Annotated in this window: 116 protein-coding genes and 1 tRNA gene (2 of these 117 only partly in view); 39 read left to right on the forward strand and 78 right to left on the reverse strand. The window is 49.8% G+C overall.

From position 1 onward, the window contains the following. On the reverse strand, positions 1-378 hold the 5' portion of the coding sequence (gene tmk, locus QUE60_RS04535) for a dTMP kinase (RefSeq protein WP_286227416.1). Its footprint begins 258 nt before the window's first position; only the first 378 of its 636 coding nucleotides appear in the window; the start codon lies at positions 376-378; the stop codon falls past the left edge of the window. 4 nt (positions 379-382) lie between these two features. Then, on the reverse strand, positions 383-1,492 hold the full coding sequence (mltG, locus tag QUE60_RS04540; protein WP_286227417.1) for an endolytic transglycosylase MltG: 1,110 nt from the start codon (positions 1,490-1,492) through the stop codon (positions 383-385). Between the two features lie 58 nt (positions 1,493-1,550). On the opposite strand from mltG, the gene ygfZ reads away from it, so the two are divergent. From ygfZ to QUE60_RS04590, 10 genes are read left to right on the forward strand one after another with little or no spacing between them, the layout of a single operon-like run. Next, positions 1,551-2,483 (forward strand): CAF17-like 4Fe-4S cluster assembly/insertion protein YgfZ, encoded by a 933-nt coding sequence (gene ygfZ / locus QUE60_RS04545; RefSeq protein WP_286222953.1) that lies wholly within the window; start codon positions 1,551-1,553, stop codon positions 2,481-2,483. Between the two features lie 17 nt (positions 2,484-2,500). Then, positions 2,501-3,358 (forward strand): NRDE family protein, encoded by an 858-nt coding sequence (locus QUE60_RS04550; RefSeq protein WP_286222954.1) that lies wholly within the window; start codon positions 2,501-2,503, stop codon positions 3,356-3,358. After that, positions 3,337-4,827 (forward strand): protein adenylyltransferase SelO, encoded by a 1,491-nt coding sequence (locus QUE60_RS04555; protein ID WP_286227418.1) that lies wholly within the window; start codon positions 3,337-3,339, stop codon positions 4,825-4,827. Before QUE60_RS04550 ends, QUE60_RS04555 begins: the two co-directional genes overlap by 22 nt. 21 nt (positions 4,828-4,848) lie before the next feature. After that, positions 4,849-5,259 (forward strand): peptide-methionine (R)-S-oxide reductase MsrB, encoded by a 411-nt coding sequence (gene msrB, locus QUE60_RS04560; RefSeq protein WP_286224793.1) that lies wholly within the window; start codon positions 4,849-4,851, stop codon positions 5,257-5,259. After that, complete coding sequence (locus QUE60_RS04565) at positions 5,256-5,807, forward strand: septation protein A (protein ID WP_286227419.1); 552 nt, start codon at positions 5,256-5,258, stop codon at positions 5,805-5,807. Before msrB ends, QUE60_RS04565 begins: the two co-directional genes overlap by 4 nt. Beyond that, a complete protein-coding gene (locus tag QUE60_RS04570) occupies positions 5,804-6,082 on the forward strand; it encodes a BolA family protein (protein WP_286227420.1) in 279 nt (92 codons plus the stop codon). The genes QUE60_RS04565 and QUE60_RS04570 overlap by 4 nt, the downstream gene beginning before the upstream one ends. 28 nt (positions 6,083-6,110) lie before the next feature. Beyond that, on the forward strand, positions 6,111-6,902 hold the full coding sequence (locus QUE60_RS04575; protein WP_286227421.1) for a peptidylprolyl isomerase: 792 nt from the start codon (positions 6,111-6,113) through the stop codon (positions 6,900-6,902). Between the two features lies 1 nt (position 6,903). Next, a complete protein-coding gene (gene gloA, locus QUE60_RS04580; RefSeq protein ID WP_108508422.1) occupies positions 6,904-7,287 on the forward strand; it encodes a lactoylglutathione lyase in 384 nt (127 codons plus the stop codon). Between the two features lie 23 nt (positions 7,288-7,310). Next, on the forward strand, positions 7,311-8,504 hold the full coding sequence (locus QUE60_RS04585; RefSeq protein ID WP_286227422.1) for a GNAT family N-acetyltransferase: 1,194 nt from the start codon (positions 7,311-7,313) through the stop codon (positions 8,502-8,504). 3 nt (positions 8,505-8,507) lie between these two features. After that, entirely contained in the window at positions 8,508-8,741 is a 234-nt protein-coding gene (locus QUE60_RS04590; RefSeq protein ID WP_286222961.1) for a DUF1289 domain-containing protein, read from the forward strand. Here QUE60_RS04590 and QUE60_RS04595 read toward each other — a convergent pair. The 5 genes from QUE60_RS04595 to QUE60_RS04615 form a co-directional block, all read right to left on the reverse strand. Then, positions 8,738-10,345 (reverse strand): ABC-F family ATPase, encoded by a 1,608-nt coding sequence (locus QUE60_RS04595; RefSeq protein ID WP_286227423.1) that lies wholly within the window; start codon positions 10,343-10,345, stop codon positions 8,738-8,740. The two genes, QUE60_RS04590 and QUE60_RS04595, sit on opposite strands and share 4 nt — an antisense overlap. A 71-nt stretch (positions 10,346-10,416) precedes the next feature. Next, positions 10,417-12,057 (reverse strand): gamma-glutamyltransferase family protein, encoded by a 1,641-nt coding sequence (locus tag QUE60_RS04600; RefSeq protein WP_286227425.1) that lies wholly within the window; start codon positions 12,055-12,057, stop codon positions 10,417-10,419. After that, positions 12,054-12,662 (reverse strand): protein-methionine-sulfoxide reductase heme-binding subunit MsrQ, encoded by a 609-nt coding sequence (locus QUE60_RS04605; protein ID WP_286227426.1) that lies wholly within the window; start codon positions 12,660-12,662, stop codon positions 12,054-12,056. Before QUE60_RS04605 ends, QUE60_RS04600 begins: the two co-directional genes overlap by 4 nt. A gap of 3 nt (positions 12,663-12,665) precedes the next feature. Beyond that, positions 12,666-13,634 carry a protein-methionine-sulfoxide reductase catalytic subunit MsrP gene (gene msrP / locus QUE60_RS04610; RefSeq protein ID WP_286227427.1) on the reverse strand — a complete coding sequence of 323 codons (969 nt, stop codon included), beginning with the start codon at positions 13,632-13,634 and terminating at the stop codon, positions 12,666-12,668. Continuing rightward, on the reverse strand, positions 13,631-14,338 hold the full coding sequence (locus QUE60_RS04615; RefSeq protein ID WP_286222966.1) for a queuosine precursor transporter: 708 nt from the start codon (positions 14,336-14,338) through the stop codon (positions 13,631-13,633). Before QUE60_RS04615 ends, msrP begins: the two co-directional genes overlap by 4 nt. Positions 14,339-14,434: 96 nt before the next feature. Between QUE60_RS04615 and QUE60_RS04620 the strand changes: the two genes are divergently transcribed. Next, the gene (locus QUE60_RS04620; protein ID WP_286227428.1) at positions 14,435-15,613 is read left to right on the forward strand and encodes an acyl-CoA dehydrogenase; all 1,179 of its coding nucleotides are present in this window, start codon (positions 14,435-14,437) and stop codon (positions 15,611-15,613) included. Here the strand turns inward: QUE60_RS04620 and mnmH are convergent. The 19 genes from mnmH to QUE60_RS04715 all read right to left on the reverse strand — a co-directional run bounded on the left by mnmH (position 15,606) and on the right by QUE60_RS04715 (position 28,678). Continuing rightward, entirely contained in the window at positions 15,606-16,661 is a 1,056-nt protein-coding gene (mnmH, locus tag QUE60_RS04625) for a tRNA 2-selenouridine(34) synthase MnmH (RefSeq protein WP_286227429.1), read from the reverse strand. The genes QUE60_RS04620 and mnmH overlap by 8 nt on opposite strands. Further along, positions 16,658-17,083: an acyl-CoA thioesterase gene (locus QUE60_RS04630; RefSeq protein WP_286222969.1), complete on the reverse strand. Its 426-nt coding sequence runs from the start codon at positions 17,081-17,083 to the stop codon at positions 16,658-16,660. Before QUE60_RS04630 ends, mnmH begins: the two co-directional genes overlap by 4 nt. 49 nt (positions 17,084-17,132) lie before the next feature. Then, positions 17,133-17,570, reverse strand: coding sequence for a DUF2244 domain-containing protein (locus QUE60_RS04635; protein WP_286227431.1), 438 nt, complete (start codon positions 17,568-17,570; stop codon positions 17,133-17,135). A 5-nt stretch (positions 17,571-17,575) separates the two neighbouring features. After that, the gene (locus tag QUE60_RS04640; protein ID WP_286224805.1) at positions 17,576-17,881 is read right to left on the reverse strand and encodes a 4a-hydroxytetrahydrobiopterin dehydratase; all 306 of its coding nucleotides are present in this window, start codon (positions 17,879-17,881) and stop codon (positions 17,576-17,578) included. Positions 17,882-17,889: 8 nt separating this feature from the next. Beyond that, positions 17,890-18,234: a protein tyrosine phosphatase family protein gene (locus tag QUE60_RS04645; protein WP_286222972.1), complete on the reverse strand. Its 345-nt coding sequence runs from the start codon at positions 18,232-18,234 to the stop codon at positions 17,890-17,892. 29 nt (positions 18,235-18,263) lie between these two features. Next, positions 18,264-18,701, reverse strand: a complete 438-nt coding sequence (locus QUE60_RS04650; protein ID WP_286227432.1) for a YeeE/YedE family protein — start codon at positions 18,699-18,701, stop codon at positions 18,264-18,266. Between the two features lie 4 nt (positions 18,702-18,705). Next, positions 18,706-19,137 carry a YeeE/YedE family protein gene (locus tag QUE60_RS04655; RefSeq protein ID WP_286227433.1) on the reverse strand — a complete coding sequence of 144 codons (432 nt, stop codon included), beginning with the start codon at positions 19,135-19,137 and terminating at the stop codon, positions 18,706-18,708. A gap of 16 nt (positions 19,138-19,153) precedes the next feature. After that, positions 19,154-20,281, reverse strand: coding sequence for a YeeE/YedE family protein (locus tag QUE60_RS04660; protein WP_286227434.1), 1,128 nt, complete (start codon positions 20,279-20,281; stop codon positions 19,154-19,156). Positions 20,282-20,289: 8 nt separating this feature from the next. Beyond that, positions 20,290-20,607, reverse strand: coding sequence for a hypothetical protein (locus tag QUE60_RS04665; protein ID WP_286227435.1), 318 nt, complete (start codon positions 20,605-20,607; stop codon positions 20,290-20,292). A 141-nt stretch (positions 20,608-20,748) separates the two neighbouring features. Continuing rightward, on the reverse strand, positions 20,749-21,183 hold the full coding sequence (locus QUE60_RS04670) for a DsrE family protein (protein WP_286227436.1): 435 nt from the start codon (positions 21,181-21,183) through the stop codon (positions 20,749-20,751). Between the two features lie 27 nt (positions 21,184-21,210). Next, complete coding sequence (gene soxB, locus QUE60_RS04675) at positions 21,211-22,941, reverse strand: thiosulfohydrolase SoxB (RefSeq protein WP_286227437.1); 1,731 nt, start codon at positions 22,939-22,941, stop codon at positions 21,211-21,213. Positions 22,942-22,961: 20 nt separating this feature from the next. Continuing rightward, the gene (soxX, locus tag QUE60_RS04680) at positions 22,962-23,570 is read right to left on the reverse strand and encodes a sulfur oxidation c-type cytochrome SoxX (RefSeq protein WP_458574799.1); all 609 of its coding nucleotides are present in this window, start codon (positions 23,568-23,570) and stop codon (positions 22,962-22,964) included. A 15-nt stretch (positions 23,571-23,585) separates the two neighbouring features. After that, positions 23,586-24,455, reverse strand: coding sequence for a sulfur oxidation c-type cytochrome SoxA (gene soxA, locus QUE60_RS04685; RefSeq protein WP_458574800.1), 870 nt, complete (start codon positions 24,453-24,455; stop codon positions 23,586-23,588). Between the two features lie 45 nt (positions 24,456-24,500). Further along, entirely contained in the window at positions 24,501-24,809 is a 309-nt protein-coding gene (soxZ, locus tag QUE60_RS04690) for a thiosulfate oxidation carrier complex protein SoxZ (protein WP_286222979.1), read from the reverse strand. 52 nt (positions 24,810-24,861) lie between these two features. Continuing rightward, positions 24,862-25,314 carry a thiosulfate oxidation carrier protein SoxY gene (gene soxY, locus QUE60_RS04695; RefSeq protein WP_108508443.1) on the reverse strand — a complete coding sequence of 151 codons (453 nt, stop codon included), beginning with the start codon at positions 25,312-25,314 and terminating at the stop codon, positions 24,862-24,864. Positions 25,315-25,424: 110 nt separating this feature from the next. After that, positions 25,425-25,751, reverse strand: a complete 327-nt coding sequence (locus QUE60_RS04700) for a c-type cytochrome (protein ID WP_286222980.1) — start codon at positions 25,749-25,751, stop codon at positions 25,425-25,427. 31 nt (positions 25,752-25,782) lie between these two features. Beyond that, complete coding sequence (locus tag QUE60_RS04705; protein WP_286227438.1) at positions 25,783-26,877, reverse strand: c-type cytochrome; 1,095 nt, start codon at positions 26,875-26,877, stop codon at positions 25,783-25,785. Between the two features lie 7 nt (positions 26,878-26,884). Beyond that, entirely contained in the window at positions 26,885-28,258 is a 1,374-nt protein-coding gene (soxC, locus tag QUE60_RS04710; RefSeq protein ID WP_286227439.1) for a sulfite dehydrogenase, read from the reverse strand. 45 nt (positions 28,259-28,303) lie between these two features. After that, a complete protein-coding gene (locus QUE60_RS04715; protein ID WP_286227440.1) occupies positions 28,304-28,678 on the reverse strand; it encodes an ArsR/SmtB family transcription factor in 375 nt (124 codons plus the stop codon). A gap of 154 nt (positions 28,679-28,832) precedes the next feature. Here QUE60_RS04715 and modB point away from each other — a divergent pair, with 154 nt between their 5' ends. Together modB and QUE60_RS04725 are read left to right on the forward strand one after the other, a co-directional pair. After that, positions 28,833-29,483 (forward strand): molybdate ABC transporter permease subunit, encoded by a 651-nt coding sequence (modB, locus tag QUE60_RS04720; protein WP_286222984.1) that lies wholly within the window; start codon positions 28,833-28,835, stop codon positions 29,481-29,483. Further along, a complete protein-coding gene (locus tag QUE60_RS04725) occupies positions 29,449-30,588 on the forward strand; it encodes an ABC transporter ATP-binding protein (protein WP_286227441.1) in 1,140 nt (379 codons plus the stop codon). Before modB ends, QUE60_RS04725 begins: the two co-directional genes overlap by 35 nt. Here QUE60_RS04725 and QUE60_RS04730 read toward each other — a convergent pair whose 3' ends face one another. From QUE60_RS04730 to QUE60_RS04840, 23 genes are all read right to left on the reverse strand, one after another. After that, the gene (locus QUE60_RS04730) at positions 30,589-31,794 is read right to left on the reverse strand and encodes an O-succinylhomoserine sulfhydrylase (protein ID WP_286222986.1); all 1,206 of its coding nucleotides are present in this window, start codon (positions 31,792-31,794) and stop codon (positions 30,589-30,591) included. It lies immediately after the preceding gene. A 70-nt stretch (positions 31,795-31,864) separates the two neighbouring features. Beyond that, a complete protein-coding gene (gene purF / locus QUE60_RS04735) occupies positions 31,865-33,403 on the reverse strand; it encodes an amidophosphoribosyltransferase (RefSeq protein ID WP_286224816.1) in 1,539 nt (512 codons plus the stop codon). A gap of 2 nt (positions 33,404-33,405) precedes the next feature. Then, entirely contained in the window at positions 33,406-33,957 is a 552-nt protein-coding gene (locus QUE60_RS04740; RefSeq protein ID WP_286227442.1) for a CvpA family protein, read from the reverse strand. A 2-nt stretch (positions 33,958-33,959) separates the two neighbouring features. After that, complete coding sequence (locus QUE60_RS04745; RefSeq protein ID WP_286227443.1) at positions 33,960-34,724, reverse strand: SPOR domain-containing protein; 765 nt, start codon at positions 34,722-34,724, stop codon at positions 33,960-33,962. 3 nt (positions 34,725-34,727) lie between these two features. Next, on the reverse strand, positions 34,728-36,005 hold the full coding sequence (gene folC / locus QUE60_RS04750) for a bifunctional tetrahydrofolate synthase/dihydrofolate synthase (RefSeq protein ID WP_458574803.1): 1,278 nt from the start codon (positions 36,003-36,005) through the stop codon (positions 34,728-34,730). 30 nt (positions 36,006-36,035) lie between these two features. Then, entirely contained in the window at positions 36,036-36,938 is a 903-nt protein-coding gene (accD, locus tag QUE60_RS04755) for an acetyl-CoA carboxylase, carboxyltransferase subunit beta (RefSeq protein WP_286222991.1), read from the reverse strand. A 19-nt stretch (positions 36,939-36,957) separates the two neighbouring features. Beyond that, on the reverse strand, positions 36,958-37,758 hold the full coding sequence (gene trpA, locus QUE60_RS04760) for a tryptophan synthase subunit alpha (RefSeq protein ID WP_286227445.1): 801 nt from the start codon (positions 37,756-37,758) through the stop codon (positions 36,958-36,960). Positions 37,759-37,761: 3 nt separating this feature from the next. After that, a complete protein-coding gene (trpB, locus tag QUE60_RS04765) occupies positions 37,762-38,955 on the reverse strand; it encodes a tryptophan synthase subunit beta (RefSeq protein ID WP_108508454.1) in 1,194 nt (397 codons plus the stop codon). A 31-nt stretch (positions 38,956-38,986) separates the two neighbouring features. Further along, positions 38,987-39,670, reverse strand: coding sequence for a phosphoribosylanthranilate isomerase (locus tag QUE60_RS04770; protein WP_286227446.1), 684 nt, complete (start codon positions 39,668-39,670; stop codon positions 38,987-38,989). A 2-nt stretch (positions 39,671-39,672) separates the two neighbouring features. Next, positions 39,673-40,497 carry a tRNA pseudouridine(38-40) synthase TruA gene (gene truA / locus QUE60_RS04775; RefSeq protein WP_286227447.1) on the reverse strand — a complete coding sequence of 275 codons (825 nt, stop codon included), beginning with the start codon at positions 40,495-40,497 and terminating at the stop codon, positions 39,673-39,675. Next, positions 40,498-41,868, reverse strand: coding sequence for a FimV/HubP family polar landmark protein (locus QUE60_RS04780; protein WP_286227448.1), 1,371 nt, complete (start codon positions 41,866-41,868; stop codon positions 40,498-40,500). It abuts the gene before it with no gap. A gap of 12 nt (positions 41,869-41,880) precedes the next feature. Continuing rightward, positions 41,881-43,044, reverse strand: a complete 1,164-nt coding sequence (asd, locus tag QUE60_RS04785) for an aspartate-semialdehyde dehydrogenase (RefSeq protein WP_286227449.1) — start codon at positions 43,042-43,044, stop codon at positions 41,881-41,883. A gap of 24 nt (positions 43,045-43,068) precedes the next feature. Next, positions 43,069-44,139 carry a 3-isopropylmalate dehydrogenase gene (gene leuB / locus QUE60_RS04790; RefSeq protein WP_286227485.1) on the reverse strand — a complete coding sequence of 357 codons (1,071 nt, stop codon included), beginning with the start codon at positions 44,137-44,139 and terminating at the stop codon, positions 43,069-43,071. A gap of 53 nt (positions 44,140-44,192) precedes the next feature. Next, positions 44,193-44,840, reverse strand: coding sequence for a 3-isopropylmalate dehydratase small subunit (gene leuD, locus QUE60_RS04795; RefSeq protein WP_286227450.1), 648 nt, complete (start codon positions 44,838-44,840; stop codon positions 44,193-44,195). A gap of 2 nt (positions 44,841-44,842) precedes the next feature. Continuing rightward, positions 44,843-45,055 carry a hypothetical protein gene (locus tag QUE60_RS04800; RefSeq protein WP_286227451.1) on the reverse strand — a complete coding sequence of 71 codons (213 nt, stop codon included), beginning with the start codon at positions 45,053-45,055 and terminating at the stop codon, positions 44,843-44,845. Positions 45,056-45,076: 21 nt separating this feature from the next. Beyond that, a complete protein-coding gene (gene leuC, locus QUE60_RS04805) occupies positions 45,077-46,486 on the reverse strand; it encodes a 3-isopropylmalate dehydratase large subunit (RefSeq protein ID WP_286227486.1) in 1,410 nt (469 codons plus the stop codon). Between the two features lie 31 nt (positions 46,487-46,517). Next, a complete protein-coding gene (gene gltA / locus QUE60_RS04810; RefSeq protein ID WP_286227452.1) occupies positions 46,518-47,831 on the reverse strand; it encodes a citrate synthase in 1,314 nt (437 codons plus the stop codon). 31 nt (positions 47,832-47,862) lie between these two features. Further along, on the reverse strand, positions 47,863-48,120 hold the full coding sequence (locus tag QUE60_RS04815) for a succinate dehydrogenase assembly factor 2 (RefSeq protein ID WP_286227453.1): 258 nt from the start codon (positions 48,118-48,120) through the stop codon (positions 47,863-47,865). Then, complete coding sequence (locus QUE60_RS04820) at positions 48,117-48,821, reverse strand: succinate dehydrogenase iron-sulfur subunit (RefSeq protein WP_286227454.1); 705 nt, start codon at positions 48,819-48,821, stop codon at positions 48,117-48,119. Before QUE60_RS04820 ends, QUE60_RS04815 begins: the two co-directional genes overlap by 4 nt. 16 nt (positions 48,822-48,837) lie before the next feature. Next, positions 48,838-50,613, reverse strand: a complete 1,776-nt coding sequence (gene sdhA, locus QUE60_RS04825) for a succinate dehydrogenase flavoprotein subunit (RefSeq protein ID WP_286227455.1) — start codon at positions 50,611-50,613, stop codon at positions 48,838-48,840. 3 nt (positions 50,614-50,616) lie between these two features. Further along, positions 50,617-50,982, reverse strand: coding sequence for a succinate dehydrogenase, hydrophobic membrane anchor protein (gene sdhD, locus QUE60_RS04830; RefSeq protein WP_286226242.1), 366 nt, complete (start codon positions 50,980-50,982; stop codon positions 50,617-50,619). 10 nt (positions 50,983-50,992) lie between these two features. Continuing rightward, the gene (gene sdhC, locus QUE60_RS04835) at positions 50,993-51,418 is read right to left on the reverse strand and encodes a succinate dehydrogenase, cytochrome b556 subunit (RefSeq protein WP_286226243.1); all 426 of its coding nucleotides are present in this window, start codon (positions 51,416-51,418) and stop codon (positions 50,993-50,995) included. A gap of 169 nt (positions 51,419-51,587) precedes the next feature. After that, positions 51,588-52,322, reverse strand: a complete 735-nt coding sequence (locus QUE60_RS04840) for a GntR family transcriptional regulator (protein WP_286226244.1) — start codon at positions 52,320-52,322, stop codon at positions 51,588-51,590. Between the two features lie 108 nt (positions 52,323-52,430). On the opposite strand from QUE60_RS04840, the gene QUE60_RS04845 reads away from it, so the two are divergent. Then, positions 52,431-53,420, forward strand: a complete 990-nt coding sequence (locus QUE60_RS04845; RefSeq protein WP_286226245.1) for a malate dehydrogenase — start codon at positions 52,431-52,433, stop codon at positions 53,418-53,420. 37 nt (positions 53,421-53,457) lie between these two features. Next, positions 53,458-53,838 carry a hypothetical protein gene (locus QUE60_RS04850; protein ID WP_286226246.1) on the forward strand — a complete coding sequence of 127 codons (381 nt, stop codon included), beginning with the start codon at positions 53,458-53,460 and terminating at the stop codon, positions 53,836-53,838. 10 nt (positions 53,839-53,848) lie between these two features. Here the strand turns inward: QUE60_RS04850 and QUE60_RS04855 are convergent, their stop codons facing one another. Genes QUE60_RS04855 through QUE60_RS04865 form a run of 3 tightly spaced genes read right to left on the reverse strand, consistent with a single transcriptional unit; the run spans position 53,849 to position 57,191 of the window. Next, entirely contained in the window at positions 53,849-55,060 is a 1,212-nt protein-coding gene (locus QUE60_RS04855) for a DUF2863 family protein (RefSeq protein ID WP_286226247.1), read from the reverse strand. Positions 55,061-55,098: 38 nt separating this feature from the next. Then, entirely contained in the window at positions 55,099-55,878 is a 780-nt protein-coding gene (gene yaaA, locus QUE60_RS04860; protein ID WP_286223011.1) for a peroxide stress protein YaaA, read from the reverse strand. Between the two features lie 50 nt (positions 55,879-55,928). Next, positions 55,929-57,191: a SulP family inorganic anion transporter gene (locus QUE60_RS04865; protein ID WP_286224832.1), complete on the reverse strand. Its 1,263-nt coding sequence runs from the start codon at positions 57,189-57,191 to the stop codon at positions 55,929-55,931. Between the two features lie 60 nt (positions 57,192-57,251). Here QUE60_RS04865 and QUE60_RS04870 point away from each other — a divergent pair, with 60 nt between their 5' ends. From QUE60_RS04870 to QUE60_RS04885, 4 genes are read left to right on the forward strand one after another with little or no spacing between them, the layout of a single operon-like run. Next, positions 57,252-58,490 (forward strand): methionine aminotransferase, encoded by a 1,239-nt coding sequence (locus QUE60_RS04870; RefSeq protein ID WP_286226248.1) that lies wholly within the window; start codon positions 57,252-57,254, stop codon positions 58,488-58,490. Positions 58,491-58,525: 35 nt separating this feature from the next. Then, entirely contained in the window at positions 58,526-59,242 is a 717-nt protein-coding gene (locus tag QUE60_RS04875; protein ID WP_286224738.1) for a glutathione binding-like protein, read from the forward strand. Continuing rightward, positions 59,239-60,096, forward strand: a complete 858-nt coding sequence (locus QUE60_RS04880) for a 3-hydroxybutyryl-CoA dehydrogenase (RefSeq protein ID WP_286226249.1) — start codon at positions 59,239-59,241, stop codon at positions 60,094-60,096. The genes QUE60_RS04875 and QUE60_RS04880 overlap by 4 nt, the downstream gene beginning before the upstream one ends. After that, complete coding sequence (locus QUE60_RS04885; protein ID WP_286224835.1) at positions 60,077-60,565, forward strand: DUF3429 domain-containing protein; 489 nt, start codon at positions 60,077-60,079, stop codon at positions 60,563-60,565. Before QUE60_RS04880 ends, QUE60_RS04885 begins: the two co-directional genes overlap by 20 nt. A 16-nt stretch (positions 60,566-60,581) precedes the next feature. On the opposite strand, the gene QUE60_RS04890 is transcribed toward QUE60_RS04885, so the two are convergent. Beyond that, positions 60,582-61,124, reverse strand: coding sequence for a TIGR00645 family protein (locus QUE60_RS04890; protein ID WP_286223015.1), 543 nt, complete (start codon positions 61,122-61,124; stop codon positions 60,582-60,584). 76 nt (positions 61,125-61,200) lie between these two features. Between QUE60_RS04890 and QUE60_RS04895 the strand changes: the two genes are divergently transcribed. From QUE60_RS04895 to QUE60_RS04940, 10 genes are all read left to right on the forward strand, one after another. Continuing rightward, positions 61,201-62,508, forward strand: coding sequence for a replication-associated recombination protein A (locus QUE60_RS04895; protein ID WP_286224836.1), 1,308 nt, complete (start codon positions 61,201-61,203; stop codon positions 62,506-62,508). 57 nt (positions 62,509-62,565) lie between these two features. Next, complete coding sequence (locus QUE60_RS04900) at positions 62,566-63,012, forward strand: LexA family protein (RefSeq protein ID WP_286223017.1); 447 nt, start codon at positions 62,566-62,568, stop codon at positions 63,010-63,012. 6 nt (positions 63,013-63,018) lie between these two features. Further along, the gene (locus tag QUE60_RS04905; protein ID WP_286224837.1) at positions 63,019-64,314 is read left to right on the forward strand and encodes a Y-family DNA polymerase; all 1,296 of its coding nucleotides are present in this window, start codon (positions 63,019-63,021) and stop codon (positions 64,312-64,314) included. A gap of 39 nt (positions 64,315-64,353) precedes the next feature. Further along, positions 64,354-64,932, forward strand: a complete 579-nt coding sequence (locus tag QUE60_RS04910) for a peptidylprolyl isomerase (protein ID WP_286224838.1) — start codon at positions 64,354-64,356, stop codon at positions 64,930-64,932. A 4-nt stretch (positions 64,933-64,936) separates the two neighbouring features. Beyond that, entirely contained in the window at positions 64,937-66,751 is a 1,815-nt protein-coding gene (locus QUE60_RS04915) for a bifunctional chorismate-binding protein/class IV aminotransferase (RefSeq protein WP_286226250.1), read from the forward strand. Beyond that, entirely contained in the window at positions 66,748-67,302 is a 555-nt protein-coding gene (locus QUE60_RS04920; RefSeq protein WP_286226251.1) for an NUDIX hydrolase, read from the forward strand. Before QUE60_RS04915 ends, QUE60_RS04920 begins: the two co-directional genes overlap by 4 nt. A 15-nt stretch (positions 67,303-67,317) precedes the next feature. Beyond that, complete coding sequence (gene aat / locus QUE60_RS04925) at positions 67,318-68,055, forward strand: leucyl/phenylalanyl-tRNA--protein transferase (protein ID WP_286224841.1); 738 nt, start codon at positions 67,318-67,320, stop codon at positions 68,053-68,055. After that, positions 68,052-68,813, forward strand: a complete 762-nt coding sequence (locus QUE60_RS04930; RefSeq protein ID WP_286224842.1) for an arginyltransferase — start codon at positions 68,052-68,054, stop codon at positions 68,811-68,813. Before aat ends, QUE60_RS04930 begins: the two co-directional genes overlap by 4 nt. Continuing rightward, positions 68,806-69,834, forward strand: coding sequence for a quinone-dependent dihydroorotate dehydrogenase (locus QUE60_RS04935; protein WP_286226252.1), 1,029 nt, complete (start codon positions 68,806-68,808; stop codon positions 69,832-69,834). Before QUE60_RS04930 ends, QUE60_RS04935 begins: the two co-directional genes overlap by 8 nt. Before the next feature lie 97 nt (positions 69,835-69,931). Beyond that, entirely contained in the window at positions 69,932-70,738 is an 807-nt protein-coding gene (locus QUE60_RS04940; RefSeq protein ID WP_286223025.1) for an IclR family transcriptional regulator, read from the forward strand. 3 nt (positions 70,739-70,741) lie between these two features. Here the strand turns inward: QUE60_RS04940 and QUE60_RS04945 are convergent, their stop codons facing one another. Genes QUE60_RS04945 through QUE60_RS04955 form a run of 3 tightly spaced genes read right to left on the reverse strand, consistent with a single transcriptional unit; the run spans position 70,742 to position 73,687 of the window. Continuing rightward, on the reverse strand, positions 70,742-71,839 hold the full coding sequence (locus QUE60_RS04945; protein WP_286226253.1) for a serine hydrolase: 1,098 nt from the start codon (positions 71,837-71,839) through the stop codon (positions 70,742-70,744). Between the two features lie 43 nt (positions 71,840-71,882). Continuing rightward, positions 71,883-72,767, reverse strand: a complete 885-nt coding sequence (locus QUE60_RS04950; protein WP_286226254.1) for a DMT family transporter — start codon at positions 72,765-72,767, stop codon at positions 71,883-71,885. Continuing rightward, positions 72,764-73,687, reverse strand: coding sequence for a histone deacetylase family protein (locus QUE60_RS04955; RefSeq protein ID WP_286226255.1), 924 nt, complete (start codon positions 73,685-73,687; stop codon positions 72,764-72,766). Before QUE60_RS04955 ends, QUE60_RS04950 begins: the two co-directional genes overlap by 4 nt. Positions 73,688-73,845: 158 nt before the next feature. Between QUE60_RS04955 and QUE60_RS04960 the strand changes: the two genes are divergently transcribed. After that, complete coding sequence (locus QUE60_RS04960; RefSeq protein ID WP_286224847.1) at positions 73,846-74,406, forward strand: phasin family protein; 561 nt, start codon at positions 73,846-73,848, stop codon at positions 74,404-74,406. A gap of 81 nt (positions 74,407-74,487) precedes the next feature. On the opposite strand, the gene lpdA is transcribed toward QUE60_RS04960, so the two are convergent. The 3 genes from lpdA to aceE are packed head-to-tail and all read right to left on the reverse strand — an operon-like array spanning position 74,488 to position 80,284. Next, entirely contained in the window at positions 74,488-76,269 is a 1,782-nt protein-coding gene (gene lpdA, locus QUE60_RS04965) for a dihydrolipoyl dehydrogenase (RefSeq protein ID WP_286226256.1), read from the reverse strand. A 9-nt stretch (positions 76,270-76,278) separates the two neighbouring features. After that, a complete protein-coding gene (aceF, locus tag QUE60_RS04970) occupies positions 76,279-77,580 on the reverse strand; it encodes a dihydrolipoyllysine-residue acetyltransferase (protein ID WP_286226257.1) in 1,302 nt (433 codons plus the stop codon). Positions 77,581-77,587: 7 nt separating this feature from the next. Continuing rightward, positions 77,588-80,284 (reverse strand): pyruvate dehydrogenase (acetyl-transferring), homodimeric type, encoded by a 2,697-nt coding sequence (gene aceE / locus QUE60_RS04975; protein ID WP_286226258.1) that lies wholly within the window; start codon positions 80,282-80,284, stop codon positions 77,588-77,590. A 184-nt stretch (positions 80,285-80,468) separates the two neighbouring features. Between aceE and QUE60_RS04980 the strand changes: the two genes are divergently transcribed. Genes QUE60_RS04980 through QUE60_RS04995 form a run of 4 tightly spaced genes read left to right on the forward strand, consistent with a single transcriptional unit; the run spans position 80,469 to position 86,704 of the window. Then, on the forward strand, positions 80,469-83,045 hold the full coding sequence (locus QUE60_RS04980; RefSeq protein WP_286226259.1) for a PAS domain-containing sensor histidine kinase: 2,577 nt from the start codon (positions 80,469-80,471) through the stop codon (positions 83,043-83,045). Continuing rightward, positions 83,008-83,640, forward strand: coding sequence for a response regulator transcription factor (locus tag QUE60_RS04985; protein WP_215368546.1), 633 nt, complete (start codon positions 83,008-83,010; stop codon positions 83,638-83,640). The genes QUE60_RS04980 and QUE60_RS04985 overlap by 38 nt, the downstream gene beginning before the upstream one ends. Positions 83,641-83,657: 17 nt before the next feature. Continuing rightward, the gene (gene folD / locus QUE60_RS04990; RefSeq protein ID WP_286224852.1) at positions 83,658-84,527 is read left to right on the forward strand and encodes a bifunctional methylenetetrahydrofolate dehydrogenase/methenyltetrahydrofolate cyclohydrolase FolD; all 870 of its coding nucleotides are present in this window, start codon (positions 83,658-83,660) and stop codon (positions 84,525-84,527) included. Between the two features lie 50 nt (positions 84,528-84,577). After that, complete coding sequence (locus tag QUE60_RS04995) at positions 84,578-86,704, forward strand: M3 family metallopeptidase (RefSeq protein ID WP_286226260.1); 2,127 nt, start codon at positions 84,578-84,580, stop codon at positions 86,702-86,704. Between the two features lies 1 nt (position 86,705). On the opposite strand, the gene xth is transcribed toward QUE60_RS04995, so the two are convergent. From xth to hrpA, 10 genes are all read right to left on the reverse strand, one after another. After that, on the reverse strand, positions 86,706-87,557 hold the full coding sequence (gene xth / locus QUE60_RS05000; RefSeq protein WP_286226261.1) for an exodeoxyribonuclease III: 852 nt from the start codon (positions 87,555-87,557) through the stop codon (positions 86,706-86,708). 30 nt (positions 87,558-87,587) lie between these two features. After that, positions 87,588-89,051, reverse strand: a complete 1,464-nt coding sequence (gene ntrC / locus QUE60_RS05005) for a nitrogen regulation protein NR(I) (protein ID WP_286226262.1) — start codon at positions 89,049-89,051, stop codon at positions 87,588-87,590. Next, a complete protein-coding gene (glnL, locus tag QUE60_RS05010; protein WP_286224858.1) occupies positions 89,048-90,184 on the reverse strand; it encodes a nitrogen regulation protein NR(II) in 1,137 nt (378 codons plus the stop codon). Before glnL ends, ntrC begins: the two co-directional genes overlap by 4 nt. 23 nt (positions 90,185-90,207) lie before the next feature. Continuing rightward, entirely contained in the window at positions 90,208-91,623 is a 1,416-nt protein-coding gene (gene glnA / locus QUE60_RS05015; RefSeq protein WP_286226263.1) for a type I glutamate--ammonia ligase, read from the reverse strand. Between the two features lie 187 nt (positions 91,624-91,810). After that, positions 91,811-92,626 carry a competence/damage-inducible protein A gene (locus tag QUE60_RS05020; protein ID WP_286226264.1) on the reverse strand — a complete coding sequence of 272 codons (816 nt, stop codon included), beginning with the start codon at positions 92,624-92,626 and terminating at the stop codon, positions 91,811-91,813. Beyond that, on the reverse strand, positions 92,619-93,488 hold the full coding sequence (locus tag QUE60_RS05025; protein ID WP_286226265.1) for an EI24 domain-containing protein: 870 nt from the start codon (positions 93,486-93,488) through the stop codon (positions 92,619-92,621). The genes QUE60_RS05020 and QUE60_RS05025 overlap by 8 nt, the downstream gene beginning before the upstream one ends. Before the next feature lie 18 nt (positions 93,489-93,506). Next, the gene (locus tag QUE60_RS05030; RefSeq protein ID WP_458574804.1) at positions 93,507-94,499 is read right to left on the reverse strand and encodes a sterol desaturase family protein; all 993 of its coding nucleotides are present in this window, start codon (positions 94,497-94,499) and stop codon (positions 93,507-93,509) included. A 19-nt stretch (positions 94,500-94,518) separates the two neighbouring features. Further along, positions 94,519-95,268 (reverse strand): polysaccharide deacetylase family protein, encoded by a 750-nt coding sequence (locus tag QUE60_RS05035; protein WP_286226267.1) that lies wholly within the window; start codon positions 95,266-95,268, stop codon positions 94,519-94,521. A 10-nt stretch (positions 95,269-95,278) separates the two neighbouring features. Further along, positions 95,279-96,259 (reverse strand): YVTN family beta-propeller repeat protein, encoded by a 981-nt coding sequence (locus QUE60_RS05040; protein WP_286227487.1) that lies wholly within the window; start codon positions 96,257-96,259, stop codon positions 95,279-95,281. Between the two features lie 71 nt (positions 96,260-96,330). Further along, positions 96,331-100,281 (reverse strand): ATP-dependent RNA helicase HrpA, encoded by a 3,951-nt coding sequence (gene hrpA / locus QUE60_RS05045; RefSeq protein ID WP_286226268.1) that lies wholly within the window; start codon positions 100,279-100,281, stop codon positions 96,331-96,333. Positions 100,282-100,366: 85 nt separating this feature from the next. Between hrpA and argA the strand changes: the two genes are divergently transcribed. Then, on the forward strand, positions 100,367-101,716 hold the full coding sequence (argA, locus tag QUE60_RS05050; RefSeq protein WP_286224865.1) for an amino-acid N-acetyltransferase: 1,350 nt from the start codon (positions 100,367-100,369) through the stop codon (positions 101,714-101,716). Positions 101,717-101,794: 78 nt separating this feature from the next. Further along, entirely contained in the window at positions 101,795-102,073 is a 279-nt protein-coding gene (locus tag QUE60_RS05055) for an oxidative damage protection protein (RefSeq protein ID WP_286223046.1), read from the forward strand. Here QUE60_RS05055 and hemN read toward each other — a convergent pair. After that, a complete protein-coding gene (hemN, locus tag QUE60_RS05060) occupies positions 102,070-103,500 on the reverse strand; it encodes an oxygen-independent coproporphyrinogen III oxidase (protein WP_286226269.1) in 1,431 nt (476 codons plus the stop codon). The genes QUE60_RS05055 and hemN overlap by 4 nt on opposite strands. Positions 103,501-103,656: 156 nt before the next feature. Here hemN and acsF point away from each other — a divergent pair, with 156 nt between their 5' ends. Further along, positions 103,657-104,733 (forward strand): magnesium-protoporphyrin IX monomethyl ester (oxidative) cyclase, encoded by a 1,077-nt coding sequence (gene acsF / locus QUE60_RS05065; RefSeq protein ID WP_286226270.1) that lies wholly within the window; start codon positions 103,657-103,659, stop codon positions 104,731-104,733. A gap of 3 nt (positions 104,734-104,736) precedes the next feature. On the opposite strand, the gene rpiA is transcribed toward acsF, so the two are convergent. Beyond that, complete coding sequence (rpiA, locus tag QUE60_RS05070) at positions 104,737-105,462, reverse strand: ribose-5-phosphate isomerase RpiA (RefSeq protein ID WP_286226271.1); 726 nt, start codon at positions 105,460-105,462, stop codon at positions 104,737-104,739. 47 nt (positions 105,463-105,509) lie between these two features. Between rpiA and tal the strand changes: the two genes are divergently transcribed. After that, positions 105,510-106,454, forward strand: coding sequence for a transaldolase (gene tal, locus QUE60_RS05075; RefSeq protein ID WP_286226272.1), 945 nt, complete (start codon positions 105,510-105,512; stop codon positions 106,452-106,454). Here the strand turns inward: tal and rlmB are convergent, their stop codons facing one another. Then, on the reverse strand, positions 106,455-107,216 hold the full coding sequence (gene rlmB / locus QUE60_RS05080) for a 23S rRNA (guanosine(2251)-2'-O)-methyltransferase RlmB (RefSeq protein ID WP_286226273.1): 762 nt from the start codon (positions 107,214-107,216) through the stop codon (positions 106,455-106,457). Next, the gene (rnr, locus tag QUE60_RS05085; RefSeq protein WP_286226274.1) at positions 107,213-109,540 is read right to left on the reverse strand and encodes a ribonuclease R; all 2,328 of its coding nucleotides are present in this window, start codon (positions 109,538-109,540) and stop codon (positions 107,213-107,215) included. Before rnr ends, rlmB begins: the two co-directional genes overlap by 4 nt. A 74-nt stretch (positions 109,541-109,614) precedes the next feature. Between rnr and QUE60_RS05090 the strand changes: the two genes are divergently transcribed. Continuing rightward, a tRNA-Leu gene (locus tag QUE60_RS05090) sits at positions 109,615-109,701 on the forward strand. A 31-nt stretch (positions 109,702-109,732) separates the two neighbouring features. On the opposite strand, the gene QUE60_RS05095 is transcribed toward QUE60_RS05090, so the two are convergent. The 5 genes in view from QUE60_RS05095 to hflX are tightly spaced (at most 53 nt apart) and all read right to left on the reverse strand, a layout consistent with a single transcriptional unit that may run on beyond the window. Further along, positions 109,733-111,064 carry an adenylosuccinate synthase gene (locus tag QUE60_RS05095; protein ID WP_286226275.1) on the reverse strand — a complete coding sequence of 444 codons (1,332 nt, stop codon included), beginning with the start codon at positions 111,062-111,064 and terminating at the stop codon, positions 109,733-109,735. 53 nt (positions 111,065-111,117) lie between these two features. Then, positions 111,118-112,293, reverse strand: a complete 1,176-nt coding sequence (locus QUE60_RS05100) for an ATP phosphoribosyltransferase regulatory subunit (protein ID WP_286226276.1) — start codon at positions 112,291-112,293, stop codon at positions 111,118-111,120. 11 nt (positions 112,294-112,304) lie between these two features. Next, positions 112,305-113,174, reverse strand: coding sequence for a protease modulator HflC (gene hflC / locus QUE60_RS05105; protein ID WP_286226277.1), 870 nt, complete (start codon positions 113,172-113,174; stop codon positions 112,305-112,307). Between the two features lie 20 nt (positions 113,175-113,194). Then, positions 113,195-114,601, reverse strand: coding sequence for an FtsH protease activity modulator HflK (hflK, locus tag QUE60_RS05110; RefSeq protein WP_458574781.1), 1,407 nt, complete (start codon positions 114,599-114,601; stop codon positions 113,195-113,197). Continuing rightward, on the reverse strand, positions 114,558-115,343 hold the 3' portion of the coding sequence (hflX, locus tag QUE60_RS05115) for a GTPase HflX (RefSeq protein ID WP_286224872.1). The gene runs 471 nt beyond the window's last position; only the last 786 of its 1,257 coding nucleotides appear in the window; its start codon lies beyond the right edge, outside the window; the stop codon is at positions 114,558-114,560. The genes hflK and hflX overlap by 44 nt, the downstream gene beginning before the upstream one ends.

A 115,343-nucleotide genomic window follows, 5' to 3' on the forward strand; every position in this document is an offset into this window, starting at 1 on the left:
CACCAGAGTCTCAAGTGTATTTAAGGTATCGAGACTTAAACCCCTTCCACCCCCCTGATACGCAAAGCTGGCATCGGTAAACCGGTCCGAGATCACAATCTTGCCAGCCTGTAAGGCGGGCTCAATAACCTGAGCTAGGTGCTCACGTCTAGCGGCAAACATGAGCAAGGCTTCAGTCTCAATATGCATCGGCTCTTGCAATAAAAGTTGCCTGAGTTTTTCACCCAAAGGGGTGCCGCCTGGCTCACGAGTAAGCACAACCTCATGATTGGGATAGCGCTGCCCCAAATGCTTGGCAAAGGCTTCAAGGTGAGTACTCTTCCCAGCACCATCGATACCCTCGAAGCTAATAAAAAAACCAGGGCGATTGATATTCATAAAGTTACTTTACCGACTTGGTCGACGATTGGGCAGGCATGCGCTGATAGCGATCAACCGCAGCCTCATGCTCTTTTAAGGATGCGGAAAAATGACTGCTGCCATTGCCCCTAGCAACAAAATACAGTGCATTGGTGGGAGCGGGTTGCGCAGCGGCAATTAGCGATTCTTTGGAGGGTATTGCAATCGGGGTTGGAGGTAAGCCATAGCGCATATAGGTATTGTAGGGAGTATCGCGGCGTAAATCGGTTTTTCGGATATTGCCATCAAATCGTGGGCCGATTCCATAGATGACCGTTGGATCAGTTTGCAACATCATGCCCTTTCTGAGCCGATTATGAAATACCCCAGAAATTAATCCACGCTCAGACGCTTGGCCAGTTTCCTTCTCAATAATCGAGGCGAGGATCAGTAATTGATACGGACTCTTTAAGACCCGATCATTCGGCTGGCCCTGCAGATAAAGATCCCATGCATTCGCTAATTGCTTTTGCATACCCACATACGCACGTTGATAAATACTCGAATCCAAATCATCGGGATCAAATACATAGGTGTCTGGAAATAACCACCCTTCTGCACTCGGCTGCGTTAGCCCTAAGAGCTTAGCGAGCTGAGCATCACTGAGCGAATTCGTTTGATGAGTTAGTGCTGGGTGCGCATCAATTGCTGCCCGAACCTGCCATATGGTCATGCCAGGAATAAGCTTCACAACCTCCCGAACTCGATCGCCCCGAGCCATTTGCAGCAGTATGCTGCCCAAGCTTGCATTGGCCGGAAACTCATAAGTGCCGGGCTTTAATGATGAAGCGACTCCAAGGGATCGAGCGCCGATTTGGAAAACCAAGGCAGGAACCCTAATTCCCTGGTCTTGCAGCTGGCTTGCGATCTTTGAGACCCCGGATTTCGGTAACACCTTAAACCGCACGGCAGCATCTTCTACCTTGGCCTGGCTGGACAAAGCAGATTTGGGTGGCACCACGCCCCATGTGAATAAAGCAAGGTAATACAGGCAAATAATGCCCATGAGCGATACAAGACCAATGCCCAGTAACCGTTTACTTAGAGCCATGGCAAGAAATAAGGAATTCGATGATTTAGAAAGTTTTTGCACATAGCACTATGATAAAAGGCTAAGGAACTGACATGACCATCATCGATCAAGCAACACTATGAACTCACTTGCTATTTGCCGCTTACCAGACTGGGGCTTGATTCTGGTTGAGGGATCTGATGCAAGTTCATTTTTACAAGGTCAGTTAACGAATTCAGTGCTCGGGTTAACCACCACCCCCACCGGAGCAATTGCTCATGGAAGTTCAGCCGCCCGATTGACTGGATATTGCACGGCAAAGGGTCGCTTACTCGCCTCTGCATGGATTAGTTTGCATTCATCCCAAGCAGTAACGCAATATGCTTTATTTGTCTCACGCGATCTTGCTGCGGCATTTGCAAAACGACTGAGCATGTTCGTTTTGCGTTCCAAGGTCGTGATTCGTGACGTCAGTGATGATTGGCTCGTATATGGCTCTCTTGAGACTATTGAGGGGCTTCTCCCTCGCCTTCCGGCCGATGCAATTGCCTTAGCGATGCAATCCCCCAGTGACACAAATCCTACAAAGCGGATTGTGTTTGCCTCCCAAATGACAGTCGACGCCCAACTCAATTCACGCGAATGGAATACAACTGAAGTAGCCAGTGGCATTCCCCGAATTGTGGCGGCTACGCAGGACCAATTCGTTCCTCAAATGGTGAACCTGGAATCCGTGGGTGGGGTCGATTTCAAGAAAGGGTGCTACCCAGGCCAAGAAGTCGTTGCTCGCAGCCAATATCGAGGGGCGATTAAGCGTCGCCTCTATTTGGCTAAAGCACAAATTCCTTCTGAGTCCTGCCCGCCAGCGACCGAGATTTTTCATGAAGAGGATCCAGGCCAGCCGGCCGGAATGATCGTGCTCTCAGCACCTAATTCGAATAACCCTGATTGGGTGGATCTTCAAATTGAATGCAAATCAGAACTTGCGCAAAGCGGCAAACTTCATCTTGGTGACGCTAGCGGCCCCAGTCTGGAGCTTGGAAAACTACCCTATTCTCTAATCGAGATTTAATCAGGCATAGTATTGATATGTGCCTCATTTTATTTGCCTGGAAATCGCACCCAAAATACCCATTGGTGGTAGCTGCCAATCGGGATGAGTTCTACGAGCGCAATACCACTGGCATTGCTTGGTGGCCTGAGCATCCAGATGTATTGGCCGGTCGAGATCATGCTGATGTGATTGGTAGTCCAGGCACCTGGTTAGGGCTCAATCGGCAGGGGCGTTTTTCTGCACTTACGAACGTGCGCTCACCCAGTGAGAAAAAACCTGATGCGAGAACCCGAGGTGAGCTACCCTTTTTATATCTTACGAACCCAGATAAACCCAGCCACTTTATTGAGAAGCACAGCAAGCGCTTTGATCAGTACAACGGTTTTAATCTATTGATGGCTGACCTGAGTGATCCGAGCGATGCTCAAATGCACTGGGTGAGCAATCGCGTGGTGATGGGTAAATCCGTGCGCCCCCGCAAAACATTTCCAAGTCAGCCACTAACTCCAGGCGTCTATGGGCTATCGAATGCCATGCTCGATACTCCATGGCCCAAAGTGAATCACCGGATTGCTGCGTTTGCTCAAACTCTAGCCATGGATGCTGGCGGCTTAAAAAATGCCGATGCCTATCTCCATGTATTAGCCGATGACCATCAGGCACCTGAACGTGAACTTCCAAGCACCGGTGTTAGTTTGGAATGGGAGAAAGCGCTTTCCTCGGCTTTTATTCGGACCGAACATTACGGCACGCGTTCAAGCACAGTATTGCGAGTTCGTAACGACGGTAACTATGAGATGGTGGAGCGGCGCTTTGATGCCAAGGGCGTGATTGCACACGATGTGATTACCGGAAATTTAATTGGCTCCGCTTGGGCCAATTACTCGGTGTAGCAATGGCTTTTCCCTTACAGGGTGACAATACCTGTCAATCAATTGCACCCACACCCATACCAGAGCCCTATTGGGTCGGATTCTCATCTTTGCTCGGACAAGAGCTCGGTATTGCCCTTAATGAATCTGGTCTTCCTGCCGACCCACTTTGGTTGGATGTCTTAAGTGGTAATACATTAGCTACCAAAGAACATGCTTTTTCTAACCCAATCGCCACAGCGTACAGCGGTCACCAATTTGGTGTCTGGGCTGGGCAACTGGGCGATGGTCGCGCTATCCTTTTGGGCGATATTGGTCCTTATGAGATTCAATTAAAAGGTTCGGGCATCACCCGCTATTCGCGCATGGGGGACGGCCGAGCCGTATTGCGTTCATCCATCCGTGAGTTTTTGGCTAGTGAGGCCATGCATGCTCTTGGCGTACCAACTAGTCGAGCTTTAGCGGTGACGGGATCCAAAAAACCAGTCATGCGAGAGACCCTTGAAACTGCAGCGGTCTGTACGCGCTTAGCCCCCAGCTTTCTGCGCGTAGGTCATTTTGAGCACTATGCGGCTGCGCGCCAAACCGAGCATCTCCAGCAATTGGCCGAGTATCTTCTCGATAGCCATTACCAAGAGTGCAGAGATGGTGATGATCCTTATCTTTCATTATTCTCAGCGATTAGTCGTCGTACTGCTGAGCTTGTGGCACATTGGCAATCCTTGGGCTTTTGCCATGGGGTTCTCAATAGTGACAACATCAGCGTTTTGGGACTTACGATCGATTACGGCCCCTTTGGAATGATGGATCGCTTTCAAATGGATCACATCTGCAACCACAGTGATTCGCAAGGAAGGTATGCCTATCATCGCCAACCACAAATCATGCATTGGAATATGGCGTGTTTGGCAGGCGGCATATTGCCTTTATTGGAGAAGAGGTATTCAACCGAAGAGGCCCAGCAGAAATTACAAACTGCGCTCGAGCAATTTCCAAACCAATATCGTGAGGCTTGGTTACGGCGCTTTCGAGCAAAGTTGGGTTTGCTTGAAGAACACGCCAATGATTTCGCATTAATTGAGAACTTGCTGGAATTGATGCATCAGAATCGCGTGGATTTCACAAACACATTCCGTCTTTTTGCTCAGGTTCAATCGCAAGCCGATGATCAAACCAATCCATTGCGCGATCACTTCATTGACCGCCAAGAGTTCGATCAATGGATGCAATCTTACTTGGATCGACTAAAACTTGAACGGCTGTCTGATCTTGATCGACAGAGTGCCATTCTCAATATCAATCCGAAATTTATTTTGCGTAATTACATGGCACAGCGCGCCATCGAACTCGCCCAGCAGGATGATTTTTCGGAAGTCCAAAAACTCCTCCAGATCCTCGAAAATCCGTTTGCAGAACAGCCAGAGCATGAAGCTTACGCTACCCCTCCCCCCAAAGAGCTCGAGGATGTTGTCCTTAGCTGCTCCTCTTAATCCTTCTTTACAATCCAATCTATGACTAAAAGTGATGAGCAATACCGTCAAGAGCTATCGGAGATTGAGTATCGGGTAACGCGCCAAGCGGCAACCGAACCACCCTTCTCGGGTCGGTACTGGGATCATTGGGAAAATGGTCTCTACCGTTGTGTCTGCTGTGGCACGCCATTATTTGTATCAAGCACCAAATTTGATGCCGGATGCGGTTGGCCAAGTTATCACAGCCCCGCCAATCCTCAGGTTATTAGCGAACATCGTGATTTGACGCATGGCATGATCCGAACCGAGGTCCGTTGCTCAAACTGCGATGCCCATCTTGGACACGTCTTTGAAGACGGTCCAGAGCCTACTGGACTGCGCTATTGCATTAATTCTGCGTCATTGCGCTTTGAGCCAAGTCAAAACGCCACCCTCAAGCAATCCTCATGAAAAAATTTCTCTTTGACCTATTCCCGGTCATTCTCTTTTTTGCTGCATTCAAGCTCGCCGATATCTATGTAGCAACTATCGTGGCAATCATTGCAACCATTGCCCAAATTGTGTGGCTTTATTTGCGTTGGCAAAAAATTGAGGGCATGCAGTGGGCGAGCTTAGTGCTCATTGTTGTCTTTGGTGGTCTCACCATACTGTTAAAAGATAAAACCTTTATCCAGTGGAAGCCCACCGTCTTATATTGGTTATTTGCAGCAGTGCTCTTCTTTAGCGCCCAGTTCTTTAAGAAAAATTGGATTGAGAGCCTCATGGGAAAGCAAGTGACTTTGAAACCCGGTAGTCCACGCTCAGTCTGGATTAAGCTCAATCATGCCTGGGCGGCATTTTTCTTCTTCATGGGTGTTCTGAACCTTTATGTGGCCTATACCTTTTCTGAGGATGTGTGGGTGAACTTCAAACTCTTTGGTGGCATTGGTTTGCTTATTCTCTTCATCATTGCCCAAGGACTGTGGTTAAGTCGTCATATGGAGACGGACGAAGCATGATGACCAATCAAGAGCGTATTGCCGCATTTCAGTCTAGCTTGCAAAAGCAACTCCAGCCATCTCATCTAGTCATTGAAGACGAGAGTCATTTGCATGCTGGTCATGCGGGTGCTGCTGGGGGCGCAGGTCACTTTCGGATCAGGATTACTGCGCAGGCATTTACGGGTCTTAACAGCGTGGCACGTCACCGCTTAGTATATGGTGCATTGAAAGGGTTCATGCCGCACGAGATCCACGCACTGGCCATCCATGCACTTGCACCAAATGAGTCATAATTCCTCTTTTAGCTTCTTTATTCTCTATATGCGTCTGACCAAAAAAATCATCTTCGTCTGCTCTATCGGCTTCATGAGTACCGCTGTAATGGCTCAAAATGCAGCGATTGTGAACGGCAAGCCCATTCCCAAGGCGCAGCTTGATCGCCTCATTAAAAATTCAGGGCAATCTGCAAGCGATCCAAAAATTCGTGAGCAAGGCCGTGAACTTCTCATTACCCGTGAACTGATTATTCAAGAATCGGATAAGCGCGGCGTGAGTCAAAAGGACGATGTCAAAGATCAAATTGAGCAGGCTCGTTTGGGAGTATTAGTAGCAGCCCTGTTTGATGATTACATTGATAAAGGCGGCATTACCGAAGAAGATTACAAAACGGCATATGATTCCATTAAGAATCAATTTGGCGGCAAAGAATACAAAGTACGGCATATTTTGGTAGAGAAAGAAGCCGATGCCAAAGCTCTTATTGCCAAGATCAAGGCCGGTGCAAAGTTTGGCGATCTGGCCAAGGCTAACTCCAAAGATCCCGGCTCTGCTCCTGAGGGTGGAGAGCTTGGTTGGGTAAGCGATAAGGCACTCGTTCCTGAGTTTTCTAAGGCAATGACCTCTTTACAAAAAGGTCAGATGACCGATAAGCCAGTGAAGTCCCAATTTGGCTGGCATATTATTCAGCTCGAAGACGTACGTGATGTGAAGATACCCCCAATGGCTGAAATCAAGGAACAGTTAAAGACAATGTTGATGCAAGATCAGGCCTGGCAAAAGGCTAAGTTCTCTGAAATGATGAAGAAGATTCGCGAGAGAGCCCGGATTGAGTAAGATGATTTTGCACACCATGCTGCGCGTGGGCGACATTGCCCGCTCGGTTGATTTCTACACCCGGGTATTAGGTATGAACTTATTGCGCACGACCAATCGCGAGGAGCAAAAGTACTCCCTAGCCTTTGTGGGATTTGGGCGTGGTAATGAGGATGGGCAGGCGGAGATTGAGCTCACCTACAACTACGGCGTGAGCACGTATGACCACGGTAGCGCATACGGTCATATCGCAATTGCTGTCCCCGATGTTTACAAGGCATGTGAGGATATTGCTGCTGCTGGAGGCACGATTACTCGTCCTGCCGGCCCAGTTCAGGGTGGCAAAACCTTAATTGCCTTCATCACCGACCCCGATGGATACAAGATCGAACTGATTCAACGCTGATTGGATGCACTTGGCTGATTTATATGCAAGCTAAGTATGAGGTTCGGGTTCTAAATCAAATTTCGGATGTCCCACAGCAGGCATGGGACTCAATCCTCCCGCCCACTGCCGGCCCCTTCATGCAGTATTCATTTGTGAGTCTTTTAGAGAAAACCGGTTGCGTGAGTGCAGAAACGGGATGGCAGCCATCGCATCTGGCGCTCTATGAAGCTGATAGTGACGCGCTTCTTGGCGTATTGCCTCTCTATCTCAAAACTCACTCCTATGGAGAATATGTCTTTGATTGGTCCTGGGCAGAGGCCTATACCCAAGCAGGGCTTCCCTACTTTCCAAAAGCACTGAGCGCCATCCCATTTACTCCGGTTACCTCTTCGAGATTATTAGCCCGATCAACTGAGCATCAAGAAGCCCTAATTACCGGTTTAAAACAATTGGTTGGCGAGCTAAATCTATCATCTGCCCACCTTCTTTTTCCTGTCGAAGAGGAGGCAAAGCTTCTTAGTGAGGCGGAATTCTTAAAGCGGGAGTCGGTGCAGTTTCATTGGCATAACCATGGCTATCATGATTTTGAGTCCTTTTTATCTACCCTCACCATGAAGCGTCGCAAGAATATCAAGCGTGAACGTAAGCAGGTACAAAGTGCAGGGATTACCTTTGAACACCTTCCCGGAGAGTTAGTCACCGAGGAGGATGTGCTGTTCTTCTATCGCTGTTATCGCAATACCTATCAGAACCACTACTCCACTCCCTATCTAAATCAACTCTTTTTTCAGGAGTGGGCGCAGCAGATGCCCCGTAATCTTCATTTGATCGTGGCCAAGCGTGAAGGCCGCGCAATTGCCAGCGCTCTATTGGTCGTTGATCGTGAACAAAGTAAAGCCTATGGGCGGTATTGGGGGTGCGTGGAGCAACATCCCTGTCTGCATTTTGATACCGCCTTCTATCAAGCAATTGAGTATTGCATCCGCGAGGGAATCCAAACCCTGGAAGGTGGTGCGCAAGGTGAGCATAAGATGGCGCGAGGGTTTATGCCAACCAGCGTCTTCTCATACCACCATCTGAGTGATCCACGCTTTGCTGCTGCAGTGGCACGATTTCTGGAGCGTGAACGTCAAGGGATTGGCCTATATCTTGATGAATTAGCTGAACATAGCCCCTTGCGCCAAGACCCTAATTCAAGCAGCCTCGGCAGGATTGAACTTGATGCATTAAAGTAAGGCATGAGCTCAATCAATAACGGTGCTAATTCTTTGGGAATCGGCGATAGCGATTCTGATTCCCCATGCATTGGGATCTGCTCCACCCTCTTTGACGAGATCTGCAAGGGTTGTGGTCGCACCGCCCTAGAAGTCAGCAACTGGGTCTTCATGAGCCCCGAAGAGAAGCAATCGGTCTGGGTTCGTATTCAGGCAGAAGGTACTGCCATGCGCTTTACCCGCGAGCAAAAATCTTAACCCGCAAGTTCCTGGCTTCGCAAATACTCCTCATAGGTGCCGGAGTAGTCATTAATCGTGCCATCAGGTTTGATCTCCAGAATCCTATTTGCTAAGGCTGAAACAAACTCGCGGTCATGGGAGACAAAAATCAGAGTGCCATCGAATTTCTCAAGGGCGATTTGTAAACTCTCAATTGACTCCATATCCATATGATTGGTTGGCTCATCCATTGCGAGCACGTTATGCTTTTGAAGCATCAACTTACCCCAAATCATGCGCCCCTTCTCGCCACCCGAAACCACCTTCACCGATTTACTGATCTCATCGCCTGAGAATAAGAGGCGCCCCAGAATCCCGCGCACGACCTGATCGTCATCACCTGGTTTGCGCCATTGGGTCATCCACTCAATGAGGTTCTCATCTTTAGGAAAGCATTCGCTAGTATCTTGCGGCATGACACCCACATTGGCATTCTCAGCCCACTTCACATCCCCAGTATCAGCAGCAATGCCATCAAAGCGTTTACTCAGAATGGTTTTCAGTAAGGTGGTCTTCCCTGCGCCATTCTGACCAATAATCGCGATCTTCTCACCCGGACGAATCGCAATCTTGAAGTTCTTAAAGATCACCCGATCAAACTGTTTGGTGAGCGCATTACACTCCACTGCCATATTGTGTAACTTCTTCTCAGTTTCAAACCGTATAAATGGGTTCTGGCGCGATGAGGGCTTAATATCAATCAGCTCAATCTTCTCGAGTTGGCGCTGGCGTGAGGTCGCCTGTCTAGCCTTTGAGGCATTGGCCGAGAAGCGACTCACGAATGCCTGAAGTTCAGCCATCTTCTCTTTGGCCTTGGCATTAGCCGCCATTTGCTGGGCCCGTGCCTGGGTGGATGCCAACATATAGGAATCGTAGTTGCCAGGATAGACCTTCAGCGTACCGTAATCCATATCGGCCATATGCGTGCACACTTCATTTAGGAAGTGGCGATCATGCGAGATGATGATCATGGTGCTATTGCGTTGATTCAGAATTTCTTCGAGCCAATGAATCGAATGAATATCTAAGTTATTGGTTGGCTCATCAAGCAGCAACACATCTGGATCCGAGAATAATGCCTGAGCAAGCAAGACACGCAATTTCCAGCCCGGTGCAATATTGCTCATCGGGCCATTGTGTTGCTCTAGTGGAATGCCAATCCCAAGCAGCAACTCGCCAGCACGTGCTTCAGCGGTATAGCCACCAAACTCGGCATACTTGGCTTCGAGCTCAGCCGCACGCATATATTCTTCGTCAGTGGCATCAGGGTTGGCATAAATCGCATCGCGCTCTGCCGCCGCTTGCCACATTTCGGCATGGCCCATCATCACTACATCGAGCACCCGAATATCTTCATAGGCAAATTGATCTTGACGCAACTTTCCTAAACGAATATTGGGTTCAAGGCTGACATTGCCAGCCGATGGCTCCAACTCTCCGCCAAGGATTTTCATAAAGGTTGATTTACCACAACCATTGGCGCCAATTAAGCCGTAGCGATTGCCGCCACCAAACTTGACCGAGATGTTTTCAAACAGGGGTTTTGCCCCAAACTGCATAGTGATATTAGACGCGTTTAACACAAGAACTTTCTCAATAATGATGCCGTGCTGGCAAAGCTCATTATTTTAACGGTCTTCCATGCCAGTGATGCTTAATACGCAGCAGCAAGCCCATCTCGGCGACTATCGCTTGCTGCAACATAGCCATCGTCAATTTGATCAGATAGGCGCCAGATAAATTGGCCAGAACCAAAATCCATATAGGGATCATCCACCTTTTTCAGAACATGCCCCCGTTCAATGAGGCCCTTAACCGTTTGAGGATCCATATTGGCCTCGACATCGAGACTGAAATCTCGATTGATCTTCCAACGCGGTGCATCACACGCAGCTTGGGGCTGCTGTTGATAGACCAACATGCGCAAGAGGGTTTGTAAATGCCCTTGCGGTTGCATATCACCTCCCATCACTCCAAAACTCATTTGGGGAACGGTTTTGCCATTCACTTCTTTAGTTAAGAATGCCGGAATGATCGTATGAAATGGTCGCTTATTGCCTGCCACCACATTGGGTGATTGAGGGTCTGATGAAAATCCATATCCCCGATTCTGAAAACTAATTCCCCAATTCGGTTCCACTACACCAGAGCCAAAACCCATGTAATTACTCTGAATAAACGAGATCATGCGCCCCTTTTCATCAGCCGCACTTAAATAGATAGTACCCCCCGTATTGGGCATGCCAAAGGTAAATTGGGTGGCGCGTTGTAAATTAATTTCCCCTGCTCGCTTGGCAAGGTATTTGGGATTAAGCATTTGTTCGGAGCTGACTTCCATCGAGCGTGGATCCGCTACATAGCGATAAATATCTGCAAAGGCTAATTTCATGGCCTCGATTTGCAAATGCTGGCTATCGACACCGTCTACTGGATACTTTGATAGATTATGGTTCTCTAAGATCCCCATCGCCATTAGGGCGCCAATCCCCTGGCCATTTGGGGGTATCTCATGGACGTCATAGCCCTGCACCCGAGTGGAGATGGTGCCAACCCAGTCTGGCTGATAGTTGGCTAAATCACTGGCCTTCAATGCCGCTTGGTGCTCCTGAGCAAATTCAACGATTGATTTGGCAATCTCACCTTCATAAAAATCCCGGATACCCTTGTTAGCAATTTGCCTTAACGCTCGTGCAGCTGCTGGAAAATGAAAGATCTCACCCGTGAGTGGTGCTCGACCATTTGGCATGAATGCCTTAGCAAAACCTGGCTGGGGGCTAAGCTCCTTCAAAGCGGCAGCCCACTTATGCGCCACGATTGGTGCAACCGCATGCCCGCGCTCTGCAATCTCAATGGCGGGCTGCAGGATATCAGCCAAAGACAAGGATCCAAAGCGCTGATGAAGCGCCTCCCAGCCAGCAATGGCGCCTGGCACGGTCACACTATCCCACCCTCGCATGGGGCGATTGGTCATGCCGTGTGTATCACGACCATACTTCTTGGCAAAGTAGTCAAGACTCCAGTCGGCTGGTGAGACCCCTGAGGCATTTAAACCATGTAGTTCATGCCCATCCCAAACGATAGCAAAACAATCGCTGCCCAAGCCATTAGAAACTGGCTCAACGATCATTAAGGCCGCTGCGGCAGCAATGGCAGCGTCAATTGCGTTACCCCCCTGCTGCATCATCTTTAATCCTGCTTGAGCGGCATAGGGATGGGAGGTTGAGCAAATATTGCGGCCAAAAACGGGCATCCGTACAGTGGGATATGGGTTGTGCCAATTAAACGGTGAGCTCATGATCGTGTCTTTATTCTTCGAAGTTGTTCACGGATAACGGGAATCCGCACTACTAACAATATCAAGATTATCCCAGCATAGATGTAAACGGTCTGAAAATCGTTTTTGCCGGCCTTATGCCAAAAGTAATGCAGCACTCCAAGAATGGCAATCAAATAAATGAGACGATGCAGACTCCTCCAGCTTCGCCCCAACCAGTGCATTGCTGCTCGGTTCGAAGTGATTGCTAATAGACTCATACAAACAAAGGCAACAAACCCTACTGTAATGAATGGGCGTTCAATCACGTCTGCAAACATCTCTTGGAAATCAAGATTGTGATCCAGCCAATACCAAATCGTGAAGTGTAAGAATGCATAGAAGAATGTAAATAGCCCCAGCATCCGACGCATTTGGATCCAGCCAGACCATGCCGTTATCCAATGCATTGGACTCATGGCCAAGGTGATGCACAAAAAGGTAATGGTCCAGGTACCAGTTGAACGAGTAATGAACTCGACAGGATTAGCACCCAGCTGTCCAGCATAGGCAAGAACAAATAAACGGGCAAGCGGAATCAGCGCTACAACAAAGAGCCAGCGCTTGATCTGCGTAATTGCAAGCATGCTTTAGTAAAACTTACGCAAATCCATCCCTGCATAGAGCTTGGCAACATACTCGCCATAGCCATTAAAGGGCTCAGTTTTAATCTTGGGTGCAAAGATCCCCCGACCATCAATGCGACGCTCCGTGGCTTGACTCCAACGTGGATGACTCACCGCTGGATTGACGTTTGAATAAAAACCATATTCACGTGGTGCGGATGCGCTCCAGCTCGTGAGCGGTTGTTTCTCGGTCAAGCGAATCGTCACTAAGGATTTGGAGCTCTTAAAGCCGTACTTCCAGGGTACGATCAAACGAATGGGGGCGCCATTCTGTTTGGGCAATAACTCACCGTACATCCCAAATGTGAGCAGGGTTAATGGGTTCATGGCCTCATCCATCCGCAGACCCTCACGATAAGGCCAATCGAGTACGGGTCGCTTTAATCCAGGCATCTGTTTAGGATCAGCCAGACTAATAAACTCGACATACTTGGCAGAGCCCAGGGGCTCCACTCGATTGAGAAGATGCGATAAGGCATAGCCATTCCATGGAATCACCATCGACCAACCTTCCACGCAGCGCAGTCGATAAACGCGCTCTTCCATGGGCGCCAACTTCAGTAGTGCATCAATATCGAGTGTGACCGGTTTTTTTACCATCCCCTCGATTGATACGGTCCAGGGTCTAGTTTGTAAGCGATCGGCAAACTTGGCAGGATCATCCTTATCCATTCCAAACTCATAGAAATTATTGTAGGTGGTTGCATCCTCATACGAGGTTTGGGTCTCGCGCGTTGAGTATTGCTCATTAAGCTTAGAAGGTAATTTCTCGCGCGGTGCTGCTGTTTTAGCAAAGACATCGCGCTCAAGCCAGGATCCCATGCCCACTGCTGCGCTTCCCAGGGCAATGGTTTTTAACCATTGACGACGGTTCTCAACAATCGCACGTGGAGTGATTTGACTGGGATGAATTCTTGGGTCTTTAAATATCATCGATCTACCTTTAATTGAAATGGTGTGAAATTAGTATTGGTGTCGTAATAATCCTCGTTCTCTTTACGCTTCAAGTATCCCACCACCGCATAGGTCAGCGGAGTTGCCAAAATCTCCCACGAGGTTTTGAGGATATATTGTGCAATCGCTACCTGAATAATCTCATTCGTGGGCCAAATCGCATAAAAGGCCAAGAAATAGAATAATGAAGAATCCACCAGCTCACCAACCGCCGTTGAGCCGATCGTGCGGGTCCATAAATACTTCCCTTGGGTCCAGATCTTCATCTTGGCCAGCACATAACTATTCGTAAAACTGCCGCACCAAAATGCCAGCATGGAAGCCAATGCGATCCGCCAAGAATTACCAAAGACCGTTTCTAGACCATGCTGATAGTTCGCCATATAGGATCCCGGTGCCACTGGTAGCGCGATCACGATCAAGGCCATGATGGCAGCAAAGCCAAGGGCCGTAAATCCAGCCCACACCGCGCGACGATCATAGGCATAGCCATAGACCTCGGTCAGAATGTCGCTAAAGAAGTATGAGATGGGGAAAAATAGAATCCCGGCGCCAAAGATGACGTAACCAAAATATGGCAGCTCAACCGTCGCCGCCTTACCAGCCCCAATGAAGTTTGAGCAAAGCAGCACCGCGACGAATGCCCCCAGGATTAGGTCGTAATAGCGATACTGGCGACGCATGGGGTGTTAGGGCCTTATAGGTTCGGTGAGGCGGTTAAAAGGGGAAATATTTCATAGAATAGCGGTATTGGCATGAATTCACAGAATAGGTAAATAATGAGTAAGCCGCAGTTTCATTGGGAAGACCCCCTCCTCTTACAAGACCAATTGACCACCGAGGAGCGCATGATTGCCGACGCGGCCCGTGAGTATGCCCAGGGGAAGCTGGCCCCGCGGGTGCATGAGGCCTATCGCTCTGAAACAACCGATCCCACCATCTTTCGAGAAATGGGTGAATTGGGCCTGCTTGGCATTACCATTCCCGAGGAATACGGTGGCGCTAACCTCAATTACGTCTCCTATGGCCTCATTGCCCGTGAAATTGAACGGGTTGACTCTGGCTACCGCTCCATGATGAGTGTGCAATCCTCCTTAGTGATGGTACCCATTTACGAATTCGGTAGCGAGGCTCAAAAGCAAAAGTACCTTCCTAAATTAGCCACTGGTGAATGGATTGGATGTTTTGGTCTAACAGAACCCAATTACGGCTCCGATGCTGGTGGGATGATCACACGCGCCAAGAAAGTTTCTGGTGGATACTCGCTCACAGGCTCCAAGATGTGGATCTCCAACTCCCCGATTGCTGATGTATTTGTGGTATGGGCCAAGAACGATGATGATCAGATTCGGGGCTTCATCCTTGAAAAGGGCATGAAGGGTTTAAGCGCCCCCAAAATCACTGGTAAGCAAGGTTTGCGCGCCTCGATTACTGGTGAAATCGTGATGGATGAAGTATTTGTGCCCGCTGAAAATGAGTTCCCAGAAATTACAGGTCTGAAAGGCCCCTTCACTTGTCTAAACTCAGCGCGTTATGGCATCTCGTGGGGAGTACTCGGTGCCGCGGAATTTTGTTGGCACGCAGCACGCCAATACACCTTAGATCGCAAACAGTTTGGCAGACCTTTAGCGGCCAATCAACTCATTCAGAAAAAATTAGCCGATATGCAAACCGAGATTACCTTGGCACTGCAAGGCGTTCTGCGATTGGGGCGCATGAAGGATGAAGGAAGCGCTGCCCCTGAGATCACCTCCATCATGAAGCGCAACTCCTGTGGCAAATCGCTTGATATTGCACGGATGGCACGCGATATGTTGGGCGGGAATGGTATCTCGGATGAGTACGGTGTGATCCGTCACATGCTCAATCTTGAGGTGGTTAATACCTATGAAGGCACGCACGATATTCATGCCCTCATTTTGGGTCGAGCCCAAACTGGTATCCAGGCGTTTAGCTAGATTGTAAAAGTTGCTGCGCTAATTCGAGATAGCTTGCCTGCTGCGCATCTTGAACCGTGAGAGTGCGAGCATTTTGATATTGGCTGAAGTTACGAGCAATTGAATCTTGATACGCTGGATCGTAGTGCTTAATCAGTAATTCTTCAACCAATACTGGGTAGCGCCCCTCAGCGGCCAATTGCTGCCATTTGGTAATTTGTTCCTTACCATAACGTTGCGTCAACAGACTCAGCAAATGCCGCAGCCCATCATGATCACTTAAGAGATGGACGTACTCTTCCATCAGTACATCGACCCGCACCGAGCGATCCGCTTTGATTTCAACACAATCCCCCTGCCGAATTTGATCCATCAGAGCATCTGGAATATGCAGGCAACCCACCTTCTTGCTCTCCGACTCGACATAAATGGTTTGATCAAATGTAAATTGCCGTAACGCATTCCATAGGCGACTCTCAAACATTTTCTGACTGGGCTGCACTTCATTAGGCAAGCCACCCAGCACTGAGCCACGATGGGCCGCGAGACCCTCGAGATCCAAAACTTGAGCGTGACTATTTAAGGCTTGTAATAAACGAGTTTTGCCGGTGCCAGTCATGCCACAAATAACGGTGAACTTTGCATGTGGCGCCCATCGCTCAAGATCAGCAACCACCTGACGCCGATACCCTTGATAGCCACCTTGCAGCTGCTGGGCCTTCCAACCAATTCGTTGCAGAATATGAGCAAAGGCACCACTTCGCTCCCCGCCCCGCCAGCAATACACCAAAGGTCGCCACTCACGCGGCTTTTGAATAAAGTGTTCTTGCAAATGACTGGCAATATTTTTAGCAACCAGAGCAGCGCCTAATTTCTTGGCTGCAAAGGGAGACTCTTGCTTATACAGTGTGCCAACAGTAGCACGCTCTTCATTGTTTAATACCGGGCAATTGATCGCGCCTGGAATATGATCTAAGGCATACTCAGCAGGTGAGCGCGCATCAATAATGCAATCAAACTGACCTAAGCTCTGACCCAAGGTCTCGGGGGAGAGTAAAGCGGAACTCAACGCAGCCCTAAATTTTGCTTAATTGGCTCTGGCCACGGTGCAGGACGATTGGTCTTGAGGTTAACCCACACCAAGGTTGCGCCACCGGCTGCACATAGTTCTTCTGGATTGCTCGCAAGCGACATGAGGTTATAGGTATCCACGCTGGTACGCCCTACTTTACCAATATAGGTACGCACCACAATATCAGCAGGGTAACTTACTTGGGCATAGAAATTACAAAATGCGTTTGCAATTAAGGCACCACCTTCATCGTGATGCGCACCGAATCCAAAAGACTCAATCCAATGAATACGGCCTTGCTCCATGTACCGAAAGTAAAGTGTATTGTTCACGTGACCAAATGCATCCATATCACCCCAACGTAATGGGATGATCGTTTCATGAACAAATTTCTTATCGGCAGGAATTTCAATGCGCATGATTGAGGAGTTCTAAATGACAAAGCAAAGCGCTAGTTTACCTCTAGGCTTATGCTTCCATCCGTATTTGGGCGCGCAGATCCCGGTAGAACTGAGGCCTTGCATCAAGAGGCACGAAGATACCGATCGGCATTTCCTTGCTTCTCTCCTCCACCCGAATTAAACGCTTACCGCTCTCCTCTTGTGTGAGCGTTAGCCAACGGGTATTAAATACGTGACGTTCAATCTTTCCGCCAATATTCTTCTCAATCTTTAGGGCCGTGCCATCGATGGCAATTGATTCGTAGTCGAGCGCATGCCGTGCGTAGACGATCAGCGCAATACCTAATACGGTTAACTCAATCACGGTGAAGATCAAAATCATCCAAACGCCATGAAGCAAGAAGTAGGTGGCGATAAACGATGAAAACAGAAACATCGATAAATAGAAATAACCAACCTGGCGTGGCGTGAACGAACAATTTCGTTTCGTGTGCCACGTACGCATGGGGATTATTTTGCTAAGAGAGCATTGGCGTATTGATCCATGGATCGCGCCAAATCCAGATCAAGTTTTGTGAGACCGCCAGCATCATGGGTCGAGAGCGTAACCTCAACCCGATTCCAGACATTAAACCACTCGGGATGATGATTCATTTGCTCAGCCATGAGTGCGCACTGTGTCATGAATGCAAAAGCTTCCTTGAAATCCTTAAACTGGTACGAACGGGTAATGGCATCTCGATTAGCAACCATTGCCCAATGCGCTAGATCAGTAGCAATGGCCAAGCGCTCGTCTGCACTGAGAAGGCTTGCCATGGCAATACTTAAGAGTTTTGTAAGGCCAGTTGATACAAAAAGGTTGAGCGCGCGCCCGAGCGGCAAAAGGCTAAGATCGGTTGCGGCATTGCCTTAAGGAGCTTGGCCATCTCCACCACTTGCTCGGGAGTAATTGCACCGCTCACCACGGGTAAGTAGGCATATTCAAGGCCATGCTCTTTGGCCATGGCAGCGATGGAAGCATTGCTAGGTTGCTCTGGGCCCTCTTCACCATCTGGGCGATTATTAATAATGCTCTTGTAACCCTGCTGTGCAATTTGAGCAACATCGGTCGGCTCAATTTGACCAGCGGTTCCAAAATTGGGGTTGTGACATGAAATATGAACGCTCATAGGATCCTTACAAATATCTCATCAAGAATTTAAACAGAATTTTTCTGGGTTCGCTCGAACAACCACATACCCGCAACCATGGCGACGACAAAAACTAAGGCTTTGGTTTCACCGGAACCAAGAGAAACCAGCGCAGGCCCCGGACAAAAACCAGCAAGTCCCCAACCCACACCAAACATTGCACTACCAATAATTAAGGGACGATCAATGTCGCGCCGAGTTGGGATATGCATTGCGCCACCCAAAAAACTCTGGGTGCGTTTCTTGGCTAAGTAGAAAGCAATGAGCCCTACAAGCACAGCACCGCCCATCACAAAAATGAGAGATGGATCCCAGTTACCAGCAAGATCAAGGAAGGCCAAGATTTTGGCAGGATTGGTCATGCCTGAAATCATTAAACCAAGACCAAACAAAACGCCGATGAGATACTCGCTACCGTTTGAAAAGAAGGATTGATTTTGATTCATCGACTTAGATCCAATGCCGCACGAGATACACCACTAAGAATCCACAACCCATAAATGTGAGGGTTGCAAGCAAGGAACGTGGTGAGAGGCGCGATAAACCACAAATGCCGTGACCACTGGTGCAGCCCGATCCATAGCGAGCACCAAAGCCTACTAATAAACCAGCTACGATGAGCGTGATGTAATCCGCATCAATGACTGCGGTTGTGCTCATCTGGAACACATACTTTCCCCACAAAGGAGCGGTTAACAATCCCAATACGAAACTGGCGCGCCATAACCAATCAGTCTTCTTGGGGCCAATTAAGCCGCCCAAAATGCCACTGATTCCAAGAATGCGACCGTTGATGAGAACGTATAACGCAGCCGCAATTCCTAGCAAAATACCGCCTGCTAGAGCGGGTCCCGGGGTAAAGGATGTCCAATCAATTGTCATGACATCATTTTAATACTTAACAGGGTTTTGGACTCATGCGCCACTGTAAGTATTGAAGCCCCAAATAGCCTCCCAAGAAAAATCCAGGGAGTGCAATAAATGCATTGAGTGCTAAAGTTGATATTCCACTCAAGCCCTGCCCGACCGTACACCCCATCGCAGTGACTCCACCAAATCCCATCAGCGCGGCACCCACGAGATGATTGGCGGTATCCTCAACACCCCGAAATGCTTCCCAACGAAAACGCTTACTGATGATGGCGCTAATCGCCGAGCCAACAATCATGCCCAAGACCGCCACAATGCCAATGGTGAGCACTTTAGACTTATCACTCGTGAACATTAACCAATCCAAGGAATAGGCATACGGCGCCACAAATGAGAGGCTTTCCATCCGACCCGAGTTTGTCACCAAGAATGCTTCTTGCAAAGTATTGGGGTCCTCTTCAAGATGCGCAAAGTGCCCGGATACCCACCAAATAGCGGTGATCGCCAAGCCAACCCCGACTCCTGCTAAGAGATTATCAATAGTCCAAAACGATTTCTTTAGGAGCGCGTAGGCAATAAAGGCGCCACCAATCACAATGGACAGAATCCAACGTAGTTGTTCTTTGCCCATACCAACGCTGGCGGAAAGAACGCTTGGCAAATCCTGTGAAGTTTTGAGATTCAGTGCCACTTGGTCAATCGAATTGGTTCGCAAAACTCCTAAAAATCCACGCATGGTCATATAGGCAACGAGTCCCAACACAATAAACACCACGATGGATTTCAGATTGCCGCTGCCGATCCGAACTAGGGTTTTGCTACCGCATCCGGATGCCAGAACCATCCCGATCCCAAATAGAACGCTACCGATTAGGGTCGATAGATAAAGCACGCGGTTACCGGTATAGAGGGATTTGGTGACATCAATCCATCCAAGGTGGGACATCGTAGCAACCCCCAGTATTGCGATGCCAATCGCTAAGCACCATTGGCGCATACGAGACCAATCTTCCATTAGGAGGCCATCGGATACGGCACCCAGTGTGCAAAAGTTCGTGCGCTGCATGATGGCACCCAACACTGCAGTGATGGCAAAGGTAATCAGCAAAGCCTGACTACCCAGAGAGCGAATCTGCTCTGGTGATAAATCAGTCATGATGATTCCTAGGGTTTAAATTTGTAGTATTGCTGGTTTAGGTAAGCAACGACGTCTGCTTCATCCTCTGGGAATAAATCTAGGCGCAATTCGGTATTACAGCGTGCGACCATCACTTTCAAGCGATCTAAGCCCTTCACCCGACGATCTTTGCGGGTGTAAATCAAAGTGCCATCACCCAAGCCAGACTTCTCAGCATGGCATTGATAGCACTTGGTATCTTCAATCTTCTTGCCATTGGCAAGGTTGGGCGCAGCCACGGCAGGCTGCGCGGCTAATCCACCTAAAACACCGATGAGAATTGCTAATGTCGATAAAGTCTTCATAGTCTTTGTATGTATCAATTTCTGAAGATGTGATTCTATCGGACTGAATTAAAAAACTACAGCAAAATCAGTGTTTTAGAAGCCAAAATCAAGATTATTCCGTAATGCTAATATAAGCAAAAGTTATAAAGCAATGAGTAATCAGGGTCGGATATAGGCGTATTTGTCCTTAAATTGCAGGTCAGCAATCCGAACCACGCCAGAGGGGGTGAACTCGGCATCTAGGATAAATTGGTCGCGCTTGAGGTTACGATTGCGCAGGGTAATCTCGCAGACCTCAAAACGTACCCCACGAGACTTTAAAGCGGCAACCAGTGGAGCGTATTCGGTTCCATTCTTGTCTTTGCCACCCTCCATCAGAATATCGACCCCGTTGGCATGGGTCACCACAATAATTTTGGTCTGTGGTGAGACATCGAGGTGATTGCGTATATTGCGTAAGCCTTTTAAGCCTTGGGTAGCCGCATCATCGATGTGATAAACCACCCGGGTTGATTCGGCTTTTGCTAAATTAGAGCCAATCGTTAAAGCGATGGCTAGAAAGCCCATCAATACTGTACGAACGAATGCTTTCATACCATCCTCCAGTTAAAAAAGGAACGACTAAATAGGGGCCATCCCCGGATTACCCTTGACACCTTTAATGACAGGCTCATTAAGCTTCACCGCCTTAATGGTCTTCACCTCCCGTAAGTGACGTGCCATTAGATCCCAAATGGCTTCGCCGCCGGCATTCTTTGCCTCTTCCGAAACCGGCGCCCAGCCAGCTACTTTATAGGTCTTACCTGCCTCAATCAGATTGCCATTTAAGCGCATCTCAGAAATGCGTTTGCCAGCACCACCCGCTGGATCAATCGTATATTGCAAGCCACCGACCCGCACCATATCACCACCCTGTTGGTAGTAGGGATCGGGGTTGAATAAATTATCAGCGACGTCTTCCAATACGGTTTTGATCATCTCACCACTCATATTGGTGACCGTGGTGTAGGGATAAGTAATCGCGGTCTGATCGAGTAGATGCTCCATCGTGATCGACTCACCAGGCAATAAGGAGGTGCCCCAACGGAAGCCGGGCGAGAATGAAATCTCCGCATTCTTTTGCTTTAAGAGACCATCTAAGATCACTTGATCAAAACTACCATTGAAGTTACCACGGCGATACAAGAGGCCATCGGTCACTGCGAGCTTCTCAGCAAGCTTAGACTCATACGGTGCCCGAATCTTCTTAATCAAAGCACTCATCCCTGCGTCTGCGGGCAATAAGTTGGAGAATACCGGTAGAAGTTTGTAGCGGAAGTCGCTTACTTTGCCCCCCTTCACATCAAAATCCAAAACGCCCAAGAACTTACCGTTCGATCCAGCATTCGTAACTAAGGTGACGCCACCTGGATTTTTCACTTTGACTGGGGCTGGAACGCCATCGTGCGTATGACCGCCCATGATGGCATCAATCCCTCGCACTCGAGAGGCCATCTTTAAATCCACATCCATGCCATTGTGCGAGAGCACCACAACGACTTTTGCACCCTTCGCACGCGCTTCATCAACCACCTTTTGCATATTCTCTTCTTGAATACCAAAGGTCCAGTTGGGCGTGAAATAACGCGGGTTCGCAATCGGTGTGTATGGGAATGCCTGGCCAACCACGGCAACCTGAATACCATTCATGGTCTTCATCGCATAGGGTGCAAAGACCGCATCACCAAAGTCGGCAGTCTTAATGTTTTGAGCGACAAATGAGACCTTGCCCCGGAAATCCTTCTCCACAATCTCCATGACGCGTTTCTCACCCAAGGTCATTTCCCAATGGGGGGTCATCACATCGACACCCATCGCTAGACAGGCATCTACCATATCCTGACCATTGGTCCATAATGCCGTTCCTGAGCCTTGCCAGGTATCGCCCCCATCAAGCAATAAAGCGCCAGGTCGGCTCGCCTTAATTTGTTTTACCAAAGTAGCAAGATGAGCAAAGCCGCCGACCTTGCCATAAGTCTTCGCTGCAGAAGCGAAGTCTAAATAGGTAAACGCATGGGCATCACGCGTGCCAGGCTTCACTCCATAAAACTTCAATAGATACTCGCCCACCAAATGGGGTGGCTTGCCTTCTTGTGCGCCAATGCCTAAATTGACATTGGGTTCACGAAAGTAGATTGGGAGCAATTGCGCATGGCAATCCGTGAAATGCAAGAAGTGCACATTGCCAAACTTTGGCAGGTCATAAAACTTCTGTGCAGCACTTTGAGCATGAGAAAAATTGGACTGCAAGCTCATTCCACCAGCCGATGCCACTGCAAGGGCTTGCAGAAACTCCCGTCTACTAAAAGACATACAACTCCTTTGAAATTGGTTTACTGATTAACGGGGGAGTTCGGATCTAATAACAAGGCCATCACGTCTTGCATTTGTTTCTCGGTCAACAAATTGAAGTGACCAAAGCGCGGCATATTACTGCACACGTTATAAGCCTTCGAGTTATAAATCCGATTCCAGGTATAGGTCACAACTTCTTTGCTGTAGCCGCGTAGCTTGCCGTAGTTCCAGAGGCTTGGGCCGATGTTTCCGTAGGAAAGTTCTGCTTTATTAATTTGATGACAGTTATAGCAACCACCACCATTCACCGCATCCGCTTTATCACTCCAGGTCGCGCCGCGACCACTCTGCGCAACTCGCTCACCGGCCTTCCAGTCGCCGATGTATTTGCCATCAGCGGGTTGCTTAATGCTTGCCATATTGGCCTTCTGAATCGACTCAGCCTGCTTAGGGTTGCCTTTACCTGCTAATACCGCAGGGTCCGAGCAATACTTTTGTGCTGCGTCTTGCTTCAGACGATCAATCGAGGCAATGCCTTTCGTTTGAAAACTATCCTTCATCATCTTGTCAAACTTTGCATCGGCGAAGGCAGACCCCATGGGTAACGCCAATAATGTTGCTGCTGTAATTAGATATTTATTCTTCATGTTGTTCTCCAGCGATTAGCGTTTCAAACCAGGAGCGGCCATCTTGCCGCCATTTGCCGTGACGGCCATATACATCGATACCGCAATCGTGTCATCGGATATATAGATCGGCTCTGGGAAACGTTGCTGACGATAACAATCGTTCAAACGGTATTGCATGGTCCAGAAGGTACCGCTTGATACGCGATACGCTGGCCAAGCACCCCAACCGAGCGCGGCGCCCTTTTGTTGGGTTAAATCAGGCAAATCTTGCAAGCGAATCCGCTTACCAGGATCAGCATGGCAGGAAGCGCATGAGAAATCCATTGGCCCGGCTTGATAGAAGAATGACTTCTTACCAAGTTCGTACATTTCTTTCTCTTTCGGATGCTTCACCGAAACATTAATGGTTGAACCTTTGGAGTTCGCAACTACATAAGCGACAATCGCTTCGACATCTTTGCGCTTGCCTTGACCAAAATTACCAGCAATGATTTCTTTTGCATCGAAACCTTGTAGACGTTCCATGCAGGTCACAATGCGTGACTCAAGGTCTTGAACTTTATTGGTGTCTTTGAAGTACTTAGGCAACACAGCATAGACACCTTTCACAACACCAGGCCCTAAACCAAGATCACACTTTTCTAGAGTGGCGTTCTTGGGGCCCATGGCTTTCTTCCATAGTTCCTCACCAGCCATTTCATACAAATCAGAGGGATTACCATCAGCAATCATCGCACGGTACTTCTCAATCTCAGCCGTTGGTGCGCCGGCCGGGGCAGCAGCGGCTGCCTGTGGAGCGGGCGCGGGAGCCGCTGCTTTCTTAGGTGGCTCAGGCGTAGTACATGCTTGCAGAACAAATAGCGACGACACAAACAGTGCCCCGCGAGTCCAATGTTGTCTCATAGTATCCCTCTTCTTGTTATTAATCAGTGAAGCACAAACTACGGATTACGAAACGGTTGCCTCATCGGTCCGTTTGCCACCCTTGTTATCAACCCAGCTAACGGTGACTTTGTCGCCTTTGGCGCCTTTGTACTTGAAGTTCAAGAATGGGTCTTTGGATACTGCTGGGCCAAACTCGCCCACAAAGACATCTTTACCATTGGCTTTGGCAGTTACGGTGCTAATAAACCATGCTGGAATCGCCTTGCCAGACGCATCTTTGCGTTGACCAGTTTCCATATCATGTTTCATTAGGATTTTGACATCCACTACACCGCCGCTCTCGGTTGCTCGTACGCGCATCGGATCTGACATTTTGCTTCCTCTCTAATTCGTTAAATAAGTAATCGACTATTCGGCTTAATCATTAACCGCCGCAACCACCGAGGGTTACTTTCACTTCTTTCACGGCCACACTCCACTTGTTATCGGCTTTTACTAAAGCGTAGACATTGGAGGTTTGACCCATCTTGATACGAGTTGTAACAAATGGCTCGGTCCCGGCTGGAATGAAAAACTGAGCAGCGAGTGCGCTGGGGTTCTTATCCACCAAAATTGCCATTTGCTGGGCCTTGAGGGTGGTATTAATGCCAACAGGAACCACGGCGCCGTTCTCGGCAATATCGGGTGCGATCATGGTAATTGCTGCCGAGGTCTCTGGCTTACCAGCACCTAGCACTTTGAACACATCATCCAAAGTTTTACCTTCAAAGGCGGCTTTGTTCCACTCTTGCGCTTGTGCGGGAGTAATCAAACCTGCTGAAGCCATCAAGCCAAAGATGGCTGAGTATTTCAGTACATCACGTCGTTGCATATCCATAAAAACTCCTTGTTATCAACTGCTACTCATTCGTTGTTGCTTACCTAAAACTATAAAGCCGATGGGGTGTTACCTTCGTTAGTAATAACCCCTAATTTCTGACGAAATGCTTATTTTGCTCCACTCAAGATCCACTGCACGATCGCTTTGTTATCAGCATCCGATAACTGCGCTTGAGCAGGCATTGGAATTGGACCCCAAACACCTGATCCTCCGGCCTTGACCTTCTTCTCTAACTTCGCTTGGGCGTCGGCTTGACCTTTGTATTTATTAGCAATATCTGCCAATGAGGGGCCAACCATTTTGGCAGCTGGAGCATGGCATGCGGCGCAGCCATTCTTTTTAAATAGCTCTCCTGGGGAGGCATAGACCGCACCTGCGAATAGAGCCGCCGAACTAAGCACTGCCATTTTTCCAACTAAATTACGAACTTTCATATTGTTCCTTTATTTCAAGTGTTAACTAATCTTATTTGCCGCCGTTTAACATCCACTGCACCAAAGTCTTATTGTCGGCATCCGAGAGTTGTGGTTGAGCGGGCATTGGAATTGCACCCCAGACTCCCGCACCACCCGCCTTCACTTTCTTCTCAAGTATCGCTTGCGCATTGGCAACGCCTTTGTACTTATTGGCAATATCCGCAATCGATGGGCCTACTAATTTCGCTGCAGGTGCGTGGCAAGCCGAGCAATTTTCTTTCTTGAATAAATCCGCAGGACCCGCCGCTTTCGGCGCCGCAGCACTTGCAGTCGATACCATCATCATGCCGGCCGCTGGCAAAGCAGATAAAGGTGGTTTGGTGGTATCAACTCCGCGATACGGACCATACTCTCGGTTTTGCTCTGCCAGGTTATTGTGCGCATTGCGAGCATAGTCAGGTAAGACCGATCCAATCGCAACGTGTTGGGCGCAATTGCTCATACAAGCTGTATTCTTCACATCGGGTGTACCCTTCACGGTCCATAAACCGTGTTTCTGGGTCATGCCATTGCGATTAGGCATCATGCCTTGCACTTGCGCAATATTTTTGTTCGATAGTACAAAGTCATCCGGAACCACTTCACTCAAGTTGAGCATGAAAGCAACTAGCGCATAGGTCTCGTCAACCGTCAGTGTGCGCGGCGCATTCCATGGCATGGCACGATAAACATAATCCCACAAAGTTGAGATCGTGGCCACCTTCATAATCGTGGTTCGCTGCGGTTGCTTCTCACTCGTTAATGAAGCAACACGACCGGTTTTAACATCATCCTTTGTGGTTCCACCGGCAATTGGCGTAAAGACCTCGTTGGATTCGCCGAATGTGCCATGGCAGCTCGCACATTTTTGCTCCCAAATACCCTGCCCCTTGGATACTGAGCCAGATCCAGGTGGTAAGCCCTTAAAGTCAGGGCGCACATCAATGTCCCAGGCTGCTACTTCTGCAGGGGTCGCATTACGGCCCATATTCATATAGGGCTTTGGTTTGCTTACCGCTGGAGTAGCTTGAGCCGTTTGCGCATGCGCTGCACCGCTGGAGAAAATAACAGTAGCAACTAGGGCGCTTGCAAAAATGGGTTTCATCAAAACATTAGCCGACTTGAACATTGCTGACCTCGCCATTGGTATCAACCTTCCACGATTGAATTGCATTGTTGTGATAGATGGAGCGCGTACCACGCACGGCTCGTAATTGACGAATCGTGGGTTGCACATAACCCGTGTCATCGATCGCACGCGATTGCATGATGGTGGGCGAGCCATCCCAAACCCAATCGATGTTAAAGCGCGTAAGAGCCTTCGTCAGGATGGGGGTCTCAAGCCGTGCTGTACGCCAATTATTACCACCATCAAACGAGACATCCACGCGCTTGATCTTGCCACGACCCGACCACGCCAAACCACTCACGTTGTAGTAACCCTTATCAAAGAGTTGCTGACCACCTGATGGTGTAGTGATGACGGATTTGCATTCCTGAATTGAAGTGTATTGACGATGCAAGCCATCTGGCATCAAATCAATATAGTGAATTGCCTCATCCTTGGTGGCGTATTTCATATCACCCACCTCAATACGTCGTAACCACTTCACCCAACTGACGCCCTGCACACCTGGCACGACCAAGCGGAGTGGGAAGCCATTTTCTGGGCGCAACATCTCACCATTCATGCCCCAAGCAACGATGACATCGTCCAACGCCATTTCCATGGAGATGGTGCGGGTCATACCTGAGCCATCGCCACCTTCGGCCAAAATGTACTTGCCCTTCTTTAGATCAGCGCCACAGATATCCAGAAGCGTTGATAGTGGTACGCCCGTGAACTCGCAGCATGAGAGCATGCCATGGGTATATTGCACGGTTGGTACAGCCACATTGCCCCACTCTAAACCGGTATTGGCACCGCACTCGATAAAGTGAATGCGTGATACCGATGGCAATCGTAAGAGGTCGTTCATCGTGAACACTTTTTCATTCTTCACGAGGCCATTAATCATCAAGCGATGCTTATTGGGATCAATGTTGTACCAACCCTGATGGTGGCGCTCGAAGTGCAAGCCGTTGGGCGTAATGATGCCAAACAGTCCTTGCAGTGGTGTAAACGCCACGGATGCCGCCGATACGCGGGTTAATCCTGGTGACTCGCGACGGATTAAGTTCTTTTCATAAATGGATGGGGTGCCATAGGGCTCGGTAGCTACATTCTTACCGAGAGTCGTTTGCCAAATTTGCTTCTCCAGAATCGCTGGGTCGCCCTGGGGATTAGCAAGGGCCAAGCCGCTTCCTGCAGCGCCTACACCACCAAGGGCCGCCATGAAACTCTTGCGCAGAAATCCGCGGCGGGTCTCATCAGCGCCATGTTGGTTGATTTCAGCGATTGTCTCTTGCGACAGAAAGTTCTCGGGTGCCTTCCGAATGAGATTCGGATTACCCAGAGATTGCGTGGTTTTGGTTCGTTCACTCATATTCATTAAGGATTAGATGGTTAAACAAAAATTCATCAGACTTAATCAAGACAATTCATTCATGACGCGGCCACAAACGCGTTGACAGATTTCAAGCGTGGCGTCGTCGCAGATCGAGTAATAAACCGTGGTGCCAACCTTACGACGCGCCAATATTCCAGCCTGATGGAGGGTGCCTAAATGTCGCGATACATTCGCTTGACTCGATTTCGAGAACTCAATCACCTCACTAACGGATTTTTCACCCTCGCATAATGCATACATGATGCGCAGACGGGATGGCTCAGCAAGAACCGCAAAGAACGCAGAGACCTCTTTAAAAAGGGTTTCCATTTGTTCCGGGGATAAATGTTTTTTAGACAAGCCAACCGCAAAGCCCTGGGCTACAGAGTTTTTAGTTTGAGGTAATGGACTTGACATAAATATGCGTAATTGCGCATATTACACCGAATATTTGTCTAAATAAATATACAGAGTTACCCTGATTCGATCCGACTAGAATAGAGACTTGGTAGACATCAATACCCAGATTCATTCTAGAAACATTTTATAAGCAACTGATTTAAATAATTAATTGTTAGATACCCAAGCAATTTTCCTGTCCTTACAGTTAGCCTTTTGGACCTTGGTGGTCTTAATCCCCATTGGGATCTGGCTTGGCTATCAGTTAGCCCAAGCTGGCCCCTGGAAATCCTGGGCCGAAGCCGCACTCGCCCTACCCTTGGTCTTGCCGCCCACGGTCTTGGGTTACTACTTTATCGTGGCGTTTGCTGGCAAAAGTCTCTTTGGGGAACCCCTGGTGTTCTCATTCACTGGTCTCTTAATTGCCTCCATCATCGTCAATCTACCGTTTGCAATCCAACCCATCCAACGGGCCTACGAAGCGATCCCCACAGAGATTAAGGAAGCAGCCAAGGTCAGTGGACTTAGTACTTGGCAGCGCTTTCGCTTCATTGAGCTGCCCTTGGCCTGGCCAGGCATCCTTAGTGGTGCGGCGATGACCTTTGCCCATACCTTGGGTGAGTTTGGAGTGGTCCTTATGGTGGGGGGCGCCATTCCTGGAGAAACCAAAACTGCATCGATCGCAATTTACGACAAGGTGCAGACGTTTGATAGCGCAGGAGCCGGTGCTCTTTCTGTGATCCTGTTGTTGATCTCGCTTGTTGCCATTGCTATTTCCTATGGAGTCTTTGGTCGCAATACTGCTGGGGCGCGCCGTGCTTAAGGTTCATCTTCAGCAAACGCTTCCCAACCCCCTGTCGATTCAGCTAGAGATTGATGCCGGTGAAGTTCATGCCTTAGTGGGCCCCTCGGGCAGCGGCAAGACCAGTATCTTGCGCTCCATTGCCGGCCTTCACCATCCGGAGTTTGCTTACATTGAATGCGATCATCAGGTCTGGCTCAATCGTGATACGGCCCGTGGGCCTATGATCATCTTGCCACCCAATCAACGCTCATGCGGATTCTTATTCCAACAATACGCTCTTTTTCCCCATCTCAGCGCCCTCGATAACGTATGTATGGCGCTTTACAACGCCATCAGCGATCCACAAAAGCGTAGGGCTGAAGCTCAGCGTTGGCTCGATGAACTCAATATTGGCGAACTTGGAGAGCGCTTACCCAAACAGTTATCGGGTGGGCAGCAACAACGTGTTGCTCTGGCGCGCGCCTTAGCACGTTCACCCAAGATGCTTTTGCTCGATGAGCCTTTCTCAGCAATCGATATACCGACTCGCCAGAAACTGTATCAAACGCTGGCTGAGCTTCGCAAGCAACTCAACATCCCCATCATCTTGGTCACGCACGATCTGCGTGAGGCCCATTTATTAGCCGACCGCATCACCGTGCTCGATCACGGTGTGGGTTTACAAACCGCGAACCCACAATCCTTATTTACTAAGCCCCGTAATGCACGTGTTGCCCAGCTCGTTGGCATCCCCAATCTCTTTCATGGGGTGTTTAATGGTGGCACTCTGTCGTGGGGTTCAAGCCCCTGGACCTTTCAAGTGATTGATAAAGGTCGCATTCCACCAAATGCTCAAGTAGCATGGGTGATTCCTCAAGAGGGGCTCAGTGTTCACATCAACCCAGACAGCCATCGCATTCCGTGTCGCGTTAACGCCATCAGTGCTTTGGGTCAGATTGCGCTCATTGAGTTCTCGATCGATGGTTTGAATGAACTCTTAACATGGGAAGCTTCTGCTGCAGAAGTGAAGCGTTTAGGTTTGGAACGAGATGCGCAGGTGTATCTCGAGCTCGATTGCAAGCTGATTCATATCATGCCGCTGCGCCCAATTAACGACCCGCGACGTTTTGTTGGTGTTACTTAATTACTTCTTTAATCCAGCCGATAGGTCGCGCTTGAGATCGTCAATGTTCTCAAGGCCAACGGCAATCCGGACTAGACCATCAACAATGCCGGCGTCTTTACGTGCTTGCGGTGTAATACGAGCGTGGGTCGTACTGGCTGGATGTGTAATCGTAGTACGCGTATCGCCAAGGTTTGCTGTGATGGAGCATAAACGTGTTTGATTAATGAGCTTATACGCCGCTTTCTTGCCACCCTTCAGAACAAATGACACAATCGGGCCACCTGCTTTTTGCTGGCGCTTTGCCAAGGCATGTTGCGGATGGCTCTTCAGACCTGGGTGATACACGCGCTCGACTCCAATTTGTTTCTCCAACCACTGCGCCAATGCTAGAGCATTCGCACTTTGCGCTTGCATTCTCAGCTCTAAGGTCTCCAGCCCTTTTAGAAACACCCAAGCATTAAACGCGGAGAGCGTGGGACCCGCGGTACGAACAAAAGGAAATACTTTACCCATGACGAAATCACGACTGCCCACAATTGCCCCGCCGACGACCCGCCCTTGCCCATCAAGATACTTGGTCGCTGAATGAATCACCACATCTGCACCGAGCGCCAAAGGCTTTTGTAAGGCCGGGGTACAAAAACAGTTATCCACTACCAATAGCGCTTTGGCTTTCTTAGCAATCTTCGCAATTCCCGCAATATCCGCAATCTCGGTTAGGGGATTAGACGGGGTTTCTAGATAAAAGAGCTTGGTATTACTTTGCACCGCTGCTTGCCATGCCTTTAGATCATTAATAGCCACATAGCTTGTCGTAATGCCAAAGCGACTCAGAATTGATGAGAACAGCTGGGTGGTTGCACCAAACACGGATTTTGAGCACACGACATGATCACCTGCTTGCAGATGCGCCATCGCCGTGGTCAAAATGGCGGCCATTCCAGAGGATGTGGCAATGCATGCCTCGCCACCTTCGAGTGCCGCGAGACGGTCCTGAAACATGCTGACCGTTGGATTGGTAAACCGTGAATAGATAAATCCTTGATCGGCATGGGCAAAGCCATGCTCTGCCTCTTCGGCTGAGTTAAAACAAAAGCTGGAGGTCAAGAACATCGCCTCCGAGTGCTCCTGATAATCGCTTGAACGACGAGTACCAGCTCGAACCGCTAGGGTCTCAGGTGCCAAGGTTTTGAGATTAGGTTTAGGCCGTATGGATTTTTTCATAACAGATCAAGTTTGACAGGTAAATGACGGGCTGTCACGCAGAGCATGCTGCAAATGCCACGACTGTTGTTTAGTCTCCGTTAGCTAGATGCAAATGCAGTTGTGAGCGCGCAAAGTCACTGGGGTCGCTCTTACGATCCTCTTCCTTGTTTGCAATATTGCGTGCTGCCTCGAGTGCATCCAAATAAGCCTCGGTGATATCGCCCGTAATGTAATGGCCATCAAAGCACGATGCCTCAAAATTTTTGATATTGGGATTAATGTCTTGGACCGCTTTTTTCATATCCTCAACGCTTTGATAAATCAGCTGATCGGCTCCGATGAGATCATTGATTTCGTCATGGGTGCGGCCATACGCAACCAGCTCACTGCGGGTTGGCATATCAATGCCGTAGACATTGGGAAAGCGCACTGGCGGTGCAGCAGATGCAAAGATCACCTTCTTGGCTCCTGACTCACGCGCCATCTGTACGATCTCATACGAGGTGGTACCGCGCACAATTGAATCATCGACAATTAAGACGGTCTTATCTTTAAACTCAATACGCATTGCATTTAACTTCTGACGCACAGACTTTTTGCGCACTGCTTGACCAGGCATGATGAAGGTACGACCGATGTAGCGATTCTTAAAAAATCCTTCACGATAGGAGATGCCTAAGCGTTTTGCCACTTGAAGTGCTGCAGGTCGACTGGAGTCTGGGATTGGCATCACCACATCAATCTTGCTAACGTCGGTCTCCGCCCGAATCTTCTCGGCCAAGTAGTCACCCATGCGCATGCGAACGTTGTATACCGTCACGCCATCAATGGTTGAATCGGGACGAGCCAAATAGACATACTCAAAAATACATGGATTAAGACTAGCATTGGGTGCGCACTGCCGCGTATGAAAGTTTCCATCGAGATCAATGTAGATTGCCTCACCCGGCGCCACATCCCGCACGAAGGTGTAGCCCAATCCTTCCAGCGCAACCGACTCGGAAGCCAACATCCATTCCGGCCCATCGGGTGTATCGACCTTACCAATGCACAAAGGACGAATTCCAAAAGGATCCCGAAATGCTAACAAACCAAATCCAGCAATGAGAGACACCACTGCGTAGGATCCCTTCACCCGTTTGTTAAGCCCTGCGACGGCTTTAAAGATCGAGTCATCATCCAAGGCAGCACTGTTGGTCTCTTTTTGTAACTCATCAGCGAGGACATTGAGTAAGACCTCGGTATCGGAGCTAGTATTAATATGGCGGCGATCACGATAAGCCATTTCACTCCGCAGCATAGGGGCATTGGTTAGGTTGCCGTTGTGCGCCAAGATAATGCCAAAGGGTGCGCTGACATAAAACGGTTGTGCCTCCTCTTCACTGCTAGCCGAACCAGCAGTGGGATAGCGCACTTGGCCGATGCCTGCATTGCCAACGAGACTGCGCATATTGCGAGTACGAAATACATCGCGCACCAAGCCATTGGCCTTATGCATCGCAAATGAATTACCGTTCATGGTGGCAATCCCGGCTGCGTCCTGGCCGCGATGTTGCAGCAGGAGCAAGGCGTCATATAAGAGTTGATTTACAGGTCGATGCGAAATCGTTCCGACAACACCACACATAGTTAGCCCCCTGCCGATCGGGAACGATCGGTCATTGAAATTGCATTTAACTGCTTTGCCCAGTTTTCAGGCAACCAAGAACGGATTAGGCCCGTTCCCTGTTCAAGCACTGGCCGAATTGCAGAAGCTTGCCATGCCTGGGTGTCCTGTGCGCCAGTGAGCGCCCCCAGCGTGCTTAATACAACGAGCACTAAGGCGCCCCGGACAAAACCAAACAATAATCCAAAGAAACGATCAACCAAGGTAAGCCCAGCGCTCGAGAGTAAGGACTGAAAGGCGCGAGCCAATAACCCAGCGGCAATGAGGATGGCAACAAAGATGAGTAGGAAAGCAGCCGCTAAGCGCGCGGTCTCATTGGGAATAAATGCCGAGAGCCATTCGGTCGCCAAATAATTACAGAAATGGTAAGCGAGCCACGCAGCAGAAAACCAAGATGCGAGCGCAATGATCTCCCGAAAAAATCCGCGCCACAAGCCAACTACTGCTGAAACTATCAAGATGCCAATCGCAAAGTAATCTAAGGTTGTTAGTTGGATGGCGCCGAGTGACTGCATGATTAACTCTTATTCAACTCAACGATGCGAGGGCTTAAGCCAAGGGAGCGGATTCGTTTCTCGGCCGACTCTGCCGCCTCGCGCTCAGTAAACGGGCCAGCTCTTAGCAAATAGAGCTTGACGCCCTCCGCGTTATTGCGAGTCAGAACGTAATACGGAATCTTGTTCTCTTTTAACTTGGCAACCCAACCATTGGCACGCTCCTCAGAAGCAAAGGCCCCAATCTGAATCACAAACTTGCCGTTGGCTGCTACCTTGGCATCAGCTGCGCCAGCAGGCTCTTTACTGGTGCTCACCAACTCTTCACCCGGTGCTAAACCTAAACTTTTATTTGGGGCATTCGAAGTTGCTGGGGCTGGGCTAGCTGGTTTTTGCGCTGCCACCGGAGGGCTCGCAGGGGCTGCTGGCGCAAGCTCAGGTTTTGGTTCTGCTTTCACTTCCACCGGTGGTTTTTTATCAGGTTCGGCATTGAGCACACCAGCTGCAGGATTAGGCAAGTTACTCACAATTTGCACCGTGATGTCATTAGCGACTGGTTTGGGTTGTTGATCCAAAATCTGCGGCAAGCCAATCACTGCAATCAATACCAGTGTGGCTGCACCAATCAGGCGATGGCGGGCACGTTGCTTTTCAGGGTCCTCGGTCAGCGCAAGGTCTTCTCCATTATCTTCAGCAGACTTTGCGCGCTTTGGAAGGGTGCGGCGAGCCAGGGGCTCAATTTTTTGGGGGGCAGGCTTGCGTCGAAACAGATTCGATAAGAAGGTCATGGATCAATGTGCCTGGTTATTTCGATAAGCCATTACGCCTGCAACGGTATAGAAGGATCCGAAGACTGTAATTCTATCACCCTCGCCTGCCTTATCCAACGCAGCTTGATAGGCAGCTCCTGGATTTGGGAACACTAAGGCTTCTTTGTTGAGTGCCTGCAAGCGTTTTACAAGATCGTGCGCTGAGGCAGCTCTTGGCGTTGGTAAATCGGTGCAATACCAATAATCAACGATATCTAACATTGGTTTGAGTACACCTTCAATGTCTTTATCGGCCATTGCTCCGAACACGGCATAGGTGTATGGGTGATATGCCATAGCTTCAATACTTTGAGCCAAGGTGGCTGCCGCATGCGGATTATGGGCAACATCTAATACCACGATGGGCCTGCCTGGCAGAACCTGAAAGCGTCCAGGTAACTCCACCAGCGCTAAGCCATTCCGAATATCCTGAGCGCTAACCGGTAATCGATCATGCAAGGCCATCAATGCAGCAATTACTGCTGAAGCATTGAGAAGTTGATTAGCACCACGTAATGCAGGATAGCCAAGACCACTAAAGCGCTTACCCCGTCCCGACCAACCCCATTGCTGTTGATCGCCCGTAAATGAATAATCCTTGCCCATCAGGTAGAGGTCAGCACCAATCTCCTTAGCATGATTGATCAAAGACGTGGGAGGCATCGGATCACCGCAGATTGCAATCGCCTTGGGTCGGAAGATACCTGCTTTCTCAAAAGCGATCGCCTCACGGGTATTACCTAAATAAGCCATGTGATCCAAATCAATACTGGTCACAATCGCGCAATCCGCATCGACAATATTGACCGCATCGAGTCGCCCGCCCATCCCGACCTCTAAGATCGCAGCATCAACCTTCGCATTGGCAAATAGATCCATGATTGCTAAAGTGGTGAACTCAAAATATGTGAGGGTTGGTGGATCACTCAATCGACAACGCGCCTGTTCAACTCGCTCAAAGGCGTTTAGTAAATCAGCATCACCGACATCAGCCCCATTAATTCTGGCGCGCTCGTTAAATCGCAAGAGATGGGGTGATGTATGACAGGCGACCTTATATCCGGCCGCCAGTAAGATACTTTCTAGAAATGCACAAGTGGATCCTTTGCCATTCGTTCCGCCCACCGTAATCACGGGGCATGGAAACTTCAGTCCCAGCGATTCCTTGACCCGGGTAATACGGCCAAGTCCCATATCGATTCCTACTGGATGTGCAGTCTCCAAGTGGGATAACCACTCGTCTAGGTTTGTAAATAGAATTGGTTGGCTCTGCTGGGGTTCAAGCACGACTTAGCTCGAACTATTAGTTTGCAGCAATTGCTTTGGTAGCTTCTCAGCCGGGATCTTTTGCAATAAGGCGAGTAATTTTGCGAGTTCGGCGCGCATCTGACGACGGTCAACAATCATGTCGATACCGCCTTTTTGCATCAGAAACTCAGAGCGCTGAAATCCTTCGGGCAATTTCTCACGCACGGTTTGCTCAATCACGCGCGGACCGGCAAAGCCAATCAAGGCCTTAGGTTCAGCCATCACCACATCGCCCATGAATGCAAAACTGGCTGAGATGCCGCCCATCGTAGGATCGGTTAAAACGCTAATGTAGGGCAAGCCCGCTTGCGAGAGCTTAGTTAGCATCGAGTTTGTTTTGGCCATTTGCAGGAGTGATAACAAGCTCTCCTGCATGCGCGCTCCGCCAGTTGCAGTAATGCAAATGAAGGCGCATTTTTTCTGGATGGCCTCTTGAACACCCCGCACAAAGCGCTCACCCACTACCGAGCCCATCGAGCCACCCATGTATTCAAACTCAAAACACGCCACCACTGCAGGAATGGATTCAATCTTGCCGGCAATTACTACTAGGGCTTCGGACTCACCCGATGCATCACTGGCTTGCTTTAAACGATCGGGGTATTTTTTACTATCTTTGAACTTGAGAGCATCAACCGGATACACTGATTCACCAATTTCAACGCGAGGCTTAGGATCTAATAAATGATCAAGGCGTTTGCGCGCATTGATGCGCATATGGTGGGAGCACTTTGGGCAAACCGAAAGATTGGCTTCAATATCGCTGCTGTAAAGAACCGCATCGCACCCGCCACATTTGACCCATAAACCCTCGGGGACGGTCTTCCGACTGGCCGGATCGCTTTGTTGGATCTGGGGCGGAAGTATTTTGTCAATCCAGCTCATAGCGGTATTGTAACGACCTTCAATCGCGGTCTAAAGCCTGGCGGATTTCGTGGATAAAGCGCTCAAGCACCACCAACTCTTCACCCTTTTTTGCCTCTTCAAGTAATTGAACAATCCGACTACCAATCACGACTGCATCAGCTGTTTTAGAAACCGCTTTGGCACTCGCCGCATCCCGAATCCCAAACCCAACGGCAACCGGAATCGAGGTCGCTTGCCGAATCAGGGGCAATACACTCGCTACATCTTGCGTATTTAAGTTACTTGCACCGGTGACGCCACGCAGCGATACGTAATAGATGTAACCCGCTGCAATTTGTGCGGCATGATGAATACGTTCTTGACTTGAGGTGGGTGCCAACAAGAAGATTGGATCAATACTCTCACTGCGCATTTGTTTAGCAAACTCTTCGCATTCTTCAGGTGGATAATCCACAATCAATACACCATCAACGCCAGCTGCTTTAGCAGCTTTTGCAAATACCGCGTGACCCATTTGCTCAACTGGATTGGCGTAACCCATCAACACCACGGGAGTGTTTTGATTCTTTTGTCGAAACTGCTGCACATTGGCTAAGCATTGCTTGAGTGTTACGCCTTGTGCAAGGGCGCGCTCGGACGAACGCTGAATCACAGGGCCATCAGCCATTGGGTCTGAGAAAGGAACGCCCAACTCAATGACATCAGCCCCGCCCTTCACCAAGGCATGCATGACGTCCACGGTTAAATCAGGATGCGGGTCGCCCGCTGTAACAAAGGGGATCAGCCCTTTTTTATTTTTGGCCTTGAGTTCTGCAAATACGCCAGCAATCTTTGACATGAATTAGCCTTCCGAACCGGTTGCTTGAGCAACGGTATGCATGTCTTTATCGCCCCGACCCGAGAGATTAATCAAGATCACTTTATCTTTACTTAAGGTCGGTGCCAATTTGCAGGCATACGCCACTGCATGAGAAGACTCAAGTGCAGGAATAATGCCCTCAATGCGGCAGCAGTCATGGAAGGCCTTTAACGCATCCTCATCCGAAATCGCCACATACTCTGCTCGACCCGAATCTTTTAACCACGCATGCTCTGGTCCAACACCGGGGTAGTCCATACCAGCTGACACTGAATGGGTCTCGGCAATCTGACCGTTCTCATCTTGCAAGAGATAGGTACGATTGCCATGGAGTACGCCCGGTTTGCCGGCGCATAGTGCCGCGGAGTGATCACCGGTATTCATGCCGCGACCTGCAGCCTCAACGCCGACCAAACGTACGTTAGGCACATCAATATACGGATAGAAGATGCCCATGGCATTTGATCCACCACCCACGCACGCTAATACATAGTCGGGCTGGCGACCAATCATCTCTGGCATTTGGACTTTGCACTCTTCTCCAATCACACTCTGAAAATCCCGCACCATCATGGGATAAGGATGAGGGCCGGCGACTGTACCAATGATGTAGAAGGTGTTTTCCACATTGGTAACCCAATCGCGCATGGCTTCATTGAGCGCATCTTTGAGCGTTTTACTACCTGACTCGACTGGCACCACTTTGGCGCCGAGCAACTTCATGCGATATACATTTTGGGCTTGGCGCGCAACATCGACAGAGCCTTGATAAACCGTGCAGTCCAGACCAAAGCGAGCACAAATGGTAGCGGTTGCCACGCCGTGTTGACCCGCACCAGTTTCGGCAATGATGCGAGGCTTACCCATGCGCTTAGCCAACATCGCTTGGCCAATCACATTGTTAATCTTATGAGCTCCGGTATGGTTCAGATCTTCGCGCTTGAGATAAATCTGCGCCCCACCCAATTGCTCACTTAAGCGTTTGGCATGATAGACCGGGGATGGACGACCCACAAAGTGTTTGAGCTCGTAGTGGAACTCTTCAATAAATGCTGGGTCATGCTGATATTTTGCATAGGCTTCTTTGAGCTCGTTTAATGCATACATCAATGTCTCAGAAACAAAGATGCCGCCATAGGGGCCAAAGTGGCCACGTTCATCTGGTTTGTCGTACATAGGTACCTCGACTTGGTTTAACGCCAGGGCGTTAGGAATGACTGCTTGGATTTGTTTGATCGGCGCAACGCACTGCATCCGCAAACTGCCTGATTAATACCGGGTCTTTTACCCCTTTACGAACCTCGACTCCGCTCGAGATATCAACCGCGCAGGGGCGCAGACGAGCAATCGCCTCGCCAACGTTGTGCGAGTTCAATCCACCACTCAAAACGACCCGATGCGCGTTTACGTTTGCCCATGTGTCCGGTATAAGCTTCCAATTAAAGGCGGTGCCACTACCGCCGTAGCCATCGACTAATGCATCCAGCAAAAAGCCGGCACCATCCCCATATTGTAGGGAAAATTCTGGGAAATTGAAGGACTGGCCAATTCGGGCGGCTTTGATCCAGGGTAGACCTCCCGAAAGCCGCCGACACTGCTCGGGGGTCTCATCCCCATGAAATTGCCAGAGGGTAATGGCAGCATTTGCCCGAATCTCCTCCATCTGATTGGGGGTGGGATTAACCACCAGCCCTACAGCATCCATGGAGGCAGGCAATTGGGTAATGAGGGTGCCGGCATCTTCTGGGCTAATCGCTCTAGGGCTTTGTGGGTAAAAGACAAAACCCACGGCATCGACCTCGGCCGCCACCGCGGCCTCAATATCGGCAGGTGTGCGCAAGCCACAGATCTTGATCCGGGTGTGTTTGGGAGTGAAGGTTAGTAAGCCCATAGTTAAGATTGGAGCATAAGCTCTTTTGGAAAACCGGCATTGTGCAAATGCGGTGCTGGGATTGCAAATTCTCCTGGGTAGGCCACCCGCACCAAGTACAGGCCATCAGGGGCAAAGGTTGGCGCTGCTAAGTCCCGATTTCTACCGGCAAGGACAGCATTCATCCAATCGCTGGGTTGCCGCCCTAGGCCAATATGCAAAAGACTCCCAACAATATTGCGCACCATGTGATGTAAAAAGGCATTGGCCCTGACCTTGAAATACACAAAGGGTTGCTGATCTAGGATGGCGCATTCGTAAAGATGCTTCACAGGGGTCTTGCTTTGACACTCCGATGCCCGAAATGACGAGAAATCATGCTCACCTACCAAGTACTGTGCAGCGATTTGCATTTGTTCGATATCAAACCACTGACCGGCTGGCAGCATTTGATAGCCATAGCGCTGATACAAGATGGGTGAACGCGTTGGCCCAGCCAGTAAGGCATAAATATAAGTACGCTCTTGGGCACTAAAGCGCGCATCGAAATCATTCATGACGGGCTTTGCCCAGTTCACCACCACATCGGGCGGCAAAAAGGTATTAATCCCTCGTACCCAAGACCAATCCTCGCGCTCCACCTGAGCATCAAAGTGCACCACCTGCCCGAGCGCATGCACACCAGTATCGGTTCGCCCTGCCGCAGTGACTCTCACTGCTTGTCTGTTCCCAATGAACTGACAAATCGCGGATTCGAGGACGACTTGAACGGTCGGTTGGTTGGGTTGAACTTGCCATCCGCAATAGGCGCGGCCGTCATACTGCACGCCTAGAGCAATCCGAGTCATTTAACGATCGTGACGTTGATTGATTTGCGCCATCAGGCCACGAGCGGCGATGGTAATCTGCGGATCAACCTGACTACTCACCAGCAGAATCTCTTCCAAAGCTTTGCGCGCTGCTACAAAATCCTCAATGGTGATGTAAGCCTTCACCAAATTGAGTTTTACCCGCAAGGCCTCAGCATCGTGCTGTTTAGGTGAGTCTAGATTTAGGTCAAGACTCGACAGAATAGCGGCCGCTTTGGGCGGAATCGCTGAGGTGCTCGAAGCTAGCTTGGTCTCTTTGGCATCAAGGGATGATTCATGAGATTGCGATTCAGCACGGCGGGTGTAGCGGGCTAGAGACCAAAGCAGCAAGCCCGTGATACCGATTAAGCCAACGCCTACAAGGGCTGGACCCCATTGATCCATGCCTGACTTTGGTTTGGCAGAATCACTCGGGCTCACACTCTCCTTGCGAGCCTCTAAGAGCTTTTGGAGGTCAGCAATATTTTTCTCAAGCTCTGCCACGCGCGCCTTACTTTGTGCCAAGGCCTTTTCTTGGGCAACCATCTCCTCCACATAACGCCTTGTATCTGCCTCGCTACCTGCGCCTGGGCCAATCCGCAAGCGATCCTCGCCAACTCCCTGTGTTGGGTTTGAGGCCTGAGTCGCCGCGCGACTTGGCGTGGCGCTTTGACCCGATCCACCCTGCTGCTCGAGCCATACACGATTTGCCTCTTGTGCAAACTCCTTTGCTTGTGCGGGAGTAATTGAACCTAACAAAGCAGCATCGGGCTTATTGAGTTGTGCGCCAGCTTTTAGGCGATGGATACTGCCCCCAATAAATGCATCTGGATTGGCTTTGTATAAAGCAAGCAAGGCTTCGTCCATATCGGCGCTACCCAATTGCGGTCTGATCTGCGAGGCGATCTCACTCAAACTTTGGCCTGGTCGTACCGTTACCTGGCTGACGTCGCCGACCATTAAGCTGTAGGTCTTGGCAATACCCCCGTTCGTCCATTTGAGCCCTAAGATGATGTCTACAAATGGATCCTTCCCAGTCTCAATGGGGTTCTCGGTTTGCACCACAATCAGAAATTGCTCGGGCTGATTGCGCTTGAGGGTAATGGATGGCTTGTAATCCAAAATCCGTGTAGCGATGCCCAAACGCTCGTAGTCGGCTTTAGTCACTGGATCAATCGCTAGCGAGTCTAGGTAGGCTCGATCCTCAATACCCGTTCGCACCGGAATCTCCGCACGCAAGGGCTCCTTGGGTTTTGACAAAATAATGGGTGATCCCAGAGTTACTGCGTGTGCGGCGGGCCACATGAAAAAGATCACGATGGCCAGCACCAGCCAGTTAAATAGGGTTTGCAGGACGCAACGCCAAGGCATCTTAGATCTATCTTAGGTATTGAGCAGAATGCGTAACATGCGACGTAGAGGTTCAGCGGCACCCCATAGCAACTGATCACCGACCGTGAATGCACCGAGATACTCGGGGCCCATTGCTAATTTATGCAAGCGTCCAATCGGAATCGTCATGGTGCCACTCACTGCTGCTGGGGATAACTCACGCTCGGTGATCTCCCGCTCATTAGGAACTACTTTCACCCACTGATTATCAGCCGCCAACATCTTCTCAATCTCAGCCAGCGGAATATCCTTCTTTAACTTGACAGTTAAACCCTGTGAGTGGCAACGCATCGCGCCAACTCGTACACAAATGCCATCAATCGGAATACTGCCCGGTGACCGAAATGGCGGATTGCCCATAATCTTGTTGCACTCGGCTCCTGCCTTCCACTCTTCTTTGGTTTGACCGTGCTCAACCGGCACATCAATCCAAGGAATCAAGCTGCCAGCTAAAGCAGTGTTCCGAAAGTTCGTTTTGGGAAACTCGGCCGAACGAATGGTCTGCGCTACCTTGCGATCAATATCCAAAATCCATGAGGCCGGATCAGCAAGTTCGCTAGCTACGCTGTGATGCAAAGTGCCCATTTGTTCGAGGAGCTCACGCATATTGGCAGCTCCTGCACCAGATGCTGCTTGATAGGTCATAGCGCTAATCCATTCAACATTCCCGCTTTTGAGAAGCCCGCCCATGGCCAGCATCATCAAGCTAACCGTGCAATTACCACCGATCCAGTTCTTACCGCCTGAGCCCAGCGCCTTATCGATCACCGGTCGATTAATGGGATCCAACACAATCACCGCGTCGTTTTCCATACGCAGTGCACTCGCCGCATCAATCCAATGCCCCTGCCAACCCGCTGCGCGCAGTTGGGGATAAATCGCCTTGGTGTAATCACCACCCTGACAGGTCAAAATCACATCACAACGGGCCAAGGCCTTCACATCATTGGCATCTTGCAAACGAGTCTCACTTTTAGTAACTCGTTGACCATTGATCAATGGCACCTCACCACCGGCATTACTCGTGCTAAAGAAGATAGGTTCGATGTGAGTAAAGTCGTTCTCGTCTTGCATGCGTTGCATCAGCACACTACCAACCATGCCACGCCAGCCGACCAAACCTACTACAGGATTTACTAAAGGGGTATATGCCATATTCAAGTTCTTTTGATGATTTAATTAACGAAGAGCCGCAACCACGGCATCACCCATTTCCGAGGTGGATACACGTTTCATTCCAGCTGTATCAATATCAGCCGTGCGATAGCCTTGAGCCAGAACTGTTTGCACAGCCTTCTCAATGCGCTCCGCTTCATTTGCTAAGTTAAGAGAAAAGCGCAACATCATCGCTGCCGACAAAATGGTGGCCAAGGGATTAGCAATATTCTTTCCGGCAATGTCAGGGGCTGAACCATGACTAGGCTCATACAAGCCTTTATTGTTCTTATCAAGCGATGCCGATGGCAACATCCCAATCGAGCCCGTGAGCATGGCAGCCTCATCAGAGAGAATGTCTCCAAACAAATTACCAGTCACGATCACATCAAAGGATTTGGGGGCACGTACTAATTGCATAGCAGCGTTATCCACATACATATGACTTAACTCTACATCGCTATATTCCTTGGCGATGCGTGTCATGACCTCGCGCCATAACTGGGATGTTTCCAATACATTGGATTTATCCACACTGCATACCTTGCGATTGCGCTTGCGAGCCGCTGCAAATGCTACGTGCGCAATTCGCTCAATCTCGGGTTCGCTGTAGCGCATGGTATCAAAGCCTTCGCGTGCCCCAGTAAAGAGGCCATCAGGAGCATTACGAATACCCTTGGGTGAGCCAAAATAGATATCACCATTAAGTTCCCGCACGATCAAAATATCGAGGCCGCCCACAATTTCAGGTTTTAGACTCGAGGCAGCGGTTAACTCCTTGTAGCAAATCGCTGGGCGGAAGTTTGCAAAGAGGCTTAAATGTTTACGCAAACCCAAGATCGCTTGCTCGGGTCTTAACTCTCGCGCTAGAGTGTCGTATTTCCAGTCGCCCACCGCTCCAAATAAGATGGCATCTGCTGCTTTGGCTAAATCTAGAGTGGCTGGGGGCAACGGGTGACCCGCCACGTCATAGGCGGCCCCACCAACCGGTGCAGTTTCCATCTCGAGGGGTAACTTGAGCGCCTGTAGCACTTTTAATGCTTGCGCAACGATTTCCGGACCAATGCCATCGCCCGGGAGAACAGCAATTTTCATCATGAACCTTTATGTAATGGCGCTAGCCCATTGAGCGCCAGGAATGCGTCAGACTACGGGAGCTGGGTCGCAAGCCATGGCATGCGCAATATGCGTTCTGCCTCAAAAGCTTTTATTTTATCGGCATGCCGTAAGGTCAGGCCAATATCGTCTAGACCATTGAGCAAACAATACTTCCGAAATGGAGTGACCTCAAAGCGGTAGCGACGCCCATCTGGGGCAATCACTTCTTGGCTCTCAAGGTCAATAGTGAGCTGATAACCTGAGAATGCCTTAGTCTCATTGAATAGATGATCGACCTCTTGCTCCGACAAAACCACGGGTAAGAGGCCATTCTTAAAGCAGTTATTGAAGAAGATATCGGCAAAACTTGGGGCAATAATGGCCCTAAATCCGTATTGCGCCAACGCCCATGGTGCATGCTCACGGGAGCTTCCGCAACCAAAGTTCTTACGAGCCAGCAAAATACCGGCGCCTTTGTAACGCGGTTGATTTAGAACGAAGTCAGGGTTTAGAGGCCGCTTGGAACAGTCTTGACCGGGCTCACCCTGATCGAGATAGCGCCACTCATCAAAGAGGTTCTGACCAAAACCGGTCTTCTTAATTGACTTCAGAAACTGCTTAGGAATAATCGCGTCGGTATCGACGTTCTCGCGATCCAATGGGGCAACTAGCCCCTGGTAAACCGTAAATGCATCCATGATTATTTGACCGGTGTGACTGTAACATCTTTGTTATTGGAATTTGTGCTTGGAGCACTCGATGAATTGGGTGCGGTCTCCACAGGCTTTGCCTGAGGATCCATTTTCTTCCCCATCTCCTGCAAATCTTTACCAACGCCTGTCCAAGTATTGGAGCACGCTGCTAGCGTGATCGCTGATAGAAGAATTAATCCAGAGCGCATCAGTGAGTTCATATTCATATATTCTAGGAAAGATCAGGCAATCTTGCGCACATCCACAAAGTGCCCTTCAATCGCCGCGGCTGCAGCCATTGCAGGACTAACTAAATGGGTTCGACCACCCGCACCCTGACGCCCCTCAAAATTACGGTTGGAGGTTGAGGCGCAGCGCTCTTCGGGCTCAAGACGATCGGCATTCATCGCGAGACACATCGAGCAACCAGGCTCACGCCACTCAAAGCCAGCGGCCTTAAAGACGCGATCAAGACCTTCGCGCTCTGCTTGTGCTTTTACCAACCCAGAGCCGGGAACGACTAAGGCTTGCTTCACGTTAACTGCGACCTTTTTGCCTAAACGTTCAACCACTTTAGCTGCAGCCCGTAAGTCCTCAATACGGCTATTAGTGCACGAGCCAATGAAGACTTTGTCTACATAGATCGTATCAAGTGGCAAATTGGGTTCAAGCCCCATGTATTGCAAGGCGCGTTCCATCGCTTGACGCTTGATGGGGTCACGCTCGCGCTCTGGATCAGGCACACGACTGCCAATCGGCAGAACCATTTCTGGGGAGGTGCCCCAACTGACTTGGGGGGCGATCTCTTCAGCCCGCAACTCAACCACGCGATCAAAATGAGCGCCGGGATCTGAATGTAAGGTACGCCAATATTGCAACGCTTGGCGCAAAGCCTCACCTTTGGGGGCGTAGGGTCGACCTTGGATGTATTCAATAGTGGTCTCATCAACCGCCACGAGGCCAGCACGCGCACCGGCTTCAATGGCCATATTGCAAATGGTCATGCGACCTTCCATCGATAGCTGACGAATGGCTTCACCCGCAAACTCAATGGTGTAACCGGTACCACCAGCGGTGCCAATCTTGCCAATCACAGCCAAGATGATGTCTTTAGCAGTACTACCAGGTTGTAGGCGACCATCAACCCGTACCAACATATTCTTACTCTTTTTCATGAGCAAGGTTTGGGTTGCGAGCACATGCTCAACCTCGGATGTACCAATCCCAAAGGCCAATGCTCCAAACGCACCATGCGTGCTGGTATGAGAGTCACCACACACCACGGTCATCCCAGGTAAGGTAGCGCCCTGCTCAGGACCAATCACATGTACGATGCCTTGCCGTTGGTCATTCATTTTGTATTGAGTAATACCAAAGCGATCGCAATTTTGATCCAAGGTATCCACTTGCAACTTCGATACCGGATCGGCAATCCCTTCGGAACGATCCGTAGTTGGGACATTGTGATCGGAAACTGCAAGGTTAGCTGAAACACGCCAGACTGGGCGCGCGGCGAGACTTAAGCCCTCAAAAGCTTGCGGGCTCGTAACCTCATGAAGCAACTGTCGATCGATATAGATGGTTGCCGTGCCGTCTTCTTCCGAATGAACGACGTGTTCATCCCACAACTTGTCATAAAGCGTACGCATAATTCCCTTTAAAGCAAAAAAAGCAATATAACGCTTATTTTCGCTCAGAAATAGGAGGAACGGCTCGAGGGGTTGCGCCGATGAATAACTGACGTGGGCGACCAATCTTGTATTCCGGATCGGTAATCATTTCTTCCCACTGGGCGATCCAACCCACGGTTCGAGCAAGCGCAAAGATACAGGTAAACATCTCGGTTGGGATGCCGAGCGCCCGCTGAACAATACCGGAGTAGAAATCCACATTCGGGTAGAGCTTGCGACCCACAAAGTAATCATCCTCAAGCGCAATCTTCTCAAGGGTCATCGCAAGTTTAAAGAGTGGATCGTTCTCTAATCCAAGCTCTTTAAGAACCTCATGACAGGTCTCGCGCATGAGCTTAGCGCGGGGATCAAAATTCTTATAGACGCGGTGACCAAAACCCATCAGACGAACGTTGGAGTTTTTATCTTTCACTTGGGCAATAAATTCACCGATCTTCTCGACGCCACCACTAGCCTGAATGGAGCTCAACATCTCAAGGCAGGCTTCATTAGCGCCGCCATGGGCAGGACCCCAAAGGCAAGCAATCCCCGCGGAGATAGCTGCAAACGGATTAGTCCCCGAGGACCCAGCCAAGCGAACGGTAGAGGTCGAGGCATTTTGCTCATGATCGGCGTGCAAGATGAAGATACGATCGAGTGCGCGAACCAAGACCGGATTGACTTTATAAGGCTCGCATGGCGTTGCAAACATCATGCGCATGAAGTTTGCCGTGTACGACAGGCTGTTATCTGGGTACATAAACGGTTGACCAATCGAGTACTTGTACGACATGGCCACCAAGGTTGGCATCTTGGCAATCAACCGAATTTGGGCAATCTCGCGCGCTTTAGCATCACCATAATCAATTTCATCATGGTAGAAAGCGGCCATGGCACCGACCAAGCCGGTTAAAACGGCCATGGGGTGTGCGTCACGCCGGAATCCTCGCAAGAAGAACTGCATTTGCTCGTGCACCATGGTGTGATGCATCACCATGTCTTGGAACTCACGATTCTGCTTCTGATTGGGCAATTCGCCATTAATTAAGAGTTGGCAAACTTCTAGGAAGTCACATTTAGTAGCTAATTCTTCAATGGGGTAACCACGATAGAGCAATTCGCCTTTATCGCCATCAATGAAGGTGATCTTTGAGCTGCAAGAGGCGGTCGATAAAAAGCCCGGGTCGTAAGTGAACTTTCCAGTTTGACCATAGAGCTTACGAATATCAATCACATCGGGACCTTGGGTACCCTTATAGATTGGCAGCTCGATGTCGGGCGTACCGTCTGAGAAAGAAAGTTTGGCTTTGATGTTCGATTCAATCATGGTTTATTTCCAATCTGTCAATGCAACTCAATTATCGTTGACGCAACATACCCAATACCGCTCGAGCAGGCTCAGAATCCATCGCGGGATTTAACTCTTTGCGAGCCAACAACAAATCCAGCAAATCATTGTCATCCAATTGCAAGAGCGCGGATAACGCCCTACCCTGCTCATCATTTAGTTCATGAGCGTATCGATGAAAGAAACGCTCCAGAATTAAATCGTTTTCCAACAAACCGCGTCGCGCTGCACTGCGAAGCTGATAAATCTGCTTAGCGTCAAGGCTCATACCGCCCGACGCACCATCAATTCTTTAATCTTGCCAATCGCTTTCGTTGGATTGAGATGCTTTGGACAAACGTCAACGCAGTTCATGATGGTATGGCAACGGAACAAGCGATACGGATCTTCCAAATTATCTAAACGCTCAGCGGTTGCTTGATCACGGCTATCGGCAATAAATCGATAGGCTTGAAGTAGGCCAGCAGGTCCAACAAATTTATCGGGGTTCCACCAAAACGATGGGCACGAGGTTGAGCACGACGCACACAGAATGCACTCATACAAACCATCAAGCTCCTCACGCTCTGCTGGACTTTGCAAACGCTCTTTCTCAGGCGGCGGCATGTCGTTAATCAAATAAGGCTTGATCGAGAGGTATTGCTTAAAGAACAAAGTCATGTCAACAATGAGATCGCGCACCACTGGCAGTCCTGGTAATGGACGCAAAGTAATCTTCTGGGGCAAGGAACGCATATTGGTTAGACATGCAAGGCCATTCTTACCATTGATGTTCATGGCATCGGAGCCACAAACGCCCTCACGGCAGGAACGACGATACGAAATGCTCTCATCTTGTTTTTTAAGCGAGATCAGGGCATCTAAAAGCATGCGCTCACCCTTGAGCTCCAACTCATAGCGCTGCATCCGAGGAGCCTGATCAACGTCTGGATCGTAACGATAGATTTCAAAGATACGGGTATCACTCATAGTCTTTATCCATGTATTAGAACGTACGCTCTTTGGGTGGAACCGACTCCACTGTTAGAGGTTTAAGTTGCACTGGCTTGTAATCCAACTGATTGCCTTCGTACCACAGGGTATGTTTCATCCAATTGGCATCATCACGCTTGGGATAATCATCATGAGCATGCGCACCACGACTCTCTTTACGAGCGGCTGCAGAAATCATGGTGGAGTTCGCCGTCTGAATTAAGTTGTCAATTTCTAGCGCTTCAATCCGCGCAGTATTGAAGATCTTTGATTTATCTTTCACCCAGAGGTGTTTCGCACGCTCGGTGAGCTCTGCCATCTTGCGCACACCCTCATCAAGCAACTCTTGATTGCGGAACACGCCTGCATAGGTTTGCATAGTCTTGCGAATATCGTTTGCAAGATCTTGCGCATACTCACCTGAGCTGCTGTTATCAAGCTTGGCAATGCGCTCGAGCGTGAACTCACCAGCATCGGCAGGCAAAGGTTTGTGCTCGCGGGCTTTCAGATTGGCCTGCACGACGTGATTGCCTGCAGCACGACCAAAGACCAATAAATCTAATAGCGAATTAGTTCCCAGACGATTTGCACCGTGCACTGATACGCACGAGCACTCGCCAATCGCGTAGAGGCCGTTCACAATCGTATTGGGATTGCCATTCTTCGGAACCACCACTTGACCATGAATATTCGTGGGAATACCACCCATTTGATAATGAATCGTTGGCACCACAGGAATGGGTTCTTTGGTCACATCCACGTTCGCAAAGTTCATACCAATTTCGTAGACCGAGGGTAAGCGCTTCATGATGGTCTCTGCACCAATGTGCGTGAGATCCAACACCACGTAATCACCATCTGGACCACAACCGCGGCCTTCTTTGATTTCCTGATCCATCGAGCGCGATACAAAATCGCGTGGGGCCAAATCCTTCAGTGTGGGTGCATAGCGTTCCATGAAACGCTCACCATTTTTGTTGCGCAGAATACCGCCTTCACCACGACAGCCCTCGGTGAGCAAAACGCCTGCGCCCGCAACGCCGGTTGGATGGAACTGCCAGAACTCCATATCCTCGAGAGGCAAGCCGGCGCGCGCCGCCATACCCATACCGTCACCGGTATTGATGTATGCGTTGGTTGAGGCGGCCCAAATACGACCTGCTCCACCAGTAGCCATCAAGGTAATTTTTGCTTCGAGGATATAAACCTCACCCGTTTCCATTTCCAGTGCGGTAACACCGACTACATCACCTTCTGCGTCCCGAATCAAATCAAGCGCGAGCCACTCGACAAAAAAATGGGTCTTTGCTCTGACGTTTCGTTGATACAAGGTATGCAACATGGCATGGCCGGTGCGGTCAGCTGCGGCGCAAGCGCGTTGCACAGGCTTCTCGCCATAGTTCGCGGTGTGGCCGCCAAAGGGGCGTTGGTAAATCGTGCCATCGGCATTGCGATCAAATGGCATACCAAAGTGCTCAAGCTCATACACTACCTTGGGTGCCTCACGGCACATGAACTCAATCGCGTCTTGATCACCCAACCAATCAGAGCCTTTTACCGTATCGTAGAAGTGATAGTGCCAGTTATCCTCGCTCATATTGCCAAGCGATGCACCAATACCACCCTGGGCAGCAACGGTATGCGAACGGGTTGGGAATACTTTTGATAAGACTGCAACGCTAAGTCCTGCTTCTGAGAGTTGCAAAGCCGCACGCATCCCAGAGCCGCCGGCCCCCACGATCACAGCATCAAAACGCCTGCGGGGAAGTGATTTTTTAATGGCTGTCATTTCTTACACTTTCCATAAGATCTGAATGGCATACGCAGCACTGCCCACGAGCCATAAAACAGTAATTACTTGTAGGCCCAAGCGAATACCAACGGGCTTTACATAATCCATCCAAATATCACGCACACCGATCCAGGCGTGATAGAAAAGGCTTAAAAATGCCAGAAGGGTCAGCACCTTCATCAAAGGGTTAGCAAACAATCCTGCCCAACCGTCATAACTGGGATTGCCGTTTAGTAGATAAACAATCAATAGAACAACGGTGAATGCAACCATCACAATCGCGGTGACGCGCTGAATAATCCACTCTTTGAGACCGTAATGAGCGCCAACGACCAGCCGCTTGGGACCAATATTATTTTTTGACATAGTGTGTGCCCTAAAAGAGACCAAATAAACGCAGACCCAAAATCGCAGTCAGCATCAGACTAATCACCATGACCGATACCGCCGAACGATTGGCGGCTCCCTTATCGACCCCGATCTCAAGATCAAGAAGTAAATAACGAATCCCGGCGAAGAAATGGTGCAAATATCCCCAAATCAAACCCAAGCAAATTAATTTCACAAGGGGATTGCCGAGCAAGTTCGAAAAATAAGCAAAGCTAACTTCGGAAGCTAGACTTTTATCGAACAAATAGAGAATAAAGGGAAGAAACAGAAATAAAGCAGCACCAGAAATGCGGTGAAGGATGGAAACTTTGCCGGGCCAAGGAAGCCGGTATTGGGCAAGTTGCGTAATCCCGATATTCCGAAACACTGGCCGCTGCTGGGCTGGATTTGAGTCCTGGTGTGAGTCACTCATAGCTGGTTGTAATCCTGAGTAATGAAGGGCCAAATTGTTAAATTGTTGTATTGCAACATATTCTATTAGAAACGTCAGACATAGTGGACACTTTTTTACATCAACCAGTCTAACCTATTGATTTTAGGTAATTTTATGAATATATCTTTAGGTGTTTATCCTTAAAGGATTAGCTTAATTCGTTCACATAGTGCAACTTCGTGGTCTCGTAATATGCCATGCGGACCTCAACCGGCTTATTGCCATATGTGAAGCTGCGACGCTCAACCGATAAAAGTGCTTCACCAGGGTCAAGATCGAGATGTTTAGCCAACTCAGCACTGGCATTCACAGCCTTAATTTGCTCCTGGGCCCAGACCATGTGGGTATTGAATTCGCTTTCGTAAAACCCATACAAGGGACCATGCCAAGCACTCAAGCGCTCGAGGCTAATGCCCTCAAAACGCTTTGGTAGCAGGTAAATGGTTTCAAACACGGTTGGTTGCCCACCAAAGCGCTGAATTCTTTTGACTTCGATCACCGAGTCGCTTGGCTTGAGTTCCAAAAGCGAAGCGATATGCGTGTCGACCTTGCGTGATTCGCAGCTTAGAAAAGTGCTCTTCAGAATTAGCTCTTTGCCATCATCAGGAGCGAGGCGCAAGAACCGAAACTGCACGGCATCTTCGCGATGGCTGGCCACAAAGGTACCCTTTCCTTGATGTCGCACCACCACATTCTCAGCTGCCAAGGCATCAATGGCTTTGCGCACCGTTCCTTGACTCACCTTATAGCGCTCAGCTAAGTCCATTTCACTGGGGATCGGATGCCCAGGTTGCCACTCACCGGCTTGCAAGCTCTGCAATAAGAGATCTTTAATCTGTTGATATAGAGGACTAAAACTGGCGGATTGCTCTACGGATCGCATCGTGACTAATCTTGATTCTTTTATCTTATAAAAGACTTGGCTCTAGTGTAAATGTAAACTAATGGTTTGTAAGCAAGTTCATCATTAACCCTTTATCCGGAGTTTGTAATGGCAAAAGCCCCTATGCGTGTCGCTGTCACTGGTGCAGCAGGTCAAATTGGTTATTCCCTACTGTTTCGTATTGCCAATGGCGATATGTTGGGCAAAGATCAGCCCGTCATTTTGCAGTTACTGGAGATCCCGGATGAGAAGGCACAAAAGGCCCTCAAAGGAGTCATGATGGAACTGGAAGACTGTGCATTCCCTCTGTTGGCTGGGATGAGTGCACACAGCGATCCAATGACCGCCTTCAAAGACATTGATGTGGCTCTGCTTGTCGGTGCTCGCCCACGTGGTCCCGGTATGGAGCGTAAAGATTTACTCTCCGCCAATGCACAAATTTTTACAGCACAAGGCAAGGCTCTCGATCAAGTGGCAAAGCGTACCGTCAAGGTATTAGTTGTTGGCAACCCTGCCAATACCAATGCCTACATTGCGATGAAGTCCGCACCCAGCCTACCAGCCAAGAACTTCACTGCCATGTTGCGCCTTGATCACAACCGCGCCCTCTCCCAATTGGCAAGCAAGACTAACAAGGCGGTAGCCGATATTGAGAAACTCATTGTGTGGGGTAACCACAGCCCAACCATGTACCCCGACTATCGCTTTGCAACGGTCAATGGTCAGTCGGTTAAAGATCTGATTAATGATCCTGCTTGGAATAAAGATGTCTTTATTCCAACGGTGGGTAAACGCGGTGCTGCCATCATTGAGGCACGCGGCTTATCGTCAGCCGCCTCCGCAGCTAATGCGGCGATTGATCATGTGCGCGACTGGGTCTTGGGTACCAACGGTAAATGGGTCACCATGGGCATTCCCTCCGCTGGAGATTACGAGATCCCTGCTGAGATCATTTATGGCTTCCCTGTGACCTGTGCCAATGGTGAATACACCCTAGTTAAGGGCTTAGAAGTTGATGCGTTCTCCCGCGAGCGCATGACCTTAACATTAAATGAGTTGCTCGAGGAACAAGCGGGCGTCAAGCATCTTTTGGGTTAATATCATTTTATTGAGGAAGTTAACGATAGGAGATCGCATGCGCAAATTACCAAGCTCATTACTTGCAACATTGTTCGTGAGTATGGCGCTTGGTGTTGCGCATGAAGTTCGTGCGCAAGAAAGTGCATTGACTGTGCCGCATGTCTGGACCTGCAGTAACAACGAACGCTTCATTACAAGTGGCCCGGTCGAGAAGCTCGAGGTGCAATGGCGCTCCAAATCCTATGCCATGCAAAAAGAGCAGTCTTTGCCAGGTAGCATGCGATTTAAGAACCACGACAGTGGTCTTGATTTAGTGGTCATCGGCCCTAAAGCGATGCTGTTTAATATCAAAACGGGGGTTCGGGTGGCAGACGAGTGCAAGACCGTGGCCATGAAAGAAGGCAAGGAAGCGCATCTTCTCGCCCTCGAGAAGTAACCAATACCGATCAATGAAATAAGGGTTGCTGCGAAGGACTATCTTCGGGCATCTCGGCGTGAACCACCTCACCCTGCCGATCGGGAAATAGTGGCACGCCACAATCATCACATAACTCGGGTGTAAATAAGACAGCGTGTCGAAATACATCCTCTACGCCAGCGTCATGCAAAGCATCGCAGATCCGTTTAATCGGACTCTCCTCGTCCGAGACATCATTGAGTGCGTCACTGGCCACACTTTCCCGATCGTACAAGGGCCAAATTACCCCATAGATAATCTCCGATGACCCCTTGAGGCTAAATGAGATGCGGTACTCATCGGCCTGCTCCTCACCAAAGGCGCCGACCACACATGACAAGCCAGCTGGCAGCACGCCAAGGGTAGATTCTAAAAAGTTCACCGCTGCACGAATACTCAAGGGCCGCACATGCTTATCCGCCAAGCGGCAATTCGTGAAATACGCCTCCGGCAAGAGGAGTTCAAACTCACAACCGGGCAAGAGCTGACATAAGGGATCGTACATGGCGCTTTGCCATTCTGCTAAAGCCACGCCGCGCTCTTGGCGTTGAGGACCATCCATTTGCCACCGAAAGATCGGTTGCTGATGTGGCGCAATGATGACCGCCAAAATGAAACGAGGATCGGCCAGAACAGCAATGGTCTCTGACATATCACGCAGCTCGAGTTTCATTTCGCCACCGGATACGGCGGCATTCGCTAGGGTTTCAAGTAAGGTACGAGTTTGGGTATGCGAATGGGGCATCTGATCAATGCTATAGAGCCAGGGCACGATGGCAAATTGCGTGCCCTCGGCAGCTACGGCTCGTTGTAATGCGCCCGCCGATGCTTCAATTAAGGAAACGGGCAAGGGTCCTGAAGGAATTTGATAACGAGTATGAGCCACAATGGGCATGGCAATCAATAATGCATCCCAATGCGTACCCTCATGCTCAAAACTCATGGACTCGGCCAAGGTCTCGGCGGTATCGGCTAACACCTCAAAGGCAACCGTATTGATCCGAAAGGTTTGATCAAGCGCCGCATCAATCACCGATTGATGATGACTTTTCAAAAGCTTGAGAAGACGGGCTCGTAACCGCTCTTCCCAAAATCGATCTTCAACCTGACTACCCGATGCCGCCAACGAGATGGAATCGGCTACTAAGCGCTCGGTCTCGGGCGAGGTCCGTTGAGATGTTTTGGAACGATGAACCGCCATTGAATGATCACTCCTGCTAAATGAATTTACTTCAGAATTTACTTCGCTTGTTCCGCACGACGAAATACGGGTTTATCCGGCTTCGATTCGGCAGCACTGTAGCGATAGCCTTCGGATTTAAAGTGCTTGAGCTCTGCAGGATCGGTGATGCGATTCTCCACCACAAAGCGCGCCATGAGTCCTCGTGCTCGCTTGGCATAAAAAGAGATGATTTTGTACTTGCCATCCTTCTCATCCTGAAAAACCGGTGAAATCACTGGACACCCCAAAGCATCGGCTTGCAATACTTTGAAATATTCTTCCGATGCTAAGTTCAGTAAGAATGGTTTTTTCTGTTGAGACAGTGTTTTCTCAAGGGCTTTAGTAATGCGATCGCCCCAAAATGCATACAAATCTTTACCACGGGCATTTTTCAAAGCAGTACCCATTTCCAGGCGATAGGGTTGCATTAAGTCCAAGGGTCGTAACACACCGTACAGACCAGACAAAATCCGCACATGCTCTTGCGCAAAGTCTAGGGCCTTCGCATCCAAGGATTTTGCATCAAAGCCCTCGTACACATCCCCATTAAAAGCGAGGAGTGCTGGCCGACTGTTCTCGGTCGTGAATGTTTTGGACCAATCGCGATAACGTCCCACATTCAGTGCTGCTAATGGGTCTGAGATTCCCATTAGTTTTCCAACTTGCTGGGGAGAAAGTTTTTTGAGATCCGCTATCAGCTTGGCGGACTCCCCCACAAAATCAGGCAGGGTGTGTTTTTTAACTTTCAGCGGTGATTCGTAATCGAGAGATTTGGCAGGCGATAAAACAATTAACATAAATGATGGCCTTTTAATAGTGCTTAGTACCTTATTCTAGTCACCTTCAATTATTTTGCAGACGCGCTAATCCGCTTGGCAATCGCGGCGCTACAAATACCAGCCAGAACGGCCCATTCCAAAGAGATGGTTACGGTACCAACGCCAGTAATAACCATCGGAATCCATTCTTGTGCCCCCGAGCGAAATTCATGGCGAATCTGCCTAAGATCAATCAGGTTCCAGGCCACCGCCAATAGCAAGGCGGCAATCACCGCATAAGGCAGATGCTCCGCCAAAGGCGAAACAAAGATCAAGATCACTAATAAGAAGACCGCAGCACAAATCGCGGCCAGCGGCGTTTGCGCATTAGCTGCTAGGTTTACGCCAGAGCGATTAAAAGAGCCGCTCGAAGGATAGGCAGAGAAGAAGGATCCGCCCACATTCGCAAGCCCCTGACCAATAAACTCCTGGTTTGCATCAAACGAGTCATTGCGTTTCAGGGCTAGAGCACGTGCAATTGCCATTGCCTCGGTCGATGCCAACAGAGTCATTACTAAGACGGGCCCAAATAGGAGTTGCAGATGCTCTAACGTGAGGGCTGGATACGAGAGTGGTGGCAATGCCCCAGGAATCGCGCTCACCTTGCGGATCCCAGAAAATTCGGTGAAGTACTGTTCCAGAACCAGCAGGGCAACACTACCTGTAATCACCGCAATCAGCATCGCGGGGATCCAACGATTGAGCGGTTTCCACAAACGCATGGTCACCAAAGTAATCAGTACTAGAGCCAATACCTGTGGTCGCCACTGGCCTTGATGAATCGCAATGATGGTTTGCACGATAGTGTCAACGACACTCGTGCCACGCGCGATCTCAATACCCAATAAGGTTCCGACCTGACTATTGATAATGAGTACAGCAGCGCCAGCAGTAAAGCCCACGATTACCGAATGCGGCACTTTCTCAACCCACTTTCCTGCCCCACCCAAACCCAATGCAATCTGAATTACACCAATTAGAAAACTAAGCGTGAGTACCAGCACTACGTAATGCTCGCTCTCTGGAATCGCGAGCGGCGCAATCAATGCCATGGTGGTTAGCGAAATTGCATTGGCCGGTCCGGTCACCATTAAGCGGCTTGATCCAAAGAGTGCGGCAATGATGCATGGGACCATCGCAGCATACAAACCATAGTGCGGGGGCATGCCTGCTAATAGAGCAAATGCAATCCCTTGAGGCAACACCACGATGGCACCCGTTAATCCAGCAAGAAGATCCGCACGTACCACTCCCGGCTTCTGATATTCGGGTAACCAACGGGTAAAGGGCAAAGAGAACCGCAATTTATGAATGATCCTAAGTACTTAGAGTTAGCGTGGCACAATTTAGTTATGCCATCACCGCTTCTCCAAACTCCACATTCTAGCGATAGTCTTGCGCCCGAGGGCTGGTTTACCTCCAAACTACCGCAAGTTGGCACCACGATTTTCACTACCATGTCGGGTTTGGCCGCTGAGCACCAAGCCATCAACTTAGGACAAGGATTTCCGGACTTTCCTTGTGATCCGGCCCTACTCGATGCCGTCAATCACGCCATGCGATTTGGTCATAACCAATATGCCCCCATGCCGGGCATTCTTGAACTGCGTGAGGCACTTACGCAGAAGATTGCAAGCTTGTATGGCCATCACTACGATCCGTACTCTGAAATTACGGTGACCGCTGGGGCAACCCAAGCAATCTTTACTGCAATTGCCGCTTGCGTTGGCCCCAATGATGAAGTGATTGTGATTGAACCCGCCTTTGATAGTTACTTACCAGCCATTCAATTGGCTGGCGGCAAAGCGGTTCCTGTGGCGATGGAGATTGTGCGCGATCACAATGGACTCGTCGATGCCTATGCCTTGCCATGGGAAGCACTAGCGAATGCCATTACTTCAAAGACCCGTTTAATTATTACCAATACGCCACATAATCCTACGGCCAGCATTTGGGAAGCCGCCGATTTGGAACGCTTATATAGCTTGGTCAAAGATACCTCGATCTTGATCCTTAGCGATGAGGTCTATGAACACATGGTGTTTGATGGCAAACCTCACGAGAGTATCGCGCGCCATGCGGCACTCGCAGAGCGCAGCTTCTTGGTTTCTAGTTTTGGCAAGACCTTTCATGTCACGGGCTGGAAACTGGCCTTCATTGCTGCCCCCGCTGCACTCATGCATGAATATCGCAAGGTACACCAATTTAACGTGTTCTCAGTGAATACACCCATGCAATACGCCATTGCTCAATATATGAAAAACCCCGAACCTTATCTTGCACTTCCTGCGTTTTATCAAGCCAAGCGCGATTATTTCCGGGCGGGGCTTGCCAGCACCACACTGAAGTTATTACCGTGTGCAGGTAGTTATTTTCAATGCGTTGATTACACCGCTCTGCCACGCAAAGAGGCCAGTCTTCCAGAGGCAGAGTTCTGTCGTTGGTTAACCACGGAGTTGGGCGTTGCAGCCATTCCAAACTCGGCCTTCTATGCCAATCAAACGGAATCGGGTGTCATCCGTTTTTGTTTTGCCAAACAAGAGTCAACACTGAAAACCGCACTGCTTCGTTTACAAGCCTTAGTACCCTAATCAATACCGACAAGAGAACCATGATGAAAAATTCTATGATCGATGTATATAGCTGGGCTACTCCCAATGGCCATAAGATCCATATCATGATGGAAGAATGCGGCTATCGCTTAGATCGCGATTGGCGTGCCATTCCGATTGATATTGGCAAAGGGGATCAATTTAAACCCGCTTTTCTGAAAATCAGTCCTAACAATAAGATCCCAGCGATCGTAGACCCCAATGGACCTGATGGCAAACCGATTCATCTATTTGAATCTGGCGCCATCTTGCTCTATCTCGCTAATAAAACGGGGCGCTTCCTACCGAAATCGATTCGGGGTAAATACGAGACCATGGAATGGCTCATGTTTCAGATGGGTGGCTTAGGACCGATGCTGGGTCAGAATCATCATTTCCGCTTATACGCACCTCAAAAAATTGATTACGCGATTGAGCGCTATACCAATGAAGCAAAACGCTTATATGGTGTGTTGGATGAACGCCTAAAGAAACATCAGTTCATCGTTGGTAATGAATACACGATTGCTGATATTGCAATCTATCCATGGACACGACGTTGGGATAAACAAGGGATGGATCTCAAGGACTACCCAAACTTCAAACGCTGGTTTGAAATGATTAGTGCAAGACCAGCAGTGCAACGCGGTGTTGAAGTACTAACAAATCTGCGTAAGCCCGAGATGGATCCAAAGGAAAAGGAACAGTTGTTTGGTGCAACTCAATATCAACGCAGGAAGCAAACAAAATGACCATCACTTCGATTGGAATCATTGGCGCTGGCACGATGGGCAATGGGATTGCGCAAGTGGCCGCAAATGCTGGATACGATGTTGTATTACTGGATGTTAGCGATGCAGCACTCGAGAAAGGCTTAGCAGCACTAAATAATAGCCTTGATCGCCTCATCAAAAAAGAGGTCATCAGTGCTGAGCAAAAGTCTCAAACCTTGGCGCGGATTAAAACTACTACGCAATACGCTGAGCTTGCATCAGTTTCTTTGGTGATTGAAGCAGCTACTGAAAATCAAACGATTAAAGAGTCGATCTTGCAGCAAGTGGATCGAGTGGTTAGTCAAGATACGATTATTGCGAGCAATACCTCGTCCATCTCGATTACGCATCTGGGTGCACTCAACTCACGGCCCGAGCGCTTTATTGGGATTCATTTTTTCAATCCCCCACCCCTCATGGCTCTCATCGAGGTCATTATGGGCAAGCAAACTAGTCCTGAGACCCTGAAGGCAGTCCTAGCGATGGCCGCTCGTATGGGCAAAGAGCCTATCACTGTACAAAGCTCACCTGGCTTTGTCGTCAATCGCATCCTTTTGCCAATGATTAATGAAGCCTTCTTTGTCTTACATGAAGGAATTGCTAGCCCCGAAGACATTGATACCGGTATGAAACTTGGTTGCAACCACCCCATTGGCCCCTTAGCATTGGCCGACCTGATTGGTCTTGATACTTGCCTTGCAATCATGGAGGTGTATCACCAAGAATTTAAGGACGATAAATATCGTCCATCACCCTTACTGATTGATTTAGTTGCCAAGGGTCATCTAGGACGCAAGACTGGACGCGGAGTGTATGTCTACGACAAAAAGTGAGTTGCCAACGATTGTGCGGATCCTCGGTTACGCGGGGCTCATCCCATTTATTGGGCTGGCGTTCATGGTCCAGTTAGCGGATAGCCCCAACGACCTCATCGCTCTTGAGTCATTGGTTGCCTATGGTGCAGTGATTGTCTCGTTTTTGGGCGCCTTGCACTGGGGCGCTTGCTTTAAGACCATCGGCGAGTCAACCCAAAATCGCTGGCTTGATCATAGCGTTTGGATTTGGGGCATCATGCCAGCACTGATTGCGTGGTTGGCGATTCATATCTTTATACCATTGGCACTACTCTTACTCGCAGCCACTTTGATCGTACAACGTGCGATTGATCAACGCACTTACGCGTACTATTTTGAGAACACTCAAATGGCCAATGCGTTCTTACGCATGCGCACTCACTTAACAGTGGTGGCTTCAGTGTGCTTGATCTGGGCGGGTCTAGCTAGCTTGATTCGTAATTACTAATCGAGTTTTTCTGATGCTAGTGCTTCTGGTGGGCAGCAGAAATAATTTTCTCGGTATACGCAATTGCTAATGCCGACAACACAAACGTCACATGAATTAGGGTCTGCCAGAGCAAGGTCTTCTCATCATAGGATGCGGCATTGATAAATGTCTTTAGCAAATGAATCGAAGAGATCCCAATAATCGCGGTAGCCAGCTTGACCTTTAATACCCCAGCATTGACATGCGAGAGCCACTCGGGCTGATCGGGGTGATCTTGCAAATCAAGACGTGAGACAAAGGTCTCCCAACCGCCCACGATCACCATGACCAAGAGATTGGAGATCATCACGACATCAATCAATCCCAAGACGATCAGCATCAGTGCGGTCTCGGTCATCTCATTGGCACCCATCATCGTAATGAGATGAATCAACTCTAACCAGAACTGCCAAACGTAGACGCCTTGGGCAATGATGAGGCCAATATAAAGTGGGGCCTGCAACCAGCGGGACATAAAGATCCAGCGCGGCAAGGGGCGCAATTTTTTCTCGAACACAAATTCTTTGTTTTCACTCATGGCGAGGATTTTAACGAAGTTTGTGTCATGGCCATGACGCCAGGGGCTTCCTTAAAAGTGTGAGAATATCAAGGCCATGCCTAGCCTATTTGACTCCAAACCGATTGCGCCATTAGCTGAGGCCTTGCGCCCCAAGACCATCGATGAAGTGATTGGTCAAGCGCACTTATTGGGGCCCGGTAAACCATTACGCTTAGCCTTTGAAAGTGGTCAACCGCATTCGATGATTTTGTGGGGGCCGCCTGGAGTCGGTAAAACTACGATTGCTCGATTATCCGCGCAAGCCTTTCATCACTCCTTCATCGCGATCTCCGCTGTCTTAGCAGGTGTTAAAGAAATCCGAGAAGCGATTGAACAGGCGCACCATGACATGGCTCAGTTTGGTCGACAAACAATTTTATTTGTTGATGAGATCCATCGGTTTAATAAGAGTCAGCAAGATGCATTGCTACCGCATATGGAATCGGGTCTCTTCACCGTGATTGGCGCAACTACCGAAAATCCTTCCTTTGAGGTCAACGCCGCCCTTCTCTCGCGCGCTCAGGTCTATGTTCTCAAATCGCTCACTGGGGATGAGTTAAGACAACTCTTGGTGCGTGCCTGCGATCATGCTTTGCCAAGCGTTACGCTTAGTGACGATGCGAGAACAACCATCGCGGCCTATGCCGATGGAGATGCACGGCGCTTAATGAACTTGGTCGAGCAATTGCAACAAACCGTCCGCACTCAAGGTATTACTTCTGTGGATCGGACTCTGATTGAGAACACCCTCAATCTCAATGTACGACGCTTTGATAAAGGTGGTGATCAGTTTTATGACCAGATCTCAGCCTTGCATAAATCGGTGCGCGGCTCACACCCCGATGCTGCGCTCTATTGGTTATGCCGCATGCTCGATGGCGGTGCTGATCCGCGTTACCTCGCACGTCGGATTATTCGGATGGCCTGGGAAGACATTGGTCTAGCCGATCCACGGGCGATGCAACTTGCCAATGATGCTGCGCAGACTTATGAGCGTCTGGGATCGCCCGAGGGCGAGCTAGCCTTAGGACAAGCCGTGGTTTATCTAGCGGTGGCGCCCAAGAGTAATGCGAGCTATCGCGCATTTAATGCGGCTCGCGCTTTTGTTGCCACCGATCGCAGTCGTGAAGTGCCGGTGCATTTGCGTAATGCCCCAACCCAACTCATGAAAGACCTCGGGCATGGTCATGCCTATCGCTATGCGCATGATGAACCCCATGCCTACGCTGCAGGAGAATCGTATTTACCCGAAGGGATGGCAGAGCCGCGCTGGTATGAGCCGGTTGAGCGTGGCCTTGAAAATAAGATTGCAGAACGCATGGCCTTCTTGCGCAGTTTGGATGAGCAGGCCAATAAAACGTAAGGTATGGCCCGTTTCTGAACTAACAAAATTACTATATACTGTATAAATATACAGTATATGAAATCCCCTGATTTAAACCCTCTGCTGTCTTCGTGCTTCGCCCCCATCCGGCGTGGATCTTGCTATCGACCCCTGATTGCTGGGCGCGCACCTGCCGGGTTTCCATCACCCGCCGCTGATCATTACGACAAGCGCCTTGATCTCAACGAGCACTTGGTCTTGCATCCGGAGGCTACCTTCTTCTTGCGAGTGAAAGGCAACTCAATGATTGGGGCGGGGATTCATGATGGGGACTTATTGGTGGTGGATCGCTCGCTTGAACCCAGTCACGGTCGCGTCGTGATTGCCGCGCTCGATGGAGAGCTCACCGTCAAACGCTTACATCAACAACGCGGCAAGATTTTGCTCTGTGCTGATAACCCCGATTACCCTGCGATTGAGATTCGTCAGGGGCAAGAGTTACAAATTTGGGGGGTGGTCGCGCACGTGATCCATAAGGTGTAGTTATCCATGCGCCCTGTCTTTGCTCTGGTGGATGGCAATAATTTTTATGTCTCGTGTGAGCGGGTCTTTAACCCTCGTCTCGAAGGCAAACCCGTTGTGGTGTTATCCAATAATGATGGCTGCATCGTTGCCCGCAGCCAAGAAGCACGCGCACTCGGCATTCGGATGGGAGCCCCCTTCTTTGAAGCCAAACATCTGATTCGCTCACACGGCCTCATTTGGCTCAGCTCCAACTACACCCTCTATGGCGATATGAGCGCTCGCCTGATGGCTTTGTTAGGGGAGTTTGCACCTCACCAAGAAATCTACTCCATCGATGAATGCTTTTTAGATCTAACTGGTATCCCAAATGACTTGGTAGCCCATGCCCACCAAATACGTAAGCGCATTAAGCAGTACCTAGGACTACCAACCTGCGTTGGGATTGGGCAGAGCAAGACCTTAGCTAAATTAGCAAACCACATTGCCAAGAAACGCTTGCGCTATCAAGGCGTATTTAGTTGGTCGCATTGCAATCGCCTGGAGGCCGATGCCTTAATGGCCGATATTGAGATTGGTGAAGTATGGGGGGTGGGTCGACGCCTAAAGATCAAACTCGAGCAATGCGGTATACGGAGCGTATGCGACCTGAAATATGCCCCAACTAGTTTGATTCGTAAACGCTTTGGTGTAGTGCTTGAGCGCACCGTGCATGAGCTCAATGGGATTAGTTGCCTTGATTTAGAGGATACCGAAGACCATCAGGCAGTGCGTAAGCACCAAATTATCTCGAGCAAAAGTTTTGGTAAGCCCGTGCATCAACTCGATGAGCTACGCCAAGCAGTAGTGAGTTATGTCACGCGCGCCGCCGAGAAATTGCGCCAACAAGGTTCGTGGTGCTCCCATCTTCTGGTTTATCTGCGCACGAATCCATTTGCACCCCATGATCCTCAATACGCCAAGAGCATGACCATCCCCCTATTGGTGGGTACGGATGACACACGCGTCTTGGCCAAATACGCTAGCGCAGGTATTGAGCGTATTTATCGTCCTGGCTTTGCATATAAGAAAGCAGGTGTGATGTTGTTAGGTCTGCACCCAGCGGGTCAGGATCTTGGCGATCTTTTTTACAATCTGCCACAACGTGAGCGCTCATCGCAACTCATGCAAGTGATGGATCGACTCAATCAAGAGTACGGCTCCAACACCCTGCGCCTAGCAGCCGCTGGTTTGCGTCCGCAGTGGACCATGCGCTCTTCGCAGCGCAGCCCCAACTACACCACGGCCTGGCATGAACTTGCGCAGGCATGCGCAAATCGCTAATACAATGAAGCATCCATAACCATTGCAATTAAAGGAAATATGATGCGCAAATTTTGGCTCTCGCTTGGTCTCGCGATTGGTATCGCTACCCTCTCTGGGTTCTCATACGCAGGACCCAAAGTAGAATTTAAGACTAATCTCGGTAACTTCGTTGTCGATCTTGACTCCGATAAAGCCCCCAAGACCGTCAATAACTTTTTGACCTATGTAAAGAGCGGTTTCTATAACGGCACCGTGTTCCATCGCGTAATTAATGGTTTTATGGTGCAAGGTGGTGGCTTTACCACCGAGCTGGTACAAAAACCAACGCAGCCACCCGTGGTCTCTGAAGCACAAAATGGTTTAAAGAACCAGATCTACACCATTGCCATGGCAAGAACCTCGGATCCCGATTCAGCAACTGCGCAGTTTTACATCAATGTCAAAGATAATCCAGGCTTGGATTTTCCGAATGCGATGGGAAGCGGTTATACCGTCTTCGGAAAAGTGATTTCAGGGACACAAACCATTGATAAGATTAAGCAAGTCCCAACCGGGGTTGCTTCAACCCCACGCGGTCGCATGGCCGATGTGCCCAATACGCCTGTCGTGATTGAGTCGGTTACCATCCTCAAATAAGCCAATGCTATTGTTAGACGATGTTGAGAGCAGTCGGGAGCAACCCACCAGTCGACTCTATCAACACGTCCAACACGAGTGGTGTGCCAATCGATTTAATGAGTTAGACACTTGTTTTGATAGTATCGAGACCGCTCTCGGTCGGGGTCAATATGTGGTTGCACTCTTTGCCTATGAGCTTGGTTATTACTGGCAAGGCATTGCGTGTAAGCACCCTGAACCACTGCCTTTACTCAGAGCGTGGTCCTTTGCTGAGGTCAGCAAACTTTCCAAAGAGGCGGTCGATGCGTTTTTACACGAACGCCTAACGATTGAGTCAGCGCCCAGTGGCATCCTCAATCGGCATGACTCAATCAATCACGCACGTTTTACCGAGGATATTGAGCGTATTCAAGCATGGATTGCGGCGGGCGATACCTATCAAATTAATCACTCCTACCGGGTGTATGGCGAGGCCTATGGCTCACCCCTTGCTCTCTATGCGCGCTTGCGAGAGCGGCAACCGGGGCGTTATGGTGCGTTCATTGAAGATGGCCATCAAGTAGTCTTATCGCAATCCCCCGAACTATTTATTCGGCGCTCTGGTGACACCTTAATAGCAGAACCGATGAAGGGCACGGCCGATGCAACATTGGCACAGGCCAGTGAGCTAGCCAATGATCCCAAGAATCAAGCGGAGAACGTCATGATTGTGGATCTCCTGCGTAATGATCTAGGGCGCATTGCACAAACTGGATCGGTTCATGTTCCCGCACTCTTTGAGGTCAAGCAACACGGTCAGGTCTTGCAAATGACCTCAACCGTACAAGCAAAGCCACGAGCTAATCTTCGGATTGAGGATGTGTTGCGAGCTGTGTTCCCATGCGGCTCGGTAACTGGGGCTCCCAAAAAACGCAGTATGGAGATTATTCAAGCGCTGGAGGATCAACCACGCGGCTGGTATTGCGGGGCATTAGGCTGGTTTGATCCCAACGGAGACTTTGCGATGAGTGTGCCAATCCGCACGCTGCAGATGGATCACGACCCACAATCCGACTCATCGTCGTTTGTCTTGGGTGTTGGCGCCGGAATTACCATAGACTCTGATGCTGATACGGAATACCAAGAATGCCAACTCAAGGCATCATTCTTAACGAGCCTGCCAAGCGGTGTAGGGATTTTTGAAACCATCCGCTTTGATCGCGGTAGCGATCTCAACCGAATTGCAAATTGGTCAAAGCATCTCGAGCGCCTATCGAGCTCAGCTCGTGATTTAGGAATTCAATTTGATGATGATGCCTTGCAGAGTATGGTGCGAGCGGCTGCAAGGGATTTGGCGCACGATCACATCCATCGCGTGCGGATTGATTTAAGTGCAGCCGGCCAACTATCACTATCGCATTCCATCATTGAGAAGCTCCCCGGTCCTGTTCAATTATTTTGGGCCCATGAGATTTTGCAAGATCAATACACACCACAGCAACTCACCATGCAGTCGCATAACCCCTTATTGCGTCACAAGGTTAGTGAACGTGTGATCTACGACGCCGCCTGGCACAAGGCAGTTGAGCTGGGTGGCTTTGATGCCTTATTTATGAATGAGCATAGGCACGTCACCGAAGGTGGTCGTACTAGCGTATTGATCCGTGAAGATGTCAATGGTCCATGGCTCACACCACCGCTATCGGCAGGTGTGTTGCCGGGTGTGATGCGATCGGTCATCTTGGCCGATCCAAGCATGAATGTCCGCGAGGCCAACCTGACTATTTCCCAGGTAGCAAATGCTAATGAAATAATGCTATGTAATGCTTTGCGCGGAATGATCCCGGCCCATTTATGAACTACTGCTCCTCCTGCGGCTCCAATGTCCGCCTGCAAATACCGCCTGACGATACTCGCATGCGTCATGTCTGTGCGCAATGCGGTGAGATTCATTATCAGAATCCGCGCAATGTAGTTGGCACCATTCCCATTTGGGAGAATCAAGTTCTACTCTGTCGACGCGCGATTGCGCCTCGGCATGGTTACTGGACATTACCAGCGGGCTTTCTAGAGGTTGGTGAGAGTACTGAACACGGCGCTGCCCGCGAGACCCTTGAGGAGGCAGGTGCGCATGTTGATATTGGCCCCCTCTTCTCACTTCTAAATGTGGCGCATGTTGAGCAAGTCCACCTCTTTTATTTAGCGCAGATGCGCACACCCCACTTTGAAGCGGGTATCGAGAGTTTAGAGGTCGGCTTATTTACCGAAGCACAAATCCCCTGGTCGGAGCTTGCCTTTCCGACCGTGAAGCAGACCTTGCAATGGTATTTTGAGGATCTCCGTAGCGGTGGGATCTTGCAAGGCCGCACGCGCTCGCGTGATATTTTGCCCGGTGAGCGCATTGAGTAAATTGCATCACTGATCATGAGTACCATCCCATGGCTTGGCCCAAGCGATCCATTCCCTAACCCACTCACCCAGCCTGATCCTGACCCAGAGGTGCCGGGATTGCTCGCAGTGAGTGAACGGATCTATCCTGGACAGTTAGAGCGTGCTTACCGCAGCGGTATTTTCCCCTGGTACTCCGATCATCAGCCCGTCTTGTGGTGGTCACCTGACCCGCGCATGACTCTCAGGCCCGCGAATCTCAAAATTAGTCAGTCATTACGTAAAACAATCCGCGCATGCTTGGATGATCCAAATATGACATTGCAGGTTGATCATGATTTTCCGGGGGTAATGCGCGCCTGCGCCACCACCGAGCGCCAAGGCCAAGATGGTACCTGGATTACGCATGAGATCATGGATGCATACACAGCATTGCATGATCAAGGGCATGCTCATTGCATCACCGTGGAGCAGAATCAGCACGCCATTGGTGGCCTATATTGCGTCTCTTTTGGGGCGATGGTGTTTGGCGAGTCGATGTTTTCTAGGGTTCGGGACTCGTCTAAGCTTGCTTTAGCAGCCTTGTGCGCATGGTGCTACGATCATGGAGTGACTTTCATTGATTGCCAACAAGAAACCGCCCATCTTCGCTCTTTGGGTGCCTTGCCGATTAGCCGCTCTGAGTTTTTAGGGCATATCGAGCGTGCGGTATCCACCCCAATCCAAGAAAAATGGGTAATGGATAAGTTCATTCTAGAGAGATACCTGCGATGAGCCGTGTCCATGAACTACCGATTACGGCAATCCAGTTTTATGCCACAGCACCCTATCCGTGTAGCTACATTCCCAACCAAATTGCTCGCTCGCAAGTTGCCACCCCTACGCATTCCATCGGCGCCGATGTTTATAGCAATTTAGTGAATGCGGGTTTTCGTCGCAGCGGCTCTTATACCTATCGACCCTATTGCGATCATTGCAAGGCCTGTATCGCAACACGTATTCCAGTAGCCTCCTTTACTCCTAATCGCAGTCAACGCCGCGCTTGGCAAAAACACGCCGGATTGCAGACTCAGGTCTTAAGCCTTGCGTTTACTGACGAGCACTACCAACTCTATCAGCAGTATCAATCAACCCGTCATCACTCCAGCTTGATGGAGCACGACAATCAAGAGCAATACACACAGTTCTTATTGCAAAGCCGAGTTAACTCGCGCATGGTAGAGTTTCGGGATGGTCCGAATGATCCACATCCCGGGCGGTTGCGGATGGTGAGCATGATTGATGTCTTGGAGCAAGGCATTTCCTCGGTCTACACCTTTTATGATTCCAGTCAAGCAGGTACGAGCTATGGCACCTATAGTGTCTTGTGGCAGATTGATCAAGTTCAAAAACTCGGTCTACCCTATTTATATTTGGGCTACTACATTGCACAAAGCCCTAAAATGTCATACAAGATTAAATTTCAACCACTGGAAGGATTGATCAACGATCAGTGGCAACCCTTGTTGCCGCATCAGCTTACTGATGATTAATACCTACCCGTTTGTTCGTCCCCTGCTGTTCTCAATGGACCCCGAAGAGGCTCATGACTTCTCCTTCGCACAACTAGATCGCTTAGAGCGCTGCGGACTTCTGAAGGCCTTAATTGGCAAACCCATCATCAAGCCGGTTGAGCTCTGCGGTTTACGATTTCGTAATCCAGTGGGTTTGGCTGCCGGTTTAGATAAAGATGGCAAACATATTGACGCACTTGCAAGCCTTGGATTTGGGTTCTTAGAAATTGGCACCGTGACCCCCTTACCACAACCAGGTAATCCCAAGCCGCGCATGTTTCGTCTGCCAAGTGCAAACGCCTTAATTAATCGCATGGGCTTTAATAATGATGGAGTTGATGCCTGTATTGAACGTGTCAAACGCTCTCGGTTTTACCAAGAGGGTGGCGTGATTGGTCTCAATATTGGTAAGAACGCCAGCACTCCGATCGAAGATGCTGCTAATGACTACGTGACCTGCATGCGCAAGGTGTATCCAGTGGCAAGCTACATCACGGCTAACATCTCATCACCAAATACCAAAAACTTGCGCGATCTTCAGGGTGAAACGATGTTGCGCCAGTTATTACAAGCGCTTCACCAAACCCGTCAAGATTTAAGTAATCAGTTAGGCGTGCGTAAGCCACTCTTTCTTAAAATTGCACCGGATCTTGAGGCCGCTGATCTTAGGCTGATTGCCGAGCTCTTAATGGAGTTTGAGATCGATGCGGTGATTGCTACGAATACCACTATTGCACGCACCGGTGTAGAGGAGCTCGAGCATGGTCATGAAACTGGGGGTCTCTCAGGGTCGCCTGTTTTGGCTCGCTCCAATCAAACGATTTATGATTTATTTCAGGTGCTTCATAACCGTATACCCATTATTGGGGTTGGCGGCATACTGTCTGGCGAGAACGTCAAACAGAAACTCGATGCAGGCGCTAGTATGGTGCAAATTTATACGGGGCTCATCTATCAAGGACCTAAACTCATTGCAGATTGCGTCCGGGCCTTTCCCTAGAGACTTCATCCGTCCCTTAGTTGTTGAATTGCTCCGGTTGATTTACTATTAGATTTCACAATACGCAACGCTGTAAAAACTCATTACAATCATCAATATGGATAGCAAGGCAACCAAAAACTCCGGTGATGTTGGCAAGACGGCAATTCAGGTCGTTGAGCGCATGATGAACCTGCTTGATTGTTTGGCCGATCAGGAAGAAGCGAGTAGCCTCAAACTGCTCTCTCAAAAAACCGGATTACATCCTTCTACGGCGCACCGCATTCTCAACGACATGGTTGCCTGTCGCTTAGTCGAGCGTGGTGATGGTGGAACGTATAAATTAGGCTTACGGCTCTTAGAGCTTGGTAATTTGGTCAAAGAGCGTCTATCCGTTCGAGAAGCTGCTCAACTGCCTATGCGAGCCCTTCATAAGCTGACCGGGGAAACCGTCAATCTCTCTGTTCGTCAGGGTGATGAAATTGTCTATGTCGACCGTGCCTATAGTGAACGCTCTGGGATGCAAGTGGTGCGCGCCATTGGTGGTCGTGCCCCATTACATCTCACCTCCGTTGGTAAATTATTCTTGGCGGTCGATGACCCCAATCAAGTACGCGCCTATGCTACCCGAACGGGTCTTGCCGGCCATACGCGCAACAGCATCACACAGTTAGCGAAGCTTGAGAGTGAGCTTGGTAGTGTTCGTCACGTGGGCCACTCACGGGATAACGAAGAGCTTGAGCTCGGAGTGAGTTGCCTCGCGGCTGGCATTTTGGATGACACGGGTAAGTTAGTGGCAGGTCTATCACTGAGCTCACCAACCGATCGCATGCAACCCGATTGGCTCAAGGCCTTACAAGAAACTGCGCTACAGATTTCTAAGGGTCTGGGATATAAACCCCAAACCAGCTCTAAAACCGACTAGTCTCTACATTGTCAGGCGGCGAATCGGCTTGGGCTCACCAGGCTGATAACTTTCAATCCAGTCTCGTACCCGAACGGCATCCGCAAAGCGCGATTGGGTTCCAACCGAATCCAAGAACACGAGCAGTATGGGTAGGCCGTTTACTTTGGCTTGCATCACTAAGCACTTACCGGCCGCACTAATGAACCCCGTTTTTTGCAAGCCGATTTCCATATCACCCGCGCGCACCAGTCGGTTGGTATTTAAGAATACCTGTGGGCGTTTATTAATGACCAAGGTCGTATCGGGCCAGACTGAGAACTCCCGAATCAATTTGTAGTTATAAGAAGCAACCAACATTCTGGCTAAATCCTCAGCGGTCGATACATTGGTCGCCAATAAACCGGTTGGATCGGTAAAGTTGGAATGGGTCATTCCCAAAGAATAGGCTTTGTGATTCATGGCCTCGACGAAGGCCTTCGCACCGCCTGGATAATTGCGAGCCAATAAATACGAGGTGCGGTTCTCTGAAGACATCAACGCCAGGAGGAGCGCTTCCTCACGGGTTAACTTGGTCCCCAAAGACAAGCGAGATTTAGCATAAATCTTCACATCCTCTTGGGTAATCGTGAGAACTTCGTTCAGTGGTGCGTTGGAATCAAGCACCACCATCGCGGTCATGAGTTTAGTAATGGATGCAATAGGCAAGCTGACATCTGGATTTTTCTCAAAGAGGATATCTTTAGAGTGCTGATCCACTACCATCGCCACACTCGACTTGAGATTGAGATCATCGGGTTGGTTTCGTAACCCCATGGCAGTTGCAAATGATGGACGACCAGCGGCCTGGGGGGGATTCTTGGGGCGATTGACCGTGGTTCGAACCTGCTTCGAATTAGCAGACTTGGGCTTTTGAGCCGCCGTCGACTTGTTTCCCTGGGCGCTCTGTTTCGGCTTGTTCGCTTGAGAACTATTTGAAGACTGCGCCAAGGCTGGCTCAGTAACACCAAGAGTAATGCTAAGAATGCCAAGGAAAAGAATCTGGAGGGGGCGTCGGGCCCTTGTCTGCTGTTCAGACAAATGACGAGTAACTGAATTAATAAACGCTTGAATCAATCTCAATATAAATCCCAGAATTCAGTACAGTTACATAATAATAACTGGATTAGCGCTTGGCTGGTATTTTTCCTTGGTAGTTGACCAAGATCACCGCGGTCATCGTTAGCAATAGCCCCGCTAGCATCATGAGAGTCAGGGGTTCATCAAATAGTATCCAGGCCATCAACGCTGTGGTGGGTGGTGTTAGATATAAAAGACTCGTAACCTTGGTGGCAGCACCCTTACGAATCAAAATAAACAATAAACTAATTGCACCAATCGAGGTGGGCAAAATGCCCCAGAGCAAGGCCCCAATCACTGGCGTATTCCAGATAATCTCACGGGTCTCAAAGAGCAAGGCAACAATCAAGCATAAGAGAGCTGAGATCGAAAACTGAATCATCGATCCAACCCGAAGATCAAAATCTGGGCAGTATTTTTTCTGGTAGAGCGTACCAAAGGTAATGGCAAATAAAGCGGCAATCGCAAAACCATAGGCACTGATTGGAATATCCAAAAAGCTGGTTTTATCAGCCACCACCAAAGCCACACCACCAATGCCCAAAACCAAACCAAGCCATTGGCGATAGTTAACCCGCTCGGCAACCCATGACGCACTCCACGCCGTTAAGATGGGTTGCAATCCCACAATCAATGCGATCAGTCCAGCGGTCATCCCCAAACGCACCGCACTCCATACCCCCATGACATAGCCAAATTGCAATAGCACTCCAGCGACTGCAATATGGATGGTCTGGCTGCGGTTTGGCCAGATGGGTTTCCAGAACAAAATGATGAGACCCATCACGAGCAATACGCCAGTAAAGCGCAAGAATAAAAATGTGGCGGGCTCCATGTATGGCATACCAAAGCGCGCAATGATGAATCCCGTACTCCAGATAAATACAAATAATGGCGCGGCAAATGCCTCGATTGGAGTGGCTGATTTCATGAAGAGGGTCGAGATTTGGAGGTACTCATTTTATGCTGATGCGCACTTGCAATTTGGATCGTTTGATAATGAATCTGCACGGTATCCTCAATTGGATTAGCGTACCCTCCTGCCATCGCAATGGCGATAGGGATACCCCGCTCTCCCACAAATGCCATGACCTGTTGATCACGTAGCGCTAGCCCCTCTTTTGTGAGTCTTAGGCGTCCCAAGCGATCACCCTCAAAAGGATCGGCACCGGCCAAGTAAATCAGAAATTCAATGTCATGTTTTGCAAGAAACTCGAGGGCCTGTTCGAGAGCCTCTAGATAGATGGTGTCGCCACTACCGTCGGCTAAGGCAATATCCAGATCACTGTTCGTTTTTGCGAATGGATAGTTTTTCTCACCATGGATCGAGACCGTGCAAATCGCAGGATCATGTTGCAAAATCGCTGCCGTGCCATCGCCTTGATGAACATCGAGGTCCAGAATGCCGATTCTTCGAGGACTGATTGGGTACTTCATCAGCACCCGCGCCGCAATCGCGGCATCATTGAAAACGCAAAAGCCCGAGCCCTTGTTACGGTAGGCGTGATGGGTACCACCCGCTAGATTGACTGCGACACCCTCCTCGATAGCAGATTGACATGCGGCAATCGTGGCACCCACCGAGCGGCGGGAACGCTCCACCATTTTCTCTGACCAAGGAAATCCGATTTCTTTCTGCTCTGCCTCACTCAGGGTTCCACTAATCACCCGTTGCAGGTAGGAAGCGTCATGGGCTAAGAGCAGTTCTGTATCACTTGCCCTGGGTGCCTCAAGTAATTGAGCGTCTGGAAGATCAACAACCAAATCTCGCAGCATCCTGTACTTCGCCATCGGAAACCGATGCCCCGCGGGCAAGGGTAATACAAAGTGATCGCTGTAGTAGGCTTTCAAGGAATCTAAGGTTTATTGTATAAGTTACTGATTATATTGAATTATTAATATTAATCTTACGGCTAATATTTTTTGTTGCGACGCAACAAATCTTCTCCTATAATCAAAGGTAAGATGACTTTAACCAGTCTCCCCCATTTAAATTAAAGGAGTTCATCATGAACCTAACCCCAGAACAAATTGCGGCCGCCCAAAAGGCTAATCTGGAGACCCTTGCCGGTCTTACCAATCAAGCCCTCAAAAGCGTTGAGAAACTCGTTGAACTCAATATGCAAATCGCCAAGAATAGTTTGAGCGAGAGCATGAGCAATGCCAAGAAAGCACTAGAAGTACGCGATGTTCAACAACTCATTACCCAGCAAGCTGAAATGATTCAGCCAATGGCTGAGCGCATGATGAACTACGGTCGTGATCTCTATGAGATTGCACAAGATAGCTCCCATGCGTTTACCAAAACGGCAGAGGCAGAGTTCGCTGCTAACCAGAAAAAATTGCAATCCATGGTTGATGAGTGGACCAAAAACGCTCCGGCCGGGTCAGATGCTGCCGTGCAAATGATGAAGCAAGCAATCGCGGCAGCAAACAACAGCTATGAGACCAGCCAAAAGGCTATCAAGCACGCGATGGAAGTGGCGCAAGCCAATATGCAAAATGCAGCAGATACTGTGACCAAAGCGGCTAGTAAAGCAGCAAAAGCCTCGAAGAAGTCTTCTGAGTAATTTATAGAACGATTGAAGTTGAAACCCCGCTGCGGCGGGGTTTTTTCTTGGGGCCCAGGATTCGTAAATCTTTTTTGTACGCTACTTCTTCTTGACGGGTGGCAAATCGGTACACGATCCATGATGTGCTTCTGCTGCCAATCCCACGGACTCCCCTAGGGTTGGATGCGGATGAATAGTCTTACCAATATCAACCGAATCGGCTCCCATCTCAATCGCTAGGCAAACCTCACCAATGAGGTCACCCGCATTGGTTCCCACAATGCCTCCACCAATAATGCGGTGGGTGTTGGCATCGAAGAGCAATTTAGTAAAGCCTTCGTCACGACCATTGGCAATTGCTCGTCCACTAGCTGCCCATGGGAATAAACCTTTCTCATAGGCAATGCCTTGTGCCTTGCATTGCTCTTCAGTCAGCCCTGCCCAAGCAACCTCGGGATCGGTATAGGCTACCGACGGAATTTGCTTCGCATCAAAGTAGGATTTCTGACCAGCTGCTGCTTCAGCTGCTACATGGCCTTCATGAACGGCCTTGTGCGCCAACATGGGTTGCCCAACGATGTCGCCAATCGCAAAGATATTGGCTACATTGGTTCGCATTTGTGAATCTACGGGAATAAATCCGCGCTCATCAACCTGCACACCAGCAGCGCCTGCATCAATCTTCTTACCATTGGGGGTACGCCCTACTGCTACCAACACGAGGTCGTAGCGTTGTGGACTGCCTGGTGACTTCTCACCCTCAAAATAAACCTCAATGCCATCCGGCTTGGCTTCTGCACGAACCGCCCGAGTTTTGAGCATGATGTGATCAAAGCGATGCGAGTTCATTTTTTCCCAAACGCGCTCGAGGTCACGATCAGCCCCAGCCATCAAACCATCCATCATCTCCACAATATCGATGCGAGAGCCGAGTGCGCTATAGACGGTGGCCATCTCTAAACCAATAATGCCACCACCAATGACCAGCATCCGCTTCGGAATACTCTTTAATAGCAATGCGCCCGTACTATCCACCACCCGGGGGTCTTTGGGCATAAAGGGCAAAGCAATGGGTTGACTACCAGCCGCGATAATGGCTTTCTGAAAACGGATCACCTCTTTCTGACCCAACAGATCTTGTCCGCTACCTGTGCATAGATCCACTTCAACGTGATGAGCATCCAGAAAACGTCCCAGACCTCTGACGACATTGACCTTGCGCATCTTAGCCATACCCGCTAGACCACCAGTTAATTTAGCAATCACGCCCTCTTTGTGTTGGCGCAATTGATCGAGATTAATTTTGGGAGGAGCAAATTCAATGCCATGCTTAGCCATGTGCTTCACCTCATCCATCACCGCTGCGGTGTGCAAGAGTGCTTTGGATGGAATGCAGCCCACATTGAGGCAAACGCCACCGAGGGTTGGGTAGCGCTCGACCAAAATGACATTCGCACCAAGATCGGCACTCCGAAATGCGGCACTATAGCCACCGGGGCCGGCACCTAAGACAAGTACTTCGCATTCATGCTGTACCTTACCCTGATACGCGCCAGCGGGAACTGGAATGGCTGCAGGCGGTGCTGGTGGTACTGGTGGTGCAGATGATTTTGTAGTCGCTGGAGTAACTGATGATGCTGTACCCGATACTTCAAGCTGCCCAATCACCGAACCTTTACTTACCTTGTCACCCACTTTCACCGCAAGACTAGTGACGACACCCGCTTGATCCGCGGGGACCTCCATCGTGGCCTTGTCGGACTCCAGAACAATCAGTGGCTGCTCTTTCTCAATTGCATCACCAACTTTCACCAAAACCTCAATGACCGGTACATCAGAGTAATCGCCAATATCAGGCACTACGATCGCATGTTGACTCATCACCTTCTCCTACAAAACAGCGCGACGGAAGTCGGCGAGTAACTGCGAAATGTAAACATTAAAGCGCGTCGCTAACGCCCCATCAATTACTCGGTGATCCGCTGTGAGTGATAGTGGGCAGATTAATCGCGGCACAAAGGCTTTGCCATCCCAAACGGGTTTCATGGCAGCTTTACTAACGCCCAGAATCGCTACCTCAGGAGCATTAATGATGGGCGCAAAGTATGTACCACCAATGCCACCCAAGGATGAAATCGTGAAACTGGCTCCTTGCATTTGCTCGGGCTTTAACTTGCCCTCACGTGCAAGCGCTGCGAGTTCTGCGGTCTCTCTGGCAATCTCGAAGATCCCTTTTTGATCCGCATTGCGAATCACTGGCACAACCAGACCATTAGGCGTATCTGCTGCGAAGGCAATATGGAAATACTTTTTGAGAACGAGATCATCGCCGTCAAGTGAAGCATTGAACTCAGGGTACTTCTTCAATGCGGCAACCGAAGCCTTAATCAAGAATGCAAGCATCGTAATTTTGCTGCCCTGCTTCTCATTCTCTTTATTGGTCTGCACTCTAAACGCTTCAAGGTCGGTAATATCGGCATCCTCATGATAAGTAACCGCCGGAATCATCACCCAGTTACGTGCCAAATTAGCAGCTGAGAGTTTCTTGATTCGGGAGAGCGGTTGACGCTCGGTCTCACCAAATTTACTGAAGTCAACCTTAGGCCATGGCAAGAGATTGAGGCCTCCTAAACTGCCGCCTGGGCTTTGACTTGCTGGTGCACTCGCACCGGTCATCACGGATTTAACAAACGCTTGCACATCCTCTTGTGAAATCCGCCCTTTGGGGCCTGTGCCTTTAACCTGCGCAATCGTTACGCCCAACTCACGGGCAAACTTACGAACCGATGGGCTGGCATGGCTTGCGCCATCAATTGAGCTTACTGGCTCAGCTCGTACCGGAGTTGCAGCAGGGATCGCTGCTGGCGAGGGTGTTGGTGTGGGTGCTGGGGCAACCGGCGCAACTTGGGCTGGCGGAGCTGCAGAGGCAGCGGGCGCAGATGCACTCGCATCACTTGCTTCCAATAAGAGCACGACACCACCTTCCGAGATGTTGTCGCCCACTTTGACCTTCACCTCTTTCACCACTCCTGCGTGGGAGGATGGCACATCCATGGTTGCCTTATCGGACTCGAGGGTGATGAGGGATTGCTCTTTCTCAACGCGATCACCTGCTTTGATATGCACCTCAATGACCGGCACATCCTGATAGTCTCCAATATCGGGGACCTTGATTTCAAGTAATTGACTCATGATGGCCTTACATCTTCATGGGGTTGGGTTTATTGGGATCAATTTGGTACTTCGTAATCGCTTGTGCAACCTTACTGCGATCAATCTTCCCATCATCGGCCAAGGACTTCAGTGCAGCGACCGTAATCCAGTGACGATCCACCTCAAAGAAGTGACGCAGTTGCTCGCGTGTATCGGAGCGACCAAAGCCATCGGTTCCCAACACCTCATAACGACGACCCAGGTTCTGAATCGCTGGACGTATTTGCTCTGCAAACATGCGCATGTAGTCGGTGGCAGCAATGACTGGACCCTGATGATCTTTCAGTAAGCGCTCGACATGCGATAACTTCGGTGTGGCAGTTGGGTTAAGTAGATTGCTGCGGTTGGTTTGATTCCAATCCCGCCCAAGTTCGTTCATACTGGGGCAACCCCATAGATCCGAAGCAACTCCCCAATCCTGGTTTAATAGTTCTGCAGCAGCAATCACTTCGCGGAAGATCGTGCCACTACCGAGTAATTGAACGCGTAATGGATTTTTTACGTCACCCATCGACTGCAACTTGTACATTCCCTTAATAATGTCTTGCTCAGCACCCTTAGGCATCGCTGGGTGAGCATAGTTCTCATTCATTAAGGTGATGTAGTAATAGACATCTTCTTGCTCGGTCAGCATGCGACGCATACCATCCTGAATCACAACCGCTAACTCAAACGCAAAGGTGGGGTCATAGCTCACGCAGTTCGGCACGGCTGCCGCCCAGATCTGGCTATGGCCATCCTCGTGTTGCAAGCCTTCACCGTTTAGAGTCGTGCGACCGGCAGTACCACCAAGAAGGAAACCGCGACTGCGCATATCCCCGGCAGCCCATGCTAAATCACCAATGCGCTGGAAACCGAACATGGAATAGAAGATGTAGAACGGCAACATCGGCACTCCGTGGGTGGAATATGATGTCGCGGCTGCAATCCAGTCACACATGCCACCGGCCTCGTTAATACCCTCTTGCAGAATTTGTCCGGCTTTATCTTCTTTGTAGAACATCAACTGATCGTGATCTTCTGGGGTGTAAAGCTGTCCCAACTGATTCCAGATACCAAGTTGGCGGAACATACCTTCCATACCAAAGGTACGTGACTCGTCAGGCACGATCGGTACAACTCGGCGTCCAATGGTCTTATCACGCACGACTGTATTTAGTAAGCGTACAAAGGCCATGGTGGTTGAGATCTCACGGCCTTCGGTCGTTGCTTCTAAAAGAGGTGCGAAGGCATCGAGTGCAGGGACTGGCAAGCTCTCAGCTTTTGCACGGCGTTGTGGCAGATAGCCGCCCAGCTCCATGCGTCGTGCGCGCATGTATTCCAGTTCAGGGCTACCCTCGGGGAACTTCACAAAGGGCATATCAGCCAATTGATCATCGCTTACCGGAATCTCAAAGCGATCCCTAAAACGCACCACATCGTCATGACTCATCTTCTTCGCTTGGTGAGCAATGTTCATACCCTCACCTGAGCCACCCATGCCATAGCCTTTAATGGTTTTCGCCAAAATCACTGTTGGTTGACCACGATGGTTCACAGCCGAATGAAACGCGGCGTAGACTTTATGGGGATCATGGCCACCGCGATTGAGGTTCCAAATATCCTCATCACTCCAGTCAGCCACTAAGGCTTTTAGTTCTGGGGTATTAAATACCTTCTCACGGACATAGGCACCATTTTTGGCTTTCATGGTTTGGTACTCACCATCCACAATCTCACCCAAGCGCTGCATCAAGATGCCATTCTTATCGCGGGCAAAAAGTGCGTCCCAATGACCGCCCCAAACCACTTTGATGACATTCCAACCAGCGCCTCGGAACTCGCTCTCAAGCTCCTGAATAATCTTGCCATTACCACGAACCGGTCCATCTAGGCGCTGCAGGTTGCAGTTCACCACAAAAATGAGGTTGTCGAGTTTCTCACGGCCCGCCATACCAATAGCGCCGAGCGACTCGGGTTCATCGGTTTCACCATCACCCAAGAAGGCCCACACTTTGCGACCTTCGGTCTTCGCAAAACCGCGATCCTCGAGGTAACGCATAAAGCGTGCTTGATAAATAGCCATGATGGGACCAAGGCCCATCGATACCGTGGGGAACTGCCAGAAATCAGGCATTAGCCAAGGATGGGGGTAGCTTGAAATGCCTTTGCCATCCACCTCTTGGCGGAAATTATTAAGCTGCTCATCGCTTAGGCGTCCCAACATATAGGCACGAGCGTATACACCGGGCGCCGAGTGTCCTTGGACGAAGATTAAATCGCCGCCATGTTGTTCGGACGGCGCATGCCAGAAGTGGTTGTATCCAACGTCATATAAGGTAGCAGCCGATTGGAAGGAAGAAATATGCCCGCCAACGTTTGTGTTCTTGTTGGCGCGCAATACCATCGCCATGGCATTCCACCGAGTAAAGGATCGAATTCGATGCTCGATATTTTGATCCCCTGGAATCCGCGCTTGGATCTCTACTGGAATCGTATTGATATACGGTGTTTCTGCATGAAAGGGTTGATCAACACCATTCACACGCGCATGCGCGATTTGCTGATCAATCAAATACGCAGCACGATCGGTGCCCTCATGCTTGATCACGCCATCGAGTGCTTCTAACCACTCTTTGGTTTCAACTGGATCAACATCCATTGGATTCATTTGACCTGCCACTTGCTCGGGTACAGCTGCCATGGTTTGCCTCCGTTTTAATCTGTGACGAGGGATTGTGTCCCTCTATGGCTAATATTCTAAGAATAGGTGACGATTGTGACAATTAATTTTCCACATTCCGGTAATCTTTATCACTATATGGAATAATATTGCAGTGCAAAGCCCTTTATATTAGGAACTTCCTCTAATTAGAAAGACCCTTGGATTGGCTACTGGGAACTCCTTGCAGGTAAAGCTCTACGAAGCGTTTAAACGAATGCCTTCGATCCGGCGCTTTATTGGTTCGCGCTTGGTTTACACGCCACTAATGGCGATTGTGATCTTTTTGGTGGTGATGGCCATCATTCTTGGAACGCTGCAAGTTCAAGAGCGACAACAACAAGAGGGCTCCCTCTTTCGTGAACTAAGTTTGGTGAAGCAGCGGATTCAGCTGCGCTTTATCAATAACAGTGAAGCTTTGCAATCCTTTAGTCGTGATCTCGCCCAAACCCAAAATGATCGCGCCGCACGTGACAAGGTCTTAGCTCAAATCGAGTCCTTTGTTTTAGGGAACCCCGAGATATTGCAGCTCATCTGGTTAAACGATAACGAGTGGCGGCAATGGATGATCCCTCCCCCCGCTCGTAATCATGAATGGTTTGATATCGTGCCCCAAGCAACCGATATTGATCGAGAATTAAAGAAAGCTCTGTTCTTAAGTCGTGAGACTAATCGACCCGCCTATAGTCAGGTAATTAGTATTACCGTCCCCAAAGACGATCCAATCATGAGTGAGCGTCAATCGGTTTTTTGGGAGGTTATTTCAATCTTCAAAGATGGGGAAGCAACAGGTGCACTCGCGGTGATGTACTCGAGCCAGGGGATCTTGCAATACATTATTCCACCCGAGCTAAAGAGCCAGCATCGCTACTCCTTAATTGGTAAAGATAATCGGGTGCTCGCCATTTCATCCGATCGCGATACACCCACGCGCTCACTCAGTAATGAAACGAGCCTAGACTTTGGTGCACTGGGCCCCAACATTATGTTACGCGTGGATACCTATCCACCTCCAACTGACCTCACCTTTCGGATGCTGCTGGGTGTTGTGATTGGCTTATCCGCTTTTGTGGTCTGGAGCTTGTGGTCGGTTCTAAAACAGATGCAAGTGCGTCAACTCACTGAAGCAAACTTACGAACTGAGAGTAGCTTCCGTAGAGTGCTAGAAGACTCCATGCCGGTCGGAATTCGGGCGCATGATATGGAAAAACGCATTACCTATGTCAATCGATCGTTTTCTGAAATGACGGGCTGGGCCCAAGAGGAGTTGCTTGGATTAAAACCGCCCTTTCCATTCTGGCCAGCCGAGCTTCACGAAGAATTAATGCAAAAGATGGCTGGGGCGCTTGAGGGTAATGCGAAGAATGGGATCGAGGGCACGATTCAGCGTAAGAATGGAACTCGGATTGCAACACGTACCTTTATCGCCCCATTAATTAATGATAAGGGCCAGCAAACCGGTTGGGTGACATCGGTGATTGATATCTCAGAACCCAAAAAGATCCGAGAAGAATTATCGGCTACTCAAGAGCGCTTTGTCACAGTGCTTGAGGGCTTAGATGCGGCCGTATCAGTGGTCTCGATTGAAACTGGCGAACTGCTCTTTGCTAATCGCTATTACCGCGAGCGCTTTGGCGATACCGCCAAGGGGCATATTGATCTAACCGGCCATGAGATGGATCCATCTTCCATCTTCCATTTTGAAGGTGATAACGTCGATGCCTTAGCAGGCCTCCCCGCGTCTGCCTTAAAACAATCCAATGAAATTGAATCTGAGGAGATTCAGTTACGAGGCGATACGACGCATTGGTACGAGGTGCGGCGCCGTTATATTTCGTGGGTGGATGGTCACCTGGCACAGTTACTGATTGCTACGGATATCACGCTGCGCAAGAATACCGAGGAGCTCGCCAGACAACAGGAAGAGCGGATGCAATTTACCAGCCGTCTTACCACCATGGGTGAGATGGCGTCCTCACTCGCACACGAGCTCAACCAACCTCTCTCTGCGATCTCGAACTATTGCATGGGAATTGCTAAGCGGCTATCGAGCACCCAAAATCCGCTCTCCAACGAGCTAGTCCCCGCATTAGAAAAAGCCAGCGACCAAGCACATCGGGCAGGCACGATCATTTCGCGCATTCGTAGCTTTGTAAAACGGAGTGAGCCACAAAGTAAGTTATGCAATATTGGCGACATCATCGCTGACTCTGTTGGTCTGGTGGAGATTGAAGCAAATCGCCACCGCCTCAAGATTATTTCCGAGATAGCCCCTGATATTCCTCAGGTTCAGCTTGACCCTGTTCTGATTCAGCAGGTCTTGGTCAACCTCCTGAAAAACTCCTTAGATAGCCTGCGCGAGGTTTACCCCCTCTCCTCACGTTGGTCGGCCCCACCGGTGAAGATTAGCGCTGACCTCGAAACCAGCACCTTCCCTAGCATGCTGCGGATTCGGGTGACCGATGCTGGGGCCGGCATCGCCGAGTCGGTTCTCAACCGAATGTTTGAACCCTTTTTTAGCACCAAATCCGATGGAATGGGCATGGGCCTGAATATTTGCCGCTCCATCATCGAGTCCCACCATGGTAGGCTGTGGGCCAAAAATCACATGGATACCGAGCACACACGCTTAGTCGGCTGCACCTTTACAATTCTGTTACCGTTGGAATCCAGTCAAATAACAAAGACGTCAATAGGAAATAGCGATGAACATGAGCAATCCACCGAAAACAACCCAGGCTGAAGTCGTTTATGTGGTTGACGACGATGAGGCAGTGCGCGACTCTCTGACCTGGTTACTTGAGAGTAACGGCTACACCGTCCGTTGCCATGCCAGTGCCGAGCGCTTCTTGCAGTCCCTCCAAAATACCGATAAGTCGACGATCTCGTGCTTAATATTAGATGTACGTATGCCCGGCATGTCGGGTCTTGAGCTCCAAGAGCGTCTCATCAGCGAGAACTTACCAATGCCCATCTCGTTCATCACTGGTCACGGGGATGTCTCGATGGCAGTGTCGACCATGAAGCGTGGCGCAGTCGACTTTATTGAGAAGCCCTTTAAAGAAAATGAACTGTGTGCGCTAGTTGAACGGATGCTCACCAAGGCACGCGTGGATTTTGCGCAGGCAGATCAACGTAAGAACACACAGAGCCTCTTGAGCAAACTCACCGGTCGTGAGCGCCAGGTTTTGGAGCGCATTGTGGCAGGTCGTCTGAACAAACAAATTGCCGATGATCTGAGCATCTCTATTAAGACCGTTGAAGCACATCGTGCCAACATCATGGAGAAGCTCAACGTCAACACTGTTGCTGACCTGCTGCGTCTGGCACTCTCTTAATCATTTGAGTAAGCGCGATGCCAGCCCAACTGATTGACGGTAATCTTCTCTCGAAAAAACTTCGGGCTGAGATTGCAACCCGCTCTGCCATCCTGACCGCTAAAGGTGTGCGGCCCGGATTGGCCGTGATTGTGGTGGGAGATGATCCTGCGAGCCAGGTATATGTACGCAATAAAGTGAAAGCCTGTGAGGATGTGGGATTTCATTCGGTCTTGGAACGCTACCCTGCGGAGCTTGATGAAGCCCAGCTCCTAGCGCGCATTGCGACTCTTAATGCAGATCCGAGTATTCATGGGATCTTGGTGCAATTACCCTTGCCTAAACATATCGCTGCTGATCGCGTCTTGGAGGCGATTGCTTCCGAGAAGGATGTTGATGGATTTCATGTGGCTAATGCTGGCGCCCTCATGGTCGGCGCCCCACTCTTTAAGCCCTGCACTCCTTATGGCTGCATGAAGATGCTCGAGAGCATTGAGTACCCACTGCGTGGTGCGCGTGCGGTTGTGATTGGGGCATCCAATATTGTGGGCAAGCCCATGGCAATGCTTTTACTTCAAGCGGGCGCCACGGTCACGATTTGCAATAGCAAGACCAAAGATCTCACAGCTCACACTAAAGAGGCGGATATCCTCGTGGTTGCAACTGGCAAACCCAAGATGATTACTGGCAATATGATCAAGCCAGGGTCGGTTGTCATTGACGTGGGTATTAATCGCCTACCAGATGGCAAGCTCTGTGGCGATGTGGATTTTGATACGGCCAAGTATGTGGCAGGTTGGATTACCCCCGTACCAGGCGGCGTTGGTCCCATGACCATCACCATGCTCCTCATGAATACCTTAGAGGCGGTTGAGCGTAGTACCAAGCCAGTGAGTAAGCTTAGCTAGTTGTTGTTGAGGGGAATACCGGTTTTTCTGCATTCGGGTAAGCTATCCCTATGAATGCTCCAATCAATCCCTCCTCCCTCGATTCCCGAAATCCCCTTTTATCCTTTGGTCGCGGCATTGCGCAGTACGATGCCGTGCGTCCTGAGCAAATTGCTCCAGCCATTGAGCACTTGCTAGGTATTTGCGAGAGTGCGGTTACTCTGGCGGTCGATCCAAAAACACCGGCAACGTGGCTTGATTTAGTCGAACCACTTGAGGATGCCACCGAGCAATTGGGTCGTTCATGGGGGGTGGTATCGCACCTCAATGCAGTCGCTGATACTCCAGAACTTCGTGCAGCTTATGGTGCGATGTTACCCAAAGTTACCGCCTTCTTTGCCAGTCTTGGGCAAAACTTAGCCCTCTACCAGCGCTATAAAGAGTTAAGGAATAGCTCTTCATTTGAAGCTCTAAGTGTTGATCAAAAGAAAGTGATTGAGAACTCCTTGCGTGACTTTCGTTTGGGAGGTGCGGAGCTACCCGATACTGATAAGCCCCGCTTTGCCCAGATCCAGGATGAGCAGGCGGTTTTGGCTAAAGCTTTTTCAGATCACGTGCTCGATGCCACCGACGTCTTTGTGCATGTGGTGACCTCGATTGACGATCTGGCTGGATTGCCTGAGGATGTGATTGCGGCAGCGGCTGATACTGCCAAACAAAAGGGCTTGGAAGGTTGGGCATTTACTCTGCACTTTCCATCCTATTATCCTGTGCAACAGTATGCTGAGAATCGCTCACTGCGGCGTCTCATGTATGAGGCATACGTCACACGCGCCTCCGAGCTAGCTGCGCAATATGGTCGTGGTCAACTGGAATGGGATAACACCCAAAACATGATTGATCAATTACGTCTGCGGGATGAAGAAGCAAGAATGCTTGGGTTTGCAAACTATGCGGCACTCAGCTTAGCTCCCAAGATGGCACGAGATGTGGCTGAGGTCGATACTTTTTTAAGTGACTTTGCCCAACGCGCCAAGCCATTTGCACAAAAGGATTGGTTAGAGCTGCAAGAGTTTGGAATGAAGTCCCTAGGCCTTCAAGAAATTGAGCCATGGGATATGGCATTTGTATCCGAGAGGCTCAAGCAAGCTCGTTATGCGTTCTCTGAGAATGAACTCAAACAGTACTTCCCTCTTCCAAAGGTTTTAGAGGGATTGTTTAAGGTAATCCAGACCCTATTCTCAGTGAGTATCCGCCCTGCATCGCTGCCCACATGGCATCCTAGCGTTCAATCGTTTGAGATCCTAAATGGTCAGCAGCAACCCATTGCTTACTTTTACCTAGATCCCTATGCGCGTCCAGGCAAACGCGGTGGTGCATGGATGGATGATGCGCGTGGCCGTCGTGTTTTTAGTAATGGCGAGGTGCAGGCACCAGTTGCGTATCTGGTTTGTAATTTTGCTGCACCCGTTGAGGTTGATGGTCAATTGCGCCAACCAACAATTACTCACGATGATGTCATTACCCTCTTTCATGAGAGCGGTCATGGTCTTCACCACCTTCTCACGCAAGTGGGCGCATTGGGTGTCTCTGGTATTAATGGAGTTGAATGGGATGCAGTTGAGTTACCCAGCCAGTTTATGGAGAACTTCTGCTGGGAGTGGGAAGTGTTACAAGGCATGACCGCTCATATTGATACGGGCGAGCCTTTACCCCGATCCTTATTTGACAAAATGCTGGCTGCCAAGAACTTCCAAAATGGCTTAACCACCATGCGTCAGCTAGTGTTTTCCTTAACTGATTGGCGTTTGCATTCGCGCTTTGATGCAAATACCGCACAAGGTCAGGCGGTCTTAGACCTGGCCCGATCGATCAATAACGAATACCACGTGATCCCACAAGCATCGATCTCACGCTGGCCCAATACCTTTAGTCATATCTTTGCGGGCGGTTATGCCGCAGGCTATTACAGCTATAAATGGGCTGAGGTTTTATCGGCAGATGTGTATGCTGCATTTGAGGAAGCGGCCAAGATTAAGGGCACGGTCTTGGATCCAGAGACGGGTGTTCGGTATCGCCAAGAGATTTTGGAGGTAGGCGGTAGTCGCCCGGCTGCTGAGTCATTTGCGGCGTTTCGGGGGCGCCCGCCGCAAATTGATGCGCTATTGCGTCACGGTGGCTTAGTGACTGCACATTAACTTATTTAGCAATCTCCACAATCACCGGAGCGTGATCCGAAGGCTGCTCCCAGCTCCTGGGGGTTTTATCAATCGTACTGGCCATGCATTTTTCTTGAAGAGCGTTGCTAAGTAGTATGTGATCAATACGCAATCCCGCGTTACGACGAAATGCCATCATGCGATAGTCCCACCAGCTATAGGATTTTGGGGCTTGCTCAAAGAGTCTGAAAGAGTCGTGCAATCCCAATTGAATGAGTCTCTGAAATTGCTCCCGCTCTTGCGGAGAAACTAGGTTTTGCCCTTCCCAAGCTTTGGGGTCATGCACATCCTGGTCCTCCGGCGCAATGTTGAAGTCGCCCAGCAGAGCTAAGCTGGGATAGGTTGCTAGTTCATCACGCAGCCAGATTTGCAAGGCTTGTAACCAAGCCAATTTGTACTGAAATTTATCGCTCGCCGGGTCTTGCCCATTGGGCATATAGGCACTGATGATGCGGATGGGTTGTGCTTCTTTAAATGAAATCGTGGCGGCAACAATCCTTTGCTGCTCATCAGCGAAGTTTGGGATGTTCTTGGTGACCTTTAGAAAGGTAGTTTGGGGATCGGAACTGATTGCACTGAGCGCGGCCTTGCGCACCACAATCGCGACACCGTTATAGGTTTTTTGGCCATTGGTGAGACTCAAGTAGCCGGCCTGCTCTAACTCTTGATGAGGATACTTATCATCAGTGAGTTTGAGTTCTTGGAGGCACAGGGCATCGATTGGACGTTGCGCTTTTTCCTGGCCCTCTAACCACTGAATCACATGCGGCAAACGAACCTTGATGGAATTCACGTTCCAAGCGGCTAAACGAATACTTGAATGGGTAGACATCACTGGATTGTAAAGGCCAGTGATGTTGACTTAGGCTTCGATCTGCAACTCTTGCAGTTTGCGTGTGATTGTATTGCGTCCAATTCCTAAGCGGGTTGCTGCCTCTACCTTACGGCCGCGCGTGACCTCAAGCGCCGCACTTAAGACCGAGCGCTCAAACTTAGCTAAGAGAGAATCAAATACCTCGTCTTGGTTCTCTTGCAGCATCTTGACCGCCAAGCGATGTAAGTTACTCTCCCAATCCCCGCCCCGTTGACTAATGCTGGCTTCTAAACTTTGTATAGAGGCGGCTACCGATGAACTTGCGCTTGTAGCAGGAGGATTGGCCGATTGCAGTAAATCCTCGGGGAGATCATGAACCCCAACAATGGTGGAGGGTGACATCACGGTCATCCAGTGGCAAAGGTTCTCGAGTTGACGCACGTTTCCGGGAAAGGACATTTGGCTAATCGCCTTAATGGCCTCATCCGATAGGCGCTTTGCCTCAACCCCTAAAGACTTCGCACTGGAGATCATGAAGTGCCGTGCAAGTGCAGGAATGTCTTCCGAGCGCTCACGTAAAGCGGGCAAACGGATCCGAATCACATTTAAGCGATGCAATAGATCTTCCCGGAATAATCCTTGCGCCACTCTTGCCTCTAGGTTCTGATGGGTCGCAGCAATAATGCGCACGTTCGCCCGAATCGGATCATGCCCACCCACGCGGTAGTAATGACCATCGGATAACACCCTTAAGAGCCGAGTTTGCAAATCAAATGGCATATCACCGATCTCATCTAAGAAGAGTGTGCCGCCCTCAGCCTGCTCAAAACGTCCACGCCGCAGTGCTTGCGCACCGGTAAATGCGCCACGCTCATGGCCAAATAACTCGGACTCAAGTAGGTCTTTGGGAATAGCTGCGGTGTTCAAGGCGATAAATGGTCCCTTGGCCCGTGGGCTGTGTTTATGTAGTGCATGCGCCACCAACTCTTTACCCGTTCCAGACTCACCTGTAATCAGCACCGTGACTTGCGATTGGGATAAACGTCCGATGGCTCGAAAGACCTCTTGCATAGCTGGCGCTTGACCAATGATCTCTGGGGCCTCTTGAAGCCATGCATTGGATTCTTTATTGGGTCCTGGTGAGCGTTTGCCTTCACTAACCGCACGATGAATCAACTCCACGGCCTTATCGATATCAAATGGTTTGGTGAGATACTCAAACGCCCCACTCTGAAACGATGAAACCGCTGACTCGAGGTCTGAATAGGCAGTCATAATGATGACTGGCAAATGCGGGTGGCTCGCCTTCACATGCTGTAACAAATCAATGCCATTGCCACGAGGCATACGGATATCGGAGATTAATACCTCTGGGGATTCTTTTTCAAGGGCATTGAGCACGTCATTGGGATTGCTGAAGCTACGATGCGGTATCTTCTCGCGACTTAGTGCCTTCTCGAGAACCCAGCGAATGGATTGATCGTCATCCACGATCCAGATTGGTTTGCTCATGCCGCTATCTCCTGCTTCCGATAAGGAATCTGTATATGAAAATCTGTATAGCCTGGACGGCTCTCGCAGGCAATAAAGCCCTGATGCTGCTGCACAAAGGTTTGCGCAAGGGTTAAACCAAGACCACTCCCGCCCTCGCGTCCCGAGACTAAGGGAAAAAAGATCCGCTCCCGAATCTCATCGGGGATACCAGGACCGTTATCAATCACATGCAGATCCAAGGCTAATTTATGACGTTGCTTCGCAATCGTTACCGAGCGTGCGACGCGGGTTCGTAATTCAATCTGGGCGGTCCCACGGCGAATTTCATCAGCCAAGGCTTGCGCAGCGTTGTGCACAATATTGAGGACCGCTTGAATCAGCTGCTCCTGATCGCCTAATATATCGGGCAAGCTGGTGTCGTAGTTCCGAATAATCTTCAAGCCTTGGGGGAACTCAGCTAATACCAGGCTACGAATGCGCTCCAAAACCTCATGAATATTAAGCGGCTCCATCGCATGGGCTTTGCGATGCGGCGCTAGTAAACGATCCACGAGGGTTTGCAGGCGATCTGACTCTTTAATAATGACCTGGGTGTACTCGCGTAGACCCTTCTCGGGTAACTCAAACTCCAGTAATTGAGCAGCTCCTCGAATACCACCGAGGGGATTTTTGATCTCGTGCGCAAGATTACGCATGAGTTGTTTATTGGCTTCAACTTGATGCGAGACGCGCTCGTCACGCTCACTACGTAATTGTTGATCGATCGGGAACCACTCCATCATCATGAGCGTTGGATCTTCTAACATTGCAATCACCACATGCACTGCAAGTGGCTCACGATAGATTTTTCCAGGAACCGAGTACAACACTAACTCTTGGCGCTGAGCCGCAGCGCGGCCTGCAAAGACCTCATCAATCATGTGATTTAAGGATTGGTTATCGCCAAAGAGGTCATACAGGGTTAAGCCTTGTAAGCTCTTGCGGGATAAATCCAAGGATGCTTCGGCAGCAGCGTTGGCATAGGCTAAATCTTTTGTGGCGCCCACAAACACCAATACCGAGTTTGGCATTTGGTCGAGCATGCTGGAAACAAAAGGGGCAGCGACTGGCGAACCAGTAACCGCCCCTTTACTTAATGGATTACGCAACATAGCGCGCGCAACCAATCAAATAATTACAGCGAGTAATACATATCAAACTCGATCGGATGCGTGGTCATTCTGAAGCGGGTGACCTCTTCCATCTTCAGATCAATGTAAGCATCGAGCATCGAATTTGTGAACACGCCACCACGAGTCAAGAACTCGCGATCCTTATCCAAGCACTCCAGAGCTTGATCCAAGCTATGGCACACGGTTGGGATCTTGGCATCTTCTTCAGGTGGCAAATCATAGAGGTTCTTATCAGCTGCTTCACCTGGATGAATCTTGTTCTGTACACCGTCCAGGCCTGCCATCAACAAGGCAGAGAATGCCAAGTATGGATTTGCTAATGGATCAGGGAAACGGGTCTCAATCCGGCGACCTTTTGGATTAGCAACGTATGGAATACGAATCGATGCCGAGCGGTTACGTGCTGAGTATGCCAACTTCACAGGGGCCTCAAAGCCTGGAACTAAACGCTTATAGGAGTTTGTACCTGGGTTGGTAATCGCATTGAGTGCACGAGCGTGCTTGATGATGCCGCCAATGTAATAAAGCGCGAACTCAGACAATCCCGAGTAGCCATTACCTGCAAAAAGGTTCTCACCGTTTTTCCAGACCGACTGATGCACGTGCATGCCTGAGCCGTTATCACCAACCACTGGCTTTGGCATAAAGGTTGCGGTCTTGCCATAGGCGTGCGCTACGTTCTGGACGACATACTTTTGCCAAATGGTCCAATCGGCGCGTTGTACGAGCGTGCTGAACTTGGTACCCAATTCATTTTGGCCTTGACCCGCAACTTCATGGTGATGCACTTCCACGGGAATGCCCAAGGACTCAAGAATCAAGCACATCTCGGAGCGCATGTCTTGGAAAGTATCAACAGGTGCAACGGGGAAATAACCACCCTTCTTACCAGGACGATGACCCGTGTTACCACCTTCAACATCAGCACCCGATGACCATGGTGCCTCTTCAGAATTGATCTTTACGAAGCAACCTTGCATGTCGACATTCCATTGCACGCCATCAAATACAAAGAACTCTGGCTCTGGACCAAAGTAAGCCGTATCTCCTAAACCGGAGCTCTTCAAATACGCTTCAGCGCGCTTAGCAATCGAACGTGGGTCGCGATCATAGCCCTTACCATCGGACGGCTCGATCACATCACAGGTGAGAACCAAGGTTGGCTCTTCGTAGAAGGGATCGACATACGCTGCGGTTGGGTCTGGCATGAGCAACATGTCCGACGCCTCAATACCCTTCCATCCAGCAATCGATGAACCATCGAACGCATGACCACTCTCAAATTTATCTTCATTGAATGCGGAGATAGGAACCGATACATGCTGCTCTTTTCCCTTGGTATCCACAAAGCGGAAGTCCACAAAAGTACATTCCTTTTCTTTGACTAATTTCATTACGTCTGCGACAGTTTTGGTCATGCAACTCTCCTCAATGAATAGATAATGCGTTTTTCAACAACATGGTTTTAACCATGCCAATTCTGATTTAATACATAGGATGAACTGTACTCGTGCAGGATTGCACGATTTTGACATTTTGCACTACTTTGGTGAATAAATTGCGATTTAAGCCAATATTGCACTATTTAAGTGCAATAAAGTGGATTTATTGGTGAATAAAAACCTCAAAACCAAGATCAGAAGTGCCAGATTTGAGCTTTTCAAGGGCCATTGGCACGATATCTGCATCACCCTTCACGCCCAACTCAATGTGGCGTCTAGCAAATACGCCGCCCCGAAGCGGATCACCCACCGAAGGCAAACTAAACACTTTAATCCCTTGAAATTCAGACTCAATGGATTCCATGAGTGGGGTTAAGGTCGATTCGATACCACTAGGAACAATGAAACTTTGCTCTAACCAGTTCGTTTGATGAAAATGATCACGGTAATGTTCATCCAAACACCAGGCCATCATCGGCGCAGCCATTACTGGAAATCCTGGAAAGAAATGGTGCTCACGGATCCGAAATCCCGGAATCTGGTTGTACGGATTAGGAATAATCTCGCTGCCCACTGGAAACTCACCCATCTTAAAGCGATGCTGGTTCTCAGGGCGATTGAGATCAGCTTTGATGGGATCGCCCTCGGCGCTGGCAATGATACGAGCTGTAATGAGCTCCTTCGCTTGCGGATGCAAGGCAAGCTCAACGCCTAGAGCGCGAGCAGCAGCCTGACGCGTATGGTCATCCGGAGTCGCTCCAATACCACCAGTACTAAAGACCACATCGCCACTTGCAAAGGTTTCTTTAAGGGTTTGGGTAATGTGATTGGGGTCGTCCGCCACATAACGAGCCCATGACAAATGCATACCCCGCTCACTGAGTAACTCAATCATCTTGCTCAAATGCTTATCACTGCGACGCCCCGACAGAATCTCATCCCCAATAACGATTAAGCCAAAACGACGCTCCTTAGCCATCAATCACTCCTGGATTTGATGGATTAGCGATCAAGGTTGCCGAGGTATCAATCGTGTTCAATTGCTCCTTCTGACGTAATTGCTTGAGCGCATGCAGCAAAAAATGACTAAACCAAAGAGCGGAGAAGATAAAGATGAGTGAGTATATCCACAGTGCCACAAAGGATACAAATGGAAAGAGGACTAAAGCCAATACCGAGGTGGCCCAAAAGAATGTAGGAACCGCACCAATCATCCCTGCGACCACGCCCATTCCCAAAAGAGTCCAGCGATGCTCTTCCAGTAATTGATTGCGCTCTTCTGCTGTTGCGTGATCTAGTAAAACATCATAGGCCATCAAACGCATCGTTAACCAGCCCCATAAGAGCGGTGGCAGAATCGCAAACAATGGGGGGATCCACCATACCGGTAGGGTCAGCATCACCAGAGCCAAGCAAATCAGTGCGGACCACAGGGTATAAAAGAAGCTGCCAACAAAGCTACCACCTTTGATTCGCATGATTCCTTCGTAGGCTTTTTGTTTCGCGACCGAATCCACTACAGCAGGAACGGTCGAGAATGCAATAAAAACCAAGAGGCTAATGGCAATGATTGGTATTAATAGGATCACTAAGAACAAGGGTGCAATCCAAGCGCGTGCCTCATCAAAGCCAACGTACTCAAGTCCCGATTGAATCCAGCTGGTAAAGATCGATGCGGTTAAGAAGGTACGCAACATCTCCAGCGCAGGCGACCAGATCAACCAAATCACGACCCCCCAGAAGATCGACACAATTAGAAATGGCCGAAAGCTCAACCACAGCATTTTTGGGTGCATGGTCCCAACCAATGCGAGGCCCAGTGAACGAATTAACTCAGACAATCGTGCTCCTTCATCTACTTAGCTGATCGATTTGGATTTGGTCTCTGTTGACCGGGGTAGATTCAACAGGTATCGCAAGGAGTGTGTGAAGCCCTGCCATTGCTGCACCAAAAGATTATTTGATACTTCAAGATTACGAACACCCGTTGGAAAAACGCGCTTCTCAAACACCGCAGTACCAAACAACATATCCCACCACGGAAATAACACCCCAAAATTACAACCTCCCAATACGCCAGGCTTACCCGGCGCATCATGGCCATAACCGACCGCGTGGTGATAGCGATGAAACATGGGTGATACCAATAGATACTTTGCGGGGCCAAGATCAATCTTCAGATTGGCATGTTGCCAGCTTTGCACCAACTGTCCGACCACTACCAAAAAGATAAATTGCCCAGGCGGTACACCAAAGATCAGGGCAAAGAAAGCAAAGACCATGGCACGCATCACATCATCGATGATGTGATTGCGATCATCGGACCATGCGGTCATGCGTGTTTGGCTATGGTGTAAGGCGTGTAACTGCCACCACCAATGAAAGCGATGCGAAGCGCGGTGATACCAATAATCAATGAAATCGAGAATGATCAGATAGATCAGAAAACTAACGATGGGGATGGTGGTTACACCGGGGATCCAGCCCTCGACATTAAAACGCTCAAAGCGCCAATCGTGCAAGACACCCGAGAGGTAGAAAAACAGGCTTGAGAACAAGATAAAGAATGCCCCATGGAATAAACCAAGGCGGTGAATCAGGGTATAGAGAATATCCGTCCGCACATACGGTCTTGCATTGTTCTGAGATTCAGCAGGGTTGATACGCTCCCAGGTCCGAAACACAATGGCGATGATCAGAATCTGAATCACGCCCAACATAAACCATTCGGTACCGTCAAACAGATCTTCCGCCCATGCCATCGCACCGGCTCGGAACAAAATAGGTTCGACCATCTGCGTATACAACCAGGTATGCAAATCGGCGTAAGCGTCTTGAATCGATTGAATCAGGCTCATGCCCCTATTATCGTCAATTCGGGATTAAGGCGAAGCAGAAGCCGCGTTTCTTCCAGTTCTCAATGAGCGGCTCCAGAACCGCAGGCGCCCATGGATCCTCTCGCGACCAAATGCCCAAATGGGCAATGGCAATGTCGCCATTCTTGAGACCCCGACTGGCCTGCTCTAGTAACTTTGCATTCGGAAAACGCTTAGAGTCCAACTCATCACCCAGAAAGCCGCTGGGGGACCAACCAATGTGGCGATAGCCACACCGCTCACCCATGGCAATTAGTCGAGGTGAGGTCTTACCGCCCGGCGCACGCCAGATCAGATCAATCGGCTTACCTGTAAGCTCCTGAAAACGGGTGCTCACTCTGGAAATTTCTTGGCAAAGTTGCGCTTGATCAAAACGAATCGCTTTGCCAGCATTTTTGCCAAACTGGGGTCTTAACATCACATCACTCTCACCAACATCTTGGACCCAATAGCTGTGATCGTAGGTGTGGCTACCAAAGCGATGACCCTCTTGAAGTCTGGCTTGCCAATAGCCCTTCCATGAATCATCCAACGAATAGCCGCCCTGTTTGGTTTTCTCATTGGCTAAGAAGAAAGTGGCTTTAATGTTCTGTTGCTTGAGTACTTTGGCAATGTACTCGGCAACCGCCATATTGCCAGTATCAAACGTGAGGTAAGCCGTATTTTTACAAGCACTGGATTGTGCAGACACGACTTGGCTCAAGAGAATGCATGCGATGATGAGTGGATACCGAATCATGCGCATGCGAGACACCCTACTCCCACTTAGCGCGGGGATAGAAAAAGACACCGTGTGGAGAGCGCCCCACCGGAATCACATCAATCAGCTTCATCGAGGGCACATCGATCACACCCACTCGTTTTGAGAAGCGCAGGGTGACCCATAAGGTTTTACCATCAGGCGTCAACTCCATATCGTCAGGCCCTGCTGGAAGTCCTGTGATATCACCGATCTTCTCAAGCGTTTGCATATTCAAAAGGCTAATCGAGTTCGCTACACGATTGGTGACAAACACATGCTTCTTGTCACCCATTGGCCGAAAGTTATGCGCTCCGTTGCCTGTCTTGATACGTTTAATCTCTTTTTGGTTGCGCCAATCAATCACCTGCACATAATCTGCCCCAGTAATGCCGACTAATAAGTACTGATCATTGGGCGTCATCCACAAGCCGGCAGGAACCGGTCCGGTGCGCATCCGCCAGACGATCACCTGCTTATCCAAATCAATCGCCACTACCTCAGCCGAATCTTGCAAGGTCACAAATGCCAGTTTGCTATCGGCAGTAAACGCGATGTGACTAGGGGTCTTGGCTGCAGGAATTGATTTAGCCAACTTAAAGTCGGCACCATTGGCAGCGTAGACATCAACACGGTCTAAACGATTGGCAGCGGCCACAAACCATTTATTGTTAGGCGAATAGCCAATCTGATAAGGATCGATAATTTTGGGGATCCGTCCAGTAATCTCACCGGTTAATGGATTCAGCAAGGCAATGTCATCGCCCACCGCATTGGCGACCAAGAGAGTTTTCTCATCCGGGGTCATCATCAAATGATGCGGCTCTTTGCCAACATAAAAGGTTTTGGTCACCTTGCGGGTTTGCATATCGATGAGGCTCACGGTTGCCTCGCCGGAGTTCAGCACAATTGCGAGTTTGGGTTCGGCTGGGGCAGCAAGCGGAGCCGAAATCCAAAGAAATGAGGCCACTGCGATGGTTAAAAGGGATTGAATCATTTGCATAGCGTGATTGTAAGGCCCTACTTGCCGCATCCAAAGTGACCAAAGGCCTAAGAACTCTGGGCTTATTAGCGCAGACTGGCTAAGACCTTTTCGAGGCGCTTGACCGACATTGGCATAGGGGTCTTGAGTTCTTGGGCAAATAAGGCAACCCGTAACTCCTCAAGCTGCCACCGGAACTCACGCAAGCGCGCATCGTGCTCATCATTCATTCCAGCCATGCTTTTACTCTCTTGCATCATCCTCTGCCAAGGCCTTGCAACAGACTCCCAATCGCGCTGGTTTTGAGCGTCGCGGCTAGCATTACTACGCAGTTTTTCAATCCTTAGCCCAATGGCCTTCAGGTAGCGTGGTATGTGCACCAAATGCTCATAAGGTATTTGCTTCACAAACTGCGCATGAATCAATCCCTGCAATTGCGAGCGCATGTCTTCATAGGCGCTACTTGATAAGGCTTTGGCAGCAATTAATTTCTTATGCAACTCGGCATACTCTTGCAGGCTGGTTAACACGTGTTTCGCGATCTCACCAGCAATGAGCATGAGGCGGGGTTTGCCTTGTTTTAGTGATTCTTCAAACTGCGCTTTGTTGGTGGGATATTGGTTTTGCAACATGGCACGCTCAATCGCCATCATGCCAATGTTCTCAATGAGCTCCTCGACTGATCCTAATTGAATAAAGAGTAAACCGATGTCACGCGCATGCGGTAATTGTTTATGCAAAGCCTTGGTATGCTCTTTTAAGACCAGGCTATATAGTCGGCATAAACCCTGGCGGTGGATTCGTTTCGCCTCCGCTGGGTCATCAAATACTTCCAGTTCTACCGCTGTCTTACGATCTACTAATGCCGGATAGCCCTGGATGGTTTGGTTTCCACGTGTCATGGTGACGGTCTGCGCTAGCTCACCAAAATCCCAAGCCTGATAACTACCCTTCTGAATGGGTAATGCCTGTGCTTGATCCGTTTGTACCGTTCTTATATTGGCATCAGCAAGGCTCTGGAAGGCGTCACGCGCTATCGCACCATACTCGCTACGTAAGCGATTTAAGTTACGCTCTAACTCTAGCTGTCGACCATGCTCATCGATTAAACGGAAGTTCATGAAACAATGGACCGGCAAGGTCTCGGGTCGAAAGTCGGTACGCTTGACCTCAATTGGATTCTGGTCACGGATATAGCGCATCAGCCGATCAATTAAATCCCCCTTCCCAAAACTGTTGCTGTCTAAGTGTTCTTGAACAAATTGTTTAGCACTCTCTGGCAATGGGATGCAATGACGACGAATCTTTTGTGGCAAGGACTTCAGAAGTAGCTGGACTTTCTCAACACAGAGGCCTGGCACGAGCCACTCCGCTTGAATCGCATCGACCTGATTCAGAACGGTGATGGGTACGATCAAGGTAATGCCATCTTTGGGACTACCCGGTTCAAAGTGATAGCTAGTTTGCAAGCTCACACCATTCATGACGATTGTTTTGGGGTAGCGGTCAGCGCTAATACCTGCAGCTTCGTGGCGCATCAGGTCTGATTTCTGGAGACGCAGACTCTGGTCTTTTTGTTCCAGTTTGGCACGATCCTCCTCAAGCCAGGCTTGGAGACCGCTGCGACTATAGACCGTTTCTGGAATTCGTTCGCGATAGAACGCACACAGCAACTCATCGTCCACTAATACATCAGGGCGGCGTGAGCGATGTTCTAGCGCCTCCACTTCCCGAATCATTTGACGGTTGTGCCAAAAGAAGGCAAATAATTTACCGTAACGACGTTTTGCTTCCGCTTGGGTCTCACGCTCCAAAGCTGGGGTGTCGACCTTACCAAACATCTCCCCTTCGACTAAGGCTTTCTGAATAAACAAGGCGTGCGCCTCCCTTGCATCGTGCGGCGCATAAGCTACTCGTCGACCATGGTAGACGGGTAAGCCATACAGTGTGGCTCGCTCAAAGGCTAAGACCTCGCCGCGTTCCTTATCCCAAAAGGGATCGCTCAATGATTTCACTAGACGATGTTTGGCAACTCGCTCAATCCATTGAGGCTCGATCTTGGCCAAGGTTCTCGCGTATAAGCGAGTGGTCTCTTGAATCTCACCCGCCACAAACCATGCGCCCACTTTTTTACCCAGGCTCGATCCGGGCCAAATGAATAAACGAATACCCCGAGCCCCGAGATAGTCACCGGCTTTATTGCCCCGTTGATCACTTGCATCTTCGTCGCGCTTGCCAATATAGCCAAGAAGCCCAGTAAGAAGAGCTGTATGGATTTGCTCATAGGTTGCTGGGGTTTGATTCTCTTTCCAACCCTTCTCCGCCAGCAAGACATGCAATTGCCCATGCACATCGCGCCATTCTCGAAGACGCCTAGGTGAGAGAAAGAGGCTGCGGCATTGATTCTCCAGCTGGCGATTACTTTGCTTGTGTTTCAGAGCCTCTTGATACCAGTTCCACAGTTTCACAAACGATAGGAACTCAGAACGCTCATCAGCAAATTGCAAATGGGCTTGATCAGCTGTACTGGCAAACTCCAGCGGCCGCTCCCGCGGATCTTGACAGGCCATGGCTGCAGCAATGATGGTGAGTTCTTTGAGTGCCTGCTGCTCACGCGCAGCGAGCAAGATCCGCCCGATACGAGGATCTAAGGGTAGCTCAGCGAGAGCCTTGCCAATCGCGCTGAGTTGAACACGGTGTTGACCCTGTACATCTGGCTCGGCTGCGTTCTCAATCGCACCTAACTCTTCTAAGAGCTGCATGCCGTCGACAATCGCTCGACCCAAAGGTTTATCAATGAATGGAAATTGAGCAATATTGGGTAGGCGCAACGCGGCCATTCGTAGGATCACGGCGGCGAGTGAGCTGCGCAAGATCTCTGGGTCGGTATACGCGGCGCGCGCTTGGTAATCCACTTCACTATAGAGGCGAATGCAGATACCGTCGGCTACACGGCCACAACGACCCGCACGTTGGTTCGCTGCAGCCTGAGAGATCGGCTCCACTTGAAGCTGTTCAACCTTATTCCGATACGAGTAACGCTTGACGCGCGCTAATCCTGAGTCAATCACATACCGAATGTTCGGCACGGTCAAGGAGGTCTCGGCCACATTGGTTGCCAACACAATCCGGCGGCCATTGCCGCTTTGGAATACGCGCTCTTGCTCACTCACTGCCTGCCGTGCGAATAGGCTCAGGATCTCTGGATGAAAACGCTGTTGTAAAAATGGGTCTTTGCGTAAGGCTTCAGCACACTCCCGAATCTCCCGCTCACCCGGCAAAAACACCAGGACATCGCCAGCCCCTGCGGCACCCTCACGCCACACATCACCAATTGCTTTGCAAACCGCTTCGGGGATCTCAAGAGCCTCCTTTTGACCATCAACTTGCAATGGTGCATAACGTTGCTCCACAGGAAAGAGTCGACCACTCACCTCAATCACCGGAGCGGCTTGACCATGGATTGCAAAGTGGTTGGCAAACCGTTGGGCATCGATCGTCGCTGAGGTAATGATGAGCTTGAGATCGGGTCGCTTGGCGATCAGTTGCTTAAGATACCCAAGTAAGAAATCAATATTGAGACTGCGCTCATGGGCCTCATCAATGATGATGGTGTCGTACTTTTTAAGGAGAGGATCAGCCTGGGTCTCCGCCAACAAAATCCCGTCGGTCATTAATTTGATCGATGCTTGGCTACTGGTGTGATCGGCAAAGCGCACCTGATAGCCCACGTCTTCACCCAAAGGTGTACCCAGTTCTTGGGCAATTCGTTTGGCGGTACTTGTGGCGGCAATACGACGCGGCTGCGTATGACCGATTAGTCCACCCTGATGGATTTTGCCTCGGCCCAAAGCTAGGCATATTTTGGGGAGCTGGGTGGTTTTGCCTGAACCCGTTTCTCCGCACACAATGATCACAGGGCTTGCCAGTAAGGCTTTGGCGATCACCTCGCGCTGCGAGGAGACCGGCAAACTCTCTGGGAAGGTGATGGGCTTATCCCGCAATGGATGCCAAACGATCGCACTCGACTCGCTCATGGTCTAGCCCTAAGCGTGGTTTGTAGGGATTGGCATCCATGATTTATTTGGTGTCTAAGCGCTTGCACCCTATAATTTTCGCATTATGTCCGCGCTTCCATCCTCCTCCCATTCCGCTCACTTTCCCTTCGTTGGCTGGCTACGCGAGGTAGCGCCCTATATCCACGCCTTTCGTGAGAAAACCTTTGTCATTGCCTTTGCCGGTGAGCTAGCCCAGGACTTCGATCAACTCGAGAACCTAATTGAGGACATTGCCATGTTGCATGCCATGGGTATGCGCATCGTCCTGGTTCATGGCATTCGCCCCCAAATCGATGAGCAGCTCTCCTTGCGTAAGATCAAGAGCAAGTTTGGTAAGGGCCACATGAGCAGTTATCGGATTACCGATGCTCCCGCTCTTGAGTGTGTCAAAGAGGCGGCTGGTGAACTGCGTCTGGATATTGAAGCTGCGTTTAGTCGCGGTTTACCCAATACCCCCATGGCGGGCTCCCGCATCTCGGTGATCTCGGGCAACTTTATTACGGCCATGCCGATTGGTGTGGTTGATGGGATCGATTACCTTCTTACTGGGCTTGTCCGTAAAGTCGACTCAGAATCGATTCGGATGTCCCTCAATAGCGGTAAGTTAGTATTACTCTCACCACTTGGATTCTCACCTACTGGTCAGGCATTTAACTTGTCGTTTGAAGATGTGGCTGCCGCTACTGCTGCAGCTCTGAAAGCCGATAAGCTCATGTTCTTAACCCCATTCCCCGGGTTGCAAGATGAGGAAGGTCATCTGGTTACTGAGCTCTCGATTGCCCAACTACAGCACTATCTCCAGCTCTACCCTGATCTACCTAGCAATATGCGCAACTTCTTAAACACGGCCATGCGCGCGGTGCGCTCTGGTGTGAGCCGTGCGCATTTCTTACCCTGCGATCGGGATGGTGTTTTACTCGAAGAATTGTTCACACACGATGGCGTGGGCATGATGCTGGCCGCCTCCGATATCGAGAACCTCCGTGAAGCAACGCAAGATGATGTGGGTGGTATTTTGCAACTCACACTGCCACTCGAAGCAGAGGGCATTTTGGCTGCGCGTGGTCAGGACGTGATCGAGCGCGATATCGCCAGGTTCTCGGTCATCGAGCACGATAAGGTCTTATTTGGTTGCGCCGCCCTCTTTCCGTTTCCCAATGGTGTGGGAGAGCTTGCTTGCCTGGTGGTTGACCCCAACTCCCAGGGTTCGGGTGATGGTGAGCGGCTATTAAAACGCATTGAAGCACGTGCCAAGCAAGAAGGCATTAACAAATTATTTGTTTTGACAACTCGTACGGAGCACTGGTTCCTCAAGCGCGGCTTTGTCCGCGCTACCGTTGACGATCTTCCAGAAGAGCGTAAGCAGATCTACAACTGGGATCGCAAATCCATGGTGCTCACCAAGAAGATTTAATCCCCCGCATTTAGAGGTGCAATGCCGACTCAGGTGTGAGTGCCTATAATCAAAGGAATTAGTTCAATCGAGGTTGATATGGCACGAATGGTTCAATGCATTAAGCTTAATAAAGAAGCTGAGGGCTTAGATTTTGCTCCCCTACCTGGCGATCTTGGTAAAAAGATCTGGAATCAGGTATCTAAAGAGGCTTGGGCTGGATGGCTAAAGCACCAGACCATGCTCATTAATGAGAACCGCCTCAATATGGCCGATCCCCGAGCCCGCCAATACCTTCTCAAGCAGGTCGAGAAGTATTTCTTTGAAGGTGGCGCCGATATGGCTAGCGGCTACGTGCCGCCAGCAAACGGTTCTTAAAGTACTTTGGAGTACTTCGCCTGCGAGCGCGACTCTCGTAGGTGACGATCAAATACCATGGCAACGCGTCGGGCCAACAGACGGCCCCGCATCGGCACTCTTAAGTACCCATCCTGATTCTCGATTAAACCGGTGCCTTCTAGATTTGCGAGCTCGGCAAGCTCCACTGCAAAGTAATCCGCAAAGTCGATTGCATGTTTTTTGGCAAAGGCCTTCGTGTCCAGCTCAAACTGGCACATTAACTCGCCAATGAGATCGCGACGGATCCGATCATCATCGTTCAGGGTAATGCCTCTTAAGGTTGGTAACACACCATGATCCAGTTGCGCATAGTACTCAGGAAGGGTTTTGTGATTCTGGGTATAGGTACCGGCTACTTTGCCGATTGATGACACCCCAAGGGCAATCAGATCACACTCAGCTTGGGTGGAGTAGCCCTGAAAATTACGGTGCAATCGCCCTTCGCGCTGGGCAATTGCAAGCTCATCACTCGGCTTAGCAAAGTGGTCCATCCCGATGAATACATATCCCGCATTTTGGAGCTGAGAAATGGTATTGGCCAGAATTGCTAATTTCTCATTAGCGCTCGGTAATTCAGTTTCCAAAATCCGCCGTTGGGGCTTAAATGCATGCGGCAGATGGGCGTAGTTATAGACAGAGATCCGATCAGGTTGCATGGCCAAAACCGCTGCAACTGTTTTCTCAAAAGTACTCCGGCTTTGTTTCGGAAGACCATAGATCAAATCAATGCTGCGCGATTTAAATCCATACAGATGCGACCAATCCAATACCGCCTGGGTCTCTTCCACGCTTTGAATCCGATGAATAGCCGCTTGGACCGTGGGATCAATATCTTGCACACCCAGACTAATGCGGTTAAATCCCAAGGCAGCCAATAAGGCGATATCCGCCTCCTTCACACGTCGTGGATCAATCTCAATCGAATACTCGCCATCGGGCAAGAGCTCAAAATGATCATGAATGAAGCCCATCAGTTCGCGCGTTTCCTGATGCGACAAAAAAGTAGGTGTCCCACCACCCCAATGCATCTGACTGACGCTGAGCTTGCGTCCCCCAAGAGCCGCTAAGACCAAATCCATTTCTTTCGCGAGGTACTCAATGTATCGCTGGCTTTTGGAGTGATCCTTCGTAATGATCTTGTTGCACGCGCAGTAATAGCAAATATTGGGGCAAAACGGGATATGAAAGTAAAGCGATACCGGGTCGGTTTTTGTTGCAAGCGCTTTCAGAGCGTGATCGTAATTGCTAGCAGTATAGCCCTCATGAAATCGATCAGCACTGGGATAGGAGGTGTAGCGAGGTCCATTCACATCAAACCGCTTGAGCAGTTCTGGCTCAAAGAGGATCTCCTGCTCATGTTGAGCTAAACAAGCGCTTGGCGGTATGGTATCAAGTACAAAACTCATTGCTTCATTCCTTGGTCGCATTATGCGGTGCGAATCCATAAAAGTTGACACTTTTTTTGAGAGACCGCCTGTGTTTTTGATCTAGATCAAAAGCCTCACTTCTGAGGAAATTAACATCCCTATATCAACCCATAAATCTCACATAGAGAAAGCCTCATGACCACCATCACCGAAATAAATACTCTTGAAGATGCCGCTCGTAAAGCAGTCTCAAGCACCATGATTAGTCCCCGCTTTTACACCACCGATCATGACTATATGAACCAAATTAATATCGAGCCGGTACGTGCCGAGTGGGACATCATGATGAAAGAGTATGAGGGTGATAACAACCAGGATCACTTTATTCGGGATGCCGATTTTGCTAAAGAAGTGGACGAGTTATTGCCCAAACTCGACCCAGAATTACGCAAGGAGTTTTTGGACTTCTTGGTCACCTCACTGACCTCTGAGTTCTCGGGCTGTGTGCTCTATAACGAGATCCGAGGAAAAATCACCAATCCAGATATCAAGCAGCTGATGACGTATATGGCCCGTGATGAATCGCGTCATGCTGGTTTTATTAATTCCTCCCTGAGAGACTTTGGGCTAGGAGTTAATCTAGGTGATCTCAAGCGTGATAAGCCTTATACCTATTTCAAGCCAAAGTTCATTTTGTATGCCACTTACCTCTCAGAGAAGATTGGCTATGCAAGGTACATCACCATCTTTCGGCAGTTAGAGAAAAACCCCGATAAACGCTTTCATCCAATCTTTCGCTGGTTTCAGCGCTGGTGCAATGATGAGTTTCGGCATGGCGAATCCTTTGCACTGATCATGCGCGCCAATCCAAGCCTATTGCAAGGAGGCAATATCTATTGGATCCGTTTTTTCTTGTTATCGGTCTATGCCACGATGTATGTCCGTGATCACACCCGCCCTGCTTTAAAGATGGCGATGAGCCTAGATCCAACCCAATACGATTACGAGGTATTTCGGATTACATCTGAGATCTCAAAACAAGTGTTTCCCATTACTCTCGATACCGATCATCCAAAATTCCGACAAGAAATGGATTATTTGCATCGTGTAGCAGATCGGTTTTATGAGGCAAAGGCCAAAGGCGGAATCACTGGACTCATCCAACAAGGTTGGTACGCCAGTCTAGGCTTTCTGAGCTTTGCGCGCCTGTACTTCATCCCAGTCAAGCACCACAAGTTACCTAAAGAGATTCGCTTGGCACCAATTTGGTAGTTACTAGGTAAACCGAATTCTCTCCACCTGATCGGCTTTGCCAAGCAAAAGGACATTGGCCTTGCGTTTGGCAAAGAGTCCTACGCTGATCACGCCTGGGATCAGATTGATTGATTCTTCAAGAGCGATTGGGTCTTCAATGGATAAGCCATGGATATCTAAGATCCAAGCCTTGTTATCGGTGAGATACGGTTGACCTTCGGCTTTACCGGATTTGATCAGTCTTATTTGAGCTTGCCCACCAAGTGGGGCAAGGGCTTTGGTAACCGCCGTTTGTGCAAGGGGAATAATCTCTACCGGGAGGGGAAAGTGGCCAAGTTGCTGCACGAGTTTAGTCTCATCGCAGATGCAGATAAAGTCTTGGGCCATGCTAGCAATAATCTTCTCGCGGGTTAGAGCGCCACCACCACCTTTGATCATATGACCCTGCGGATTAATTTCATCAGCACCATCCACATAAATTGGCATGGGGTAGGATTGCTTTGCAATCGCATCAGGTAATTGGTTGGCGTCGACCACATGAAAGCCCAATTTAAGCAAACGCTCAGTGCTTGCTAGTGAACTTGAGATCACTCCCGCAAAATGATCGCGGTACGGTGCAAGTAGATCAATAAACCAGTTAGCGGTTGAGCCAGTCCCGATCCCCAAATACTGACCCTTGGGCATAGCCCCAATGACATAGTCTTTGGCAGCTTGGGCAACGCGTTTTTTGAGGTCGTCTTGGTTCATAAACGCAATGATACAGAAGGATATTCGCTATCATATGCCATTACCTTATGGACACATTAGCCCAACTCAAACGCTATACCACCGTGGTTGCTGATACTGGCGACTTTGAGCGCATGCGCGCCTTTGCTCCGCAAGATGCAACCACTAATCCATCGCTCATTCTCAAGGCGGTCTTGCTGCCAGAGTATCAAGCCTTGGTTGCATCGGTGCAGCGTGATCATCCCAACGCCTCCCCTGCCCAATTAATTGATCGGATCTTGGTGGCGTTTGGGGTGGAGATACTGCGCATTGTGCCGGGTCGGGTCTCAACCGAAGTCGATGCACGTCTGTCATTTGATACCGCTGCCACCATTGCGAAGGCCAAAGAGATCATGGCGCTCTACGCGGCAATGGGCATCCCCCGCGAGCGGGTTTTAATCAAACTTGCTAGCACCTGGGAGAGCATTATGGCGGCTCGTGAGCTTGAGCAAGAAGGTATTCATTGCAATATGACTCTGCTTTTTTCGGTGGTGCAAGCAGTTGCGTGTGCGGATGCTGGGGCAAGATTGATTTCCCCATTTGTGGGACGCATTAGTGATTGGTATAAGAAGTTGTTGGGCGATCAATGGTCTCTCGAGCAGTTCGGGGGCGCCAACGACCCCGGGGTGCAATCGGTGCGCAGCATCTATACCTATTACAAACACTTTGAGATTGAAACCGAGATCATGGGGGCAAGCTTTCGAAATACCAGTCAGATCTTAGAGCTTGCGGGTTGCGATCTACTGACCATTAGCCCCGAACTCTTAGCTGAATTGCAAGCCAGTACCGAACCAGTGAGCCCAAAATTACTAGTTAGCGATGCTAAATTAGCCAATGTGGAGCGCTTGAACTTGGATCAAGCACGGTTTCAGACCCTCTTAACTGAAAACACCATGGCCTTCGAGAAACTCCAAGAAGGTATTCAGGCCTTTTGTGCCGATATTGAGAAACTCGAGGCCTTGCTAATTCGTTGATCACCTCTTCGGTGATTTAGCTTGTGCGCGTTGGCGGCGCGCCTCATACAGTGTCACACCAGTAGCCACGGAGACGTTCAAACTCTCGACCGCCCCTTGCATCGGAATATGCACCAATTGATCGCAAGTCTCGCGGGTTAAGCGCCGCATACCCTCACCTTCTGCACCCATGACGATCGCAGTGGGCCCCTTAAGATCAACATCGTAAATCGATTCCTGGGCCTCATCATCAGTACCAATGATCCAAATTCCAAGCTCTTGCATCTCGCGCATGGTTCTTGCAAGATTGGTCACCGTAATAATTGGGATTACCTCGGCAGCGCCACTGGCGACCTTACTCACGGTGGCATTGATACTGGCCGAGCGATCTTTAGGAACGATCACGCCATGCACTCCTGCACCGTCGGCTGCACGCAGGCAGGCACCTAAGTTATGAGGATCGGTAATGCCATCGAGCACTAAGAGTAAGGGTGGATCACTTTTAGCATCTAAGCTATCTAATAGTTCTGGCAAGGTTCTTGCTACAGAGATGCCCTCTGCCATCGCCACAATCCCCTGATGACGATCATGGCCAGCAAGATTATGTAAGCGCTCGGCATTAGCGGTGTACAAACGCTTCCCTAAAATGGGTTCTGCTTGCTTAATGAAGTCCGCCATCCGACGATCGCGTCTAGCAGGATCGTAGTACACCGACTGAATACTCTGGGGATCAACCCGCAAACGCGTCTGCACCGCATGAAATCCCAAGAGCAACTGCTTCATTTGCGTTTGCCTTTATGACTTTTACGACCGGTTCCCTGACCCATCGATGGCTGACGTGCAGTCTTACCCGTTTTTGCCTTTGATTTCTTACTCGCGGTTGTGGTTTCGCGCTTAGGCGCTTTCTCGGCAGGACGGGTTTTCTTGTGGGCCGCTTTCTTAGAGGGGCGACCTGAGTCATTGGCCAAGACCGCTGATTTAAATCGTGCGCCATCGCGCTCATTGCTGCCATTGGCTTTCACGAGGCTGAACTCAATCTTGCGGGCATCGAGATCCACTCGACTTACTAAGACATGCAAGCGATCACCAATTCGATACCGAATCCCAGTACGCTCCCCCCTTAACTCCTGGCGGGCCTCATCGTATTGGTAATAATCACCGCCTAATTCTGTAACGTGGACCATGCCTTCCACAAATAAACTCTCGAGCTGCACAAAGAGACCAAAGTTCGCCACCCCGGTAATCGTGCCGGCGTACTCCTGCCCCAAATGGTCGCGCATGTAATAGCACTTCAGCCAGGCCTCGACATCGCGTGAGGCCTCATCGGCTCGACGCTCATTGGCAGAGCAATGCACCCCAAACTGGGCCCAGACGGCTAGTGCTGCACCCTCTTTGGATCCCTTGGTATTCGCTGCGTGCTTACTCTTTGCCTTAGTATCCTGCTGTGACTGCTTCACAGCAGCGGCATTGGCGCGACCTTGCCCCTTACGAGGCATGGTGAGGTTCATGGGTACATCTTCTGGCAAATGCGGATGATAGGCTTTCTTACTCAAGATTGCTTTGATCGAGCGGTGCACCAGGAGATCGGGGTAGCGCCGGATGGGGCTTGTGAAGTGAGCGTACGCAGGGTATGACAGACCAAAGTGGCCCTCGTTCTCTGGTTGGTAAATGGCTTGTTGCATCGACCGCAAAATCAACATCTGCAGGGTGCTAGCATCGGGCCGGCCCTTGATCTCTTTCATGAGCTTGGCAAAATCTTTCGGGTGGGGCTTCTCGCTTCCGGTTAGATGTAAGCCAGTGGTTCGCAACACCTGCTTGAGGGTCTGCACTTTCTCGACCGAGGGTTCGCCGTGCACTCGAAAGAGACTGAGATGCTCATGCTTTTGCAGAAAATTAGCAGCACAGACGTTCGCGGTCAACATACACTCTTCAATCAAGCGATGGGCGTCATTACGCAATCGGGGCTCAATGCGCAAGATCTTGCCGAGCTCATTACTAATGATCTGGGTCTCAACGGTCTCAAAATCAATCGCGCCTCGCTTCTCACGGGCGGCAAATAGTATTTTGTAGAGTTGGTAGAGGTGATTTAGTTGATCATTAAACTGGGCAAAGCGTACTGCTTCGGGTCCACGAGTATTACTTAATATCTCCCAGACGGTATCGTAGGTGAAGCGTTGCGCAGAGTGCATCACGCCTTGGTAAAACTGATACGCCAGAATCTCACCCTTTTGATCTACCACCGCATCACAAACCATGCACAGGCGGTCGACTTCGGGATTAAGGGAGCAAAGGCCATTCGAGATTTTCTCGGGCAGCATCGGAATCACTCTGCGAGGGAAATACACCGAGGTGGCCCGCAGCAAGGCATCCTTATCAAGTGGATGACCGGGCTTCACATAATGGGCAACGTCAGCAATCGCCACAATTAAACGCCAGGCTTTGGTTTGGCCATACTGCACTGGCTCGCAATAGACCGCATCATCGAAGTCTCTGGCATCGGCGCCATCAATCGTAATCAGTGGGATATCGCGTAGATCAACTCGGCCCTTGAGATCCTCCTGAGTGACTTCATTCGGTAATGCTTCAGCTTCTTTTAGGGCAGCAGGTGAGAACGTATGGGGCACACCATACTTACGAACCGCAATCTCGATCTCCATACCGGGGTCATCAATCTCACCCAGGACCTCAACAACTCGGCCAACAGCCTGGCGATAACTATCGGGATAATCAATAATCTCAACACTCACCACCTGGCCCAATTTGGCCATGCCTTGCCCGCGCGGTGGAATGAGGATGTCGTGACCGATACGCTTATCCTCAGGCGCCACAATCAGAACACCGTTCTCATTAAGTAGACGTCCAATGACCAAGCGATTGGCATGCACCAGCACTTCCACAATTTGACCCTCAGGTCGGCCGCGCCGGTCGGTACCCAATACTCGAATCGAGACCCGGTCACCATGCATGACCCGAGCCATCTCACGCTCGGCTAGGAAGATATCCTCACCGCCGTCATCGGGCACCACAAAGCCAAAGCCATCGCGGTGACCCTGAACCGTGCCCATGCGATCGCTATCGCGGGTAATGGGTTGATCCGATTTACGCATGAACGGCTTTCGCAATTAAGGTCATTAGAGTGATTTGACCACAATGTGATGACTGCAACCTATAATGCAAATATGCCCAAATGGCGAAATTGGTAGACGCACCAGCTTCAGGTGCTGGCGATCGAAAGGTTGTGGAGGTTCGAGTCCTCTTTTGGGCACCAAAATGCAAGAGGATTAAATACCAATCCTCATTTAATCTTCAAACGGATGCTGCAAGAGGATGGTCTCATCCCGCTCTGGTCCGGTAGAGACCATCGCAATCGGTTTGCCACAGATCTCTTGCACGCGTTTGAGATAGTCTTGAGCGGTCTTGGGTAACTTGTTCCAATCTGTAATCCCAACGGTACTCTCAGTCCAGCCCTTAAAGTCTTCGTAGATGGGTTCACAACGCGCGACCGCTTCAGCACCTCGTGGCAAAACATCCGAGGTCTTGCCATCCAGCTTGTAGCCTACGCACAGACGAATGGTCTCAATACCATCGAGCACGTCAAGCTTCGTGATGCACAAGCCAGAGAGACCATTAATTTGGATGGAGCGTTTTAGTGCCGCGGCATCAAGCCAACCCGTACGCCGTGGTCGTCCGGTCACTGATCCAAACTCTTTACCAACTTCAGCCAAGCGAATACCTACCGGATCTTGCTTATTGGGGTTCTCATGGTCATACAGCTCACTGGGGAATGGTCCTGCGCCCACCCGGGTGCAATAGGCCTTGGTGATTCCTAAGATGTAATGCAATGAACCGGGTCCCACACCAGAGCCAGCAGCCGCATTACCAGCAACGCAATTACTCGAGGTCACAAAGGGATAAGTACCGTGGTCAATATCAAGTAAGGTGCCCTGTGCACCTTCAAAGAGAAGGTTCTGACCCGCTTGCTCAGCCGCATAGAGTGCGCTTGAGACATCCACCACCATGGGTTTAATGCGCTCCGCATAGGACATGGCTTCATCAAGCACACGATTAAAGTCTAGAGCATCCACTTTGTAATACTGAGTTAATGCGAAGTTGTGATAATCCAAGTTCTCGCGCAACTTAGAGGCAAATTGTTCGGGATAAAAGAAGTCTTGTACCCGGAGTGCTCGTCTAGCTACTTTATCTTCATACGCAGGACCAATTCCACGCCCGGTCGTACCAATCTTATCGCTGCCACGTTTTTTCTCACGCGCATGATCAATCGCCACGTGGTACGGAAGAATGAGCGTGGCTGCTTCGGAGATCTTTAAGCGTCCTTGTACATTAAGACCTGCGCTTTCAAGTTCGCCAATCTCTTTAAATAGAGCCTCCGGTGAGAGCACTACACCATTGCCGATATAGCAAATGACTTGAGGATGCATGATCCCTGAAGGAATCAGGCGTAAGATGGTTTTCTTGCCACCAATAATGAGTGTGTGTCCGGCGTTATGTCCACCCTGAAAGCGTACGACGGCTTGTGCGTGATCGGTGAGCCAATCAACCACCTTGCCCTTCCCCTCATCGCCCCACTGCGTGCCAATCACGACAACATTACGACCCCGAGACTTACTCATATCCATTCCACTTCATTTTTTATTGATTTAGCCTAATTGTAGTGATCAAGCCACTAGGCACGTGATTTTAGTTCCCAGCCAGTGCCCTGCTTAACGAGCTCGCGTTGGCACTCAAACTCCTCAGAATGTGCGTCATCCCCTTTGTGAACCTGGATCACCACCTCACCCTCGGCGCGTAACTCTGCAATGCGACGGTTTAAAGCAGGGTCGTCCGACCATGGCGCCAGAATAGCCTGGCGCTTGATGGAAATCGTCGATAGGTCGGCCAGCGTGAGCAGGTCAAGAGAGAACCCCGTAGCCGGACGTGAGCGACCAAAGGCTTGACCCACATGGTCATAGCGCCCACCTCGCGCAATCGGCTGAGGTAAACCATCGACATAGGCCGCAAACATCACACCGCTGTGGTACTGATAGCCACGCAAGTCCGCCAGATCAAGTGAGAGCTCGAGTTGATCGGATAAGCGACTGATCGCCTCAATCAAACGCTCTAGGTCTTTGAGAGATTGCTCAATCAGAGACTGACTGGGCAAGGCCAAGGGGCCAGAACGGGCATTGGCCAAGACCTCGGCACATGCTCCATTGAGTTGCAATAATGCCAATAAAGGCTTGCTAATCGAGGGAGCAAACTGGCTCACCCATTGAGCGAGACTCGGCCGGTCTTTCGTTTGTAATAAGGTGTAGAGGGTCTCGGTATCAGCATGACTCAATACTAAATTCCCCAAGATTCCTTTGAGAACGCCGGCATGTGAGAGATCCAAATAGATCTTGCCAATGCCAGCTTGGCTAAGTGTTTTCAGAAGGAGTTGGATTGCCTCGAGATCAGCTTCCCATCCGGAATGCCCATAAATCTCGGCACCCAATTGCAACTCTTCACGCGAGGTCGAGCCTGGTGGTGTGCGCACCCGCGCCACCGACCCTGCGTAGCACAGACGGGTTACGCCTTCGCGATTGAGAAGGTGCGCATCAATGCGCGCTACTTGAGGTGTGATGTCGGCACGCAAGCCTAAGGTGCGGCCCGAGAGCTGATCAACTAGCTTGAAGGTCTGCAAATTAAGATCAGATCCCGTCCCAGTTAAGAGCGAATCCAAGAACTCCAATAACGGCGGACTAACGAGCTCATAGCCATAGGATTGATACAGATCGAGCGAGCGGCGCCGCAACTCCTCGATCTTACGAGCCCGGGCTGGCAATACATCAGCAATATCCTCGGGCAATAACCAACGGTTCATGGTGAACTCGATTAGTTCTTCTTCTGCATGAACCGGAAGAAGTCGTTACTCGGCTCGATCACCATCACGTCTTTCTTATCCTTGAACGAATTGCGATACGCCTCAAGGCTGCGATAGAACTGAGCAAACTGCGGGTCACGGTTAAATGCATCTGCGTATAAAGCGGTGGCACGCGCATCGCCTGCTCCCTTAATGCGCTGGGCATCACGATAGGCCTCTGCCAAGATCACATCGCGCTGACGCTCCGCATTCGCCCGAATCTTATCGGACTCTGCCGCACCAGTGGATCGCAACTCATTCGCAACGCGCTTACGCTCGGCTTCCATTCGGCGATAAACCGAATCGCTAATCTCGGCCAGGAGGTCAATCCGCTTGAGACGAACGTCGACGATCTCAATACCAATGGCTTTGGCATCGTCCTCCACTTTTTTCTGGATGCCCTGCATCACCTGATCACGCTGCTCAGAAATAATCTCGCGGATGGTGCGTTTAGTGAACTCTTCGTTCAATGCCGACCGAATGAGCTGATTCATACGATCCGTTGCTAAACGCTCATCGCCACGGAAACTCACGAAGAACTTAAGCGGGTCGATAATGCGCCATTTCACATACGAATCCACCAAGAGGTTTTTCTTCTCAGCAGTAATGAAGCGCTCAGCATCGGGATTATCAATCGTCATGATGCGACGATCAAAAAAGATGACGTTTTGGAATGGCGCAGGAAGTTTGAACTGCAGACCTGGCTCTTCAATTACTCGTACGATCTGACCGAAGGCAAACACCACCGCAAACTTGCGTTGATCCACTACAAAGATGCAAGAACTAATCAAATAAAACGCAACGATTAGACCCAGAATAAGACCAAGGAGACGATTAGGCATGATAACTTTTTCCTCGATTCTTAACGTTCACGACTACGCAAGCCCTCACGACGCTCTGGAGCGCGCTCTGCGGGCGAAGGGGATGCATTGGGGGCAGGAGCGGAGATGGCATTCGGTGATACAACACCAGGCAGCGTGGCGCCCTGCACTTGGGCAGCTTGCTGTGCCTCGGTGGTTACCTGATTAATGATTTTGTCGAGCGGTAGATACAACAAGCTATTGCTCTTGGTGGTATCCACCAAGACCTTCGAGACGTTGTTATAGATTTCCTTCATGGTGTCGATGTACATCCGATCGCGGGTCACCTGTGGAGCCTTCGCGTACTCACTGTAAATTTGTTTAAAGCGCAAGGCATCACCTTCAGCCATCGCCGAGACTCTGGCTCGATAACCCTCAGCCTCTTGAATCAGACGAGCTGCAGTACCTTTGGCGCGCGGCAGGATGTCATTCGCATAGGCCTCACCCTCGCTCTTGAGACGCTCTCGGTCTTGGCTGGCTTTCACTGCATCATCAAACGCGGCCTGAACTTGCTCAGGCGGTTGTACGTTTTGCACGGTTACGCTGGTCACAAAGATACCGGTTTTGTAACTATCCAAAATAGTTTGGATAGCCAGCGCCAGATCAATCGCAATCTTCTCACGACCTTCATACAGAACCGTATCCATCTTGCTACGTCCCACAATCTCACGCACCGCGGTCTCAGCGGCTTGAACTACGGCCATGTCTGGATCGCGATTATTAAAGAGGTACTCCATCGGATCTTTTAAGCGGTACTGAACTGCAAAACGCACATCAATGATGTTCTCGTCTTCGGTCAACATCGAGGAGTCTTTTTGATTGGTACCCTTAATCATGACCGAGCGACCGATCTCAACCGAACGAACGGCTGATAAGTTCACGGTCTCGGTTGATTGAATTGGCCAGGGCATCCGCCAGTTAATACCGGGGCGCGCGGTGTAATCATACTTACCAAAGGTGAGAACGACGCCCGCCTGACCTTCCTGAATCATGAAGAAGCCACTAAAGAGCCATACTAGGGTCACAATCACCAAGGCGCCCAAACTAGCCGTCTTAGGATTAAAGCCTTCAACATTAAATTGCGGTGGCTTACGACCACCACCACTTGGGGGCTGACCACCGCCCGATGGGCGCTTCTTACCGCCAAAGAGATTATTCAACTTGTCATTAAAGTCACGCCAGAGGTCATCTAAATCAGGTGGCCCACTATTAGGACGGCGATTACCTTGAGACTGCCCGATTGGATCATTGGGCTGAGCCTGATCACCACCTTCTTTGGGGTCTTTATCCCCTTTGGGTGCTTGGTAATTATTTCCCCAGCCAGGATCATTGACGGAGAAAAACCCTTTAAAGTAGTCACCTACTTTATGGAGTGTTTGGCGAATAGTTTCGGGTCGAATGGAAATCAAAATCAGCGGTTTCTGGTCTATCGGTTAAGGGTTGGAGCAGATCGCCATGCGCCTTGCGATGTTGGACGTCAGCGTGCTCAACCTTTAGTTTATCAGTCCTGTGCGCAAACTCGCATAGACACTCACGCAGGAGGTCTAAACCCATACCGGCTTGAGCGGATATAAAGACCCTATAGGGCACTCCATGGATATCACGCTCAATCTGGGGACCCTTCGTAAAGGTCTGTGGCATCAAATCAATTTTGTTCATGACCTCTAAGCGGGGAATACCATCCGCCCCAATTTCCTTGAGAACTGCCTCGACTTGGGCCTGCTGTTCCTTCGCAACGGGGCTGCAGGCGTCGATCACATGCAAGATCAAATCCGCATGCACTGTTTCGTCGAGCGTGGCCCGAAAGGCTTCCACCAATTGATGGGGTAACTCACGAATAAATCCCACAGTATCAGAAAGGACAATTTGTCGCCCCTCTTCCAAGTGAACCCGTCGAGAGGTGGTATCCAAGGTTGCAAAGAGTTGGTCAGCAGCATACGTGCCGGCTTTCGTGAGCGCATTAAATAAAGTGGACTTACCGGCATTGGTATACCCCACTAGAGACACCGAGAACACCTCATTGCGAGCGCGTGCCCGACGTTGAGTGCGCTGCTGACGTTGCAACTTTGCAAGCTCGGCTTCTAAGCGTTTTGCTTTAGTGGCGAGCATGCGGCGATCCAACTCCATCTGGGTCTCACCCGGGCCACCACG

The sequence above is a fragment of the Polynucleobacter sp. HIN11 genome, from assembly GCF_030297675.1.
In the GTDB taxonomy this organism is placed as follows: Bacteria; Pseudomonadota; Gammaproteobacteria; order Burkholderiales; family Burkholderiaceae; genus Polynucleobacter.

Bases quoted from the DNA above. Each gene is read 5' to 3' on its own strand.
- ygfZ (WP_286222953.1), top strand. From the start codon at position 1,551: ATGAACTCACTTGCTATTTGCCGCTTACCAGACTGGGGCTTGATTCTG.
- QUE60_RS04550 (WP_286222954.1), top strand. From the start codon at position 2,501: ATGTGCCTCATTTTATTTGCCTGGAAATCGCACCCAAAATACCCATTG.
- msrB (WP_286224793.1), top strand. From the start codon at position 4,849: ATGACTAAAAGTGATGAGCAATACCGTCAAGAGCTATCGGAGATTGAG.
- QUE60_RS04565 (WP_286227419.1), top strand. From the start codon at position 5,256: ATGAAAAAATTTCTCTTTGACCTATTCCCGGTCATTCTCTTTTTTGCT.
- QUE60_RS04570 (WP_286227420.1), top strand. From the start codon at position 5,804: ATGATGACCAATCAAGAGCGTATTGCCGCATTTCAGTCTAGCTTGCAA.
- QUE60_RS04575 (WP_286227421.1), top strand. From the start codon at position 6,111: ATGCGTCTGACCAAAAAAATCATCTTCGTCTGCTCTATCGGCTTCATG.
- gloA (WP_108508422.1), top strand. From the start codon at position 6,904: ATGATTTTGCACACCATGCTGCGCGTGGGCGACATTGCCCGCTCGGTT.
- QUE60_RS04585 (WP_286227422.1), top strand. From the start codon at position 7,311: ATGCAAGCTAAGTATGAGGTTCGGGTTCTAAATCAAATTTCGGATGTC.
- QUE60_RS04590 (WP_286222961.1), top strand. From the start codon at position 8,508: ATGAGCTCAATCAATAACGGTGCTAATTCTTTGGGAATCGGCGATAGC.
- QUE60_RS04600 (WP_286227425.1), bottom strand. From the start codon at position 12,057: ATGAGCTCACCGTTTAATTGGCACAACCCATATCCCACTGTACGGATG.
- QUE60_RS04605 (WP_286227426.1), bottom strand. From the start codon at position 12,662: ATGCTTGCAATTACGCAGATCAAGCGCTGGCTCTTTGTTGTAGCGCTG.
- msrP (WP_286227427.1), bottom strand. From the start codon at position 13,634: ATGATATTTAAAGACCCAAGAATTCATCCCAGTCAAATCACTCCACGT.
- QUE60_RS04615 (WP_286222966.1), bottom strand. From the start codon at position 14,338: ATGCGTCGCCAGTATCGCTATTACGACCTAATCCTGGGGGCATTCGTC.
- QUE60_RS04620 (WP_286227428.1), top strand. From the start codon at position 14,435: ATGAGTAAGCCGCAGTTTCATTGGGAAGACCCCCTCCTCTTACAAGAC.
- QUE60_RS04630 (WP_286222969.1), bottom strand. From the start codon at position 17,083: ATGCGCATTGAAATTCCTGCCGATAAGAAATTTGTTCATGAAACGATC.
- QUE60_RS04635 (WP_286227431.1), bottom strand. From the start codon at position 17,570: ATGCGTACGTGGCACACGAAACGAAATTGTTCGTTCACGCCACGCCAG.
- QUE60_RS04640 (WP_286224805.1), bottom strand. From the start codon at position 17,881: ATGGCAAGCCTTCTCAGTGCAGACGAGCGCTTGGCCATTGCTACTGAT.
- QUE60_RS04645 (WP_286222972.1), bottom strand. From the start codon at position 18,234: ATGAGCGTTCATATTTCATGTCACAACCCCAATTTTGGAACCGCTGGT.
- QUE60_RS04650 (WP_286227432.1), bottom strand. From the start codon at position 18,701: ATGAATCAAAATCAATCCTTCTTTTCAAACGGTAGCGAGTATCTCATC.
- QUE60_RS04655 (WP_286227433.1), bottom strand. From the start codon at position 19,137: ATGACAATTGATTGGACATCCTTTACCCCGGGACCCGCTCTAGCAGGC.
- QUE60_RS04660 (WP_286227434.1), bottom strand. From the start codon at position 20,281: ATGACTGATTTATCACCAGAGCAGATTCGCTCTCTGGGTAGTCAGGCT.
- QUE60_RS04665 (WP_286227435.1), bottom strand. From the start codon at position 20,607: ATGAAGACTTTATCGACATTAGCAATTCTCATCGGTGTTTTAGGTGGA.
- QUE60_RS04670 (WP_286227436.1), bottom strand. From the start codon at position 21,183: ATGAAAGCATTCGTTCGTACAGTATTGATGGGCTTTCTAGCCATCGCT.
- soxB (WP_286227437.1), bottom strand. From the start codon at position 22,941: ATGTCTTTTAGTAGACGGGAGTTTCTGCAAGCCCTTGCAGTGGCATCG.
- soxX (WP_458574799.1), bottom strand. From the start codon at position 23,570: ATGAAGAATAAATATCTAATTACAGCAGCAACATTATTGGCGTTACCC.
- soxA (WP_458574800.1), bottom strand. From the start codon at position 24,455: ATGAGACAACATTGGACTCGCGGGGCACTGTTTGTGTCGTCGCTATTT.
- soxZ (WP_286222979.1), bottom strand. From the start codon at position 24,809: ATGTCAGATCCGATGCGCGTACGAGCAACCGAGAGCGGCGGTGTAGTG.
- soxY (WP_108508443.1), bottom strand. From the start codon at position 25,314: ATGGATATGCAACGACGTGATGTACTGAAATACTCAGCCATCTTTGGC.
- QUE60_RS04700 (WP_286222980.1), bottom strand. From the start codon at position 25,751: ATGAAAGTTCGTAATTTAGTTGGAAAAATGGCAGTGCTTAGTTCGGCG.
- QUE60_RS04705 (WP_286227438.1), bottom strand. From the start codon at position 26,877: ATGAAACCCATTTTTGCAAGCGCCCTAGTTGCTACTGTTATTTTCTCC.
- soxC (WP_286227439.1), bottom strand. From the start codon at position 28,258: ATGAGTGAACGAACCAAAACCACGCAATCTCTGGGTAATCCGAATCTC.
- QUE60_RS04715 (WP_286227440.1), bottom strand. From the start codon at position 28,678: ATGTCAAGTCCATTACCTCAAACTAAAAACTCTGTAGCCCAGGGCTTT.
- QUE60_RS04730 (WP_286222986.1), bottom strand. From the start codon at position 31,794: ATGAAAAAATCCATACGGCCTAAACCTAATCTCAAAACCTTGGCACCT.
- purF (WP_286224816.1), bottom strand. From the start codon at position 33,403: ATGTGTGGTGTTGTCGGAACGATTTCGCATCGACCTGTAAATCAACTC.
- QUE60_RS04740 (WP_286227442.1), bottom strand. From the start codon at position 33,957: ATGCAGTCACTCGGCGCCATCCAACTAACAACCTTAGATTACTTTGCG.
- QUE60_RS04745 (WP_286227443.1), bottom strand. From the start codon at position 34,724: ATGACCTTCTTATCGAATCTGTTTCGACGCAAGCCTGCCCCCCAAAAA.
- accD (WP_286222991.1), bottom strand. From the start codon at position 36,938: ATGAGCTGGATTGACAAAATACTTCCGCCCCAGATCCAACAAAGCGAT.
- trpA (WP_286227445.1), bottom strand. From the start codon at position 37,758: ATGTCAAAGATTGCTGGCGTATTTGCAGAACTCAAGGCCAAAAATAAA.
- trpB (WP_108508454.1), bottom strand. From the start codon at position 38,955: ATGTACGACAAACCAGATGAACGTGGCCACTTTGGCCCCTATGGCGGC.
- QUE60_RS04770 (WP_286227446.1), bottom strand. From the start codon at position 39,670: ATGGGCTTACTAACCTTCACTCCCAAACACACCCGGATCAAGATCTGT.
- truA (WP_286227447.1), bottom strand. From the start codon at position 40,497: ATGACTCGGATTGCTCTAGGCGTGCAGTATGACGGCCGCGCCTATTGC.
- QUE60_RS04780 (WP_286227448.1), bottom strand. From the start codon at position 41,868: ATGCCTTGGCGTTGCGTCCTGCAAACCCTATTTAACTGGCTGGTGCTG.
- asd (WP_286227449.1), bottom strand. From the start codon at position 43,044: ATGGCATATACCCCTTTAGTAAATCCTGTAGTAGGTTTGGTCGGCTGG.
- leuB (WP_286227485.1), bottom strand. From the start codon at position 44,139: ATGAAAATTGCTGTTCTCCCGGGCGATGGCATTGGTCCGGAAATCGTT.
- leuD (WP_286227450.1), bottom strand. From the start codon at position 44,840: ATGGATGCATTTACGGTTTACCAGGGGCTAGTTGCCCCATTGGATCGC.
- QUE60_RS04800 (WP_286227451.1), bottom strand. From the start codon at position 45,055: ATGAACTCACTGATGCGCTCTGGATTAATTCTTCTATCAGCGATCACG.
- gltA (WP_286227452.1), bottom strand. From the start codon at position 47,831: ATGATTGAATCGAACATCAAAGCCAAACTTTCTTTCTCAGACGGTACG.
- QUE60_RS04815 (WP_286227453.1), bottom strand. From the start codon at position 48,120: ATGAGCCTTGACGCTAAGCAGATTTATCAGCTTCGCAGTGCAGCGCGA.
- QUE60_RS04820 (WP_286227454.1), bottom strand. From the start codon at position 48,821: ATGAGTGATACCCGTATCTTTGAAATCTATCGTTACGATCCAGACGTT.
- sdhA (WP_286227455.1), bottom strand. From the start codon at position 50,613: ATGACAGCCATTAAAAAATCACTTCCCCGCAGGCGTTTTGATGCTGTG.
- sdhD (WP_286226242.1), bottom strand. From the start codon at position 50,982: ATGTCAAAAAATAATATTGGTCCCAAGCGGCTGGTCGTTGGCGCTCAT.
- sdhC (WP_286226243.1), bottom strand. From the start codon at position 51,418: ATGAGTGACTCACACCAGGACTCAAATCCAGCCCAGCAGCGGCCAGTG.
- QUE60_RS04840 (WP_286226244.1), bottom strand. From the start codon at position 52,322: ATGCGATCCGTAGAGCAATCCGCCAGTTTTAGTCCTCTATATCAACAG.
- QUE60_RS04845 (WP_286226245.1), top strand. From the start codon at position 52,431: ATGGCAAAAGCCCCTATGCGTGTCGCTGTCACTGGTGCAGCAGGTCAA.
- QUE60_RS04850 (WP_286226246.1), top strand. From the start codon at position 53,458: ATGCGCAAATTACCAAGCTCATTACTTGCAACATTGTTCGTGAGTATG.
- QUE60_RS04855 (WP_286226247.1), bottom strand. From the start codon at position 55,060: ATGGCGGTTCATCGTTCCAAAACATCTCAACGGACCTCGCCCGAGACC.
- yaaA (WP_286223011.1), bottom strand. From the start codon at position 55,878: ATGTTAATTGTTTTATCGCCTGCCAAATCTCTCGATTACGAATCACCG.
- QUE60_RS04870 (WP_286226248.1), top strand. From the start codon at position 57,252: ATGCCATCACCGCTTCTCCAAACTCCACATTCTAGCGATAGTCTTGCG.
- QUE60_RS04875 (WP_286224738.1), top strand. From the start codon at position 58,526: ATGATCGATGTATATAGCTGGGCTACTCCCAATGGCCATAAGATCCAT.
- QUE60_RS04880 (WP_286226249.1), top strand. From the start codon at position 59,239: ATGACCATCACTTCGATTGGAATCATTGGCGCTGGCACGATGGGCAAT.
- QUE60_RS04885 (WP_286224835.1), top strand. From the start codon at position 60,077: ATGTCTACGACAAAAAGTGAGTTGCCAACGATTGTGCGGATCCTCGGT.
- QUE60_RS04890 (WP_286223015.1), bottom strand. From the start codon at position 61,124: ATGAGTGAAAACAAAGAATTTGTGTTCGAGAAAAAATTGCGCCCCTTG.
- QUE60_RS04895 (WP_286224836.1), top strand. From the start codon at position 61,201: ATGCCTAGCCTATTTGACTCCAAACCGATTGCGCCATTAGCTGAGGCC.
- QUE60_RS04900 (WP_286223017.1), top strand. From the start codon at position 62,566: ATGAAATCCCCTGATTTAAACCCTCTGCTGTCTTCGTGCTTCGCCCCC.
- QUE60_RS04905 (WP_286224837.1), top strand. From the start codon at position 63,019: ATGCGCCCTGTCTTTGCTCTGGTGGATGGCAATAATTTTTATGTCTCG.
- QUE60_RS04910 (WP_286224838.1), top strand. From the start codon at position 64,354: ATGATGCGCAAATTTTGGCTCTCGCTTGGTCTCGCGATTGGTATCGCT.
- QUE60_RS04915 (WP_286226250.1), top strand. From the start codon at position 64,937: ATGCTATTGTTAGACGATGTTGAGAGCAGTCGGGAGCAACCCACCAGT.
- QUE60_RS04920 (WP_286226251.1), top strand. From the start codon at position 66,748: ATGAACTACTGCTCCTCCTGCGGCTCCAATGTCCGCCTGCAAATACCG.
- aat (WP_286224841.1), top strand. From the start codon at position 67,318: ATGAGTACCATCCCATGGCTTGGCCCAAGCGATCCATTCCCTAACCCA.
- QUE60_RS04930 (WP_286224842.1), top strand. From the start codon at position 68,052: ATGAGCCGTGTCCATGAACTACCGATTACGGCAATCCAGTTTTATGCC.
- QUE60_RS04935 (WP_286226252.1), top strand. From the start codon at position 68,806: ATGATTAATACCTACCCGTTTGTTCGTCCCCTGCTGTTCTCAATGGAC.
- QUE60_RS04940 (WP_286223025.1), top strand. From the start codon at position 69,932: ATGGATAGCAAGGCAACCAAAAACTCCGGTGATGTTGGCAAGACGGCA.
- QUE60_RS04950 (WP_286226254.1), bottom strand. From the start codon at position 72,767: ATGAAATCAGCCACTCCAATCGAGGCATTTGCCGCGCCATTATTTGTA.
- QUE60_RS04960 (WP_286224847.1), top strand. From the start codon at position 73,846: ATGAACCTAACCCCAGAACAAATTGCGGCCGCCCAAAAGGCTAATCTG.
- lpdA (WP_286226256.1), bottom strand. From the start codon at position 76,269: ATGAGTCAACATGCGATCGTAGTGCCTGATATTGGCGATTACTCTGAT.
- aceF (WP_286226257.1), bottom strand. From the start codon at position 77,580: ATGAGTCAATTACTTGAAATCAAGGTCCCCGATATTGGAGACTATCAG.
- aceE (WP_286226258.1), bottom strand. From the start codon at position 80,284: ATGGCAGCTGTACCCGAGCAAGTGGCAGGTCAAATGAATCCAATGGAT.
- QUE60_RS04985 (WP_215368546.1), top strand. From the start codon at position 83,008: ATGAACATGAGCAATCCACCGAAAACAACCCAGGCTGAAGTCGTTTAT.
- folD (WP_286224852.1), top strand. From the start codon at position 83,658: ATGCCAGCCCAACTGATTGACGGTAATCTTCTCTCGAAAAAACTTCGG.
- QUE60_RS04995 (WP_286226260.1), top strand. From the start codon at position 84,578: ATGAATGCTCCAATCAATCCCTCCTCCCTCGATTCCCGAAATCCCCTT.
- xth (WP_286226261.1), bottom strand. From the start codon at position 87,557: ATGTCTACCCATTCAAGTATTCGTTTAGCCGCTTGGAACGTGAATTCC.
- ntrC (WP_286226262.1), bottom strand. From the start codon at position 89,051: ATGAGCAAACCAATCTGGATCGTGGATGACGATCAATCCATTCGCTGG.
- glnL (WP_286224858.1), bottom strand. From the start codon at position 90,184: ATGTTGCGTAATCCATTAAGTAAAGGGGCGGTTACTGGTTCGCCAGTC.
- glnA (WP_286226263.1), bottom strand. From the start codon at position 91,623: ATGACCAAAACTGTCGCAGACGTAATGAAATTAGTCAAAGAAAAGGAA.
- QUE60_RS05020 (WP_286226264.1), bottom strand. From the start codon at position 92,626: ATGGCTAAGGAGCGTCGTTTTGGCTTAATCGTTATTGGGGATGAGATT.
- QUE60_RS05035 (WP_286226267.1), bottom strand. From the start codon at position 95,268: ATGCGCATGATTCGGTATCCACTCATCATCGCATGCATTCTCTTGAGC.
- QUE60_RS05040 (WP_286227487.1), bottom strand. From the start codon at position 96,259: ATGATTCAATCCCTTTTAACCATCGCAGTGGCCTCATTTCTTTGGATT.
- hrpA (WP_286226268.1), bottom strand. From the start codon at position 100,281: ATGAGCGAGTCGAGTGCGATCGTTTGGCATCCATTGCGGGATAAGCCC.
- argA (WP_286224865.1), top strand. From the start codon at position 100,367: ATGTCCGCGCTTCCATCCTCCTCCCATTCCGCTCACTTTCCCTTCGTT.
- QUE60_RS05055 (WP_286223046.1), top strand. From the start codon at position 101,795: ATGGCACGAATGGTTCAATGCATTAAGCTTAATAAAGAAGCTGAGGGC.
- hemN (WP_286226269.1), bottom strand. From the start codon at position 103,500: ATGAGTTTTGTACTTGATACCATACCGCCAAGCGCTTGTTTAGCTCAA.
- acsF (WP_286226270.1), top strand. From the start codon at position 103,657: ATGACCACCATCACCGAAATAAATACTCTTGAAGATGCCGCTCGTAAA.
- rpiA (WP_286226271.1), bottom strand. From the start codon at position 105,462: ATGAACCAAGACGACCTCAAAAAACGCGTTGCCCAAGCTGCCAAAGAC.
- tal (WP_286226272.1), top strand. From the start codon at position 105,510: ATGGACACATTAGCCCAACTCAAACGCTATACCACCGTGGTTGCTGAT.
- rlmB (WP_286226273.1), bottom strand. From the start codon at position 107,216: ATGAAGCAGTTGCTCTTGGGATTTCATGCGGTGCAGACGCGTTTGCGG.
- rnr (WP_286226274.1), bottom strand. From the start codon at position 109,540: ATGCGTAAATCGGATCAACCCATTACCCGCGATAGCGATCGCATGGGC.
- QUE60_RS05095 (WP_286226275.1), bottom strand. From the start codon at position 111,064: ATGAGTAAGTCTCGGGGTCGTAATGTTGTCGTGATTGGCACGCAGTGG.
- QUE60_RS05100 (WP_286226276.1), bottom strand. From the start codon at position 112,293: ATGAACCGTTGGTTATTGCCCGAGGATATTGCTGATGTATTGCCAGCC.
- hflC (WP_286226277.1), bottom strand. From the start codon at position 113,174: ATGCCTAATCGTCTCCTTGGTCTTATTCTGGGTCTAATCGTTGCGTTT.